Origin of the sequence: Desulfovibrio sp. (assembly GCF_019422935.1) — a bacterium.
Taxonomy (GTDB): Bacteria; Desulfobacterota; Desulfovibrionia; order Desulfovibrionales; family Desulfovibrionaceae; genus Desulfovibrio.
In genome coordinates this window covers 57672-160116 of record NZ_JAHZCJ010000001.1, presented here as the reverse complement: position 1 = coordinate 160116, position 102445 = coordinate 57672, and the positions used below count along the sequence as shown (strand labels likewise).

The window sequence follows — 102445 nt, the reverse complement described above, 5'->3', positions numbered from 1 at the left end:
TCTTGCTCTTGCGTTACTCCGGCACGGAATCTCTTTGCCGCGTCATGGTGGAAGGCGAAAACCCCGAAAAGGTCAAAACTTTCGCTGAAGACCTGGCCGTTGTGGTTGAGCGCGAACTGCGCTGATTTGACTGTTGAACATCACGGCGGCACTCCCGGATCGGGCAGGTACTGCTTGCAGTATGGCTGCTATCCGTTTATTGCTTACATCGGTTTGCCGCTAATAAAAATTGTTTTGTCTACCCCCCTTGGAGGCATGCATGAAGGATATTCGTAAAGTCGTCATTCCCGTGGCCGGATGGGGCACCCGTTCCTTGCCTGCAACAAAGAATATTCCCAAGGAAATGCTGCCCATCTACAACAAGCCCGTCATCCAGTATGTGGTTGAAGAAGCGCAGCGCGCCAATATCGAAGATGTAATCTTTGTCACCAACCGTGATAAAACGGTTATTGAAGATCACTTCGACTACAACCTCCAGCTTGAGGGAGTGCTTGAACGCGCTGGCAAGCTCGACAAACTGGCTGAAGTGCGCAAGGTGGCCGAGATGGTCAACATCATGTCCGTGCGGCAAAAGCGCCAGCTGGGCCTAGGGCATGCGGTGCTGTGCGCGCGCGAACTTGTGCGTGACGACCCCTTTGCCATCATGGTGGGCGATGACCTCATGTTTGGCGGCGCTCCCGGCATCGGCCAGCTCATTGAAGTGGCCATGGCCGAAAAAATGCCGGTCATCGGCGTGATGGAAGTACCGTGGGAGAAGGTCAGCCGCTACGGCATCATTGATGGCGATGAAGTGACCCCAGGCGTGTTCCGCGTTAAAAACATGGTGGAAAAACCCGCCCGTGAAGACGCTCCCTCGCGCATGGCTATTGTTGGCCGTTATGTGCTCACGCCTGATATCTTTGATTATCTTGAAAAGGTCGAACCCGGTCACGGCGGCGAAATCCAGCTCACCGACGCACTTCAGGCCATGGCTCAGGAAAGGGGCATGATGGCGGTGCGTATGTCGGGCATGCGCTTTGACGCTGGCGACTGGGCGGAATTTCTCACAGCCAACATCTACTTTGCCCTTCAGGACGAAGAGCTGCGCTACGATCTGCTCAAGCTGCTCAAGAATTTTGTGCAGTTCCATTAAAACCTGCTGCACATATGTATTGCCCCAAGCCTCCTCTGGTTCGCCAGAGGAGGCTTGCCATTGGGGCCGTATTACGTAACTCTCCCCCCATGTACGCCACCGTCGCCCTGCTCACTCCGCCCTACGCCAGCCTTACCTACACACTGCCGCCCGAATTTCCCGCTGATTTCTGGCAGCCAGGATTGCGAGTGGCAGTGCCACTGGGCCGGGGCGAACGCACCGCCCTGCGCGCCGCAGTGCTTTTGCGCGTCAGCCCCACCGCCGACCTGCCGGAAGGCGTTGACTGCAAAAGTCTTGGCTGGCCGCTGGAAAACGCCCCCCTGCTCCCCGCGGTGCTGTTGGAGCTGGCGGAGGATCTGGCCCGCCGGCAGGGGCTGCACCCAGGCCATATTCTGGGGCATGTGCTGCCACAGGGGCTGCGCCTTGCACGGGTGCGACTGCGTAATCTTGAATCGGGCAAGGCTGTGGCCTGGACTCTTGCGCGCATCCGTGAAGCCCAGCCTGAGCAGCGTCAGGCGCTCGCCTCTGCCCTTCGCAACGGTACGGCCCGCATGCTGCCCCCCGGCACAGACGCCGCCAGCGAAGAATTTTGCCTGCTGCGCGTTGACCCGCCCTGGCCTGTGCGGCCTTCGGCCAAACGCCAGATCGAAGTTCTGGATTATCTGCACCAGCACGGCAGCGTGAGCCGCAGGCGGCTGGTGCAATCCCTCGGTCAGGCAGTCGCCCCGGCCCTCCAAACCCTGCTGGAGGCCGGGCACGTCAACCTTGCCAGAGACAACGGCGTTGACGATGACGACGCTCTGGACGCCACAGAGCAAAGCCTGTTGCCGCCCCCGCCTGCTCCCTTTGCCCTCAACGATGAACAGGCATGTGCGCTTGAAAGCATGCTGGAGGCCCTGCGGGCAGACGAGGCCTCCTCCCGCCTGCTCTTTGGCGTGACCGGCAGCGGCAAAACAGCAGTGTACCTTGAACTTGCCAAGGCCTGCCTGGCGGCGGGCAAAAGCGTCATGCTGCTCGCACCCGAGGTGGCGCTGGCCCACAAACTGCGGCGCGATGCCACCTGCGCGCTGCCCGATGCTCCCTTATTTTTCTACCACGGATACCAGTCGCCCGCACGGCGGGAAGCGACCTTTCGCCAGATGGCGCAAAGCGACACCCCCTGCATTGTCGTGGGCACTCGCTCGGCATTATTTCTGCCAGTGCCGCACCTGAACTGCATTGTGCTGGACGAAGAGCACGACGGCTCTTTCAAGCAGGACGAAAGCCTGGCGTATCAGGCCAAGGAAGTGGCGTGGTTCCGTGTTGCCCAAGCAAAGGGGCTGCTGGTGCTTGGTTCTGCCACGCCCGATCTCAAGACCTTTTATGCGGCTGAAAACGGCCACTTGCCCATCCTGCGGCTACCCCACCGCGTGGGCGGACGCGAGCTGCCGCCGGTGGAACTGGTGGACATCAGCTCCCTCGCGCCCGGTTCAACCAGTATGGACGGCCTGCTGGCCCCGCAGAGCGAGGCGGCACTGCGCGAGACCATTGAGCGCGGCGAGCAGGCCGTGGTGCTGTTGAACAGGCGCGGCTACGCACCCCTGATGTACTGCCTGGACTGCAACCGCACCCTGCGCTGCCCGCACTGCGAAATTGGGCTCACCTACCACAAGGGGCTGGAAAAACTCGTCTGCCACTATTGCGGCTACAACCGCCCATTTCCTTCACCCTGCCCAGAGTGCGGCGGCATGAACTTTTTGCCCATGGGCGGAGGCACGGAACGACTTGCCGAGCGCCTGAGCGTCCTGGCCGGGGGGCCTGTGTTGCGGCTGGACAGGGACAGCACCCGCAGGCCCGGACGCATGGAAGAAATCCTCGCGGCCTTTTCCCGGCAGGAGGCCCCCATACTTGTGGGTACGCAAATGCTCTCCAAGGGGCATCACTTCCCGCTGGTGACGCTGGCAGTCATCGCGGATGCGGACCTTGGCCTGAATCTGCCTGACTACCGCGCCGCAGAGCGCACATTTCAGTTGCTGGTGCAGTCTGCCGGGCGCGCTGGCAGGGGCGACAAGCCGGGCCGGGTGCTTATCCAGACGCGAGATGTGGAGCACTACTGCTGGCAGTACGTGCGCACCGCAGATTATGAGGGCTTTTATCAGGCAGAGCTTGCCAAGCGTCGGCTGCGCCGTTACCCGCCCTTCGTGCGTCTGGCGCTCATTCGCATATCCTACGCGTTGAACGAACAGGGCGGCCCCCCGGCTCTCAACGATCTGGCCCAGGCACTGCGCGTGAAGGCTGCGGAACTGGGAGTGCAGCTTCTTGGCCCCGCCCCAGCCCCACTGGCCCTGCTGCGTGGGCGCAAGCGCTTTACATGTTTGATAAAGGGACAAGACTGGCAGGCGCTGCGCTCGCTCTATTTCTTTGCTTTGTCACAAAAAGCTTCAAGACACTTGCGACTTTTCCTTGACCTTGATCCGATAAATATGTTGTGACATCCCATTACTGTTGTCGAGGGCGGCCCTACAGCCGCGTCCGTTTCTGCGACATCGCAACCGTACCAGCGTGCTAAGGTATGCCGGGATGGGCTGTTGTGCGCTTTTTTTGCAGCTAAGTGGAGGGGTGATGAAGTTTTTTCGTGCTGTATGTCTGGCGCTGGCTCTGGTGGCCTGCTGCGCACCCGTAGCCTGGGGCGAAGGTTTCTCCCTGAATGAATGGAGCGCCAGGGGTGTTTCCCTTGCTGGCGGCATGGTGGGCCGCGCTGATGATGTTTCGGCCATAGCGTATAATGCCGCAGGCATCACGCAACTGCCCGGCACCCGCATGATGGGCGGCTTTGCCCTCATCAGCCCTTCTGGCGGTATTTCCACCAGTTATGGCGGCCGCGAAACCTCGACCTACACGAAACCCGCACTCTGGAATGCTCCGCACGCCTATCTGAGCCACCAGCTCAGCGACAACGCATGGGTCGGTCTGGGCGTTTTTTCGCGTTTCGGCCTTGGCAACAGCTATTCCGGTGACTGGGCGGGCAGGTACAACGTCTATGACATCGGCGTACAGACCATTTCCTTTGTGCCTACCCTTGCAGTCAAACTCAATGATACGGTCTCCTTTTCCGTAGGCGTGGAAGCCATGAACGCCCACATGTACATGGGCAACAAAATTCTGACCTACAACAACGGCAAAAAATTTGACAACGACATGCAGCTCGAGGGGAACGGATGGGGTTATGGCGCCCACCTTGGCCTGCACATGCATCTCAACGACCAGTGGTCGGTTGGCCTGTCCTACAAGAGTCAGGTGACCATGAACATCAATGGCGACGTGGAATTCGCCTATCAGGGCAACAACGCCATCAGCAAAGCCAAACACCTGCCCGAGGCCAGCAACTGCGGCGCAAACACCGTGCTTCAGTTGCCCGATTCGGCAGCCCTGGGCGTTACCTACAAGCCGCTGGACAATCTGAGTTTTGAAGTGGGCACGGTCTGGACCCGCTGGTCCACCTACAATGCCCTGAACATCTATATGGATAACGGATACAGTTCCATCAACAACAAGGAATGGCGCGACGGCTGGAACTTCAACGGCAGCGTGGAATACAAGCCTCTTGACTGGTGGACCCTGCGCGCGGGTTTTTCGTATGAAACGCCTGTGGTCAATGAAAGCCACGCCGACTTCATGATCCCCACCAATGGCCGCAAAACGCTCAGCGTGGGCACCGGCTTTAACTGGAATAACTGGACCGTGGACCTCGCCTACGCCCACCTGTGGATCAATTCTCTCGACTACGGCGGCACCGATGCCAAGGGCATCTCGCCAGAGGTAGGCATTACTGGCGGCAATTCCAAGGATGTTTCTGCAAACATCTATATGCTTTCAGTGGGTTACACGTTCTAAAAAGCAAAACTGGCCAAGCGCGCCCTGCTGATGTTGCGATGGCTGTGAGATCTTAAGGCGCAATACGATATGAACCCGGTTGTTAAAAAACAGCCGGGTTTTTCTTTTTTGTACAGTATACATTGGGTCTCCAGTTGAATCAGCGCGTTGCAACATGCTGTTTTGCAAGATCAATACAGTTATGATACGTCATTATTGCTGCCAATATAGAAAAAATATTGACATTTTCTAATGATTGTTTCAACTTTAAAGCTGCCTTCATTTTTTTGGAGGAAAGTACCTAGGAGGACTGTCATGAAACGCTTTATTCTTGCGTTGGCGTTGGTGCTGAGTCTGGCACTGCCCAACATTGCCGCTGCTGAAGGCAACGGCATGTATCTGGCCCCCAAATTCTTGATGAGCTTTCAAAATACCGGCCAAATTGAACGCTCCCGCGCCCTGGCTGGCTCCGGAGTAGACCAGTACAGCCAGTTCACCCTTGGTGGCGCCCTGGCCCTGGGCTATGACTTCTGGCCCCAGCAGATGCTGCCCCTGCGTGCCGAACTTGAATTCGCCATGCGCGGCAACAATGAAAAGACCTGGAGCGATGGCGGCGCGGCCATCAAGCAGGTCAAGGGTACCTGGAACTCCTCGACCCTGTTTGCAAACCTGTTCTGGGATTTCCACAACGACAGCATCATGACCCCGTATGTGGGTGGTGGTCTTGGCATGGCCTTCAACTACGCTGGCTATGACTTTACCGCCAACAACGGCGACAAGTTCAGCGGCGATCAGCGCACCACCAACTTTGCGTGGAACCTGGGCGCTGGTGTTGCCTTCAACATCAACGAGCACTTCGCCATTGATGCTGGCTACCGCTTTGTGAGCCTTGGCTACAACGATGTGAGCGTCACCTCTGCTGGCAACAAGTACAACGTTGGCAACCGCCCCTACGAAAACGAGTTCATGCTCGGCCTGCGCTACGGCTTCTAAGCCGCAGATAAGCACTGCAGCCTCACATGAGGCAAGGCAACGTGCTGTGGACGGTAGTTCAGCGCGAGCACTGCTTGCACTTCCCGTCCCTCAGGAACAAAACCCCGGCTCAGGCCGGGGTTTTTTGCATTCTGGCCTCAGGCGTATTCCCCTGCCGTCCCATGCTCCGGGCATGCCTGGATATTTTCTTAACTTTCTTTAATATCAACAGTTTTTAGATAATTTTCGTGGAAATTCCGGTCCAGCTATGAGGCACGAAACCATCGAAAATTTCTTTTTCCCCCTTGACAATCTGCCTTGCCTTACGGTGCGCATAGTTTGCTGGTACCTAGTTGAAAAATGGAGAATAGATAAGAAAAACAGAGAAAAAACAAATCATATTTGTGTAAAACTTTTTGATGCCATGTTTAAAATGCCAAGACACCCCATGAAAGCCTTGCGTTCAAAGGATATCCCATCATAGGGACTACAGGCCGAGTAACTAAAAAATATTAAAATTCAAGCCTATTAGATATAAACAAAGTTGGGGATAAGAAATTGGCCCCATGTCTCAAACAGCTCGGAATCATCAATTGCCCCCAAATCTGATTTTGGGCTACAAGGCGGCATGCGCGAACAATGGTCGGAAATTTCTGAAAATCTCAAGAAAATGCTGCATTCCGGCGTTTTCAAGGTCTGGATTGCACCCTTGCAGGCACAAGTGCACGCGGGGGGGCTTTTGCTTACCGCGCCCAATGCTTTTGTGGCCAGTTGGCTTGAAGGCAAGATGCTCTCCACCCTGCGCGAAGCAGCAGCCCCGGTGCTGGGACTTGACCCATCTTCTGTTGACGTGCGCATTACCGCTGCAGGTGATACCGCCCGCAGCAGCAAGCCTGCGGCTAACCTGCCAGCCCGTGACAACCAGGATAACTTGGCCTTTGCGACCAGCCCTGTGCAGCAGCCCGCTTCTTTCGCCCTGCCCCATAATGCAGAAGCCCCAGCCAAACAGGCTGACACGGCAGAGCAGTTCACGCACTCATCTTCCATACTGAACGCGACCTTTTCTGGCTTGGCGGCCAACGCCACGGAGGCTGCCAGCCGTCAGGACACTGCTGCCCAGCAGATGGCGCGCCCGCAGTTGCAGGCCACCCTGCCCATCAGCAGCACCCCGGCCTATCGCCTGGCGACCAACTGGCGCTATTCTTTTGCGGACTTTGTGGTTGGCCCCACCAATAATATGGCTGTTGCGGCAGCTCAGGATGTGAGCCGTAGCAGCGGCTGTGTACGCACCCTGTTCATGAATTCCGCTCCTGGCCTTGGCAAAACCCACCTGGCGCAGGCCGTGGGCCGCGCCATTGCAGAAGAACGCAGCGGCGCGCGCGTGGGCTACCTTACGGCAGAAGACTTCGCCTCGCGCTTTGTGGCTGCCCTGCGCACCCACGACATCGAAAATTTCAAGACCCGTTTCCGCGATCTTGACGTGCTGCTGCTTGAAGACGTGCATTTTCTCCAGGGTAAGGAAAAAATGCAGGACATGGCTCTGGCCGTGGTTAAAAGCCTTCAGGCCAAGGGCGGACGCGTCATTTTCACCTCATCGTTTTCGCCGCGCGAACTGCAACGTGTGGACAGCCAGCTTGTGTCGCATTTCTGCTCGGGCATCCTCACCGATATTGGCCGCCCCACAGAAGACATGCGCCGCCACATTCTTGAGCGCAAGGCCAAGAGTTTTCAGGTCCTTTTGCCCGACTCCGTTTGCGAGCTGCTGGCCTGCCGCCTCGACGGCGATGTGCGCCAGATGGAATCGTGCCTGAACAGCCTCATTTTCAAGGCGCGTCTGCTCAATTGCGGGCTGAACCTTGACCTGGCTATGGAAGTGCTCAGCCAGTACGCCGAGATCAGCTGCGGGCCGGATATGCCCACCATCGTGCGCCTGGTCTGTGAAAGCTACGGCCTCAACGAGCGCCAGCTCAGCTCCCGCTCGCGCCGCAAGGAATGCGTGCTGGGCCGCAATACCGTGTATTATCTCGCGCGCAAGCACACAGAACTGACTCTTGAAGAAATCGGCGAAAAATTCAACCGCCGCCATTCCACGGTCATCAAGGGCATCACCAGCGTGGAACGCGAACTCTCCAAAGAAACCAGCCTTGGCCGCCAGATTGCCAGGGCCGTCAAACTCATCGAACGCAATGCAGGCATGGGCGCGTAAGCGCCCTTGGCCCTGCTGACGCCCCTTGTCTCTGCCCTGTCTGGGGCACAAAGCTTCTTCCGCCTTCCACACCCAATTTTTTTCGTTTCGCATGCTTGCCTGAGGTGTGGCCCTTGGCCTTGCTGACCTCTGCTGCATGTACTACAGCGAACGCACAAGCCAGCTCCGCCCATCCCTCGGGATATGCAGACTGTTCCTGCCGCCGCGCCGAGACATTCACGCTTATGATATAAACCGTGTATTTATTGATACATGGCTTCACTCTCCGTATGGTCTTAATGATCGCTGGATATGACGCAACTGGCCGCACAAGGCGTCAGGTCATGCCCCACCCCGCGTTCAGGACAAGCCATGCTGCACGTAGATATCCATAAAAAACACGGCGATTTTGAACTGCAACTTGAATTTACGCTTGCGGAGTGCGGCATTGCTGTGATCTTTGGCCCTTCCGGTTCCGGAAAAACAAGCCTTATCAATTGCATTGCAGGACTGGAAACGCCAGATACAGGGCAGATACTCTGCCACGGCATCACCTGCTTTAACGCGGAACAAGGCATAAATCTGCCGCCAGAGGCCAGACGCCTGGGTTATGTTTTTCAGGACGCCCGCCTGTTTCCACACCTTTCTGTCCGCGAGAACCTGCGTTTCGGCCTCCGGTTCCATGCTGCCCACGCCAGCAATGATGCGCCCGATATAGATGATGTTGCCGATCTGCTCGATATCGCCCCCTTGCTGCACAGACGCCCGGCCCATCTTTCCGGCGGCGAAAAGCAGCGCGTTGCCATTGGGCGTGCCCTGCTCTGCCGCCCGCGCCTTCTTCTCATGGACGAACCCCTTTCATCGCTGGACATGAGCCTCAAGGATGGCCTTATGGCCTACATTGCGCGCATTCCGCAGCAGTGGAACGTGCCAGTGCTGTACGTCACCCATTCACCGGATGAGACGCTGGCGCTTGGCAACAGCATGCTGCTGTTGCGCCATGGCCGTCTCGAAGCACAAGGCATGGTTGAGGATACCCTACACAAGGCACACAGGCTGGGCCTGTTGCCGTACCCCACCTTTTATCTGTCAGGAGCCGCACATGAAGCCTCTGGTATTGCCTGAACGTTTTCGCCTTTTGCTGATACTGACCGCATGCATCCTTGTTTTTGCGCAGTCGGCCCATGCTGACGGGCCATCTATCACCACCGGTCTTGGATACAAGCCCATGGTGCAGCAGTTGTGCGCTGCCTTTGCGCAGCAATCAGGCGTAAAACCCACAGAAATGTACAGCGGCAATATCGGTCAGATAATTGAACAGGCCAAGGCGGGGAGCGGCGTCAGCATTATTGTTTCAGAAAAAGGCACGTTGCAGGATTCCGGTCTGGCCTTTGCCGCCTATGAACCGCTTGGCGAAGCCGTGCTCGTGCTGGCGTGGCGTAAAGGGCTGCACCTTGCCTCGGTGCAGGATCTCACCAAACCGGAATTTGCCAAAATCGGCTATCCCGATGCCAAGGCGGCCATTTACGGCAGAGCGGCAGTGGCCTTCATGAAGGGCAACAACCTGCTGGAGCCGCTCAAGGCAAAGCTTTCAATGCTTTCCACTGTGCCCCAGGTTTTTTCCTACCTTGTTTCCGGCGATCTTGACGCCGCCTTTGTGAACGAGGCCATTGCCCGCAAGCAGGGCGACAGCGTTGGCGGCTGGATGGAAGTGCGCGAGGGCTATACGCCCATGCTACTGGTGGCGGGTATTGTGGCCGGGCAGGAGAACAAGGCCGAAGTGCGCTTGTTCATGCAGTTTCTGAAAACTCCGGAAGCGCAGCGCATCCTTGCGGGCAACGGCCTGCGCTTGTAGCCATGCAGCTTCATGAACTGTGGCGCGCCCTGTGTGCGCCTGAAGTCAGCTTTTCCGTGCTGCTGACCCTGCGGGTTTGTATTGTCTGCCTGATCTTGCATGCCCTGACGGCCATTCCTCTTGCCCGGCTGGGTATGGCGAAAAATCCGCATCTGCGGCGGGTGGTCAACTTTATCATCACCCTGCCGCTGGTTTTTCCGCCCATGGCTTTGGGTTTTTTGCTGCTCCTGTTCTTTGGCCGCAACGGATGGGGAGGCATTGCCCTGCGAGAGACACTGGGCGTCAGCCTGGTATTTTCGCAGGGGGGCATCATTCTTGCCGCATGGCTGGCAGGGCTGCCCCTTGTGGTCAAGCCCGTGCAAACAGCGCTGAACAATCCCGAGCTGCTGCGCTTTGAGCAGGCGGCGCGGGTGTGCGGCGCATCCCCCCGCAAATGTTTTTTTCTTGTGACCTTGCCGCTCATCCGGCATGGCCTTGCTGCCGGGCTGCTGCTGGGCATCACGCGGGCCATGGGCGAGGTGGGCATCAGCCTCATGCTCGGCGGCAACATTGCGGGGCGCACCAATACGCTCTCGCTGGAAGTGTTCAACGCTGTATCCACAGGCGAATTCCAGCGGGCAGCCCTGCTCTGCGCCATACTGGCGATAATCAGTCTTTTGCTGTACCTTGGCATTGATTGGTGTCAAAAACGGTCATTCTAGAGCATTATCACTCCGCTGCTTCAGCGCAAATACACGATTCTGCGCCGTTGACGGAACATTCTCAACCGACATTGCTCTAGCCTGTATAGTGTTCTGCATTTACAAGGAGCATGTCATGCACTTTCCCTGTTCCGATACATGGCTGGAGGGCCTGCTGCCAGACGACTGCCCCGGCCTTGACCTTACGGTAGAACTGCTCGGTATTGCCGCAACCTCGGGCATCATGCGCTTTGCGCCCAAGGCGGATTGCACCATCAGCGGTGTGGAAGAAGCCGGATTGCTCCTGCGCAAATGCGGTCTTTCTGTCAGCCGCACCGCCGCCAACGGCGACAGGCTTGCAGCGGGTCAGCAATGTCTGGAGGCCACAGGCTCCGCCGCCCCCCTGCACCGAGGCTGGAAGCTGGCCCAGACCCTGATGGAATACATGACAGGCATTGCCACGCGGGCGGCGCACATGGTGGAGCAGGCCCACACTGCCAACCCCGCGGTGCGCGTGGCTGTAACGCGCAAAAACTTTCCCGGCGCCAAGGCCATCTGCCTGGAGGCTGCGATGAACGGAGGAGCCATCATACATCGGCAAAACCTCTCGGACAGTATCCTCATTTTTGACCAGCACCGCGTTTTTCTGCCCGGCGAGCAGCAGACCTCGTTGCGCGGCGTGGCAGCAATGATGGACAAATTGCGAGCGAAAGCGCCTGAGCGCAAGATCAGCGCCGAGGTGGACACCTTTGACGATGCGCTGCTTGTGGCGGAGGCGGGCATTGATATTGTTCAGTGCGAAAAATTCGACTGCGAAACCCTTGCCGCAACCGTGGGCGCTGTGCGCGCCCTGCGTGACGACATCGTCATTCTGGCCGCTGGCGGCGTCAACGGCGGCAACGCCGCCCAGTACGCGGCCACTGGCGTTGACGTGCTCGTCACAAGCTGGCCCTACTTTGGCAAACCGGCAGACATCAAGGTTGTGATGGAAAAAGCCCCCTAAGGCAATAATCGCGGAGGTACAGATGCCTTTTGTAAATATCAAGGTAACAGGCGGTGCAGAAGCCCCCACTGCGGAGCAGAAAGCAGAACTCATCAGCGGCGTCACGGAGCTGCTGCAAAGGGTACTGAACAAAAACCCCGCAACCACCGTGGTTCTGATTGAAGAACTCTCCACGGATAACTGGGGTATCGGCGGCGAAAGCGTTACCGTACGCCGTCGCAAACAGTAGCAGCCATCAAATAAACAAGGCGGCAGCCTGGGCATGAAACCCGGGTTGCCGCCTTTATTTTTTCTACGGGGATACAGCCCTACAGCCAGGTGACATCCAGCGCCTTGCGCGGCGGCCTGAAATGGGGAGCAAGCTGGGGAAAACCCATCATCTGCGCGGCATAGACCTGCTCATCGTCCTTAACGCCCGCAAAGGCCCGCAGAGCGTGTGCAGAGGGATGCCCCATGGCAAAGCACACGTAGCCACCCCAGCAACAGCCCACCTTGTGCCCGTGGGCCAGCAACTCCAGATAGGCGGCGGCAATGGAGGCATCCGCAGGCCCCCAGTGTCCCTTGGGGGCAACAATCAGGGCAAGATGCGGAGCCGTGCGGGTAATGACGTCATATCCAGATTCCCATGCCCGCACGAGGCTTTCGGCATGCACGTCCCTGGCGGTGGCTGGGTCAATTTCCGGCAGGGCGCGCAACCAGTCAATGACCATGGCTGCCAGCTTTTCCGTCTGCTCGCGGGTTTCCAAAACAATCCAGCGTAGCTCCTGCGTGTTTTTAGCCGTAGGTGCAAAGCGTGCGCCGTCAAGTATCCTGTGCAGCAGCTCGCGCGGAACAGATTTGTTTTTGAAATTCCGCATCGAACGGCGCGAAAATACGAGTTCTTCAACCTGCTCGGCGGATGGTATCTGCTCACGCCGCAAGGGGCTGCTGTCCTGCGATGAAAGCCCCGGCGCGGAACAGGCGTTGGCTGGGCAAAAGGCCATGCACTGCCCGCAACCGATACATACCCTGACCTTGTGCGAAGAGATGGAGGGGTATTCGCCCACATTGCCATCTATAATCTGAATGGGGCACACTTTGGCGCAAATTCCGTCCTTGCGGCACAATTCTGTATCTACTATAAAAGAATTCATAGGTTCCCTGGCGTTATAACGCATGGTCAAAAATGCAAAATGCCGCCTTTGCAGGCATGAGCCAGCTCAGGGGCTTGTATCCAGTGCATAAGGGCGGCGGTTTACAGGCTGCCGCAGGTGCGAATACTACGGTAATGCCTGCCAAAAGGCAAAAATCCGCCAGCACACCCACTGCCCGGCCCTCAGCACGGGCACCAGCAGCCCCGCCCCCTCTGCCGCCTCTATTTCTCAGCAATCCGCAGCCACCAGTTGCAGTGTGCTTCGGCTATCAGTTTCCTGCTTTCAGATCCCTACCCCCAGTTTTCAAAAAAAAACGATCCCGCAAAATCATCGGGATGGCAATTTTGAGAATAATTTCCCATTATTAAACAATATCATCTGGGAACTTGTTTTTTTCACACTGCTATGGTATCATTTCTGCTTGTGTTCTGAACAAATTTACTCCGCCTCAAACTATATGTTAACAAATAGTGGCGTTTAAATCTTTGTCTTTTTATGCAAACTGCCACGAGCCTAAAGTTTTTTCACAAGCAAGCGATAATATTTTAAACTATTGCATATGGAGAACTCTGATGCAATTACGCGCAAAAGTCTGCATCCCCATAGCTGGCATCACACTTGCTATCGGCATTTGTTGTTATTTTGTCATTCAAAAGCAATTTGAAAGACTTAACGAAACAAATATACAGACTTTGGTCGAAGCCCGCTCCTCGCAGATGGAGCAGGCCATTGAGCTGTGCAGCGAACAGGCCATGCGCATGGCAGCGCTGGTGAGCAGGCTGCCCGAGGTTGAGGCCGCCTACAGAACAGCCATGGAAGGCGACATTAACGATGAAAACAGCGCTTCCGCCCAAAGGGGGCGGGAAATGCTGCGCGCTTCCCTCGCTCCCATGCTGGACGGATTCAAGGCGGTCATGGGCGAAAAACCGCAAATACACTACCACTTTCCCCCGGCCCGCAGCTTTGTGCGCTTGTGGCGCGACAAACAGACCAAGCGGGATGGCAAGTGGGTTGATATTTCAGACGACCTTTCGACCTTCCGCCCCACGGTGCTTGAGGTAAACAAGAACGGCAAAGCCCTGTGCGGGGTCGAAATCGGCAGCGGCGGCTTTGAAATCCGGGGTCTTGCGCCTGTCACAAGCCTTTCGGGCAGCCAGCTGGGTTCTGTTGAAGTGCTGGTGAGTTTTACGCATGTGCTTAACGGCCTGAGCGCTGGCGAGGGGCAATCCTCGCTGCTGTACATGAACGCCGAGCATCTGAAGGTAGCCACGGGCCTGCAAAACAAGGAAAAGCACCCCATTGTTGCCGATTCATATATTCTTGTGAGCGGCACCAAGGACGGCAAGGTCGAGGCATTGCTGGACAAGAGCTTTCTGGACGAAACCCGCAAGGGATCGACCACCCGAATTGTCGGCTCCACCCTGCTTTCCGGCATGCCCATTACAGACTTCAAGGACAAGCAGATCGGCGTGCTCGTGTTCAGCACTGATCTGTCTGAACAGCAGGGCATCATGAGCCGTGCAGGGATCATCCTTGCGGCGGCCTTCCTTACCCTGCTTGTGGTGCCGCTGGTCATGACGTTCTTTGTGCTCAGCATAACCGTGCTGCGGCCTGTGCAGAGCATCCGCCAGACCATTCAGGAGATTGCCGAAGACAGGGCCGTGCTGGCCAATCGCCTGAAGTATTCCTCCGAGGATGAAATCGGGGCGCTGGCCTCATGGTTCAACCAGCTGCTGGACAAGATTGAAAGCATGCTCACGGAGGTGCAGGGATACAGAAACCTGCTGGATTCCGTGCCTGACCCCATCTTTGGCGTAGATGACGACTACCGCATTATCATCGCCAACAAAGCCACGGAAACCTTGCTCGAAAAGGATATCACAAAGCTTCGCGGACAGTTCTGCCACGACAACTTCAATACCGAAGTCTGCCAGAGCGACGACTGCCCCATTGCGCAGTCCAAGTGCAGCGGCAAGTCTGTGGTGGCGCGCATACTTGATATCGGCACTTCGGAAAATCCGCATTATATTCAGCCGTTCAGTGATGTGCTGCGCGACAACCAGGGCAATAAAATCGGCTATGTGGAAATTGCGCGCGATGTGACCACCCTGGTGCTGAAAGAACGTGAAATTGAAGCCACCATGAAGCATATGCAGGACGTGAATACCTCCATAAGCGCAGCGGCTGACAGCCTGACAGAAGCCGTGGGTCTGATGAAGGATCGATTCCAGCAGGTTTCGGACGGTGCGGATGCGCAAAACGGCCGCGCGCAGGAGACCGCCACCGCCATGGAAGAAATGACTTCCACCGTGCGCGAAGTGGCGCAAAATGCTTCTTCCGCCGCAGACCAGACAGAAGACGCGCGGCAAAAGGCCCGACATGGCGCGGAAATTGTTGACGAGGCAGTTTCTGCCATTGCAGAGGTCAACAGCCACACCGGCGCCCTGCTCAAGGAAATGGAATCCCTTGAAACCCATACCGAGGGCATTGGCAGAATCATGGGAGTTATCTCGGATATTGCCGATCAGACCAATCTGCTGGCCCTCAACGCTGCTATCGAAGCTGCCCGCGCGGGTGATGCCGGGCGTGGTTTTGCCGTAGTGGCGGACGAAGTGCGCAAACTCGCGGAAAAGACCATGCAGGCCACAAAGGAAGTCACAGAGGCGATTACCACCATTCAATCTGTGGCAAAGGGCAATATGCAGGAAATGCGCGACACAGCCGACACTGTCAGCCGGGCCACTGAAATGGCCAACCAGAGCGGCGCCGCACTTTCCCAGATAGTGGAGATTGTTGCCAGCGCCAGCAACAGCGTGCAATCCATCGCCACGGCAGCGGAACAGCAATCCGCCACAAGCGAAGAAATCAACCGCGCCATTACAGATGTGAAGCATGTTGCGGAAACCACCAATACCCTGACGCGTGAACTGTACGGCACAGTTACCGAACTTTCACGCCTTGCAGCGCAGTTGAAGGCGCTGTCGCAAGGATAAATTCCCGTAGATTCCGAACAGGCGCAGATATCACAGGGCCCGCATCAGTCATGCTGTTTGCGGGTCCTGTAGCCTCTTCTTGACGTTTGACACGAGATGCCCTACCCACAGGCTATGGAATGTTGCTGCAAGGACGTATTCAAGCGCCAGCGCTGACAGGTGCCAGTACCGGCAGACAGCAGCACTGACCAGGCCAGCTACTGCCTTCCGAACAGCCAAAACAAAAAGCTCTACTCCGATTGCAGACAATCCAGCCCCTCGTAGCCAGAGACGCAATACCAATGTTTCACAAATTTCGCCCCCCAAAAAATCCAGCAACTGCACGCCCCAACCCATCAGGCTCATTGAGGTTATTTGATGAAGAACGTTGAACGCTTGCTTCAGGGAAATGAATTTTTCCAAAAAAACTATTTCTGCAAGCATGAAAATGAGCTTCTGGAACTGGTTTCCAGCGGCCAGCACCCCAAGGTGCTCTATATCGGCTGCGCCGACTCAAGGGTCATTCCATCGCTTATCACCAACACTCCTCCCGGCCAGCTCTTTGTGCTGCGCAATGTGGGCAACTTTGTGGCTCCTTACAAGCCAGACGAAGACTATCACGCCATGGCCGCAGGCATTGAATATGCCGTAACAGCTCTGAATGTTGAAGAAATCATCATTTGCGGCCACACCTATTGCGGTGCCATCGCAGCCCTGTACAAGGATATTCACGAAGAGGCCTTTGTGCACACGCAAAAATGGCTTTCGCTGGGCAAAAAAGCCAAGGAACTTGCATTGTTGGCACTTGGCAAGGAAGTTGGACAGGACAAACTGCTGCGCCTGACAGAGAAACTCTCCATCATTTTTCAAATAGAAAACCTCATGACTTACCCGTGCGTGCGCGACAGAGTAAAATCGGGCGATCTGCACGTTCACGGCTGGCTCTATTATATTGAATCTGGCGAAATCAAATATTATGACCCGGACGAGCACGATTTTCTGGCCCTGAAAAAATAACGTTCCAGAGCGCAGGCCAACGCGCTGATTTTTATCGCGACATACCCTGACAGCGGATTTTCCAGCCATGGAAAATCCGCTGTTTTTTATGCATATTCTAGTATTTCGCATCGTGCGATGTGGATGCAGTCATTGATACCATTTACCCAATACGCGCCCGCTTGTTCGCAATATACCCGTGATCAGCCTTGAAGGCGTACCACAATACGTTTTTACCATTCAGGCGTACCTGCCAGCAATCGCAGTCATAAATTTATAAATTCACAACGATACAGTGATTTGGCTTTATAAGAAAAATTCGCATTTACACCAGATAAATTTTATATTTAACTAATTTGAAATACATTCCATGCTAGTCAGCCTCAAGCAAGGGACTATTTCCATGAACAAAAATCTGACAGATCAATTCATGAAGTGGAATAGTTCAACAAATATTGCATGTTGCCTTTTAACTCGGCTTGAGGGCGATACATTTTCCATTAGCGCCGCAAACACAAGATTTACTGAACTCTTAAAAATCACTGAATTTAAAGACTTAGAAAAAATTATCGAAAACAGGGGGCATCTGGACAAATCTCTCGCACACGATTTTGCGGAAGAATGGACAGTATTTTGCGCAACCATGCATTGCTTCCTTGATTGCCGCTGCCAGCGGATTGAAGACGACGTTTGCGTATTGTGGATTTCTGCAGCAGAGCAGCAACCTGCTGATGTTCTGTCTGATATTCCAATCGGCATCATCCGCATGAAGGTCACGCAGGGGCCTGCCCAGCTTCACTGCACCTACATGAACAGCGAGGCACTGGCCATGACAGGCACGTCGGGACGTGATGCGAGCAAATGCTTCCACGTCAGTGAACTCATGCATGTTCACAGTGCCGATGTGTGCAGGGTAGAACACCTGCTGGCAATGTTCATATCCGGCAAGGCCGTGCAGCCTCTGGAGTGCAGACTGCGCCCGCGCGATGGTCAGGTCTGCTGGATTCGCGTCAGTCTCTCCTGGGTTATCCCCCAAAAAGTTTTGCAACTGGCGTTTGTCAATATTTCTACGGAAAAAGGGACCCAAGCGCACAACCGGCAAAACCAGCTTCTGCTGCAAAAAATTCTGGATACCACGCAGGCTGCAATCTTCTGGAAAGATGCAAAAAGGCGTTTCACCGGCGTAAACAAGGCTTTTCTGGAATACTATGGCTTTGATTCCGAGCAGGTGCTCTTGGGCAAGAATGATGAAGACATGGGCTGGCATAGCAACCCAGACCCGTACAAAAATGATGAACTGCGAGTATTGCAGGGCGAGAGCACCACGCGGGTTCCCGGCATGTGCTTTTGCAAGGGCGAAAACCGCCACATTGTAGCCAGTAAAAGCCCGCTTTATGAAGGCGGTAAAATTGTAGGCCTTGTTGGCAGTTTTGAAGATGTCACAAGTGAATACATGCTGCGCAAAGACATCGTGGATCTCAATGCCAAGCTGCACACAGCGCTGAAGAAGGAACGCAAAGCCAACCGCGCAAAATCGGACTTTCTCTTGCGCATGAGCCATGACATGCGCACTCCCCTTGCCACCATTGTGGGCTTTTCAGACCTTGAACTGAAAAAACACAATGATCCTGACCTCACCAAGACATTCTCGACCATCAAAGCGTGTTCAATTTTCCTTCTCGCCATTCTTTCCGACATTCTTGACCTGCAAAAGCTCTCTAATGGAAAAATTGATGTTGTACCGACAATTTGTACTGGCGCACATAGCGCAAGAAACATCGAATCCATCATCAGGCCCCAGGCAGAGGCAAAAAACATCACATTCATAACGCATTTCAACTGCACGGCAACCTCCTGCCATGCGCAGATTGATACACGCAAGGTTCAGCAGATCATTGTCAACCTCTTGAACAATGCCGTCAAATACACGCAACCCGGCGGAACCATAACATGGCGCAACGACATCAGCGGCGAAAATGCCGACAGCATTGTTGTGACCCACGTCATTTCTGATAACGGGCCGGGAATCAGCAAAAAATTTCAGGCCAGCATGTATTCCCCGTTCACGCAGGAAGATCATGTGTCCAGCGTTGGCAGCGGGCTTGGGCTGGCTATTGTAAAAAATCTGGTCGATATTCTTGGGGGCAACATCACCTGCAAATCCGCGCCGGGCCAGGGAACGACCTTTACGGTGATTTTGCCCCACAAAAAAGCGAGCGCCGCAGATATCGCCGCTTTTTACAAGAAAAACTGCAAACAACCCGCCGCTGCCTCGCTTAAGGGAAGGAATATCCTCATCTGCGAAGACAACGTCATCAACAGTGAAATCCTGAAAGAAATGCTCGAAAGCGAAGGTATGCTCTGCGAACAGGCCTTCAATGGCAGAGAAGGGGTGGAAAAGGCCAAAGGCCGTAATTACGACATCATCATGATGGACATCCGCATGCCAGTGATGGACGGCTATCAGGCTACCCGCGAAATACGTGAGTTTGATGTGGACACGCCCATTGTGGCACTTTCCGCCAATGTCTTTGCCGATGAAATACAGAACGCCTTTGAATCCGGCATGGATGAATTTCTGGAAAAACCGGTTGTCATGAGCAAAATGTTTTCTGTTCTGGAGCAGCTTCTGTCCACCACGCCTGACGCGCCTTTGCAGGAGCCGGATTAAACCTCGCCAGACCTCCAGAAACGCTCTTTTCTGAAAATTCTTCCTCCCTCCCTGCCCGCTTACCTCTGGGCTGTTTCCACGCACAGCGCAACCGCAAATCGCCTAGTTGCAACTACAGCCTCGCAGGGGGCAATATGCAAATGCAACTTTTCCAATCAGGCCTTGCACCCGCCGGAAACATGATTACCTGAAAAGAAGTTACGTTAGCCAACTACTATGTGTACTTTTTTTGCTGCTTTGCAGTCTGCCCATAGTGAGATACCATGTAAGGGGCTGCACCATATACAGCAAGTCACAGATACGGCTATGAACGGCTCTTCATACCCTTCCAACCGGAGGCTATCCCCCGAAGGAGGCCATGATGACAACTGTTAAGAGCATCAGCGCACAAGCCCTGCGGCAAAAAGACCTCAAGCAGGCGCTCATAGTGGATGTGCGTTCCCCCATGGAGTTTGCGGAAAAACGCCTCGTCCTTCCGACCACGCTGGCCCCGGTGACGGAGCTTGATCCTCACATGGTTGCCCTGCGCAGCGGGGCATTGACAGATACCCCCATTTATACCCTTTGCGCCAGCGGCAGACGTGCGCAAACGGCGGCGGCCAAATTTGCCGAAGCCGGATTTACGGACATAACTGTTATTGAAGGCGGCCTTGCGGCCTGCAAGGAAGCTGGATTCCCCACCACTGGGCAGGCGCTGCCCAAAACAGGCGAAACCTCACCCACACTGGACAGGCAGGTGCGCCTTGTGGCCGGGGCACTCACAGCCCTGTTCGTTTTGCTGGGGCTTTTTGCACACAAGGCCTTTCTGCTCGGCGCGCTCTTTATTGGCTGCGGGCAGGTATTTTCCGGCCTTACCAACTGGTGCGGCCTAGCCCTTCTGCTCACGCGCGCACCCTGGAACAAAAAGGGCTGCTCTGGCGGCGCTTGCCCCATTGGAGCTGGCAAAAGCCCCGGCGCAAGCTGCCAGTAACGCGCCATCCCTTGGTGCCGGAACTTTCACCCTAGCTTTTTTGCAAAGGAGTTCGCCATGTCTGCACCCAACGTGCGCGGATTTTTTGATCCCGTTACCGCTACCTGGACATATGTGGTCTGGTCTGCAACCGATGCCCAGAAGCGTTGCGCCATTATAGACAGCGTGCTGGATTTTGACCTCCACGCCTGCCGCACATCCACTGTTTCTGCCGATGCCGTTATTGATTTTGTCCGCCAGCAAGGCTTTGTGGTTGAGTGGATTCTTGAAACCCACATCCACGCAGACCACGTCACCGCAGCCAGCTATATCAAGGAAAAAATGGGCGGAAAAATAGCCATCAGCAAACACATGCTGGATATCATTTCCACCTGGACCCCCATTTTTCAAACGCAGGAGGACACGCCCGCCGACGGCTCGGCCTTTGATCATCTGTTTGAAAATGATGAAGAATTCACCATTGCCGACATGCCCGCAAAAATCATCCACACGCCGGGGCATACCCCCGCAGACACCACCTATATTGTGGGCAATGCGGCCTTTGTGGGCGACACCATCTTTTTGCCCGATGTGGGTTCAGGCAGGTGCGACTTCCCTGGCGGCAGCGCAGAAGATTCCTATGATTCCTCCCGCAAGCTCTTTGCCCTGCCCGATGACCTGCGCATCTATGTGGGGCACGATTACCCGCCTGAGGGTGTGCGGGGACCGCAGTGCATGGCAACGGTTGGCGAGCAGAAAACCGCCAACGTGCGGCTGAACCTGCAGGTGGGCAAAGCCGAATTTGTGGCAAAACGCAAGGCGGACGATAACGGCAAGGCCGTGCCGCCGCTCATATTGCCCTCCCTTCAGGCCAACATGCGCACAGGAAAATTCGGCAAGGCCGTCAATGGCCTGCAATTTGTAAAACTGCCCCTGAACCGCATGTAAGGCACAAGGGCAAACATTCAGCTTATAGGCAAAAAGCCCCTTCTTCCACCAGCTTTGCCGGAATGGACGAAGGGGCTTTAAAAACGTGTAAAAGCAGGAGTCTGCACTGCAAAAAATGGGGGAAGCCCATCAGCAAAGTGCTTGCGCCAGCGTGTACGACCATGGCTTCATAACTCTGGCTACTTTTTACCGTACACAGCCTTTGCAAGGTCAACCGCAAACGGCCCAGCCATACCCGTGGGCGTGGTATTGGTAAGCGCCACAAAGGATATGCCGTTGGCGCGATCCATGAAAAAATGGCTCCCGTAAGCGCCGCTCCAGCTCCAGGTGTACTGGCCCGCCGGGTATTCCGCCTTTTCAGGGCGCAGCAGCACTGCAGCGCCAAAGCCAAACCCCCAGCCCGGCGTCACAACCTCATTGGTTTTACCTGCGGTTACACTCAGCCTTTGCGACAATATGGGGCAGACCTGATCGGCAGTCATGGCCTTGGCGGTTTCCGGCTTGAGGATGGAACCGTCGTTTTTGCGCACTGCCTCGAGAAATTTCAGGTAGTCTGCCGCTGTTCCAACCATCCCTGCGCCAGCGGAGGGAAAGGCCTGCTCGTCCAGCGCCCTCCCCGGCTGAAAACGCGTTGCGGAAACAGCGTTGGGTACAATTTCAGTCTCGGCCATACGGTGGACCTTGCCATTGGCCCACACATAGGGTGCGGCAAGCAGATCAGGATCATCTGCCATAAAACCCGTGTGCGTCATTCCCAGCGGCCCGGTTACAAGCTGCTGCACCACACTGGGCAGATTGTCCCCGCCAGCCCGGGATACGATTTCGCCAAGCACATCAATGGCAAGGGAGTATTTCCAATCCGTACCCGGCTCATAATAAAGCGGCACCGTGGCAAGCCGCCAGATGTTTTCTTCCAGCGTGAGGGGCGGGTCATCCAGTCCATCGGAAACTTCGGCCAGCGCCATGGGGCCATCGGACGGCTCCGAGAATCCATAGGAAAGCCCGGCAGTGTGCGTGAGCAGGTGGCGCACCGTAATGACCGGATCCGCCTTGCCCGCAAGCGCAGGGGTAAAGGAGGGGATCCAGCGGGTAACGGGGTCGTCCAGAGCAATCATGCCCTTATCCACCAGGGCAAGTGCTGCGGCGCTCGCAATGGGTTTGCTCATGGAGGCCAGCCGAAAACGCGTATCCGGGCTCATAGGGGTGGATTTTTCCGCATCGGCCATACCCACAGCCCGCGCATAGACCACCTGTCCCTGACGGGCCACCATGACCACAGCCCCCACTATGCGGCCCTCGGCAACAGCCTTGTCCAGCACGGTATCAAGCCGCTGGGCCAAAGCAGCATCCGCTGGCTTTTCGGCGCTTGCCGCGCTGCTGCCAGCCAAAACCAAGGCGCAAAGGGCAACAACCAGCAAACATGCACCCAGGGCAACCCTCAGAGCAACAAAACGGGACGCCAGATTGCCCGCAAGCACACCCATTATTTTTTTCTGCTTCTGCACGCATCCCCCCGCAGGCCAACCAGCCTGCCCTATTTCTGCTGATAGAGCCACTTTTGCTCACAGATGTAAATACCGGACACGCTTTTCACAAACATTCGGCGCTTAACAAAGAAAAAGCATTCCGCTAGGATTAAAACCAAGCAGGAGGACACCATGAATCCACTCTTTTCTCCCATCAAACTCAAAGGGCTGACACTGCCCAACCGGATAGTCGTCCCCCCCATGGATCAATACTCGGCAGACGAGGGCCGCCCCGTGCACTGGCATGCCATGCATTACGGCACCCTTGCCGTTTCCGGCGCGGGATTGCTCATTGTGGAAGCTACGGCTGTGGAAGCGCCGGGGCGCATATCCCCGCAGGATCTCGGTCTCTGGAATGAGGAACAGGAAGTTGCCCACAAGGCAATGCTTGATTCCATCCGTGCCTATTCTTCCACGCCCATTGGCATTCAAATCGGACATGCCGGGCGCAAGGGTGCTACGGGCCTACCCTGGCAAGGCGGCAAGCCGCTCATGCCCAAAGACGGCGGGTGGGAAATATGCGCGCCTTCCGCCCTGCCCTATGCGCCGGGCCATCAAACACCAACAGAACTCACGGCGGCAGACATTGCCCGCCTTACAGAATCTTTTGTAGCTACGGCCAAACGCGCCGTACGCGCCGGGTATGACGCCATTGAACTGCATGCGGCCCACGGCTACCTGATGCACGAATTCCTCTCGCCACTCAGCAATACCCGCACCGATGCTTATGGCGGTAGCCTTGAAAACAGAATGCGCTTTCCGCTGGAAGTGCTGACGGCGGTACGCGCTGTTGTTCCGGCCAATTACCCTGTGGGCGTGCGTGTTTCAGGCACAGACTTTGCCGAGGGCGGCTGGAATGTGGAAGAATGCGCGGCCTTTGCCAAGGCAGTTGAAAAAGCTGGGGGCGCGTACATACACGTCTCTGGCGGCGGTCTTTCACCCGACCAGAAGATCACCCTTGCACCCGGCTATCAGGTGGCGCTGGCTGCGGCGGTCAAGGCCGCAGTGAGCGAGCTTCCTGTCATTGCCGTGGGCCTCATCACAGAGCCGGAACTGGCCTCAAGCATCGTGGTCACCGGCCAGGCCGACATGGTGGCCATTGGCCGTGCCATGCTGTACGACCCGCGCTGGCCCTGGCATGCCGCTGCGGCACTGGGGCAGACCATTGCCGGGCCGTCGCCCTATCTGCGCAGCAAGCCGCATAACGTGAAGGAACTCTTTGCATAAGGCTGATTTCCACAGCGAACGCGCTTAAATACAGAAGGCCCCGCTATCGTTATACGATGCGGGGCCTTCTGCATTGGCCAGCCAGAACATTAACCAGCCAGATCAATGCCGCGCGGAAATTGCTCCCAACGCAGAAACTCGGAACATATCCGACTAGGGCGCGTCCACCTTGTGGGCCTGCGCTTGCGGCTGGGCCTGAGGTTCTGCTCCGGCATTGGCCTCAAGGCTGTTTACGGTCTGGGTTTCCAGCTGGGCCGCCCCGCTGCGCAACTGCCAGCGCGTGATGGTCTTGGTGCTGAACATCCGTAGCGGGATATAAAAAAGAATGAACCAGAAAACCATGCTCGGCTGATTGCCAAACAGCGGCAAGGAAAAAGGCAGCTCAGGGCTGATCATGCCAAAGCGCAACTGCATCCAGGCCAGCATGATGGGAACAGGCCACAGCGAAGCCACAAACAGGGCATTGCTGAGCGAAAAATAATAGCCAAACGCCTCATGCCCCTGACGATTCACGGCCTTGAAGGCTTCCTTGCCGGAGTTCTGCAAGGCGGATTCGCTCAGTTCATGGTAGTGCCGCATGTCATCCTGCAACTTTTTCAGGCGCTTGCGGTGCATGCGCTGGGCCATGCGCAGGGTGGCAATGCCTATAAGGCCCGCTACCAGCGCAAGAATTGCTGTTCCCAAAAAGTAGGCTGCCTCGGGCTGCGGCACCATGCGGTACGGCAGCACAAAAAAAGGATCAAGCCAGACCAGAAGTTGTTCCATATCTCAGCGGCTCCGTTTTTCGCACAGGGCGATTCTACGCCCTTGCGCACGGACAGATTAGCATTCTGTTGTAAAAAGGAAACACTGCATCCCCGTGGACAGGCCAGGGGGATGCAGTGTTTTTCATGTTTTCAGCATGTTCCGGACATAGCCGGAAATACTAGCCGAACATCTTGATGTTGAAGAAGCCGCGCAGGATGTAGTCGGTACCAACGTACAGGGCCAGCACGATGAAGAGGCGCTTCAACCAGATATCGGAGAAGAAACGCGAGGTGTAGGGGCCAACAATGGAACCCACGGCAATACCGGCCAGTTCAAGACCAACCAGGTTCCAGTCCACCAGAGCGCCGTGCAGCATGAGGGTGGTGATACCGGTGATCATGCTGAGCAGCACGGCCAGAGCGGAGGTACCGGCAGCCAGGTACATGGGGAGCTGGGTCACGCTGGTGATGAAAGGCACCAGCAGGAAGCCGCCGCCCACGCCCAGGAAGGCCGCGATGCTGGCGATAACCACGCCGCCGCAGAAGGGCAGCAGGGGATTGAAAGAGAATTCCACGCCGCAGAAGGTGAACTGGCAGGTGGTAAAGGTGAACTTGATCAGTTTTACGCCCGTGGGGGCAGCAACGCCTTCGCCCTTGGCCTTGGCGGCAGCTTCAAAAGCCTTGGCGGCTTCCTTGGCTTTGGCCTTGGAACGCTGACCGGCGGGGGAGGTTTCCCACATCAGGTACAGGCCCAGCAGCAGCACGAAAAGACCAAAATAACCCTGGTAGGACGAGAAGTTCAGCTTGCCGGCAGTCAGCGAAACAGCACTGAAAGCGCCCACGATGGAGCCGAGGCCCAGAGCGAAGCCCAGGGGCAGCACAAGACGCTTCATACGGTAGTAGCTGAATGTGCTGATAACAGCGGAAAGACCGGCGAGCATCTGGTTGGAGGCGCGCACGGAGTCGGTGACGGACTTGTTAAGGGGCGTCTTGCCAAAAGATTTGGCATAGGCGCCAAGGCCGTGCACGGTCATGTGGCCCACGCCAGCCATAACGCCGCCAAAAGCGCCCACGGTGGAGAAAATCCAGCCCACCCACAAGGCCCAGCCAAAGGCCAGAATCATGTTGACCTTGGGGCCGCCGGGGATACCAAGATAGCCGGGTTCAGCCTGCATATTGAGGGTATTGGGGGCCGTTTCCACCTGTTTGGCGATGGCATTGGCAAGCACGCTGCCGTCAGCAGCAAGGGCGACACTGGCGGTCAGCACCAGAAGTGAAGCCACCACGCCGAAAAGTACCCACTTGTTTCTCATTCCAACTCCTCCCGATCACCGTCGCTCAAGCGAACGGATAATAATGCCTGAAAGCGCCCTGTTGAGGCAACTTCCTAAAAAAACACATGCACCCACGAAAGCAGCGTCTGCGGGAACACGCCCCACAACACCACACCTGTCAGACAGCACAGAAGTACAGCCCTCACGCCCGCACCGCCCAAAGCTGCCTGTATGGGTGCGGGGTGATTTGCCGGGGCCTCCTGCATGTACATGCGTCGTGCCACTCCAAGATAATACCAAGCGGAAATGGTGCTGCTGATCACAGCCACAAGCACCGTTACCGTATATCCTGCCGAAAAGGCTTCTTTAAAGAGCATGAATTTGCCCATAAAGCCCGCAGTCGGCGGAATGCCTGTCAGGGAAAAAAGAAAAACCAGCATGGCTGCAGCAAGGGCGGGATGTCGTGCGGCAAGGCCCGAGTAATCATCCAGGTCTTCGCCCGCATCAGCCAGAGGATTATTTCCCTGTTTTTTCCCGTACACGGCAAGGTAGCCCATGATGGCAAAGGCACCCATGTTCATGCACAGGTAAATGGTCAAATACGCCGCCGTGGCGCGCAGGCCGTCGGCTGTGCACGCGGCAAGCCCCAAGAGGGCATAGCCCGCGTGGGCTATGGCCGAGTACGCCAGCATGCGTTTAAGGCTTGTCTGCGTTACGGCAGCGATATTGCCCAGAAGCATTGTCAATGCGGCCATCAAGGCCAACGCCCCGCTCCACTGAGCGCCCAGTTGCGGCAAGGCCATGACCAGTACGCGCGCAAGCACGGCGAAACTGGCCGTTTTGGCCGCCACAGACATAAAGGCGGTCACGGTTGTGGGCGCGCCTTCATACACATCAGGCACCCACACGTGGAAGGGCGCGGCAGCCACCTTGAACCCCATGCCTGCCAGCATGAGCGCCAAAGCAACTACCAGGGCGGGCATGGTCTGCCCGGTTGCGGCAACAGGCAGTGCCGCAGCGATCCGCGCAAGCTCGGTATGCCCGGTAAGCCCGTACAGCAGGGACATGCCGAAAAGCAAAAGAGCCGAAGCGAAACTGCCCATCAAAAAATATTTGATGGCCGATTCGCTGCTACGCGGGTCGCCAGTGCGCAGGGCCGCCATCGCGTAAATAGGCAGGGCCATGAGCTCAAGCCCCAGATAGAGCACAATGAGATCACCAGCCGAAGCCATTACGCACATGCCCAGTGTTGAACATACTGCAAGGCAGTAATATTCGCCCTGACGCATTTGGGCATGTGAAAAAAAACTTTCGCTCATTAACGCCGTAAAAGCAAGTGCTACTACGCAAATGGCTTTAAAGAGCGCTCCAAAACCGTCAGCGCGGAACATTCCGTCAAAAGAAACACTCCCGCCGCCCGCAGAAACTGCTACTATTGCTGCAAAAGCTGTTATTGCACCAACGACCGTCAGCCATTGCAGAAAAGCTCGCGCCCTTGGAAAAAACATGTCGGCGCACAGCAGGCCAATGGCCGTGACCAAGAGCGTCAGTTCCGGCAGCAGGGCCGGAAGTTCCTTCAGCAATGGCAGGGCCGAAAGAGGCGCTACGGATATGGCTGTCATGATAGCTCCTATGGTGTTGCCCTCGTGCCGCAAGGCACGTTGACCGCCAGCTGTATGGGCAAAGCGCTGGCCTGTGGCGGGGGCGCAAACATTTATTGCCTGTGCGGAGGGCCGGAACAGCGTTGTCCGCCCTGCCCGCGATGCCGTCTAGACCAGATTACCTTTGAAATGCTTCACATTTCAAAGGTGTCATTCTGCCGAAAAATGCGAGTTTCGGCAGAATCCACGCCACGTTGTGGCGCGCTGCCCTCTCGTGCAGCGGTAGAGCATTTAACCTTTTCAAAGTTGAAATGCTCTAGTTTGCGGCAAAAGCCGCAAAGGCCTGCTGGGTATCTGCCACCAGATGCTCCACCGTAACGTGCATGTATTCCAGCAGCACGTTGGGGAAGATGCCGATGCCCACTATAAGCAGGCTCATGGTCAGCAAAATGGCTATCTCACGCCCATCAAGCTTTTCCCCAACCAGACCGCGCACGGTTTCAGATACCTGGCGGAAAAACACGCGCTGATACAGCCAGAGCATGTACCAAGCGCCCAGTATCAGGCCAGAAGACGCCACCACTGCAGCCCAGGGCGCGCGTTCAAAACCACCGAGCAGAATCAGGAATTCACCCACAAAGCCGTTGGTGCCGGGCAAACCCACCGCCGCCAGGGTAAAGATCATAAAAAAGGCCGCCAGCACTGGCATGGCCGAGGCCAACCCGCCGTAGACCTTGATCTCGCGCGTATGGGTGCGGTCATAGAGCATGCCCACGCCCAGAAAGAGCGCGCCCGTCACTATGCCGTGGTTGATCATCTGCAAAATGGAACCTTCCACGCCCTTTTGGGTCAGCGCAAAAAGCCCCAGAGTCACAAAACCCATGTGACTTACGGAACTGTAGGCGATGAGCCGCTTGACGTCCGTCTGCGCAAGGCAGACCAGCGCGCCGTACACGATGGCGATGACGGAAAGCACCAGCATGGGCTTGAGCAGCACCCATGCGGCATAGGGAAACAGCGGCAGCGAGAAGCGCAAAAAGCCGTATGCCCCCATTTTGATCAACACGCCAGCCAGAATGACCGAGGCCGCCGTGGGCGCTTCGGTATGCGCGTCTGGCAGCCACGTATGCACGGGCCACATGGGCACCTTGACCGCAAAAGCGGCAAAAAAGGCCCAGAACAGCAGCAGTTGCAGCCGGGGATCAAAATCGTTGCGCGCCAGCGCCATGATGTCGAAGGTATGTCCACCCTTGAGGTACAGCAGGATGATGCCCAGCAGCATCAGCAAACTGCCCAGCAGGGTGTACAGAAAGAACTTGATCGTGGCGTAAATGCGGCGAGGCCCGCCCCACACGCCAATGAGCAGGAACATGGGAATGAGCATGGCTTCCCAGAAAATGTAAAACAGCATGAGGTCTGTGGCGCAAAACACGCCCACCATGGCGCTTTCAAGCAGCAGCAGGCTGATGAAAAACTCCTTGGCCTTGACCTTGATGCTTTTGTACGACACCGCAACGCCCATCAGGGTTATGAGGGCCGTCAGGGGCAGAAACAACACGCTTATGCCGTCCACGCCCAGAGCGTAATTGATGTTCAGGCTCTCAATCCACGCGCAGTTTTCCACCAGTTGCATCTGCCACAGGCTTTTATCAAAGCGGCTCAGGGCCACAAAGCTCAGGCACAGCTCAATGAGGCAGACGGCAAGCGCGCCCAGCTTGATGGTTTCTTCGTTGCGGCGCGCAACAGCCAGCAGGGAAAGCCCACCCGCCAGGGGCACAAAGATGAGCAAGGAAAGAACAGGTACAGACATGCGATCTCCCCGCCGTTGTTAGGAAAAAAAGCCCAGTTGCAATACCAGCAGAAGCGCTGCTGCGCCCCCGGCCAGCCATGTCAGATAATGCGCCACCTGCCCGTCCTGAAGCCTGCGCAGGCTTGAGGACAATCTGCCGATGGCGCGCGGCACGCCGTTGACCACGCCTTCAATACCGCGCGTGTCCACCACGCCCAGCAGCAGGTTATCCGCCAGCCACAGCGTGGGCCGCACAAGACAGGCCACATAGATTTCGTCCACCCAGTACTTGCGCGAAAACAATCGGTACAGACCGCCAAAAGCCTCTGCCACCTTGCCCGGCAGTTCCGGGCTGCGGCAATACATGAGCCAGGCCAAGCCGATGCCTGCAAAACCTGCAGCTACGGAAACAGCCATCAGCCCAAGCTCCACCGCGCCAGACACGTGCACGTGCGGGTGCCCCGTCACCGGCGCGAGAAACTCCGCCCAGTGGTTTGAACCGCCCAGCACATGCGGAATGCCCAGCCAGCCCGAGGCCACGGCCCCCACGGCCAGCACCAGCAGGGGAACAGTGACCACGCGCGGCGATTCGTGCAGATGCTCGCGCTGGTGTTCCGTCCCCCTGAACTGCCCCGTAAACACGCTGAAATACAGCCGGAAGGAGTAAAAAGCCGTCATAAAGGCCACCAGCACGCCCACGCCCCAGGCCAGATAACCCGTAAACGTGCCCGCGTTAAAGGCCATGAGCAGGATTTCATCCTTGCTGAAAAAACCAGCCAGCCCCGGCACACCGGCGATGGAGAGCGAGGCAAGCAAAAAGGTGGCGCTGGTAATGGGCATGTACCTGCCAAGCCCGCCCATGGAGCGCATGTCCTGCTCGTGGTGCATACCCAGAATCACCGAACCGCAACCGAGGAAGAGCAAGGCTTTGAAAAAGGCATGGGTGAACAGGTGAAACACGCCAGCGCCGTAGGCTCCCACGCCGCAGGCAATGAACATGTAGGCCAGCTGGCTGATGGTCGAATAGGCCACCACCCTCTTGATATCGGTCTGCGTGAGCGCGATGGTGGCGGCAAAGAGCGTTGTGACCGCGCCCACCACGGTAATGACGGCCAGTGCCGTGGACGACAACGCAAACAGGGCATTGCAGCGCGCCAGCATAAACACGCCCGCCGTTACCATGGTAGCCGCGTGGATAAGCGCGCTCACCGGGGTGGGGCCTTCCATGGCATCGGGCAGCCACACATGCAAAGGAAGCTGGGCCGATTTGCCCACCGCGCCGCAGAACAGCAGCAGACAAATGAGCGTAGGCGCACTGACCGTATAACCGCACAGGGTAAAGGTCATGCCCTCAAGCACGGCGGCCTGGGGCAGCACGTCCGCGTAGTGCAGGCTGCCAAAGATGGTGAAGATGCAGAACAGCCCAAGCAAAAAGCCAAAGTCGCCAAACCTGTTGACGATAAAGGCCTTTTTGCCCGCATCCGAGGCGGAATCCTTTTCGTAATAAAAGCCGATGAGCAGGTAGGACGAAAGCCCCACAGCCTCCCAGCCAAAAAAAAGCTGCAAGAAGTTGTTGCCCATGACCAGCATGAGCATGGAAAAGGAAAACAGGCCAAGATAGGCGAAAAAGCGGTAATAGCCCTTTTCGCCCCGCATGTAGCCCACGGAATAGATGTGCACCAGGGTGCTGACGCTGGTAACCACCACCAGCATGACCGCCGTGAGCTGGTCCACCAGAAAGCCAAAGGTCACGCGCAGGTTGCCGGAGGCTATCCACGAATGCACATCGACATTGACGATGTTGCCCGCCAGCACATCCCGCAGGGCAAGCAAGGCGCAGGCAAGCGAAACGCCAATGGCTGCAATGGGCAGCCAGTGGGCGCGCTCGCCCCATTGGCGGCCGCAGATCAGTGTGAGCACAAAGGCCAGCAACGGGCACAGAGGAATAAGCAGCAAATATATTGGCATGGTTACCCCCGCATCGTTGTTATGTCTTCATTGCGCACGCTTTTATGGCTGCGGAACAGACAGATGACAATGCCAAGCCCCACTGCGGCCTCGCAGGCGGCAACAGTAATGATGAAAATGGTAAAAGCCTGCCCGCGCAGCGCGTCCATGAAGTAGCTCATGGCCACCAGATTGAGGTTGACGCCGTTGAGCATCAGCTCAAGCGAGAGCAGCATCACAATGATGTTGCGGCGCGTCAGAAACCCGGCCACGCCTATGCAGAATAGCACTGCTGCCAGCGCCATGTACCAGGAAAGGGGAATCACGCCGCGCCTCCTTGGTCTTTGTTGCCGCTCGCGCAGGGGCAGGCCTTGTCTTGGGTCAGCGCCGGGGCGGGTGTGCACACCGGCTGCCTGCGCGCCAGGGTCAGGGCAGCTACCAGAGCCACCAAGAGCAGCACACCCGCAATTTCCAGCGAAAGAAAATGGTTGGTGAACAGTTCGCGGCTCAAGGCCTTGGTGTGCGTGACCTCGCGCAGGGCTTCAAGGGGCCATTGGCCCTTGCCGCCCGGTACAAAGCCAGCCACGCCCCAGAGCATGCCGCCGCACAGGGCCGCGGCAAGCGCGTAGCCCACAATGGGTTTGGGGGTCAGGGCGGGCAGCCGCAACTCCCGTTGCAGGTTCACCAGAAAGAGCACAAAAAGGTACATGACCAGGATGGCCCCGGCGTAGACGATGATCTGTATGGCTGCCAGAAATTCGGCCTGCAAGGTCAGGTAGACCGCCGCCATGTGGAAAAACAGCAGCAGCACCAGCAGCACGCAGTGAATGGGATTGCGCAGGCTGATGGCCAGCACGCCGCACACGGTTATGACAAAGGCGCAGTATAGAAAAAATATTTCACCAAACACCGTTCCACCTCCGCAGTGGACTTGCGCTCTGTTCCGGGATGCCTCGGCAAGGAGGCCTGTCATCCACGTTCTCCGCCAGTTCTGCCGTGCATGCCTTTTCCGCTACGGGCAGGGAGGCCTGCAACGTACGGGCATTGCCGCAGCTCAACACAGATTTTTGGCAGGTCATTGCGCGGCACCGCCCTGATTTGTCTGACCATGACAAGGCGCGCCTGGAGTCGGCTCTACGCCTTGCGTATGAGCAAGCGCAGCGCGGTGATTCTTGCCCACCCACTGCTCCGCTCCGCTCCATTCCGCATCCACCGCCACCCGTTTGGCATGCGCAAGCGCGCCTTCGGGCATGTTGCGGGGGCGGCACAGGGGGTTCACATAGCCTTTCATGTCGCCCTTCTGCGCCGCAAAATCGTCCCAGTTGTCCAACAGGGCCTGCTTGTCAAACATGAAGGCCGAACGCCCGTTGGCGGCGTAAGCATAGACTTCTGTCAACACTATGGCGTTCACCGGACAGACCTCCGCGCAGTAGCCGCAAAAGATGCAGCGCAGGGCGTCGATATTGTAGGCATCCACCACGCGGCTGTTGTCTGCAGCGCGGCTCCAGCGAATGCGTATGCAGTGCGAGGGGCATACCCGCGCGCAGCGCATACAGGCAACGCAACGGCTCTCGCCGGTTGCGGCATCGCGCACAAGGGCGTGCCGCCCGCGAAAGCCCGCGGCAACCACGGGTTTTTCTTCCGGATACTGCCGCGTGATGGGGCGGTTGAACATGCGCCGCAAGGTCAGGGCCATGCCCTGGGCTATTTCTGTCTGCAACAGGGTTTGCAGCCAGTTGCGGGGCGCTTTGTACTGAATCTGCATAGTTGCTCTCCTCGTCAGAGGCCTAGGGCCTGTTAACACTATGAGAAATTTTGTTCTCTACCAAGGAAGGAAGCCTTTTTATGAAGGGAGTGTACGCTTTTGGTACTCGACCGGAATAAAAAGGATTCATGACGCAGGCAGAGGGGAAAAGAGCCATAGTATTAACAGGCCCTAACCCAGCAGGGCCTTGCCCAAAGCGGTAATCACAATATTAAAGAGCGCCAGAGGGATGAGCACCTTCCAGCCAAGGGCCATGAGCTGGTCATAGCGGTAACGCGGCAGCGTAGCCCGCACCCAGAAAAAGAAAAACATGACGCCATACACCTTGAGCACCAGCCAGAACGGCGGGAAAAAGCCCGCTTCCACCGGGCCGCGCCAGCCACCCAAAAAGCAGACCACGCCCACCGTGGCCATCACAAACATGGACGTGTATTCGGCCATGAAAAACAGGGCGTAACGCATGCCGCTGTATTCCGTGCAATAGCCGGAAACAAGCTCGCTTTCCGCCTCGGGCAGGTCAAAGGGCACACGGTTGGTTTCCGCCAGCATGGCTACGCAAAAAATAAAAAAGCCAATGCACTGGCGGAAGGCAAACATGCCAAAAAACGAATCGCCCTGCGCAGCCACAATGTCGCCCAGATTGAGCGAACCGGAGAGCAGCATCACGCCCACGAGGCTGAGGCCCATGGCGATTTCATAACTGATCACCTGCGCCGAGGCCCGCAATCCGCCAAGAAAGCTGAACTTTGAGTTTGAGGCCCAACCCGCCAGCACAACCCCGTAGCCGCCAAGGGAACTCATGGCGAATACAAAGAGCAGGCCGATATTGATGTTGGACAAAGCCCAGCCCTCGGCCCACGGCAATATTGCCAGCGAGGCAAAGGCGGGCACCAGACAGATGATCGGGGCCAACATGAAGATGGGCTTGTCTGCCGCGGATGGGATGATGTCTTCCTTGAAAAAGCTCTTGATGCCGTCTGCAATGGGTTGCAGCAGCCCAAGCCAGCCCACGCGGGTGGGGCCCATGCGCATCTGCATATGGCCGATGACCTTGCGCTCAAAGTATGTGGCATAGGCCACATGCAGCAGCACGACCACCAGAAGCACGACAAGTTGCAGCACAATTACCAGAACATTCATGGTTTCCCTGCCAGATTGGTTGTAGCCGTAAACCCGGTTGCCCTGCGCAGCCATAGGCTTTGCAGTCTGCCCCCTATTTACCGGTCAGATTCTCCCAGCACCACGTCCATGCTGCCGATATTGGCGATAAGGTCGGCAATGAGCCCGCCCGGGGCAATGCTTGCCAGCGCGCCGATATGGATAAACGACGGGCCGCGCACGTGCATGCGGTAAGGTCTGCTGCTGCCGTCGCTCACAAAGTAGAAGCCAAGCTCACCCTTGGGGGCCTCCGTGGCTACGTACACATCGCCGGGCATGTAGATATTGTTGTCGTGCATGACCTGCCGCAAGCTGCCGCCAAAAAGCGCGGTTTCAGCCTCGCTGCGCCATGCCCTGTAGGGCATGAGCAGATCAGGGGCGTCTGCCGCAAGGGTCGCGCCTGGGGGTAGCTGGTCCACGCATTGCTGCAGAATCCGCACAGACTGGCGCATTTCTTCCATGCGGCAGCGGTAGCGGGCGTAAATATCACCATCGCTGCCCAGCGGCACTTCAAAATCCACCAGATCATAGGCATCGTAGGGTTCGTGCTTGCGCACATCGTAATCCACGCCCGAGCCGCGCAGGCAGGCCCCGGTGAGGCCAAGGGCCAGGGCTTCCTTGCCGCTCAGCACGCCCACGCCCACCGTGCGCTGCAACCAGATGCGGTTGGTATCGAGCAGGGTTTCGTACTCAAGTATGCGCTTGGGGAAGATATTGAGAAAATCCTGCAAGCCGTCCATGAAGCGCCCTGTCACGTCCTGCCGCACGCCGCCAATGCGCGGATACGTCAGGGTGAGGCGCGCGCCGCAGAGGCCCTCAAACAGATCCAGCAGCATTTCGCGCTCGCGGAAGCAGTACAGAAAGACGGTCATGGCCCCGATATCCAGCGCGTGAGTGGCAAGCCAGAGCAGATGCGAACACAGGCGCGACATCTCGCAGGCAATGGTGCGGATGTAACGCGCCCGCAGCGGAGCCTGCACGCCCAGCAGCTTTTCCACCGCAAGGCAGTAGCCCGTGTTGTTGGACATGGCGGCGATGTAGTCCAGCCGGTCGGTGAGGGTGAGGGCCTGCGCGTAGGTGAAGGTTTCGGCCATTTTTTCAAAGCCACGGTGCAGATAACCCACCTGCGGGTCGCAGCTCAGTATGGTTTCGCCCTCAAGCTCAAGGTCGAGGCGCAACACTCCGTGCGTGGCGGGGTGCTGCGGCCCGAGGCGCAGGCTGGTGCGATCCTCGTCGCTTTCGTCAAAGCAGTCAAAGTCGTCAGCGTCTTCGGGCAGTTCCCTGCCCAGCAGTTCCTGCACGTTCTGACGCCCCACAGGCTGACCGTGACGCACGGGGCATTCAATGCTCTGCTTGCGGATTTCACTCATGCTTTTCTCCCCCCTGCCAGCTCAGGGCGTCCGCCGCCTTGGCGTGTTCGCGCAGTTCGGTCAGGCCAGACCACTCAGGCACGCCGCGCGAGGGGATGCGCACAGGATAGGCCTTGCGCAGGGGGTGCCCCTGCCAGTCCTCCGGCAACAGGATGCGGCGCAGGTCAGGGTGCCCCCTGAAGTGTATGCCCATGAGGTCAAAAACCTCGCGCTCAAGCCAGTTGGCCACAGGCCACAAAGGCACGGCGGAATCAATGCCCGCATCGGGATCGTCCAGCTGGGCGCGCACACGCAGGGCAATGCGCTGATTCACGGAATACAGGTTGTAGACAACCTCAAACGCGCCAAGGCCCTCCTGCTTGCGGCGGCTGTTATCCACCCCGCAGAGCGAGCGTAGGTGCATCATGTCAAAATGCTCCCTGGCGTAGACCAGCACATCAAGGATGCGCCCGTGGCGCAACAGCACTGCCGTCTGGCCACGAAACTCCTGTATGTCGAGCACTTCCTGCGGAAAAGCCTCACGCAGCAGACGCGCTATCTCCAGGGACTCCATCGAAATTGCTCCTTGTTAATTTTCTCCTGCAACTTGATAAAGCCGTCAAAAAGCGCTTCCGGGCGCGGGGGGCAACCCGGCACATAGACGTCTACCGGGATAATCTGATCCACGCCCTGCGTTACGGCATACGACTGAAAAAGCCCGCCGCTGCATGCGCAACTGCCCATGGCGAGCACGTAGCGCGGCTCGGGCATCTGGTCATAAACCCTGCGCAGCACCGGGGCCATTTTTTTGCTCAGGGTTCCGGCCACCACCATGCAGTCTGCCTGCCGGGGGCTGGCGCGAAAGATGATGCCAAAGCGGTCAAGGTCGTGCGTTGACGCGCCTGTGGCCATCATTTCGATGGCGCAGCAGGCAAGGCCAAAGGTCACTGGCCAGATGGAGCCGCAACGGCCCCAGTTGACCAGAGCGTTGAGCGGCCCGAGCACGGCGTTGGCGCCGGGGAAAAACCGCAGGCCGTCCTTGTGCACCGCAAGGGGCTGGTCATCGTGCGCGGCGGTGCGAGTTTCTACTTCACCCATTCGAAGGCCCCCTTTTTCCAGGCATAGGCGTAGGCCAGCACCAGAAGGATCATGAAGGTCAGCATTTCCGCCAGCCCAAGGCTGCCCAGACGCACAAACTCCACTGCCCAGGTGTAGAGGAAGATGGCTTCCACATCGATGATGACAAAAAGAATGGCAACGTAATAAAATTTGATGGAAAAACGCGTGCGCGGCTCGGCGGTTGGCTCGTTGCCGGATTCATAGGGCATGAGCTTTTCTCGGTAGGGCCGACGCATGCGGAAAAACCGCCCGAAAAACAACGTAAGAACGCCAAAAAGCAGCGCAATAACGAGCAGCAGCAGTATGGCAAGATACTCTTCTCCGGCAACCGTAGGCACCATAAAAAGCCACCTTGTTGAATGTCTTCGTCATATTCCGGGCAGGCAGGGCCGAACAATCGCGCGGCCCTGCCCCGCCGTTGGCGTCTCCTGCCAGAGCCGCCAATCAACCTGAACATTCTGCCGCAAGCCCTGTATGGCCCCGGCAGAAAAAACACTTTCTAGCGCACAACAGGCCTGTTGCGCTGCATCTGCTCGGCAAATTCCTGCCGCTTCTCCTGACTGGCCGCATCCGGCGTGGAGAATTGCAGGCAGCTCATGGCGCAGGTGGTTACGCAGGCGGGCTTGAGGCCCTGATCAATGCGGTCGCGGCACAGGTCGCACTTATCCACCTTGCCGGTCTGTGCGTTCCACTGGGGCGCAGCCCAGGGGCAGGCTGTGATGCAGGCCTTGCAGCCCACGCAGGCCGAGGTTTCCACATAGACAATACCATCGTCCCTGCGGCGCATGGCCCCTGTAGGGCAGGCCTTGACGCACCAGGGATTTTCACAGTGAAAGCACGAAGTGTACACAAAACCCAGCGCGGGCTTGGGTTCGGTCTGCTCCACGGAAAGAACGCGGCAGAAAAAAGCCCCCGGCCCGCCGTTGTGCAGGCTGCGGCACTGAACCTCGCAGGCCTTGCAGCCTATGCAATCCGCCGAATTGTGCATGACAATATATTTGCTCATAACCATCCTCCCACGCGGCTCGGTGGGTTGTTCCCGTAAATTTCCTTGCAGTATCAGGCCATGCCTTTGACTATATCCGAGGCAGCGTCCGCCTAGGCAGCGCCGGAACCGGTCACCTTCTCCAGCGTGACAAAATGCTCCTGCATGGCAAGGCCGCCGCCGCCCATATCCTGCATATCCAGCCCACCGTTCAGGCACTTGCTGTCAGAAATGCCCTTGTGGAAGGCGCGACTTTCGCAAGGCAGGTCGTGGCCGAAGCCGTGCACCACAAAGATGGCCTCGGGATGGATGGCAGAGGTGATCTTGACCCCGGCCTCGCCCATGGCATTGCCTGCGGCATCACGCACGCGCACCCTGTCGCCGGGGTTGATGCCAGCGGCCTTGGCCTTTTTATTGTTAATCCACACGGTATTTTCAGGAACCTGCTCAAGCAGAAGCGGATTATTGATGGTATGGCCCTGGGTATGCACGGCCACGCGCCCAAAGGTAATGCGGTAGGCCCCTTCGGGCGGAGCAACGGGCGACGTGTAGGGGGGCAGCATGTTTTCGCCGCAGCCCTTGCCGTAGCCCTCGCTGGTCAGTTCCACCTTGCCAGAGGCAGTGGGGAAGGAATAATTTGCCAGATCCACATACAGAGGGTCGCTGGTAAGCGACACAAAGCCCTTTTCGGTAAAGTCCGCGCTGGTGAGGCCTGTTCCTTCCAGCTGAAAACGCCACACATCCTCCGCGCTTTCAAAAACCAGCGGATCAAGCCCGAGGCGCTTTGCCAGACCGCCGATGATTTCCCAGTCGGCCTTGGTGTCGTAGCGCGGCGGGATGACGCGGTTGCGCACAAAGAACTGCGGTTTGAGGCCATTCTTGGTGGCAATGATGCTCTCGCGCGAAAGATAGGTGGAGAGCGGCAGCACCACATCCGAGTACCAGGCAGTGTCTGACCAGGAGAACGTGACGCTCACAAGCAGGTCAAGGCCGTCAAAGCGTTTGCGCAGCGCATCGGGATCGGGAAAACCCTGCAAGGGATCGTGCCGCCAGCACATGTATGCCTTGACCGGAGCGGCCCCCTGCGGAGGACTGCTGATGGCTTCAAATGCCTTGTGCAGCAGGCCCTTGCCCGGGTCGAAAGCCTTGTTGTCAACGCCAAGGCCATCGGCGCGCAAACCCTTGGGCGCGGGGAAAAGATCCGTAAACTTTTTGAGCCCGGCCTTGCCGCATTCCTTGGGGGTGCGGCCCGGCACTATGCCGCCCTTGACGCCCACGCCGCCCAGCAGGGCCGTAATGACCAGAGCCGTACGCGCAACCTGAAAGGAATCCCCATACCGCGAGGTCATCCAGCCGGGATGCCAGATCACATGGGGGGCCGCAGCGGCAAGCGATTGTGCAAGGCGCACTATGGCCTGCGCATCGACCTGACACTGCTCTGCCGCCCATTCCGCCGTGTAGGGGGCCACAAATTCGGCCAGTTCGGCAAAACCCGTGGTGTGGGCGTCCACATAATCCTTGTTGTACAGCTTGCGGGTAATAAGCGTGTTGATGACGCCCAGATTGAAGGCATAGTCCGTACCGGGGCGGACAAGCAGAAAATCATTGGCCTTGGAGGCCGAAACATTGTGGCGGATATCAATGACCGTCAGCTTGCAGCCTTTGCGCAAGGCCTGCATGACGGTTCTGGCCTCGCCAAGGTTGATGGCTTCAAAGATATTGCGCGTTTGCAGCACAATGTGCTTGCAGTTGGCAAAGTCGTTGACGGCCATGCCGCGCCCGAGGCCCATGACGGCCTTGCAGGCGTGGTGGGTGTTGAGGTCGCACGAGGTGCTGTGCGTACAGACGTTGGGCGAACCGATGCCGCGCATAAAGGCGCGGTACAGGTCGGTAAAGGGGCCGTCTCGGTCAGACCACAGCACGGATTCCCTGCCGTGTTGCTGCTGCACTGAGGCAATTTTTTGCGCAACATAGTCAAAGGCTTCTTCCCACGAAACCTTTTTCCACTTGCCCTCGCCCCGCTCGCCCACACGAATAAGCGGACTCTGCGGGCACTCAGACTCGCGCTCAAGGGCTTTGCCGGCCACGCCGCGCGCGCACAAGGCCCCCTTGAGGGGACTGTGCGGGTTGCCGTAAATCATACCCACTGAACCATCTTTTACTTCTACGGAAATTGGACACCTTGCGGTGCACATTCCGCATACACTCTGAACCAACTGCATACTGCCCATAGTGCTTCTCTCGTGCGAGTAAGGGATATTGTCACCTGTCTGCGGCACATCGCGCCAATCCTAAAATCAGCCTGAAGTGGAAACCACTTCAGATGTGCCGTTGCAAACATTTCCAAGCCACCGCAACTGTACTAATCTTGTCTGGTAATTTAATTAGGAAGCATTGTCGCTAGCACAGTTTTTTTTTAATTTCCAGCCAGGTTCCTGTTTTCACACACTTTCTTTAAACCCTAATTTAATTGTAGTTTTTATAACTTGAGTGCACACTCAATTTTTTTTATTTATAATTTCAGCATATTGGAAATCACTTTTTTCATACAAGAGTGATAAAATATTAATTTCACATTGGTGCGGTGCTACCAATCAAATTGAGAGCTGACGCAAAAAGAAATTTTGAACAATCCAATCAGTCAGTTGCAAAAACGGCGCGTTTTATCCCTTTACTCCTAAAATTTTGAAGTGTTATATTATTGTAGTGAAAATAAACGCAAATGCCTGCCAAAGGATCCACCAGCATGCCTGCGGAACGGATACCTATAGCAAACCTGAAGCCGGGAATGTACGTGCTCAATCCGGGCATTTCCTGGATCAATGCCCCGCTGCTCTACATGCGCGAGGGTCTTGTGGCCGATCAGGCAGAAATTGACGGGATCATCCAGCAGGGCTTTACCGAAGTAATTCACGATCCGGAGCGCGCCGTTCCCACGTATGAGCCGGGCTGCGCGCTGCCGCGCGTTTTTTCACGCCACATTGCCCAGGCGCAAAGAGCGCACGCTGCCGCCTACGCCCATGTAAAAGCCGCCATGACTTCCGGCGTGTGCGACAGCGCCGACATTGCAGGGGCAGAACCCTGCGTTAAGTCCATCATTCTTGCCCTCAAGCGCAACGCCAACGCCATGCTGACCCTTGCCAACCTGAAAGGGCGAGACGAATACACATACAGGCACAGCGTCAACGTGGCCATTTTCGCCGTAGCTTTTGCCCGGCATCTGGGCCTCACTGATCAGCAGCAACAACTTGCCGGTATGGCCGGGCTGTTTCATGATTACGGCAAGGCCCTCGTACCGAGAGAAATCCTCAACGCGCCGCGCACGCTTTCCCCGGCTGAATTTGCCGTCATGCGATCGCACGTGCTGCTCGGCTATGACGCCTTGCGCAAGATACCACGCATCGCACCAGAAATTCTGGAGGGCACAGCCCAGCATCACGAGATGCACGATGGCCTGGGGTATCCATACGGACTCAAAGGCTCGGCCATCGGCCTTTTTGGGCGTATCATCTCTATCTGCGATGTGTATGACGCGCTTTCATCCAGGCGCGTATACAAATCCGCCATTTGCCCCAGCCATGCGCTGGCAATCATATACAAAATGGACGGAACGGCATGGCCGCGCGGTTTTGCGGATTCATTCATAAGAATGGTGGGGGTCTTCCCGTTAGGAACAGGGGTTAAGCTTTCAGACGGGCGCATGGGCCTCATAAGCAACTGCAACCCCGATTTTCCAACCCGGCCAACGGTGATCATTATCAGAAAATCCAGAGGGGTAGCCCAGATGGAAGAGAGGCTTGACCTGTCGGCGGAAAGCAGGATTTGCGTGAGCCGGGCGCTTTCATTCAATGAGACGGAAGACTGGGATATCCCGCGCCTTTTGGGCATAACGGAATGAAAGGAATGAGGGCGGATGAGGCAGTCGATTTGCAGACTGCACATGCAGGGAACGGAAAAATGGAGAAGAGAAAAGGAAGAAGCAGAAAGAAAAAAACAGAATCAGACTGTGCGCTTGAGCGCGGTGATTTCTTCAATCTGGCTTGGCGCAAGCTCTTGCAGGACAAATTCCGGCCTTGCCAGATAAAAGCCCTGAGCAAGATCAAACCCCAGAGCTACCACGCTGGCAAGTTCCTCACAAGTTTCCACACCCTCCGCCACTGTGAGAATGCCCTTTGAACGGCAATACACAAGAATATTTGAAAGAAATTCCCTCTTGGATGCGGGCGCCTTGTGGATGGCGCGGATAAAAAAGCTGTCAATCTTGAGAATCTCGGGCGAAATATTCAAAAGCCGCAGCGCATTTGAGTGGGCGCAGCCAAAGTCATCAATGGCGATAAAGGCCGCCAGCTCCGTGCGCAGCTCGCGCACCTTTTGGGCAAGGCCCTCCTCGCTGCTGGCGGTTTCTATGATTTCAAACACCATGTTGCGGCTTATGTCTTCGTACCGCGGGTGCATGTTGCGCAGCTCCCGGGCATCCAGATACTGCGCGGAAATGGCGTTGAAAAATATCTTTCTGGCCCCGAGCGAAGGGAGGTTTTTGTCCATCCAGTCAAAAATCATCCTGAAGGTCATATGCTCAAGCTGGGGCAGTTTTGACTGCGCCTCTGCCAGTTGCAGCACATCAAGCGGCGAGGCAAAATGCGGGGTTGTGGAGCGCATGAGCGCCTCATAGCCGTAGATTGAGCCATCTTTCAGGCTCACGATGGGCTGAAAGGCAAAGCGGATCAACTGGCCTTCAAGCAATTCGTCCAGCCGTTCCTGACGGCTCAAAATATTGGCCTTGGCCCGGTAAACTTCGGGATTGAACCGCATGAGCGTGCCGCGATTGAAATTCTGCACTTCAAACATGGCGTGGCTGGCATAATTCATGAGCACATCGCCGGTCATGGCATCGCTAGGATACACGGCCACCCCGAGTGATGCGCGTATGCGCACGACCTCATTGGGCAGTTCAATGGTGGTGTTCAGCAGGGTTTTGCGGTTATCCTGAGCAAAGCGCAAGGCGCTTTCTTCATTATCAAAGCCGTGGGCAAAGACGGCAAATTCGCTGCCTGCCGTGCGGGCCAGCAGCACTGCGTCATTTTCGCACATCTGCAAGGCTTCAACAACCTTGCTTATGTACAGATCACCCCCATCATACCCGTGCGACTCATTCACGTACTTGAGATTATCCAGACCGCACGAAAGCAGTACGCCAAATTTGCCGGGCTGCATCTGCAAGGCTTCGCGCACGCCGCGAACAAAGGCCCGGCGGTTCATAAGGCCGGTTTCCACATCGTGATTCTGGTCGTGCTCGACCTGCTTTTTGCAGGTCTGCGCCTGATTGATAAGAAAGGTCAGTCCGTCAGAGAGGTCACCCATATCGTCAACCGCAGGCATGGGGTAGCCCGCGCTGAATATGAGCAGCTGCCGCGCCAGACGCTTGAGCTTGGCGTGCAGGCTTTCAAGGTGTGTGGAAAAGTGACGGCAGGATTTGGGCGGGCGGACAGACAGATCCCCCTCTGCCAGTGCCGCCGCATAGGCAGAAAGATCAGCGCAGGCCCGCGTGAGCTCGCACAGTTTCTCTGCTGTGGGCTGCTGCCCGCAGCCTTCAAATTCAGCCAGCGCAGCGTCGAATTGCCCGCGCAGCAGGTTATCAAGGCCGGTTTCAATATCCATGTGCGCGCCTCAAGTGTGAGCCTCAAGAAAAGTTGAAAAAAACAGATGCGGCATCAGGCCCACGCACGGGCTATGCATCAAGCTCAGCAAAACCGGCTTCCTGTATTCTGACCATACTTTCAAGCACAGCCGCGCTCACGGCATCAAGATCACACCCCTCGGGCAGGTGTTCGCCCGCCTTGCTCTTCAGCATGGGCGCATCGTGGCTGCAATGCGCCAAGGCGTTGGCCGCAGCAAGCAGGCGCGCCTCCATTTTATACGTTGTGGCAAGCTCGGGCGAGTGGTGCAGGTTTATGGGTTCGGTAAGCACCAGAGGCAGCTTCCACTGGTGCATCACTGCCGCCCCAATAAGCCCGTGGTCCATGCCAAGCTGCGCGGTTTCAGCCTCGGAACTGCCGCAATTTTCGGCCTGTTCCATTTCTGCCGTCTTTTCCCAGAGTTCTGGGCGTGCGGCAGCAAAAAAAATCTTGCCCACATCGTGCAGCAAGCCAGCTATATATGCCTCGTCCGGCACCATAACCAGGCGCTCGCCAGCGCAGGCGCAAGGCCCGCATGCGCCGTTATCTCCGCCAAGCACATCCGCCAGGGTTCGGGCAATGGTTGCAACAGAAAGCAGGTGTTTCCAGAATGCCGCAGTATCAAACGTCTTGGGAAGCTGGGCCTCGCGTATAAACGACGACATGCCCACCATGAGCACAAGCAGGCGCACTTCGCGCAGGCCCATGATGCTGATGGCTCTTTGCAGGGTAGAAACCTTGAATTCAAGCCCATATGCAGCCGAATTGGCCACTGTGAGCACACGTGTTGCGAGCCGTGGACTTTTTTCAATCAGTGCAACGACCGAGCGCACCGAGGCATTGGAGCCTTCCTGGGTAACCGCAAACAGCAGGGGAAGCAGCTTGGGTTCAAACGGAAGCGTCGGCGGATTTTGCAAAAGCTTTTGCAAAAACAGCCTGGACTCTTTTTGAGATTGCATGGCAAAATCCTGAGCTAGGGTTTGCACTGCCCCTGCGCACGGTAACACAACTTGCCCAGGCAGGTGCCTGAACTCAAAGCCTCTCATATACGAAAACCCGGAACAAAGACAATAGCCTGTAATCTTTAATAACTAATACCAAATGAACCTTAAAATCGGCGCAGCTTAATATAAAAGTAGATATTTATTTATTGGCAACAAGAAGGTATCAATACGAGACCACACTCCTTAATGCCATATCCTGCAATAATCAGACAAAAGAACTGAATAAAAATAAGAGCCTTGATGCAAAATAAAAGGCAAACCCCATAACACACATAAAACGATTACATGAATACTGTTGTGCAAGAATAAACAATTACAATTACGCACCAATATATACAGGCACAACTTCAACGCTGCACATGTACCAGCAAAGCAAGTCCCCAATGCGCACTTAGCAAAACGGGGGCGACAAAACACATCAGCACAATTCTGCTTGCCTGACAGGCTGTTGCCTTAACAGACATTTAGAGTTCAAGGGGCAACTTCTGCGCGTGGCCGCACGCCATCCATGCCTGGAGGGCGCAAAATAAAAAAAAATACCGGAAAAAAACAGCCTTGCAAGCGTAAGGACGACTGTTTCATTCCGGAACATAAAATTCAAGCAAAAACTTTAGGGGAAAATGAAAAAAAACTTTCACTGAATCAAAAAAAGCATTTCTTGGCACAAATGACGTGCAAAAGCAGTTTGTAAAATGAGCGTCACACTTACTCTAAATAGAAACAACTCTCATTTTTAACCGACAACAATTTTACAACATTGTTAAGAAATTCTCCAGGACGATATCTAGACTTTTTATAGATAAATATCTCCGACTATTTTTCAGCTTCAAGATATTCCAGTATAAGCTGGGCCACATTTGCGGCAAGGCCGGCAGAAAGCATGGTTTCGTGGGTGCCCTGCGCCCAGCGCAGCGAGATATTTTCCTTCTTCAAAAAACGGGCCCAACCCTGATAGTCGTCATTCATTATTATCTGCGGGTTAGTTGCAAAATCCAGCGCGCGCACCAGCAACAGTTTGCAGTCTGAAGGGCCTGGCCGCTCGTAACGCGCAGCCGCCAGGGTGTTGCCGCGATAGGTCAGCAACAGATTGTCCATCTGCACGGCGCTGAACCCGGCAGGCAGCAATCCGCTTTTCTCACCGCATTCCACAAGGTAGCCCAGTTGCTGTTCACGCGGCATGGCGCGGAGCTTTACGGGGTCAAAGGCCATACCTTGCTGCAAAATGAGCTGCAACAGTTCGATGTCATCCTTGGCCGCCATCTGTTTTGCGCGGGTATTGTCGGCCACGGTATCAAGAATGATGACAGGCTCGCTGCGGTTGCCCAGTGTCGCATACCGCCGGGAACATTCATAGGCCAGCAGACCGCCGAAACTCCAGCCGCCCCAGATGATATCGCGGCTCTCGACCTTGAGTACTTCGTCCAGATAATACTCCGCCAGGCTCTCAACCGTATGCAGCTCTGTTGTAAGCGACGTGCGGCGCTGGCTGAAGCCCGCCGCCTCGACGGCATAGACCGAATATTTGCCGCCAAGCAGGCGCGCAAGGTCGCTGTAGCAGAACACGCTGCCGCCAACAGGGTGAAACAGCACAAGGTTCTTGCCGCCTTCGCAGTGTTGCAGCTGGATAACGGGGCTTTCACGCTTTTCGGTCTTTCCGGCCAGCAGGGACGCAAGCTGCGCGATGCTTGAATGCGAGACCAGCTCGTTCACAGCCACATGCACGCCCATTTCCTTTTCGATCATGGCAATAAGCCTGATGGAAAGAATGCTGTGACCGCCCAGACTGAAAAAGCCAGCATTGGCATCGGTGATTTCAAAGCCCAACAGTCGCTTCCATATTTCGGCCAGTTTTTCTTCCACAGGCCCGACAGGCATGCGCCCGCGCTGAATTTCCACCCCGCCCAGGGGTGACGGCAGAGCCTTTTTGTCTATCTTGCGGTTGAGCGAAAGCGGCAATTCCATCATGGGGACAAAATAGGCGGGCACGCAGTACGGCGGCAGGTGTTGCTCTAGGTATCCGCGCAGCAGGGCCATATCCACATCGCCCACCACATAGGCGGCGAGGGTCTTTTCCTCCCCGGCGCGAAAGGTATCCGCCACCACCGCCACCTGACGCACGCCGGGAAAGCCCGCAACGGCCTTTTCCACCTCGCCAGGTTCCACCCGGTTGCCGCGTATCTTCACCTGCTGGTCTTCGCGTCCACGGAAAAAAACAAGGCCGTTCTGCACATAACCGTTGTCACCCGTGCGATAGCAGGGCTGGCCGTCTTTTTCCACAAACGCACCGGGGCTGGCGTTATTCAGGTAGCCGCGCGACACACCATTGCCCAAAATCCACAGTTCGCCAGTGACTGAATCGGGCAGCTCCTGACAATTTTTATCCATGGCGCAGATGCGCACGCCTTCAAGAGGACTGCCAATGGGGTAGGCGGTAAAATCCTGATGGTTGCCCACATCTATGCGAAAGGCGCTGCTGTCCACCGTGCATTCCGTGGGGCCGTACACATTGAACAGCACCACATCCTCGTTGCCGGGGATGGCGTAAAATTTGCGGATCACATCGGGCCGCAGCACTTCGCCCGCCAGCAGCAGAGCCTTGAGCGGCAAAGGCTGACGCTGCTCGGCAAGCCAGTCTGTGAGCACGTTGAAAAACGCGGGCGTCATGTCGCACAGGTCAAGCCCGCGCTCACGCGCGCAGGCGCAAAAAAGCGAGGGATTCTTGCGTTCTTCGTCCGACAGCACGTGCAGGCTCTTGCCGCTGAAGACAGACACGGCCAACTGCTGCACAGAAGCGTCAAACGACAGGGGCGCAACCAGCCCCACCCTCTCGCAGCCCGCCGCATAGGGCCGCAGGGCGCGCAAAATGTGCATGAGGTTGCAGTGCTCAACCACCACCCCCTTGGGAGTGCCCGTTGAACCGCTGGTATAGACGATATAGGCAGCCTGGGCGGGATCGCATGGGGGCAGGGCTTGCCCGCCCGCAGGCGGCAAATGCTGGGCCCCAAACCGCGAAATCGGAACCAGAGAGCGACTGCCGCCGGGGCGGATGACCACATCATAACGGTAAGGTTGCTCCCCTTGCTGCTTGCCGCCATCCACACGGTTCTGCTCATGGTTCTGCCCAAAAATGCAAGGGGAGAATGTCACTTCCACCGACACAGGGCAGCGCGCCGCCCACTCCGTAAAAAACTGGCGGGGAACAAACAATTCCTCAGAGGCATCAAGCCGCAGCAGGCCGGTTTGATCGCCGGTGGCAAGGGCATGTGTCTGCAAGGCAGCCCGCAGGTCGTCCCGGCAATCCAGATCGCGCACCGCCCCCACAAAAACGAGGCCGTCAGGCGTGAGCATCTCCACGGCGTGATGCAGCACCCTGCGCAGATAGTTGTAGCCGGGGAAATTTTCCACCACGCCGTTTATGACCACCACGTCAAAGGCCTGACCTTCAAGAAAATGAATGTCCGCCGCTTCCATACGATACGGCGTCACCCTGGCGGCAGCGTCAAAACTGGCAAGGCGGCTGAGTTCATTGCGGGCCAGATCCACAGCCGCATATTCCTGCACGGCCTTGGCAAGCGCTTGCGCCACGCAACCAGACCCGCTGCCCACATCCAGCACTTTGCGGCCTGCGCGGAGATAATCCGCCTTGTGAGCCAGCCCGCATTTCTCAAGCACGGCAGCGGCCATGGCCGCGAGATCGCTTCGCGGGCAGGGGGCGGCGTCAAAATCGCTCTTCCAGCCCATGTCGCTGCCCCCCTGCGCCACCTGCTCCCAGTATTCGGTGCTGACAAGGCCTGTGCCTTTTTCAAGGGCATCGTCATAGTCCTGCGCATCAAGGCAGAGCACATGCCGAATGCCGGGATTCCTGTAGTGAAAATACTCGGCTTCGCGCAGGCAGGCGCTGTCGGCAATAATCAGGCTTGCGGGCCGCAGCATGGCCTCTTTGCGGCTTTGCGGCTGCTCGCGCTCCACGGGCAGATACACTGCCCCGGCCCGCATAATGCCAAGTCCCGCAGCCAGATACACCGCGCCGCGCGCGCACAGCACGCCCACCACGGCCTCGTGCCCATACCCCTGCGCAAGAATGAAACGGGCAATGCGTTCCGAGAGAACGTCCAGCTCACTGAAGGTCAGCCCATGGCCGCCCCCGGTCAGAGCTTCGGCTTCTGGCCTTGCGTCAGCAATGCTGCGGAACAGATGCTCAAGGCTGGCAAACTCCCCCCCTGCCTGCGTGGCGCTCGCAGTATGCGGGCCAGAGCAGGAAATACTGGCAGACTCTGGCCTTGCAGATTTTTTTTCTGGAGTGGCAAAGGAAAAATCCGATAACTTCATCATGCCGCCCCTTCAATTATGCCTTCAAGAAAATTCCCGTAATAAGTCAGCCAGTCCTGAGCGGTTTCCGCGCCAAGCTGTTGCGGATCATACGCAAAATGCAGGGCCAGACCTTCCTTCTGTTCTTGGACCGAGCAGAAAAGACCATACCCCCTCCCTTGCGCATCAGGGATAGAGACGCCCCCCCGCGCAAATGCAAAACCCAAACGCAGGGCACTTTGCATGAGGGGCATGTTATCATCAGCAAGGGCAGAGACCCCGTGGTCAGCATCGCCCGTACCAGCCTTATCCGTCAGCCCCTTTTGCGTGAAGGCCAGCAGTTCTTCAAACTCCATATTGTCGTCAATACTGAACCTGATGGCGCGCTCTGGCGGCACCGCCACCACAAATTGCTCCTGCTGGGTCACCTTGCCCATCAGCACGGCAAACACCGCCAGCAACACAGCCTCGGCAGATGCTCCCTTGCCCGCAGCCACTGCCTCAACACCTTGCTGCAAGGCTGCCGGGGCCAGGGCCTCGCACGTTTCAAGGATGACCGCACCGCCAGCGGCGCACGGCAAATCAGTGGGCGTAAAGCGCAGCGGCGCATCCGCAGGCGCGGAGGTCATGAGTTCAAGCATGCGCACATAATCGCGGGCCATGCGCAGCACATCGGCCTCGCTGAACAGGTCTGCGTAGTATTCAAGGGCAATGCTTATGCTCTCACCAATATCGCTCACAAAGATGGAAAGATCCGTCTTGCTGGAGAATTTGCTGAACCGCAGGGATTCAAACAGGCCCTGCCCTTCGGCGGCAAATTCAAAGTTCATGTACGAGAGGATGATCTCCGACAGGGGCGATCTGTCCGGCCATGCGGTCTGCCTGAGGTCGGCCAGCAGGCTGTTAAGGATGTAAGAGCGGTGCCGCATGCCTTCGTTGCTTACCTGCCGCGTGGCGCGCAGCAGGGCGGAAAGCGGCTGGTCGGGGTCTACGCTGAAACGCAGCGGCAGCACGGAGGCCAGCATGCCTGCGGTGTTGAGATGTTCGCCCCGCGCGTCCATTGAAACAGCGACCACAATATCCTGCGAGCCGGTGTAGGCTTGCGCCAGCAGGCTCCAGGCGCAGAGCGAAACCTGATAGTTGGTCAGCCCTTCCCTGCGGGCCAAACCCTTGATGGCCTGCACAAGCTCCGGCGCGAGGTCAAATTCATACGTGCCGCCCCTGCCCGTGTGCACCCGGGGCCGAGGATGCGATGCGGGCAGATCCAACCGGGGCAATTCGCCCTTGTAAATATTCTGCCAGTAGGCTGCCGCTTCGGGATCGGGATGCATGACCTGCCGCCAGGCGATATCCTTCATCTGCGCGGTCACAGGCGCAAGCTCCAGCCCGTGATACAGACGGTACAACTCCACATTGAGCAGCGACATGGTTCTGCCGTCCCCAAGGGCGTGGTGCAGGTCAATGAACAAGATCTTTTCACCCGCATCGGTCACAAGCAGGCAGGCGCGAAAGCCCGTTTCGTTGCGCAGGTTAAAGGGTCGGATAACAGCATCCTTGTGCGCAAGATCGGGGATGCGCCTTTCTTCAAGGGTAAATCCCGTAAACGGATGAATAATCATGGCCGGACGCTCGGCCTCAAAGTCGCAGAAGCTGGTGCGCAGCGCCTCATGCCGCTCCACAATCTGGGCAAGGGCCTTTTCAAGCCGCGCCGCATCTGCATCTGGCGGCATCACAAGGAATGCTGGCAGGTTGAAACCTAGATCGCCCTCGCTGACCATGTCGGCATACAGGATGGCAAGCTGCTCGTTGCCCACGGGGTACTTATCCAGAACTGGCGTTGTTTCCTCGTTCTTTTGCAGCGGCTGCGCTGGCTTGCGCGAGGCAAGGGCGCAGTCGACAATATCGCCGAGGGTGTCGCTTTCCAGCAGATCCGCCACAGCGAGGGCAAGCCCCGCCTCCTTGTCCAGCCGATTCACAATACGCGTTGCGGCAATGGAATCGCCACCCAGATCAAAAAAGTCGTCCTCTCTGGTCAGCGGTCTGTCATATCCAAGGCAATCGCGGATAATCTCAAGCAGGGCCGCCCCATCAAGACTGTCGGCATTAACGCCGGGTTGCGCCTGCGTGGCATTGCCCTTCGCCGCACTGCTGCTGATTGACGCGCTGCCCAACATGCTGCCGGGCAACTCGCTCCCGGGCAGGCCGTTAAGGGCAAAATTCGCTGCGCTTTCGCCCGTCATGCCCACAGCCACAAGATCCTCGCCGCTGGCAAGCGCGGCCTCAAGCACGGCAAGGGCCTGCTGCGGCGCAAGCATGGTTGCGGCTTCCGGCCCGTTGCCAAGCCCCTCGCGAACGGCCATGCCCACGCCCGACCATGTGTTCCAGTTGATGGAAAGCCCGGGCAGCCCAAGGCTGCGCCGATACCGGGCAAACGCGTTCAAATAGGCATTGGCGGCGGTGTAATCACTCTGCCCCGGCGCGCCCACAAGGGCCGTGCGCGATGAAGCCAGCACAAAAAAGGCCAGATCATCACCAAGGGTTGCCTTGTGCAGGTTCCAGGCGCCAGTCACCTTGGGGGCCAGCACGGATTCGTATCCCTGCCTGTCGCTGGTCAGCAGGTAACCCCTGCCAGCCACGCCAGCCGTATGAATGACGCCTTGCACAGGGCCGACCTCGCGCCGGATTTTTGCAAAAACCTCTTCAACCTGCGCGGCATCCGTAACGTCGCAACGGAAGGCGGCAAAGGGCACGCCCTCCAGCGCATGGGGCGGCAACTGGCTGCTTCTGTGCAGCAAAACCACCCGCGCCCCGTGGCGCTCATGAATCTGGCGCGCCAGCGTCTGGCCCATGCCGCCAAGGCCGCCGGTGATCACCACGCAGCCGTTCCTTGTTATAACAGGTATGGCGGTCGAGGCAGGCGCAGACGGCAGTTTGACCAGCTCGCGCACACGCACCGTGCCATCGTGTGCCGCCACATACGGCCCGTCAACCAGCCCGAGGCTGGCCACAAAGGCCGCTACGGAAGCTGCATTCTGCTCCTCAAGCTCCACATAGGCGCAGGAAATCCTGGGTTCTTCCCATGGCAGGCAGAGCAGCGGCCCCATGTACAACGCGCCCTGCGGCAAACATGCCTGATGCGGTTCATGGGCGGAGGTATCCGGCACAAAGGCCCCGCTGCCCACAACTGTGACGCGCAGGGGGCGGCGCAGCCCGCCGCTGCAAACCTCTTGCAGCAGGGCGCAAAGCGGCCATGTGTCGTTTTGCCCGCCCGACTGCAAGCTGGGCAGCCAGAGCAGATGATCTGTGGGGCCAGCCAGAATTTCATGCGCCAGCGCGCGGGCTTCATCCGCATGCGCGGGCAAGGGACGGCGCGCGTGGGCAAGCGGCTTAAGAGCCTCACCCAAAAGGCCACCCTGCCCGCCAAGCAAGATGATGTTTTGCGGCCCGGCAATAGAGCCTTTCAGATCGGCCTGCTTCCACCCGATGGCGTACAGTTCCGGCTGCGGCTGCAAAATATCCGGGCCGGATTTGCCAGCGGTTTGCCCCTTGCGCAGGGCCATAAAGGTCATTCCTTCAAGCTCCGCAACAATCTGGCCCGAGGCGTCCGTCACCGTGCAGTCGGCCACGATCATACCCTGCTGACGGTCGGTAATACGCACCAGCGCAAAGGCCTGCGCGGTCAGAGGGTTGTAGAGCCGCGCCATGCGGCAACCAGCGGGCACAAAACCGTAAGCCCCGCGCAGGGCAAGGCTTGCGGCAATGTCCATCATGGCCGGATGCCAGCGGAAGGTATTGAAATCCGCCCGATAGGCCTCGGGCAGGCACAGCTCTGCCAGCAGGGTATTGCCGTCCTCCGCCACCCAGAGCGCCTTGCGGCACTGCCAACGCCCGCTGACCATGAGCGGCGAATCTTCCGGCGTATCTTGCTGCGCAATTTCGCGCAGACCTTCGCGCACTGTAGCCAGATTCAACGCCGCAGGGCGGGCAATCCCGCCGCGCAATAAACCGCTGGCGGCCACGCTCCATGTGCCTGTGGCCTGCCCTTTGGTAAACGTCTCGCCAGCTTTATGGTCGGCAGGCTCAAAGTGGTGCAGCTCCACGGCAAGGGCATCGCCCTGCTCCCGCGCCAGCAGCACTGCGCGGCATCCGGGGCCGCAGGCTACGGGCTTGCGCCAGCGCAGATCGTGCAGACTCAGGGGGGCGGCTCCGCCAATCCATCCCAGACAATCCAGCAGGCCCATGCCCACCAGCAAGGGGGTGCCTTCAAGCCTGTGCTCCCCAGCAGGCCAGAAATCCGGCCTGTCCACGGCAAGGGCAAAAGCCTTTCCGGCAGGTGTCATGACTGGGTCGGAAAGAAAATGCGCTGCAAAACGCGGCCACAATGTAGCGGCGGCGAGAGGAGCTGCGGGCAGATGCACCCTGTAGACGGGCCTTTCTGCGGGCCATGCAAGGCTTGCCCCGGCAAGATAGGCGCTGGCGGCTGCCTGCGCCGCTTCCTGCGAGGCAAAGAATGCGCCGGGAAGGGGATTTTCCATGCTGTCCCGGCTGTCATGACGACCCGCGCTGGCCACGGCAACGCCCGTGAGGCCAGCCTCCAGCTGTTCAAGCAGTCCCTGCCGGAAACGCGCCACAAGAGCCGCACGCACAGGCAGAGCATCCCGCCCTGTCATGAGGGTGGCGGCAACGGCATGCAGGGGCCAGCCCTCGTTGCGCGCCACAGCCGCCGCGACCGCCCTGGCGTAGTCCTGCAACGAGGCCTCGTCCGGGGCGGAAAATACCACGCACTGCCAGTGTCCGTCGTCCTGCGGCAAAGGCTCCGCCTGATGCTCCGCCACAATCACATGGGTATTTACACCGCTGAGGCCAAAAGAACTGACACCGCAGCGCCAGGGCCGCTCCTGCGGAGGGAGCGGCTCAAGCTTTTGCGCCACACGCACGGGCGCGGCCTCAAAATCAATGTGCGGATTTGGCCGCTCAAAATGCGGTTGCGGCGGTACAAGGCCGTTTTCAAGACAGAGCACGGCCTTTGCGAGGCCAGCAGCGCCAGCGGCGGCATCCAGATGCCCCAGATTACCCTTGACCGAACCGATAAGCGCTTTTTGCTCCCGCTGCGCGCCCTGCCGGGCAAAGGCCCTGCGCAGACCCTCAATTTCCACAGGGTCGCCCAAAACCGTAGCCGTACCGTGGGCCTCAAAAAACTGGATATCTGCCAGGGAGACGCCCGCATTCCGCGCAGCGCGGTCAATGACCTCGGCCTGCGCCTCGGGATTGGGCGCGGCCATGCTGGAGGACTTGCCGTCCTGGTTAACGGCGCTGCCGGGGATTACCGCATGTATGGCATCATGATCGCGCAGTGCGGCATCGAGCGGCTTGAGCAGAAATACCGCCGCCCCTTCGCCCGCGCCAACGCCTTTGGCCTCGGCGTCAAAGGTTCTTGTACGGCCAGAGACAGACTCGATGGCAAAGGCTGCATCGGCCTTTACAGGCAGATCAATAACATGCGCGCCGCCCACAAGGGCCACGGCGCACTCGCCCTCGTGCAGGCTGCGGCAGGCCTGATGCAGGGCCGCCAGCACAGACGAACAGGCCGTATCAACGCTGGCCGCAGGGCCGTGCCAGTTTTTCATGTAGCTCAGGCGGGCCAGCACGTTGGAAGGCACATTGAGCAGATAGGTCTGCTCCGCCAGATCGGGGAAGGCCCGCGTTACGGCAGTCTGGAACAGACGCACCGGGCTTGCCCCCACAAAAACGCCCACATCGGCGTTTTCAAGGGCGCTGCCGCCGTAGCCCGCATCGTCCAGAGCACGCAGGGCCGTTTCAAGAAATACGCGCTGGGCCGGGTCAAGCAGGCTGGCATCGTTGGGCGAAAGGCCGAACCGCCGATAATCAAAGGAGGAAATATCCGAAAGATAGGCGGCCTCGCGCAGGCGGGCATCGTCAAAGGCAAGGCCCACGGCATCAAATATCTGCCGCGTTTCGCCGCGCCGTTTTTCGGACATGGGAATATTTTTGTCCGCGCCTCTGGCAAGATCGCGCCAGAAGCTCTGCACATCGGCATAGTCGCCAAGGCGCACGGCCATCCCGATAATGGCTATGGGCGCTGTGGTTGCACGGCAGACGGCAACGGTGCTGCCAACCTGCTGCGTCCGCGCAATAAAGGCGGCCTGCGCGCGGATGGTGCTTTCTGAAAAAAGCCCCGCCAGCGTGAATACTCCCGACCATTGCTTGTCCAGCAGGGTGTGCAGCCGCACCAGCAGGAGCGAATTGCCGCCCGCGTCAAAAAATCCCAGATCAGAACCCGCTTCCACTTCTGGCATGACCTGCCGCCACACTTCGCGCACGGCTTCGATCAATGCGGGGGAGAGGCCGGAGTCCGAGCCAGTTTGCCCGCCAGTTTGTGAAGTTGGCTGGAATGCATCCGGCCCAAGCGCAGCAGAGGCGGCATCCTTCTCCCCACCTGCCAGCAGGGGGTAGCCCTGCAAGCGCTTGCGGTCGGCCTTGCCCGAAGGACTCAGCGGGATATCTTGCACCACAAAAAAGCGGGACGGGCACATGTAGTTTGGCAGCAGGGCCGCAAGCTCCGCGCGGATGCCCGCCAGATCAAGCCGCGCGCCACCCTGCGGCAACAAAAAGGCCTCAAGCGCCGCGTATTCGCCAATGCGTCCCATCCGCACCACTGCCTGTGATACGCCCCGGCAGCGCCCAAGCGCCGCCTCGACCTCGCCAAGCTCAATGCGATAGCCGCGAATTTTCACCTGATCATCGTTGCGCCCGAGGTATTCAATGCTGCCATCGGCCAGCCAGCGCCCCAGATCACCCGTACGGTACATGCGGCTGCCGGGGGCAAAGGGATCGTCCATAAAACGCTGGGCAGTGAGTTCGGGCCTGTTCAGATAACCTCTGGCAACCTGTATGCCCGAGATATAAATCTCGCCCGTTACACCCAGCGGCACAGGGTTCTTGCAGGCATCCAGCACGTACAGCCGGGTATTGCTGACCGGACGGCCAATGGGTACCGCATGGGGCGGCGTGTTCAGGCAGGGCTGCCACGACACGTCCACGGTCGCCTCGGTGGGGCCGTAGAGATTGTGCAGTTCCACCTGCAACTGATCCGCATGCGTCAGGGCGCTCCACCGCGCCACAAGCTCGCGGGGCAAGGCCTCGCCGCTGGTGAACACGTAGCGTAATGACCGCAGCCTGCGCACATCGCCGGGGTGCCCCTCCAGATGATCCAGAAAGGCCCGCAGCATGGACGGCACAAAATGCAGCACCGTGACCCGGCGGGCCTCTATGGCCTGCACGATGAGGGCGGGATTTTTCTCCGCATTCGGTTCCAGCAGGGCAATGCCCGCGCCCTGCCACGACCACCAGAACAACTCCCACACCGACACGTCAAAGGTGATGGTGGTTTTTTGCAGCACCTCGTCGCCCTGCCCGATGGGAAAGCGCGACTGCATCCACAACAGACGGTTGGCAACGCTGGCGTGTTCGATAGGCACGCCCTTGGGCCGCCCGGTGGAACCGGAAGTAAAGATCACGTAGGCCGGGGAATCCGGCGGCAAGGGTTCCGCTTCATAATGAGGAACAGCGCCCGGCACCTGCGCCCCAGCGACCAGCGCCTCAAAATCAGGCGAGAGCACGCGCTGGCCGCACTGCCCATTCTGCCCGTCCTGCAAATTTTTGCGGAAGGCCTCCGCAAAGCGCGCTTCGCACAGCACCACGCACTGTCCGAGGTCTTCAAACACGGACCGCATGCGTTCATCAGGCAATGTGGCGGCAAGCGGCACATAGACTGCCCCAAGCCGCAAAACGGCAAAAATGCAGGCCAGCATTGCGGGCGAGCGCTCAAAGCACACGCACACATACTGACCGCGCGCCACGCCCTGCCCTTGCAGCCATGCGCACACGGCATCCACCTGTACGTTGAACTGCCGATAGGAAACAGCCGTGCCTGCGGCGTCCATCACTGCCATGGCATGGGGAGTGCGGGCAGCCTGAGCGCGAAAACGGCTGTCCATGTCGGCGGCGACATCCAGCGGTTCCGCCGTATCATTAAAGCTGGCAAGTTCTGCGCGCTCCCGCGCTGGCAGAATATCCAGTTCGGCCAAGGGTTTTGCATCATCAGCCAGCACGGCGTCCGCAAGGGTCAGCAGGCGCTCGGTCATGCGGCGGACTGTCTGCGGGCTGAAAAGCTCGGTGCAGTATTCCACATCCACCGTATAGCCGCCGTCCGACCGCTCCTTGAAGTAAAAACTCAGGTCAAACTTGCTGCACAGGTGCGGCAGAGGCAGAGGCTCCATGCACAGGGGGGGGCGGCCAAAATTGTTCCAGCTTGCGTCTTCCAGCGCGGCAAATACGTCAAACACGGGATTGCGCGCGGCATTTCTCTCCACCCCCACGGCTTCGATAACTTTTTCAAAGGGGCAGTTTTGCGCGGACAATGATTTTCTGAACGCGGCATCCACCGTGCCCGCCAGCTCGGCAAAGCCGCCCTGCGCGTTCATGCGCGCCCGCACTGCGAGCGTGTTGACAAAAAGGCCCACAACCCCCTGAACCTGCTCATGCTCCCTGTTTGCCGCAGGGCAACCCACAATAATATCGTCCTGCCCGGTATGGCGGAGCAAAAAGGCATCCACCAACGCGAGCAGCACGGGGAATACCGTTACCCCGGCCCGCAAGGCCCAGTCCTTGAGGCCGTGGCTGCGCTCAAGCCCAAGATCAAAGCTCTGCACGGCCCCTTCAAAACGCTGCACTGCCGGGCGGGGATAATCCAGCGGCAGGCGCAGCCGTTCCGGCAGGGGCGCGAGGTCGCTGCATATCTGCTCAAGTCCTTCCGCCTCCCGCTGCGATTCCCACAGGGCGTAGCTTGCAAAATCCAGTTCCAGGGGCGGCCACTGCGGCAGGCTGTCTTGCAGCGCGGCGCCGTAGGCTTCGTTGAGTTCGCGGGTGATAACTTCCGCCGACCAGCCGTCAAATATGATGTGATGGAAGCAGAACAACAACGCATGGCTGCCGTCCTCCTGCCGGAACAGGGCCACGCGCACCAAGGGCCTTTCCGGTCCCAGAGGCAGGCTCATGCCCAAATAGGCGGCATCGGTCAGGGGAGCATCGTAACATTCGAGCCGCAGGCCGCCAGCAGGAGCAAGACGTTGCTCCGGCGCATCCAGGGCCACGCGCAGGCGCAGGGCATCGTGCCTTTCTTCAAGCAGGGTAAGGGCCTCTTGCAGGGCTACGGGGTCCACCGGGCCGCGCAGCCGCGCCGCAAAGGGGATCACATAAACCTGACCGCCCTCATGCAGCTTTTGCAGAAACCAGATGCGCTGCTGGGCTGGCGACAGGGGGTAGACTGCAAGCCCTTCCACGCGGGGAATGATCACATCCGCCTTTGCCAGACTGCCAATGTGAACGGCAAGGGCGCGCGGGCTGGGATAGCCCATCACGTCCTCTATGCCCACAGTCACAGAGAGGCTCTTGCTCAACTGCGAGAGCAGACTCATGGCTATGAGGCTGTGGCCGCCAAGCTGGAAAAAATCCGCATCCACAGAATCCACAGGACAACCAAGCACGGCGACATAGGCCGCGCGCACGGTTTCTGCCAGATTCGCCACATCCAGCCTCTGCGGAGCCTGGGCTTGCCCTGCTATGACAGCAGCGTTATCGGACGCATTTTCAGCCTCGCCCTGCTCTGCTCCAGACTTTTCTGCGTCCGCCAGCGCGGTATTCGCCGCTTCTTCCAGCGCAAGGCAGGTACGCCCTCCCTCCGAGGCCGCTGCCACAAGCACGGCATGCAGCCCGTTGCGCAGGGCAAGCGCCCTCTCCTCTGGCAGCCGCTCGGGATCATACAAAAAACGAAAACGCAGATTCACGCCGGGAATAACCGAAATGCCCAAAGCGTAAGGCAGTTTTTCAAAACCGCGCATGTCGCGCAGTTCAACACGGTTGTGGTCAAAACACGTATCGACAGGATAATTTTCAAAGACCATCAGGTGGTCGAGCAAATTCCTGCCCAGTGTCGCCAGGGGCACATAGCCATAGCGCATCTGTTGCAGATTTTGTTCTTTCACCTGGGCCAGCAGCGCGCCGAGGGATTCGCTGGCTGTCCAGCGCGCCCGTAGCGGCGATGTCTGAATGAACAGCCCCACGGCGGACTCAATGCCCGCCAGCTCTGCCGGACGGCCCGAAGTGACCACGCCAAAGACCACGTCGCGGCAGCCATTGTTGGCATTGCTGAGCACAATGGCCCACAGCGTTTGAACAAGGGCGGAGAGCGTCACCGCCTCTGTTTTTGCCAGCTCTTGCAGGCTGGCGCTCAGGGCGGCGTCCAGTTCCAGTTCCACTGTCTGCGGTTCGTCAAATTCCCCGGGGGTGGCAGCGCGGGGAGCCGGTTGGGCCAGCTCAACCCCGGTTGGCCCGTTGAAATCCTGCAACAATCCGGCCCAGTAAGCCCGCGCCGCACGCTCATCAAATTGCGCGCGCCAGCGGGAATAGGTCTCCAGCGGAAAAGGCTCCGGCAAACGGCTGTTTTCCGGCCCGCCCTTGGCCCCGGCCAGGGCAAAAAGCTCCCGCAGCAGCACGCCCATGCACCAGCCGTCCATAAGCAGATGGTGGAAGCACCAGCTCATGACCACGCGGTCGGCACCCCGACGGAAAAACCGCGCCCGCAGCAGGGGGCCGCGCTGCACGTCAAAGCCGCGCTGCCGTTCCGCGCGCAGCAGGGCCTGTGCTTCAGCCTCGGCCTCGGCCTCCGGCAAGTGGGAAAAGTCGTGAAATTCAAGACTGGTGCGGCCCTTGAGCAATACCACGCGGTAAAATTCGCCCTCCACCGGCATGGGAAAGAGGGAACGCAGGCTTTCGTGCCGCGCGGTGAGCGCTTCCCACGCGCGCATGAGCGCAAAAATATCCACCGGGCCGCGAAAATGAAATTCCACCTGCTGGGTGTAAACCCCTGATTCCGCAAGCAGCGACTGATACAGCAAGGGCGCATGTCCGGCATCCGGCTGCGCAATGCGCTCCACATCCTCCGCACGGCAGCCGCAGGCGGCAAAAATGGCGTCCAGGGTCTGCTGCGGCAGATAGGCGGGCAGGGTCTTCAGAGCCGCAAGCCAGCTCTGGAGCAAGCCGGAAACCCAATCATGCGCCAGGCAGTGCGGGCTGAACCACGCCCCGAGGTGCAGGATGCCCTGTTGGTCAAAAAAAACCGAAAGCTCCAGCGGAGCATCCGCCTCCATATCGGCGTGGACAAGCTCGGGGATAAGCCCCGGAGCCAGAGCCGAGAGCATCAGGGAGGCCTCTTCGTCAGGCTGACCCGTCACACGCCCCAGATAGTTAAAGGCAATCTGGGCCGCATAGCCAAATTCAGCCGGGTTTTCCTGCCGCAAATATCCATAGGCATTGCAGTTTTCCGGGCTGAAATGCTGCGCCAGCCACGGGCCGAGGACTTCGCGGGCCTGCGCGTAGTTCAGGGCAGGCTCAAGCGGCATGGGACAGACCGCCGTAAACCAGCCAAGGCTGCGGCTGGCGTCAAAACCAGGTAAAAGTTCATCGCGCCCGTGGCTCTCAAGCGTCACGCGCACCGCCGACTTCTGCCCCTGGGCGTGCAGGGCGCAGGCAAGCGCGGCCAGCAGATCGGCCTTGGCATCGGTGCTGTATTCCTGCCGAAAGCCATCAAGCTGCGCGGACAAACGGGCGCGGCTGGCGGCCCTGTCCCGGCTCTGGGACAAAAGGGCCCGCAAGGGTTCGCATGGTACGGCGCAGGCAGCCCGCCACAAGGCGCGCTGTTCCTCAGACGGGAATACCCCGGCGGCGCGCAGCCGCTCAACCTCGCGGGCGCGCAGGGCAAGGCCGTGCGCTTCGCACTGGGCTTTGCCTGTGCGGCAATAATGGAGCAAGCCCTGCCGCAGGGTTTCAAGCGAAAGCGCGTCCAGCGCAAGGTGATGCCCCACCAACAGCAAGAAGCGTTTCTCGCCCTGCCGGGCCAGCATGGCCCCCAGCGTTTTGCCGCATGTCGCATCAAGGCCCGCCGTGATCTCCCCCACCGCCTCGCGCAGCAGGCTTGTCTGCTCCACAGTGTCGGCGAAATCGCGGCAGTGCAGGCCTATTTTTTGCGGCTCGGCCAGCAGCACGGCATGATCCGGCGCAAAGGCCATGCGCAGGGATTCGTGATTTTCCGGCAGGGTTTGCAGCCATGCTTCAATGCTTGCCGTTGGCACATCCGCGCGAATTTCCAGCGGCAGCAGCATGAAGAACTGCCGCCAGTGACTGGGATGCGCACCCAGAAAATAGCGGGCAAATAGCAGCAGGGGAACCTGCTCGCCTGGGGCAACAGGACTGTAGTCCATAGTCTGCGTTGCAGAAGAGTCGCTCTCGGCGCTTTCCAGCAGGGTGCAGAGATCGCCAAAACGGGGCATGCGCAAAAAATCCGGCGCGCTCAGGGCGGTTATGCCGCTGCGGCGCAGAATGCCCGTTATCTGGATAGCCTTGATGGAATCGCCGCCATCCCGGAAAAAGTCGCTTTCTTCCTGCACAGCGCTGGAGCTGCCGGGGTGCAGAATCTCGCGCCAGGCATTACCTAATACCTGCCGGGGATCACGGCGGACAAGACCTTCGCAGGCACGACGCATGCTCCGCGCCAGATCATTCAGCAAAGCCGGGGCATCGGCGATGCAACCCGCGTCATATTCCAGCACAATGCGAGAAGCCGTGCCCGTTACGAGGGTAAAGCTGGCTGTGAGCTTGCTGGCCCGCAATTCCAGCTCCAGCCTGTTCAGTTCAAGCCCTGGAACTCCCACTGGTTCAAAATACGCATGCGTTGCCAAAAATTCTGGCACAATATCCGCAGCGCAGTAACGGCTGTGTTCAATGGCCTGCCGCATCTGGCGGGCGGCATCGACCACGGCGGCGCTGTCTTCAAGGACGTCAAGGCTCACGCGCAGGGGGACGGTGTTGACGTAAAATCCGGCAGCGCAAAATTCTTCCTGCGTTTCGCGCAGGCCCATGGGCACACCCAGCAACAGTTCTTTTCTGTCAAAACGGCGGCAGAGCGCGCGCCCCGCCAAGGCCACAAAGCAGGCCAGCACGCTCGCTCCAGAATTTTTTGCCAGAATTTCAAATCCCAGTGCGGTTTCCGTATCGAGATTAACGCCGATCATGGCCCCCTTGCGGCTGGCGGCCCCGGCGGCCTGATTCACGGTGGGCACTGGCGGCGTAAGTACCTCCTGCCAGTAGGCCGCATCATCGGCGCAGGCTGGCGATGCAGCATAGGCGGCCTGCCTGCGGCAAAAAGCCTCCTGTACAGCCAGCAGGCCACGCACGGGAGGTTCGCCGCGCAAATAACGCAAGGCATTTTGCAGCAGGATTTCAAGGGTTTCGCCATCCCCCGCCACATGGTGCACCAGCACAAGCACCTGAACACACTGCGGCAAAACAGCGGCCACAAGGCGCACGGGCGGCTCCACACGCAGATCAAAGGGCGTGTGGATCTGCTGGTCAAAAAATACCGCCGCTTCGCGCGCATCGGCAATGGTCACGCTGCACAGGTAGACCTCGCCCTTGCCCTGCGCAAAATGGGGATTGTCTATATCGCCCGCCACCGTACAGTGGAACAGCTCCTGCGCGTTGGCAGCCCTGCGCAGACCTTCCAGAAAATCCGCTGTTCTGTCGCCGCGCAGTTCAAGCAGCAGGGGCATATTGTAGTCGATGGAGCCTTCATTCACCTGCTGGTAGGCCCAGATGCGGAATTGCCCGGTACTGAGCGGCGCGCTTTCAATGCCCGCAAGGGCCGACTCCGCACGGACGCCGCCAAGCTGGGCTTCCACATCAAACAGCGTTTCGCAGCTGACAAAACTGCGGAAGGAGATATCAACATTAAATGTCTTGCGGATGGCATGCAGCAACGACATGGCGTTAAGGCTGTTGCCGCCCTGGGCAAAAAAACTCTTTTCGGGATCGTAGGCCCGGCCAAGCACGCGCTCAAAAATCTCCAGAAGCCCAGCATGGGCCTTACGGCCACTGCCGCCATGCGCTTCGCCCCGCCGTGCAAGGTTTTGCAAGGCCTTGCGGTCGATTTTGCCCGTGGGGGCGAGGGGCATGGCTTCCAGCACGTGCCAGGCCGAGGGCACCATGTAGGGCGGCAGGCTTGTTCTGCTCCACGAAACCACCGTTTCTATGGATGCGCCGGGCCGCAGCACAAAAAATGCCGCAAGGCTGGCCTGACCGCCCGCATCCTTGACGGCCAGCACAGCCGCCTGACTGACGCTTTCGCAGCTTTCAAGCAGGCAGGCCACCTCGGCAAGTTCCACCCGGTTGCCGCGTATTTTCACCTGATCGTCTGCGCGGCCCAGCAACAAAATTTCGCCCTTGTCCGACCACAAGGCCATATCGCCGGACGCGTAAAAGCGGGCATTTCCTTCCTGCGGCACGTGGATAAAACGCTGCTCCGTCATTTCAGGCTTGTTGTGGTAGCCGATGGCAAGACTGGCCCCGCCTATCCACAGTTCGCCCGCCATGCCTGCGGGCAGCTCACGCCCCTCGGCATTGCGGATGGAAAGCGTCACATTGGGGATGGGGCTGCCCACGCCGATGGGTTGCGGCTCAAAGGGCGAAACTTCCTTCATGGCCGCGCAGACGCACGTTTCCGTAGGGCCGTAGGCGTTGAAATAGCGCAGGCCCTTGGCATAGTGCAGGGCATCGCCCGCCACAGGCGGCTCGCCCGCCGTTATGAGCACGCGCAAACCGGGGAAGGGCTCTCCCTCAAAAAGATTAAGGTACGAGGGTGGCAGGGTGACAACGGTGATGTCGTTATCAATCATGTACTGCCGCAGCGTCCAGGGCGCGTTGCGGCACTGGTCGCTCACCGGGTACAGGGCGGCCCCTGCCAGCAGAGCCATGAACATTTCCGACAACGAGGCGTCAAAAATGGGCGGCGCAAACTGCAACACATGGTCATCGGCCTGCACGCCAAAAAGCTCGATCTGCCCCTGGATCATGTTGGCAAAGCCGCCGTGCGGGGCCAGCACGCCCTTGGGCTTGCCCGTGGAGCCGGAGGTGTAGATCAGGTAGGCTCCATCCTCTGCCCGGGGCGCATGCGGCAAGGGCGTTATTGGAGATTGTCGGTAGGTAAGGTCGGCCAGATCAAGCGTGATGTCCGCCCCGGCGTCCTCCACAATATAGGCCATACGGTCGGGTGCGGCCTTGGGGTCTATGGGGAGGTAAATCGCTCCAAGCCGCTGGATGCCCAGCACAACTTCGGGCAGATTGGCCGTGCGCTGTGCCGCCACCGCCACAATGCCGCCCCGCACAACGCCCTGACCGGCCAGCCACGAGGCGCAACGCAAGGAATTTTCGCGCACTTGCGCGTACGAAAGGGCGTTGCCCCATTCGTCCTTGACGGCAACGCGCCCGGCAAAGGCATCCGCCACCGCGTCAAAAAGTTCTGGCAGAGAGCGGATATCATACGTTCTTGCAGGGCCGCTGCGCCATTGCGCGAGTTCAAGCTTTTCTTCATCCAGCAGATAATCAAGCTGCGGCGGCTCAATGCCAGCGGCAAGCTGGGCCACTACGCTCTCAACGCGGGCGACAAACCTCTCCACATCCCTGTCGCTCAGATGGTTGCGACTGTTGCGCACCGTGAGCGAAAAACAGCCCGAGCGCAGCTCCTGCATAACCAGAGTACCAAAAAGGATCGGCTCCTTGGCGCTGTGCCTCTGCTCCGCCTCGACAATGGGGAATTTCGGCGTGCCGGGAGGCGTATTGGGCAGAAAATTGACAAAGGTATCTGCCAGAAAAGCAAAGTTTTTGCCTTCAAGCTGGCGGGCAGCCAGTTGGTAAGGCGTGCGCACATGGCGGTAAAATGAACCGTTCTGCGCGCTGACTGCCTCCAGCAGCCCGGCAAAGGTATCGTGCGCGGCCACGTTCACCAGCAGGGGCGGCAGCGACATCATGGCCCCCTGCCGCCGGTACAGCACCTTGCGCTCCCCATAAGCTACTGGGGCAAGAGCCACAATGTCCTTTTCTCCGCTCATGAACGACACGATGAGCGTGTAGATGCCCGTGAAAAACACCGCAGGGCTGACCTTGTGAGCGGCAATGAGCGCGGACGTTTCACTCGAGGTTTTTTCTGACAGCACAAACTTCTGGTGGCGGCTCTCGCCAAGCACATCTGGCCGCCCCGGCAGGGCGCGCAACAGGCGCTTTTCTGGCAGACGGGAGAGGTGTTCGTGCCAAAAAGCCATGTCTTTCTGAAAACGCGGCGAGGCGCAGTGCGCCTGATCTTCAAGGTAGGCTTCTTCGCAGGAGCACGGCTCGCCAAGGTCTGGCGTTTCTCCGCACGCGAGTGCTGTGTAAACGTCTGCAATAACAGCTATGTGAAAAAAGAATGCCAGCCCGTCCAGCACCACGTGCGAGCACTTCATGGCAACTATGCAGCTCGCCTCGCCAGTGATCACAAGGGCGTAGCGCATAAGGGGATTTTCTACCGGTTCTTCAAAAAACTCGTCGATCATGCGGTCGGCAGCGGCGGAGGGATTCGGCTGCGCAGCGGCGTCCAGAACCCTGAAATCAGGTTCCTGCTCTTCACCCACAAGAAAGTACGGTTCGGCTTCATCCTGGCACAGAGAGGCGGCGGGCAGAGGCGTGAAATGCAGCGTGCGCTTGATGGCTTGGCGCAACAAATCGGGATCAAGCAGGGCGTCAATGTGATAACAGCCCCGAATGGAGGTTTCGGCATAGTCGGACAGCGCCGCTTTTGCAGAGAGCCACAGTTCTTTTTGACACCCGGTTAAAGGCACAATCTTTGCCATTCCGTCCCCCACTGCGGCTTTAATGCGCTTAGTGCAACATGGTGGGCAAAATAGCTCACGGCCTGCATATTAGCAAGTTTTACATATACTTTGGACAGTTTTTGCCGTAAATTCACGAACAGAACGAAACCTGGGTATTGAATGTATTTCCTCAACAATAACTCTGTATCCGGGTGTTCAGGCACGTCCAAAACGCCTGAACACCAGAAAATCCATCCGCAAACCGAGGCCGGAATAATGGACGCTGAACCTTGCTGGAAATGCCTTGACTGGAAAAAGGAACTTGCAAAAAATGTCGTCACCATCGACCAGTTGAAGCAATACGCCACTTTCAGTCCACAAGAGGAAGCAACGCTTCGTGAAGTCGCCACGGTGCACCCGGTCAATATTCCCCGCTATTATCTGAGCCTTATAGATAGAAACGATCCCAATGATCCCATACGTCGCATGTGCTTTCCTGATGCGGAAGAACTGGTGGTTGCCGGATCCATGGGCGCGACAACTGCCGACCCCTATGGCGACGACAAGCACGACAAGGGCAATGGCGTACTGCATAAATACGACTGCACTGCACTTCTGGTTACAACAGAATGCTGCGCCATGCACTGCCGCCACTGCTTTCGCCGCCGCATTGTGGGGCACTCCAGCCAGCAGACCCTGCGCAATTTTGCCGGGGCGTTGCAATACATTGCCGACCATCCCAAGATCAACAACGTCATCCTTTCCGGCGGCGACCCCCTGACCCTGGCAACCCCGGTGCTGCAAAAAATGCTGGAGGGGCTGGCCGGGATCGACCATGTGGATTTTGTGCGCATAGGCACGCGCATTCCGGTCACCTACCCGCTGCGCATCTTTGACGACGGCCTCATAGATGCCCTTCGCGCTTTTGCCGAACGCAAGGCCCTGTACATTGCCACGCACTACAACCATGCGCGCGAGATCACGCCCACCTCGGCCGAGGCCATCAAGAGGCTGCGCCTGTGCGGGGCCATCATCAACAATCAGGCGGTGCTGCTGCGCGGCGTCAACGACAGTGCGGAAGATATTGTCGAGCTGATGAACCGCCTGCTTTCCATTGGGGTGAACCCGTATTATCTGTACCAGTGCATGCCGGTTTCGCGGGTGCGGCACCATTTTCAACTGCCGCTCAAGCAGGGCATTGCCATTGTGGACAAGGCCAAGGCCCAACTCAGCGGCTATGGCAAGCGCTTCAAGTACATAATCGGTCACGACATCGGCAAACTGGAAATCTGCGGCATCAGCGAGGGCAATATTGTTCTCAAGCAGATGCATGCCCGCATCGGGCACGAAGAACAGGCCTCGCGCATCATCATTCAAAAACTTGATGACGATGCCGGATGGGTTGAGCTGTAGGGCACCACATGCAACACACAGCTACGACACTTTTCTGCATTCCCCACGCCGGGGGCAATGCCGCCTTTTATGCGAAGTTCAACGATTTTTTTCCGTCATGGATCACCATAAGACCTCTGGAACTGCCAGGCAAAGGCCGCCGCTGCCGGGAGCGGCTGCTCACCAGCATGGAAAGCATGGGGCGCGACTTGCTGGAGCAGATCCGCTCCACCGCCCACACTGGCCCCTATGCCCTGTTTGGCCACAGCATGGGCGGCCTGCTGGCTTTTCTTTGCGCACGCTTCGCCTGCGATGCGGCACTGCCCTTGCCCACGGCCCTGTTCATTTCGTCCGCCACCACGCCAGGCCGGATGCGCACCGGGATTTCATGCCCTGTTGATCAGCTCCCCCAAGGCGCGCTGTGGGACTACGTGGCCCGCATGGGCGGTATTCCGCCCGAGATTGCGCAGTCGCAGGATTTCAGAAACTACCTTGAACCAGTGCTCCGCGCTGATTTTATGGCCATAGAAGGCTGGCAGCCCGCCCCCTACAGCCACTTGCCCTTGCCCATCCATACCACCATTGGCAGCCACGATCTCGTTACCGAGGCTGACGCCCTGCACTGGCAAACCCTGACAGATGCGCAATGCACGGTACGCACCTTCAGCGGCGGCCATTTTTACGTTCAGGATCACTGGCAGGAACTGGCAGATCACATGACGCACACACTCCAACCAGCGGGTTAGGCGGTGCTGGCGCAACATTTTTACAATTGGCGCGCGCCGTCCACCCCGGAAAAATCCATCCTGTGCGTTGGCCTGGAGCTTGAGAATATTGCGGACTGGCCCAGACAATGCACCACACACACCTCCCCGCAAGAGCAGCAGGAGGCCGGACGCTATGTGCATATAGAAGATGCAGCGCGGCATCTGGCAGGCCGGGCGCTGGCGCGGCGTCTGCTGTACGCCGCCTTTGGGCAGGACTGTGCCACGCAGGACAGCGCTGCCGTGTTTGCCCGCTCCCCTTACGGCAAGCCCTTTTGCCCGGGAGTATCCGCTGATTTTTCCATCAGCCATTCTGGCAGCATGGTATGGGTGGCCTTTTGCCGATGCGCGAGCGTGGGCATTGATGTGGAAAGAATGCGCCCCCTGCCCGATGCGGCGGAGCTGACCAGCCAGTTGCACCCGCAGGAGCAGAAAGACCTGCTGTCTCTGCCCCCGTCGGAACTGCAAACCGCCTTTTACCGCTGCTGGACGCGCAAGGAGGCCATAATCAAGGCTGTGGGCATGGGCCTGAGCATGCCCTTGCAAAGCTTTAGCGTACACACCGGGCCGCAAGAGAGCGGCTGGATAGCATCCTTCACTGCAAACGCTGTTCACGGCGCGACTGCAATGCTTGAGGTTGGCGGGCAGTGGACAAGCCGAGACATCAAAACATCAGACGGTTACCAGTGCAGCGTAGCGGCGCATAGCTCCTGTCTGGACGTCATTGTCCACCTTGCCTGTTGATTCCTGCAACCCGCCAAAAATCATGCAGAAACGCCGATGCGCGCCCCAAATTCATGTGGACGATACCGCTTTTCCTCTGGTATATTGAAACATGCGCGCATGGCTTTGCGCCCGTGTAAAAATCCGTGTGGCCCAACACCGCCAATAGCGCAGATTGCCATAAAAATGCTTGTCTGCTCCGCACGGATTTTGGAAAAAAATCCACTCCAGTTTTTGGTCAGAACCGCCGAGCGGCGGACACACTGCGTCACCAAGAACGCATCATAGGGTATTTTGTTCCATGAGCAGCCGCCTCGGATCGTTCTTCGCCACACTTGCCGCAGCGCTTTGCTGCGCGGTATCCCTGTGCGCAAACGTGCAGGCAGCCCCCCCGCGTGCGCCGATGGAACAGATGGCAGCGCCTGCCCCGGCGTCCTCCCAGCCCAAACCCTCGCGCCCCAAGGTCGCGGCCTATTTTGAAGCCGGGCCGTACTGGGAATTTACCCTGCTGCAAAAAGAAATCATCAAGGCCCTGCGGCAACGCGGGGTTGCCGACCGCATCACCCTGCCGGACGAACTGTACATCAGCCCTGGCTGGGATGCGTCTGAGAGCGTTTACCGCGCTGAGGCCCGCAAGCTGATGCAAAATCCGGATATCGACGTCATCATCAGCATGGGAACAGAGGCCACCAAGGCCCTGCTGGCTGAAAACAACGGCAAAACGCCCATCATGAGCGTTGACGTTGCCGATCCCGCAGGCGCTGGCATTGTGGATCGCGCCACCGGCAAAGGCGCCGCCAACCTGACCATCCGCTACACCAAGGACAAATGGTTCAAGGTCTTTGCCCTGTTTCATGAGGCGCTGCCCTTCCTTCGCCTTGGCATCATGTATCACGACAGCCCCGAGGGCCTTTCATACTCCAACGTGAGGGAAGCGCGCGAAGTTGCGCGCGAGCGCGGCTTTACCCTTGTGGAGTACCCCTTTTTGGACAAGGCGGAGAGCATAGAATCGTGCACCAAGGGCGTGGACAGACTGTTGGCAGCTGGCGTGGATGCCTTTTACATTTCTGCCCTCAACTGCTTTGACTGGACGCAGGCCAACCCGCAGGCCATCTTTAACACGCTCAATGCCCACCATATCAAGACCTTTGCGCGCGATGGCAGCGTACATGTGCGCAGGGGCGCGCTGATGGGGCTTTCGACCCTTGATTATGTTCCTCTTGGCAAATTTTATGCTGACCATATTGCCGCCCAACTTGGCCTGCTGCCGCCCAATACCCAACTTGAAACCGCGGCCTACACGCCCAAGATCGCGCTGAATCTGGTGACTGCCCAAAAGATGGGCATGGATCTGCCGCTGATTCTGCTCATTTCGGCAGACGAGCTCTTTGACGTCACACTGGCGGGCGTTGATAAAACGGCCGTTGCCCAATAGATTTCCCGTAACCCTGAAACCGGTCACAACGAGGTTGCACATGACAAAAGATACGTTGGAAAACAAGGTCGACGGCGTGGAAGATCAGATAGCCTGCCAGGCCGAAACCGCTGCTGAAACGGAAACGTGCGAACGCGCCTGCCCCTCGGAAGAAGTGGTGGACACCATCATCCGCAAGCGCGTGTACGGCGCTATCGGCATTGGTTTTGTGCCGGTGCCCCTTGTAGATTTTCTGGGCCTCTCTGCCCTCCAGATTGAGCTTATCCACGCGCTGGCCCAGGCCCACGGCGTTGAATTCAAGAAAGAACGCGTCAAATCCATTATTTCTTCGCTCTGCGGCGGTTTTTTGACCACGGCAAGCGTGCCCCTGGCTGCCTCGCTGCTGAAAAGCATTCCGGTCATTGGCTTCACTGCGGGCGCGGCAACCATCAGCATCATGGGCGGCGCCAGCACCTATGCCCTGGGCTGGGTTTTTGACCGCCACTTCAGAAAGGGCGGCAACCTGATTGATTTCAATGCCGAAGAAGCCAAGACCTACTTCAAGGAAAAGGTTGAAGAAGGCAAAACCTTCGTCGGCAAGATCAAGAACAAGATGAAAAAAGAAACCAAGGACGAAGCCGCCGCTGAAGCCCCCGCCAAAGAAGCGGGCACAGACGCGGCCTAGTATCGGCGATCTCTGACGGTTTCGGGAATCGGAACCTTCCGTATGGGCCGGGCAACTGGCCCTTACGGAAGTGTTGGCTGTGACGCCCGCCGTATCCAGCCGCACACTTGCCGAGGTTGCCCCCAGAGCATAACTGCCGCCCTTGCTAGGGCCGTGGCTGCCGCTGCGGCAGCGTTGACTGTTGATTTACCAGAGCCCCTGCACTGCAATGGGGCGCATACAAGACCGCCGGGCATGCTGTAGTGCGCGGCGCACCTGAACACCGGGGCCACAAAACCACATGCTGCAACTGAAAGAATCGCTTTTTCTGAAACTTCTGTGGGAACAGGCCGGCGAGGAAGGCAAAAAAATTGCCGCCGCGTGCCTCGGTTCAGGCATCATGCAGGGGCTTGCCGTTTTTTCGGTGCTTCAGGGCTTGCAGCAGCTTTCTGAAGACGGGCTGGAATTCAGCACCTTTCTTGCTTTTCTGGTGAGCCTCGCCTCCTTTTATTTTCTCTTCCGCTACATAACGGGGCGCTCGGCGCAGATTGCCCTGCGCGGCATCATGGAATGGCGCATGCGCATTGCCGCCAAGCTGCGCGGCGTTTCCCTGCTGGAGTATGAAAAACTGGACAAAAACCGTATCCAGTCCGCCCTGCTTGACGGACGCGAAATGGTGGTTGAAGCGGCCCGTATGCTGGTGGCGGCCTCTGCCAACACGGTGATGGTGGCCCTCTCTTTTGCCAAGATGGCAACTGTGTCCATTCCCGGTACACTGGGCGTTTTTCTTTTTCTTGCCATGGGGTTCTGGATTTTTCTGCACCTTATCAACAAGGTGCATGCGCACATGGGGCCAGCCATGCAGGCCGACCAGCGCTTTTGCGCAGGCCTGCGCGACCTTTATGCCGGTCTGCAGCAGCTCAAGATGCACAAGCCCAAAACTACGGCGCTGTTTGGCGAGCAGATCATCCCCGATCTTTCTGTGGCATCAGAAGCCCGCGATGCCACCGAACACAGACACGCCCTTGGCATATCATTTTTTGCCATGTTCAATCTGCTGATTCTGGGGCTGATACTTTTTATCATGCCCAAAATTCTGAACCTCGAAACATCGGAAACTTCCTCGCTGCTGGTGCTCTGCATGTTCAGCCTGAGCCCGCTCATCAGCCTGATCACCTCGGTTCCCATGATGGCAAAGGTAGAAATGAGCCTGCAGGAACTTGCAGCTGTGGAATCGCAGATAGACGCAGTGACGGAACCCTTTGAATGCGCGGGCGTCAAGGCGCGCTGGCAGCAGGGCGACCCCATTGTGCCGTCTTTTGATTCCATAGCCCTGCGCGATGTGCGTTTTGACTACCATGACCGCAGCGGCATGCGGCTTTTTGGCATTGAAGTAGACAGCTTTGAACTGCGCAAGGGCGAACTGGTGTTTATTCGCGGCGGCAACGGGTCGGGCAAGTCCACCTTCATGAAGGTGCTGGCCGGGCTGTACGCGCCCGAGAGCGGAGAAATGTTCCTGAACAACGTCATGCTTTCAGACGTCAACATGGAATCCTACCGCAACCTCTTCACCATTGTGCCTACAGACTATCACCTTTTTTCCCGCCCCCTCGGCCTGAACATCACCCCGGCCCAGCTCACGGACGTGCTGCGCACCCTGCACATGGAAACCAAGGTGAGCCTGCTCGAAGACGGCACATTCTCCACGCTTGATCTCTCCGCCGGGCAGCGCAAACGTCTTGCCCTGGCCTGTGCGCTGCTTGAAAAGCGCCACATCTACCTATTTGACGAGGTGGCCGCGGATTTCGACCCTGTTTTCCGCCGCTACTTTTATGAGGAACTGCTGCCCGACATCATCCGCCAGGGCGGCACAATCCTGGCCATATCGCATGACGACCGCTACTTCCACGTGGCCGACAGGGTGCTGACCATGCGCGAAGGCGGCTTTGTGGAAGAACCTTTTGGCGAAGGGGCGCAGGTATGAGCAGCCATTTTCTGCGGCTTGCCCTCCTTCTGACGGCCCTGCTGTGCCTGTATACAGAGCAGGAGACCGAGGCAAAAGACCTTACGGGCAATTCCAACATCCAGTTTGTACGCGAACTGTACAACAATGTGCGCGACACCATGCCCTCTGAAGTGAATGCTGTGGAAAACACGCAAACCATTCAGAACAGGCTGAAATGTTACGAAGAAAACCACGATTATGGGCAGCGCATTCAGATTTGCAACAACAAATACGTCAAGAGCCTTGTGCGCCACGCTCGCAAGGGAATCCATTCACGCCCCAATCTTGGCGAATTTGTGCTCAATGTTGATATGTGCCCCATTCTTTACAATATCTGCATGGGCCAGACGGAAGACGACAAAGAACGCTGCATTCTGTTTGAAAGGCAGTGCATAGACTATACGCTTGATATGTTCTGGCGCGGCTCCGCGCAATATACACAGCAAACCTACCGGTTGGACCAATGAAAAGCGTCTGTGCAAATATACGGGAAATGTTGCGCCGCAATCGCCTGCGGTTGATAATCACGGGTGCTGTCGCAACACTGCTGCTCATCTTTCTCTGGCCGAGCATCGTCATTTCCATCAAGCCCGGTGAGCTCGGCGTTCTGTATGCGCGTTTTCGCGGCGGCACACAGTTGCAGCACACCTACGAGGAAGGCATACATTTCATCCAGCCGTGGAACATCATGTACATCTATGATGTGCGCGTGCAGGAAGAAACCCAGAACATTGATGTGCTGACCGTGGACGGCCTGACCATCAACGTGCAGATTTCACTGCGCTTTCAGATCATCCGCGACCGCCTGCCCAACCTGCATCAGGAAATCGGGCCTAACTACCGCGACAAGGTCGTCATTCCCATCATGAATTCCGCCGTGCGGCAAACCATCGGCAGCTACCGGCCAGACGACCTTTACTCCACAGCGCGGCAGGAACTGCAAGACCAGATGCTGGTGGACGCGGTGGAAGAAATGGGGCGCATCCCCGTACTTATTCAGGGTTTTGTGGTCAAAAGCATCACCCTGCCCGAAGTGCTGCGCGAGGCCATTGAACGCAAGCTCATAGCGGAGCAGGACTACCTGCGCTACAAGTACATTCTGCTTGAAGCCCAGCAGGAAGCCCGCCGCAAGACCATTGAAGGCGAAGGCATCAAGGCCTACCAGACGCTTGTCAACGAGAACATGACGCAGAACTTCCTGCGCTACGAAGGCATTCAGGCCACCAAGGAGCTTGCGGGTTCGTCCAACGCCAAGGTGGTTGTGATCGGCGGCAAGGATGGTCTGCCTGTTATTCTCAATGCAGATTCACCCACTGGCGCTGCCGCGCCCGATGCGGCAAACTCCGGCAAAACAGCCAATCAGGGGGCGGCCCCCAAGGCTCCCGCTCAGGGAAGCCAGCAGACGCCTGCCAAACCGGATATGTCGGGAACAGATGCGGAAAGCCCGGACCAGAAGCGGCCCGATGGCGTACGGCCTGGCCAAGTTCAGCCAGGGCAGATGCGGCCCGAACCCGGCAAAACGCCCCCGTTCCGCCCCAATTCACATTCCGGCCTGCGCCCTCAAATCCAGCACGAATCCCAATCCGGGGCGCAGTATGCGCCGAAGTACGGGGCACGTAACGACGCCGCAAGGCAGGATTCTGCCGCGGCTGCCGAAGCCCAAGCGCCCGCCGGGGCTGGCTGGATCGCCCCCGGAGAAAATGTATCGGATTACATCCAGAGGTTGAATAAAACACTGCTGCAACCGCACCGTGGCGGCGCTGTAAGGCAATAAGGGAGGCCCGCTGTGCTATTGTTCGCTCTCATACTGGGCATGAGCCTGCTGATCGGGCTTTTGGGCATCAATTCCCGGCTGGGATTCTGGGGCAACTTTTTTGCCAGTGTTCTGCTGACTCCCCTGGTGGGGCTGCTGCTTGTCATCGCCTCAAGCCCCAAAAAACCCACGGGATGCTAGGCTGCATACGGATACAGTTCTGATGAACACACTCTTTCACGCGGCGCAGTAGACATGCTTTTTCCAATTACAGCCAACGGCCCATGCCTTTTGCTGCGCCCGCAGCAAAATCAGGGGCACCGCCCCCATGCAGCCGCATTTTTGCAGCGCCTGACCTCGCTGATTCTTGCCATACTCTTTCTGGGCGGGCTGATTCTAGCCTCCTGCCCTCCCGCCTGGGCCAATCCGCCTGTAAAACGCATCGGCTATCTTGAGGCCGGGCCGTTCTGGCTGTTTGACAATACATGGAGCGCCTTTCGCGACGGTATGGGCAAGTATGACGACATCCGTTGCGAATACCCTGCTGACGCACGCTTCAGCCCCGGCTGGGAACCAGCGCAGATGCGCCGCCTGCCTGAAATGGCAAAACAGCTTTTGCAACGCAAGGATCTTGACCTTGTGGTGGGCATGGGCACGGCGGCGGTCAAGGCCTTGCTGGCTGTCAACGATGGCCGTTTGCCCATCCTGGGCATGGGCATGGCTGACCCTGTGGCTGCCGGGGTTGTCAAAAGCGCGCAGGATTCAGGCGTGGACAACTTTACCTGCCGGGTGGAAGTTGACCGCTGGTCCTCCATGTTCCGCGTTTTTTACGATGTGGTGCGCTTTCACAAAATGGGCATCATGTTCCAGAACAGTCAGGAAGGCCGCGTCTACGCGGCACTTGGCGATGCTCAGGCCATTGCCTCGGAGCTGGGATTTACCCTTGTGCTCTACGATGGCCTCTCCTCCGCCGAAAGTACGGAAGAATGCCGCAAGGGTCTGGACGACCTGCGCAAGCAGGGCATGGACGCCTTCTTTATCGGCCCGCTGAACTGCTTTGATATCGGCGGCGAAGGCATGGCCCCGCTGCTGCAAAAGCTGAATCAGTGGAAGATTCCCACCTTTGCGCGTGACGGGTCGGAATATGTCAAAGCCGGAGCGCTCATGGGCTTTTCCACCTGGAATTTCGGCCCCAGCGGCATAGCTCTTGCCGGGCAGGCTCACGCCATACTCAGCGGCACGCAGCCGCGCACCCTGCCCATGCTTGACCAGTCCGAGCCTTCCATTGCCCTGAACCTTGCCACCGCCAAGGCCATCGGCTTTGATTTTCCCTTTGACGTGCTGGTAACGGCGGACGAACTGCACGAAACCATCAGCCAGCCGCACCCCGGTACCCCCTAAGGATTTCCCGTGCTTATCCGCGCCACGCGCAAACTGCGCATCAATGCCCTGCTGCTCGGGCTTGGAGTTCTGCTGGTTACTCTGGGCTTCAACGTGCTGCTCTCTGTTTCCACGCTGAATACGCTGGCAACCGACATGGTGCTTTCCGGCTATCGCAGCGGTGCTGAACGTCTGGCCCGCGATATTGAACGCGGCATGCGCTTTGGCAAACCGCTGGCTTCGTTCGCCGGGATGGACGAAATGCTGGCGGAATTGGGACAGAGCGCGGCGGGCATCAAACGTGTGGCCATTATTGATGCCAGGGGTTCCACGCTCTACGTGCAGCCAGCCCAAGGCCCAGCAACGGAAGGTACATTGCCTGTCGGTCCAGCCCCGCAGACCAGCGAGGGCAAAGACGGCCCGCAAGGCGCAATCAAAACCGCCGATGGCTACCGCCTGAGCATACCCCTGAGCAACAAAACGCCTGTAGGACACCTGCTGGTGGACATTGACGGCAAGCCCATCAATGCGGCTACAGAAGATTTCCTGCGTCTGTCATCCCTGCTGCTGGCAGCGGCCTGCCTTGTGGCGGGGCTGATTCTGGCCGGGCGTCTTGGTCTGCTGACCGGGCAACGCGCGGTGGGCACAAGCCTTTCAGGCATGACCAGAATGCTGCTCATCATCATTGGCACATCGCAGTTGCTCTACGCCTGTGGCACACTGGTGCTGTTCGATACCTTCGTCAAACAGGCCGTTCGCACCAAGGCCGACATCCTCGCCGAAGGTACCGGGCGCGATTTTGAATACCTCATTCACAAAGGCGTAGATATCGCGAGTCTGCGCGGCAAGGATCAGGCGCTTGAGCAGTTGCTTGCAGCCAACAGCGAGCTTGCGGGCGCACAACTGCTGACCCCGGAAGGCAAGGTGGTAGCCTATGCCGGGCACGTGCCCGACCCCGCGCTCACGGTTGAAAAATCACTGAGCACCTACTGGCCCAGCCGCTTCCGCCAAAAGCAGGAGGTGCTGCGTCTGCAACTGGCAGTGCAGCCTCAGGCCATCACAGCCCGTATATCGGCGCTGGCTCTTGACCTAGGAGCCTCGCTGCTCATCAGCTTTTTGCTGTTGCTGGAACTCTCAAAACTGCTGGGCCTTATTGCGCAACGCAACCTGCCGCCGGATGCTGCGGCGAACGCCCTTGGAGGCAGCCACCACTCCCTAGCCGTGCAGGCCTTGCGGGCAGCGGGCTTTGTGTTCTTTTTGGGCTACGACATGGGTATATCGTTCATTCCCCTGCTGGCCCGCCAGTTGTACGAACCGTTCATGGGCCTGAGCCGCGATGTGGCCATTGGCCTGCCCATTTCGGCAGAGATGGTCAGCGCGGGCTTTGCCCTGCTGTTTTCCGGCGGATTTTCATTGCGCTACGGCTGGCGAAAGGTCTTTGCCGCAGGCACTCTGGCTGCGGCGGTGGGACTGATGATGGGCGGCATGGCCAACAGCCTGCACCTGCTTATTCTGGGGCGCGTTGCCACAGGCTTCGGCTTTGGCCTTGTGCTCATGGCCGGACAGATCGGCACCCTGGGCAAGGCCAATGCCGGGGCGGGGCTCACCAGCGTGTTCGCTGGCATTTTTTCCGGCAGCATCTGCGGCTCCGCAGCGGGAGCCATGCTGGCGGATCATGTCTCGTTTCAGGCGGTGCTGGCGACCGGCTCCTGCACCATATTGCTGGCCCTGTTCACCGTGATGCTTGGCAAGGAACCCGCAGAGGCCGCAGCAAGCAGTTCCGGCAACGTGAGCGGGCAGGGGGCTGGCGCGCAGACCGCCGTGCAGGGGCACATGTTTTCAGGTTGCATGCAATTGCTGCAAGACCCGCGCATGCACATGATACTCTGGCTGGTGGGCATACCCGCCGCCATGTGTCTGACCGGATTTTTGCACTATCTGCTGCCCCTGAGGCTGGCAAACGCTCATGTGGATCAGTCGGATATCGGCCGTATATTCATGCTTTACGGCCTGTGTTTTATCACGGCGGGGCCATTGCTTGGCAAATGGATAGATCGCAGAAAAGACAAATCCCTGTTCCTGACGCTCACGGGCCTGCTCTCCGGCATTACGCTGCTCATTGCGGCAACGGCCACAACTATGGCCGGGGCCGCCGCTGCGGTCATCTCCCTTGGTCTGGCCCAGTGTCTGGCTGCCCCGGCGTCCATGATCTGCGTTCTCACGCTTGCTTCGGCGCAAACCCTGGGGCGCGAAAAGACAGCCTCAATTTATCGGGGCCTGGAGCGCATGGGGCAGGTGGCGGGGCCTGTGGTGTTTGGCATTGCCGTAACCGTCGTGACTCCAGCCAGTGCGCTGCTGCTCATGGGCGGCATCGTCTGCGCCCTTTCCTTGCTGTTCCACCTGATGTGGCGGCTCAGGACTCCAAAGAACTAACCAGCGCCCACAGCTCGGGCATGGCGGGATCTGTCAGGCCACCGGGCAGAAACCACGACAGAACTTCATGATAATCTTCGGGCAGGACGATATGCCCGCCCTTCTGGATAAAGCTGCGGAATTCGTCTTCGGTAGGATAGCTGAAGTATTTTCGCCCTTCGCTGCTCTGCACATGGGTTGTCAGCTCGCGCCCCGCCTCCAGGTCCGGCAGGTGCCGCAACAGGGCGTCGATACCCGCAAAATAGGTATGCACAAAGTTCCACAGCAGGGAGCGGTCATAGTTGATGGGCCACCAGCCGATCTCCACTATGGGGCCGGTATCCAGCCCTGCGTCAAGGTGGAAAAGCGTACAGCCAGAGTGCTCATTGCCATGCTCCATGGCCCGAAAAGGGCTGCACAGGCCTTGCAGGTCAGGCAGCGCGCCGGGATGCATGCCATAGGTGCCAAGCCGGGGCATATCGATAACTTCAGTGGGAATAACGTAGTCGTAACGGCAGGAGATGACGACGTCCGGCGCAAGGTCGCGCATGGCTTGCCGGGAGGCGGGCGACCGCATGGGGCCCCACATCTCCATATCAATGCCATAACGCTTTTTCAGGCCCGCATAGGTCTGACACTGCGCCGCATTACCCTCAGGAAAGCGGGCCTCCAGCCAGGGCAGAATGTGCTCAAGCACCATATTCCGCTCATGGGCCACAAGGCTTGCCGCATAGGCATTGCTGCACTCCGCGTCCAGCACGTAATCTGAAAGAACCACAAAAACATCGTGCCTGGGGGCAATGGCTGCCAGCAGTCTGTTAAGGGCGACACATCCTGCAAGATCCTTCTTGGCGCAAACGACAACTTTCACGGCACATCCTTTCGTGGAACATTGCCCAGCATGCTACGCCGCAAGGTTCTGCATGAAAAGAAGAAATCTACCGTAGTTATGCGCGGCACCTCATTTTATTCCACAGGGAAATTGAAATAGGTATCCGTGTAAGGCTCGTTTTTAAGCGTGTAGTGCCACCACTCTTCTTCATAACGCTTGAACCCGGCATTCTCCATAAAGCCCAGAAGCACCGCCCGGTTGGCCTCCTGCTGCGGGCTCAGCCCCTTGGCCCCGTGGTGTGAGGCGGCACCAAAAAAGTCAAAGGGGGTGCCCATGTCCGCCTCTTTGCCGCTTAGCCTGTCAACGAGGGTGAGGTCCACCGTGCTGCCGCGCGAATGCCCGGAGCGCGTGGCAACATAGCCCAGCTCAAAGACCCGCGCCTTGTCCACCTGCGGATAAAAAATCGCCTTCATGCGCGTGTCGGCGGCGTTCATGCCCCAGCGCACAAAATGATCCACTGCCGATTGCGGGCGGTAGGCGTCATAAATTTTCAGGGTATAACCCTTCTCTTCAGCCGCCGCTGCGGCCTTGCACAGAGCATTCGCCGCTGGCTCGGTTAAAATTGCCTGGGGTGCAAGATATCCATTAATGCGCTCTCCCACAAAGTTGTAGGAAGAAAAATAGCGTATTTCCTGAATAATATTCTGGCATTGGTCGCTTACATGCACAAAACCATCGTGCATGACCGCCTGCGCTTGCAAGGGGAACAGCATCCCCAAGGCCAGCACCAACATCTGCAAAAAAAGAAGCGGATCGCATTTACGGCGCGCAATCATGGTCGTCTCCTTAATTTTTTCAACACCCTGCGCTGACGGCAAAACCCAGTACACCAGTTCGGCATTGCACATTATAATGGTTCGGCCGTCAATATACCACATTTTGACCTTTTACCATCAAGAAGGCATAGTTGGTGGATGAACACAAAAATACCAGGGAGCGCAGCATGAAATTGCTGGAAAAAGCCCGCGCGGCCGGTTGAGCCGCCAAGCTGGCTCCAGGGGCCCTGGAGCGACTTTTACGCGGTCTGCCGTCTGATACGCGCCCTGACCTTGAGGCCAGGGTTCTGGCTGGTCGCGCCCGGAACGAGGATGCCGTTGTGCTGACCGTTCCCCCTGGCTGCGCCCTGGTGCAGACCGTGGATATTCTTGCGCCCATTGTCAACGATGCCTTTGCCTTTGGCCGCATCGCCGCCGCCAACGCGCTTTCGGATGTCTACGCCATGGGCGGCCAGCCGTGGAGTGCCATGAACGTGGCCTTTTTCCCGCAGGCCCTGGCAGAGGACGACCCGCAGCACATACTGGAAAACATCCTGCGCGGCGGCCTTGATGCCATGAACGAAGCCGGGGCCGTGCTGGCTGGCGGTCACACGGTGCAGGACGAGGAACTCAAGTACGGCCTTGCGGTCACGGGCATCATCGATCCCTCCCACATGGCCCGCAACGATGGCCTGAAACCGGGCCAGACCCTGCTGCTGACCAAACCGCTGGGCACGGGGGTGCTCGCCACGGCGGTCAAGGCCCGCTGGGATGGAGCCGAAGAAAGCGAGGCAGAGGTCACACGCTGGTGCTCCCGCCTCAACAGCGTTGCCGGGGGCGTTGTGCGCGACCTCAAAATAGCCGCCGCCACAGACATAACAGGCTTTGGACTTGGCGGGCACGCGCTTGAAATGGCCCTTGCCTCGGGCGTTACCGTGGTACTGCATGCCGAGGCCCTGCCCCTCATGCCGCGCGCCCTTGAATACGCGCGCGACGGGCTTATCCCCGCAGGCAGCCACCTGAACAGAAAATACTGGACCTGCTCCACCCGAGTGGAAGACGGCGTGGACGAAGCGCTCACAAGCCTCGCCTTTGACGCGCAGACCTCCGGCGGATTGCTGCTGGCCGTGCCGCCTGCACTGGTGCCGCAGGCCCGCGAAATGCTGCTGGCAGGGGGCGATCTGGCCTGCGAAGTGGGCGAAGTTGTTGCACCAAGGCCTGACGGAGCAGCCCTGGTGCTGCGCTAGCAAAGAACAGGCACCGCCCGCACCGCACCGGAATGGTGATTTCGGCCAGTTTTTTTAAAAAAATTGCTTGCCGTACCGCCATTGCGACTTATTTATGACGGAGATTTTCGGTTAACGCCCTCCCGCCCGGCACAGCCCACGGCAACAGGCGCGCCGCTCATGGCTTGCAGCCCACCGGCAAGTGTGCTATGGAAACACGCTTTGCGAGAGTGGCGGAATTGGTAGACGCACTGGACTTAGAATCCAGCACCATTGGTATGGGGGTTCAAGTCCCCCCTCTCGCACCATCTACCTCACCAAGAAAAGGAGTCCCTCGTGGAATATAGCGCAGAAGACATTTCGCCGGTCAGAAAAAAGGTCGTCATCACCACCGAAGCCCAGGAAGTGGAAGCAGCCATCATGGGCGCCGTGGCGCTGTACAAAACATCGGTGCAGCTGGACGGTTTCCGCAAGGGCAAGGTTCCGGCGTCGGTCATCGAACAGCGCTTCCGCGACAAGATTTATGAAGAAGCCCGCCAGGATCTGATCAACGTCCACATCAACGACGTGATGCAGAAGCTCGACGTTTCGCCCCTTGCTGGCGTTGACGTGGACGCCAAGGGCACCTTTGAACGCGGTCAGGGCTACGAATACAGCGTCGAATTTGAAGTGCTGCCCTCCTTCACCCTTCCTCCCTATGAAGGTATGGAAGTGGAGCAGGAAAAAGTGGTCGTGGACGAAAAGGAAGTGCAGGAAGTTATTGACCGCATCCGCCGTGACCGTGGCGAGCTTGTGCCCGTTGAAGGCGCTGGCCCCGCTGTGGACGGTCAGGTTGCCACCATCGACTTTGCCGCCTTTGAAAACGGCGAACCCCTGGAAGGCGTGAAGGCCGAAAGCTTTGACCTCGCCCTTGGCGAGCGTCAGGCTCTTGAAGATTTTGAAGCCCTGGTGAAGACCATCCGCTACGGCGAAGAAGGCGAAGGCCAGATCACCTTCCCCGAAGATTTTCTTGCCAAGGATCTGGCAGGCAAAACCGTCACCATGAAGGTGCGCGTGCACGCCATCAAGGAGCGCAAGCTTCCTGAGCTGAACGACGACCTCGCCAAGACCGTTGGCCTTGAAAGCGTGGAGAAGCTGCGCGAAGCCATCACCGGCAGCTACACCCAGAGCCGCGCCAACCTCAACAAGAGCGCCGCGCAGAAGACCCTGCTTGACCGCCTGCTGAAGATGGTTGAATTTGAACTGCCCCCCAGCCTTGTGGACACCCAGGTGCGCACCCTGCTGGGCGACATGGCCGCCCGCTTTGAACGTCAGGGCCGCAGCCTTGATTCTCTTGGCAAGAGCATGGACGAACTGCGCGCCGAAGTGCAGCCCCAGGCTGACGAGCTGGCCCGCTCGCAGGTTCTGCTGCTTTCCATCGCCAAGAAAGAAGCACTTGACGTTACCGACAATGAGGTCAACACTCAGATTTACCAGATGAGCATGCGCACTGGCGAAGATTTCAAGACCCTGCGCGAAAGCTATGAACGCTCGGGCATGATCTTTGTGCTGCGTGACCGCATGCTGGCCGACAAGGCCATGGATCTGATCTACGCCAAGTCCAAGGTGACCGAAGTGGAGCCCAAGGCGCCAGCCGAGGGCGACGCCGCGCCGGGCGCACCCGCCAGCGCTCAGGACTAACTGAAGTATAAGGGAGGCGGCCTTAAGGCCGCCTTTTGGTTTTATTTTGCGGCAACACCGCACCTAACCGGCCCACACGCCGTGCCAAGAGGCTCATATGTCGCTTGTCCCCATGGTTATTGAAACCACAGGCCGCTCCGAGCGGGCCTATGACATCTATTCGCGTCTGCTCAAGGACCGCATCGTTTTGCTTGGCTCCGAGGTCAACGATACCGTTGCTTCCCTCATCTGCGCCCAGCTGCTCTTCCTTGAATCGCAAGACCCCGAAAAAGAAATCTATCTCTACATAAATTCCCCCGGCGGCTCTGTTACCGCCGGGCTTGCCATTTATGACACCATGCGCTTTATCTCTTCGCCAGTGGCGACTGTGTGCATGGGCCGCGCCGCCAGCATGGGCGCATTCTTGCTGGCCGCTGGCAAGCCTGGCATGCGTTTTGCTTTGCCCAACAGTCAGATCATGATTCACCAGCCCTCGGGCGGTTTTCAGGGTCAGGCCACGGATATTGAAATCCACGCGCGCGAGGTGCTGCGCCTCAAGGAACGCCTCAACCGCATGCTGGCCGACAACACGGGCCGTCCCTACAAGGATATTGTCAAAGCTACCGAACGCGATAACTTTTTGACTCCTGAGGAAGCCAAGGAACTCGGCATCATTGACCGCGTGCTTGTATCGCGCAATGAAATGGCTCAGGAAAAGAGCGAGTAATATGGCCAAGAACGATAAACCTACGGTGAGCGAACCCCTGCGCTGCTCCTTTTGCGGGCGCACCGAGCTTGAGGTTCGCAATCTCATCGTGCAGGACGGCGCGAGCATTTGCGACAAATGCATCAAGGCCTGCAACGAAATTATCGCCCGCGACCAGATGGAAAGCCCCCAGAGCGAAGAACGCCTTCTTTCGCCCCAGGAAATCAAGGATCGCCTTGACCAGTATGTCATCGGACAGAACGAGGCCAAGAAAATCCTTTCTGTAGCGGTGCACAACCACTACAAGCGCGTGTTTTACGCCAGCGCTCTCGGCGACGAGGTGGAGCTTGAAAAAAGCAATATCCTCCTGGTAGGCCCCTCGGGCAGCGGTAAAACCCTGCTTGCCAAAACTTTGGCCCGCGTACTGCGCGTGCCCTTTGCCATTGCTGACGCCACGACCCTCACGGAAGCTGGCTATGTGGGCGAAGATGTGGAAAACATCCTGGTGCAGCTGCTCCAGAATGCGGACTACGATCTGGAAGCCGCCAGCAAGGGCATCATCTATATTGACGAAATCGACAAGATTTCCCGCAAGGGCGACGGCCCCTCCATCACGCGCGACGTCTCCGGCGAAGGCGTGCAGCAGGCCCTGCTCAAGATCATCGAAGGCACCGAGGCCAATATTCCTCCCAAGGGCGGGCGCAAGCACCCCCAGCAGGAATTTATCCGCATGAACACGAGCAACATCCTGTTCATCGTGGGCGGCGCTTTTGTGGGCCTGGACAAGATCGTGGGCGGCCGCATGAGCGGCGGCTCCATGGGTTTTGGCGCCAAGGTGCGCGCCAGCAAGGAAATGCCCCTTGGCGAACTGCTCGACAGGGTGCATCCGCAGGATCTGGTGAAGTTCGGCCTTATCCCCGAATTTGTGGGCCGTATCCCCATCATCACCCATGTGGACGAGCTGGACGAACCCGATCTGGTGCGCATTCTCACCGAACCCAAGAACGCCCTGGTGCGCCAGTACCAGAAGCTCTTTGAACTTGAGAATGTTGACCTGCGCTTTACGCCCAATGCGCTCAAGGCCATTGCCGCCAAGGCCATTGAGCGCAAAACGGGGGCGCGCGGCCTCCGCAACGTGATGGAACGCACCATGCTCGACATCATGTTCAAGCTGCCCTCCCTGCCCAATGTGCGCGAATGCCTGATCAATCAGGCTGTTATCGACAAGGGCAAGGAACCGGTGCTGCTGTTTGGCGACAAGGCAGAAAACGCCGATACGTCCAAGGCCCAGGCCGGGGGCGACAAGGCCTCTTAGCCAGCCGCCTGAATTGCGCGCGTTCTGCCATGCAGCAGGCACGTAAAGGGGTACCGCCAATGGTTTGACCCCGCAGGTTAAAGCTGGCGCGTTGGCAACATTAGTGTTGCGGCGCACCGTGCGGGTTTTCCTCAAATCCGCGCTGTGGAATAGATTGCAAGGCGACCCTTACGCTCTTCGGCCAGCCAGCCGCAGGGCAACAGCAAACACCCCGCCTGACGCAGGCATTTCACGGCAAAAAAGCTCTAAGTTCCGCCGGGCGGCGCAGGCCGTCGTCCGGCTTTTTTTCAGGGGAGAATTATGACAGACGAAATGCGCGGCTCTGACGCTTATATTGAACTGCCCATCATGCCTTTGCGCGAGGTGGTCATGTTCCCCCGCTCCATCATGCCGCTCTTTGTGGGGCGCGAGGCCTCCATCAAGGCCATCGAAGCCGCACAGGCCACCTACAGCAAGCAGATATTTCTTGTGGCCCAGCGCGAGCCGGAGCTGGAAAAGCCCGATGCTCAGGATCTTTCGCCTGTAGGCGTGGTCAGCAAGGTGCTTCAGATGCTGCGCCTGCCCGACGGCACCATCAAGGTGCTGTTTGAAGGCGTATATCGCGCCACTTGGGAAAACCTGCACGAAGACGAGCAGTGCGCCATGGTGGGCGTGCGCCGCCGCGCCGAAAAGCAGAGCCGCCCCGAAGAGCGCGAGGCTCTGGTGCGCGCCGTGCACGAGGCGCTTGAAGAATACGGCAAGAACAACAAAAAGATTTCGCAGGAGGCTGTGCTCTCCATTCTTGCCTTGCAGGAAATCGGCCCTCTGGCCGATGCCATCATTCCGCACCTCAAGGTTGATTACCGCAAAAAGCAGGAAGCCCTTGAGATCGACGACGCCACCCTGCGCCTGGAGCTTGCCTATGAGCTTTTGCAGGGCGAGGTGGCCCTTGCCACGGTTGAAAAGCGCATCAAGAACCGCGTCAAGGTGCAGATGGAGCGCAACCAGCGCGAATATTACCTCAATGAGCAGATCAAGGCCATCAACAAGGAAATGGGGCGCGATGACGACCCCCAGGCCGAAGTTGACGAAATAGAGCAAAAGCTCAAGACCCGCGACATGCCGGAAGAAGCGCGCGAAAAGGCGCTCTCCGAAGCCAGAAAGCTGCGCAGCATGCCGCCCTCTGCGGCGGAATACACGGTTGTGCGCAACTATGTGGACTGGATTCTGGATCTGCCCTGGAACGACCTCAAGCAGATAGACATCAACCTTGAAAAGGCGCGCGCAATTCTGGACGGCGACCACTTTGGCCTTGAAAAACCCAAGGAACGCATTCTGGAATACCTCGCCGTGCAGAAGCTTTCCCAGGGGCTCAAAGGCCCCATCCTCTGCTTTGTCGGCCCCCCCGGCGTGGGTAAAACCTCGCTTGCCAAGTCCGTGGCCCGCGCCACAGGGCGCGATTTTGTGCGCCTCTCCCTTGGCGGCGTGCGCGACGAGGCCGAAATCCGGGGGCACCGCCGCACCTATGTGGGCGCGCTGCCGGGCAAGATCATCCAGTCCCTCAAGCGGGTGAAGTTCAACAATCCCCTCTTCTGCCTGGACGAAGTGGACAAGATGACCTCCGACTACCGTGGCGACCCCGCCTCGGCCCTGCTGGAAGTGCTTGACCCGGAACAGAACAATACCTTCATGGATCACTACCTTGATCTGGAGTATGATCTTTCCAAGGTCTTCTTTATCACCACGGCCAACTCGCTGCACTCCATCCCAGTGCCGCTGCTTGACCGCATGGAGATCATCGAGCTCAACAGCTACCTCGAGACGGAAAAACGCCACATCGCCCGCCGCTTCCTGCTGCCCCGCCAGCTGGAGGAGCACGGCCTCAAGGAAGGCAACATCCGCGTGTCGGACAACGCCATTCTCGAGGTCATCCGCTCCTACACGCGCGAGGCCGGGGTGCGCAACCTTGAGCGCGAAATTGCCGCCCTGTGCCGCAAGACCGCCATCAAGCTTGTGGAAGACGACGACACCGAAAAGTGCGTCAACATCTCGCGCCAGAGCCTGCCCTCCATGCTGGGCGTAAAAAAATATCGCCATGATGAACGCGAAAGCGAACCTCAGGTGGGCGTGTGCGCTGGCCTTGCCTACAATCAGCGCGGCGGCGAAATTCTGCTGGTGGAAACCAGCCTCATGGCTGGCTCCGGTCATGTGGTGACCACGGGCCAGCTGGGCGAGGTCATGACGGAATCTGCCAAGGCGGCCCTTTCGTATGTGCGTTCACGGGCCGAAGTGCTGGGCCTTGATCCCCGCTTCCACCGCAAGATAGATATCCACGTGCATGTGCCTGCTGGCGCAACGCCCAAGGACGGCCCCTCGGCGGGCATCACCCTGGCGACGTCCATCACCTCCGCCCTGCTCGGCATTCCCGTGCGCAACGATGTAGCCATGACCGGCGAAATCTCCTTGCGCGGCAGGGTGCTGCCCATCGGCGGCCTGCGCGAAAAGCTGCTGGCAGCGCGCCGCAGCGGCATCAAAAAAGTGATCATGCCCCGCGATAATGAAAAAGACCTCAAGGAAGTGCCGGACGAAGTGCTGCGCGACCTGGAGATCGTTTTTGTTGACCATGTGGATGAAGTTCTGCCCCAGGCCCTTGCCGCCACGGCGGAAGAAATCTTCTCCGGCCGGGCCACGGCCCTGCCCATCAGCCGCATTCTGCGGCCCGAAAAGCACGATGACGACAAGAGTCAGCCTGCGCAGTAGCCGCACGGCGACAGTGATAAAAAATCAGCGATAAAAAAGGGAGCCAAATGGCTCCCTTTTTTATTCCTTGCTGGTGCTTGGTGCGCCAGTCAGCAGAATCTGCTACGGCTCCACAGCGCGGCTTTCCGCCGCCACCTTGCGAAGCAGGGATTCCATATTGGCTACGGAGGTCAGGCGCATCTCGCCGTTAGCGGATGTCACCCGGCCCGTCACGTCATAGGATTCGCCGTTGCCGCCGTCATGCACCACAAAGGGCACAAGCCAGCCATCCCCATCGCGCCGGGCCTGCCCAACGTTTTTGATTTCCTTGCGCCCGGTGGAGGCATCGGCAAACAGCGGGGCAAGCAGCCCCTGCGCGGTATTGCCCGAGGGTTTGCGGCCAGCAAATGCGCCGGAAGAAATGCCATTGAGCACAAAGGCCCGGGTTTCGTTCAGCAGCAGGGAGCGCACGTTGCCCTCCTTGGACGCTGCCTGCGTAAAGAGCAAGGCAACCATGGGCGGCAGATCCTTTGCCGCCTCCGGATCCTGCGCGCGGCGCACAAAAAGATTCAGCGCCTGCTCAAGAATGGCGTCCACATCCACCTGCCGCTCAAAAGCGGCCACGTCAGATTTGTCCACAGCGCCGCCAGCTTCCAGAATGCACTGGCGCGGATCATTTGCCGCAAAGGAAAAACCGGACTGTACCACAACCGCCGCCCACAGCAGGGCAGCTACGAAATAATAAGGCACACGAGCCAAGCCCCTGCAGCCCGCGTCTTTTACACCCGCTTCCACACTGGCGGTCCGCCCAACAAAATTCAGCATATTTCCTCCGGCAACTGGCCCTTGAGCACAAGGGGCAGACCGCAGCTTACAAAAAGTACCGTGCCGCACACGCGGGCCAGCGCCTGATTGGCAAGGCCCAGCGTATCCTGAAAACGACGTCCGAGGCTCGACATGGCAACCATGCCAAGGCCAGCCTCCACGCTCACCAGCGCCAGCGGCAGGGGATAGTCCTCAATGCTGGCGGCCAGAGCCTCCACGCGGTCAAGAATATCCCTTTCCGTCATGTCCGCAGCCATAAGATTGGCTACCCACAGGCTCACGCAGTCAAACAGCACAACCCCCGGCCCCTTGCCGTCGGGCTGCGCCGCAGACATCAGCGATGCCAGAGCGCCAGCCGGGTCAAGCGGCTCTTCAAGGCAATGCCAGCCCTGACCGCGTTCCTGCTTGTGCCGGGCAATACGCGCCGCCATTTCTTCATCGTCCGCGCGGCCCGTGGCCAGATATAGCCGCTGCGGGGCTTGCGCCTCGGCCCAGCGCTGTGCCAGACCGCTTTTGCCGCTGCGTGTGCCGCCAACAAAAAGAACTGCTGCGCCCATTACTGCTGACCGCCCACGCGGGGGGCAGGCGCACGTTCTGTGCCGCCAAGCGAGTTTTCTGCAGGCAGCGCGGGGGCCGCATGCCCCTGCGGCGGGGTCAGCTGCGGGGAGGTCTGCACATGCCCGGCGTTTTGTGCGGCATTAGGGGCCACATTTGGCACGGCATTGCCTGCACCATTAGGAATCGCGCCCGGTGCGGGGCTTTGCGGCTGGAACGGCGTACCTGTTCCCGCCTGTGCGCTGCGCCGCGCCAGATCGCGCAACACGCCAGCCGAGGCCTGCACCGAGGCAAGGGCCTGAGCGTCCGCGCGCAGGCGGCGGTCAACCCACTGGGCCACAAACAGCAGGGAATCATCGTCCAGCGTCTGCCCGCCGTTCTGGCGTATGGCTGCAACAAGGGTGCGCTGCAAGGCGGCGCGTTCCTCAAGCGCACGGCGGTACCGGGCGCTCAGGCCGTCCACCCGCAGTTGCGCTGTGGATATCTGCGCTTCGGGAGCATTATTCTCCCGCAGCTGGTCTACCGCAAACACGGCTTCGGCCATCTGGGCGTTAATTTCCACTACCCCTTGCGCGGATTTGTCCTGCTCGCGCAGGCGGGCGTCAAGGTTGGGTACAGAGGCCACGCCCTCAAGCGCGCCAGCCAGAATTACAAGACGCCCTGCCAGCGCCATGTGCAACTGGCGTATTTGCTCAGGCGTAAAGCCCTTGGAGGCCGCATCGCGGTTAATGGCATCCAGAAAGCGGTCCGCATAGAGGGTGTACAGGCCGCGCAGCATGGTGGGATGAAAGGCGTAGCGCAGCAGGGCTTCACGACCGCCCTTGCCATCGGCAACATTGGCAAACTTTGCGCCATAGCGCTGATTGAGCGCCTGCACACTAACGTTCAGTGTGCCGCTCTGCGGGCCGGGCTTGAACCGGGCCACAACAAAGGCCGCCAGATCTTCCACAAATTCCATGCGGATGTGGCTGTCTTCCGTCACCTTCTGGGGTATCTGCGACCCGTTCTGCTGCGGGTACAACCCGGCGGACGTTGAGCCATCTACAGGCGCGCCCACGCTGCCCTGCACTGTTTGCCCGGCCAGAGTGCCGGGGGAGGTGGGCGGGCTGACAACAGAAATGGGCGGGGGCGGGGGCGCATCGCGCAGCACATCACCCACACCGGCCAGCGGTGTGCCGCTGGTGGCGTTGTTTATGATGTCGGCGGCTTTGTCCTTCCACTGGTCGCGGGTTGATTTATCGCGTGTAAGCCAGTAGGTCGCGCCGCCAAGGGCCAAAACCGCCAGCAGCGCAAGCACCACGGCCTTGCGCGCACCCGCGCGAGCGGGGCTGGGCTTGGGCATGTTCACTATGTCCGGCACGTCCAGAGGCTTTTTTTCCAATTTCATAAAATTCTCCTACTGCGGCAGGCGTGGGGCTGTGGCGCAAGGCGCACTGCACTGACCGCGCAAAAAACGGCACAGCAAGCCATTATTCCTGTTTATTGCGCGTAAATGCTAGCATTGCTTCCCTGCGCTGTGAAGACATTTTCCAGAGAGTTTCTGGATACGGGGCAAGCCTTGCCCGCATTGCACCCCGGCGGACGGCGGGGTATAGTAGCCAAATTCGTACGCAGTATTTTATGAGAGGCTTTTTATGCATACCCCTGCCAACATCCTCACCATTGCCGGTTCCGATTCCGGCGGCGGCGCGGGCATTCAGGCCGACCTGAAAACAATCATGGCGCTCGGCGGTTACGGCATGAGCGTTATCACCGCCCTGACCGCGCAGAACGGATTGGGCGTTACGGGCATTCATGCGCCAGATGCCGATTTTGTGCGCTTGCAGCTGCGCACGGTGCTTGAGGGCTTTTCCGTCAAGGCTGCCAAAACGGGCATGCTTTTTTCTGCCCCCATCATCCGCGCCGTTGCGGACGAATTGCGCAACCGAGACTTTCCCCTTGTGGTTGACCCTGTCTCTGTGAGCCAGAGCGGCAGCCGCCTGTTGCAGGAGGACGCCGTAACAGCTCTGGTGGAAGAAATGCTCCCCGGCTGCGACCTGCTGACCCCCAACCGCCCCGAGGCGGAAATGCTCACTGGCATGAGCATCAACAGCCTTGAAGACGCGGAGACCGCAGGCCAGAAGCTGCTTGCCATGGGTGCGCGCGCAGTGCTCATCAAGGGCGGGCACATGGAGAGCTCCATCGTTGTTACAGACTGCCTGTGCGTGCCCGGCGAACAGCCCAAGCACATGCCCCAGGCCAAGGTGGAGACGGAAAACAACCACGGCACGGGCTGCACTCTTTCTGCCGCCATCGCCACAGGGCTTGGGCGCGGTTTGCCCCTCCAGGTTGCTGTAACCCGGGCGCAGGAATTTCTGAATCTTGCCCTGCGCAAAAGCTACGCCCCCGGCAAGGGCTGCGGCCCTGTAAATCACGCCGCAGATTTAAACATCAAATAGGCATTTGCCCGCCTGTCAGCAGCACGGCCTTTTTCCGCCGCCGCATGGCAGGCGGATTGGCCCGCTGTTTGCAGTTTCCCCCTGTGGACATTCAGGGCGTCAAAATCAAGGCGGTGCGGCGTGCCTTTTCGTTTCAAATTGCAGAAAATACTCGACTACCGGGAACAGCTTGAAGAAGAAGCCAAGGTTGATCTGGCCAACAAGCAAAGGATTCTGGAAGAAGCGCGCGCACTTTTTGAACGCCTGAAGGCTGAGCTGCGCCAAACCGAAGACCGCTTGTTTGAATCAGCCCTTGTGCCGCAGGCGGAACGCTGGCTGCTGGAACAATATGTAAAAGGATTGCGCGGCGATGTTGCCAATGCGGCCTTACAGGCCCGCATGCACGAGCAGCTTGTTGACGAAGCCCGCAAACTGCTGGCCGCGCGCGCCATTGAAAGAAAACTGCTGGAAAAGCTCAAGGAGCGCCAAAACCAGCAGTATCTTCGTGAGGAACAACTGAAGGAGCAACGCGTCAATGACGAAACAGCCACACTCCGCTACAAAGCTCCGGCTCTCTAAGCTTTTCCGCTGGCTGGCGGTGCTCTGCTTTATGAAGCTTACCATCCTCGGCCTTTTGCTGCTGGATGTGCCCGTGCCCTCCTGGCTTGGCGGATCGCCCAAGGATGCCACGATAGCCGTGAACGAGCCGCGCAATGGGCAGGAGCGGACTGAAACCATACCCCCCGTTGCTGATGCGGCCCCCTCTGGCCTGGCGCAAAGCGTCAGTTCTACACTTTCGTCCATGGGTTCAGCCCTTGATTCTGTAGTGGACAACATCAAGGACAAAACTGAAAAAAGCCAGAGCGCCCCGCAAGGTTCTGCCGCAGCCCGCATGGCCGCAGCGGTCAAACCCCACGCAGATCAAACCACCGGCGTGACCGATGTCGCCCTGCCCGCACCGCTTATCCGTGCAACGGCCTCAGGCGGCGCACCTGAAACAGCAGCGGCTTCCAAGGCCCCCGGCCAGACATTTTCCCCCAATTTTCCCGAACCGCAGGCCCTGCCCGCCCCACAGGCGGAACCGGGCACATCCGCCCCTTCCGGCAGCCTGATTGTTTCTGCCAGGCCCAACCGCGCAAGCGAATCTGAATGGCTGGACGCTCTGGGCCTGAGCAATCTGCCCATCCCCGGCCTTGGCAGCGTGCAGGCAGCGCACGCGGCAGCGCTGGACATGCCTGTTCCCCAGACGCCCACGGGCGGGCAATCGCCCTTTGCTCCCGCCGAGCAAACCGCCCCGCTGACCATACCCGGCGCACCGCCCATCCCGGCAAACATTCCGCGCGGTCAGGGCACGGACGGCGCACCGTTGCCGCCACGCGGCGCGGCAGGCAGCACCGATGGCTTTTTGCCAGCCCTGCCGCAGGGGCAAGGCTCAGGCACATTGCCCGTCCCCACGGTGCAGCAGCCGCAGGGCGCGTATTCCAACGACCCCAATACCAAGGCCCAGGAACTGGCGCGCCAGCAGCAGGATATTCTTGTGCTGCGGCAGCAGATGGATCAGCGCCTCAAAGACATTCAGGAAACTGAAAAGAAGATGCAGGACATGATCCGCGAGGCCAGGGGCATTGAAAACGAAAAAGTTCACCGGCTGGTGCTCACCTATTCCATGATGAAGCCCAAGGCTGCGGCCAAGGCTCTGGAAAGCATGGACGAGCGCGTGGCCATCCGCATTCTTTCCGGCATGTCGCCCAAGCAGTCAGGAGAAATCCTCACCTACGTTTCCCCAGCCAAGACAGCCAAGCTTACGGAGCTTATCACCCGCATGAGGATTCCTGATTAATGCGCCTCAAACTTTTGATCGCCTATGTGGGCACCGGATACAGCGGCTGGCAGATACAGGAAAAGCCGAACCCGCCGCCCACAATCCAGGGCGAGATGGAAAAAGCCCTGCGCACCATCACAGGGCAGAACATACGCGCCCACGGCTCGGGCCGCACTGATTCCGGCGTGCATGCCCACGGGCAGGTTGTGCACTGCGATGTGCCCGATGCGCGCGCCAGCATGGATTGGCGGCGTAGCCTCAATGCCGTGCTGCCCCGCGATATTCGTGTACTGGAGGCCAGGCAGGCAGCCCCGGACTTTCACGCCCGCAAGGATGCCCTGCGCAAAACCTACGCCTATCAGTTCTGGCTGGAACAGACCTTTATGCCGCCGCAGCTGACGCCCTTTGTGTGGAAATGTGGCCCCCTGAACGTGGAGTTCATGCGTGCCGCCCTGCCCCACCTGATGGGCCTGCACGACTTTGCCTCGCTGCGCAATGTGGGCACGGATGTGGAAAGCACAGAACGCACGGTGCTGGAAGCCGAGTTGCACGCAATGCCCCCCTGCGAATTTTATCCGTCGCATGCTCCCATGTTGCGCTTTATTGTGACTGCCGATGGCTTTCTCAAGCAGATGGTGCGCAATATGGCTGGTCTGCTGGCTGCCTGCGGCCAGGGCAAGGTGCAGCCAAAGGATATCCCCGCCCTGCTTGCCACACGCGACCGCAAGGATGTGCCCTCCGTTACCGCGCCGCCGCAAGGGCTGGCGCTGGTGAACGTGGTGTACCCCGAGACCTGATAGCCGCACACATTGTTGTGCCCCCGCTGCCGCAAACAAAAAACCCACAAATACGAAAGGCCGTCCATCTCTGAACGGCCTTTTCTTTTTACCAAACAGCGTTGGCTAAGACTGATTTTTCATTTTTTCTATAACCCGCTGGAGCGACTGAGCCTGTTGCGTCAGGTCTGCAACCGCACCGGAAGCCTGCTCCATAGCTTGAGCGGTTTGGGCAGAAATTGTCGCCACCTGCTCAACAGACTGATTGATCTCCTCACTGGCAGCGGACTGCTGCTCGCTGGCGGTGGCAATGGACTGAACCTGATCATTGACCAGATGGACGAACTCAAGAATTTTTTTGAGCGACTCACCGGAACGTACCGACATGTTGGTTGCATTTTCAATAGTAACAGCAACCTGCTCGACATTCTGGATATTCTTGCGGGTGCCAGCCTGGATGCCCGTAATGGCCTGCCCCACTTCTTGCGTGGCGGACATGGTTTTTTCCGCCAGTTTGCGCACTTCATCCGCAACGACGGCAAAACCTCTGCCAGCATCGCCCGCGCGAGCGGCCTCAATGGCGGCGTTCAGCGCCAGCAGGTTGGTCTGGTCGGCAATGTCGGCAATAACCCCCATAATCTGGCCGATGCTCTCCGCCTGTTTGCCCAGAGCATCCATATCTTCCTTGATGGCAATAGACTGCGTGTGGACGGATTCAATGCCCTTAACGGCATCGTCGAGTATCTGCGAGCCTTCCACGGCCTGTTCCCTGGTCTGATGTGAAACATCCGCAGCCTGCTGGGCGTTTTTGGCAACTTCCAGCACGGTGGCGTTCATTTCTTCCATGGCCGTCGCGGTTTCACGCACCCGGCCCGACTGCTCGTCAGCCCCACGGCTGGACTGCGCAATCTGTTCAGAAAGCGCTTCTGACGCGGACGACACGATCTGCACAATCCCTTCAAGCTGCTGCGCCGCCTGGAGCATGCCTTCCGCCTTGGCCCGTTCTGCCCGGCGGGTTGCCTCTTCGGCGAGAGCGGTTGCTTCCTGCGCGGCTTTAGCCTGCTGCTCGGCCTGCTGCGACTTGCTGTCAGCCTCCGCGATCTTGGCTTTAAGATTGCCCACCATCTTTATGAGCACACCGTAAACGCCGCCATCGCCGGCATACGGTTTGAATGCCAGATCAAGCTGCCCAGCGGCTATTTCCGATGCCACGTGATGCAAATAACCGGGATCCTCGCCAAGCTGCTTCGTCACACCCCTGATAATCAAAATGGAAATAGCTGTGGCAGCGAGCATTACCGCAATTATCAACGAGATCGTAAGCAGCTTCCCTTGTTCGTATGAAGTTTCCGCGTCAGCAGCTGAAGCCTTGCTTCCCTTGTTATTAATATCAATGATAACTTTTAGCTGATCAAGGGCCTCACCATACTGCGCTCTGGCCGGGCCAAGCACCAACTTGACAGCTTCTTCGGTATTGTTGCTTTTGGATAGGGCCTCAACCTTCGCGTGATTTTCCGTATAGGCCTTCCATGCCGCAAGAAACTTGGGGAATGCAACTTTTTCCTCAGGCTCAGAGATTAGTTTTTCATATTCTTTAACTTTTTCATTAATACTGCCGGCCAAATTCTGTATCTTGTTTTCATACTGCCGCATCAATGATTCATCTGTTGCAAGAATGTGAACCAGCTCATTGCGCCTGTATTCATTCACCATACTGTTAATTTCACCAGCAACCTTGATTGTTGGAAGCCAGTTTTCAGAAATATCCTTGACGTCTTTATTTATAGAAGACATCCCAACAACAGAAACAAATCCAATAATTATTGAAAATGCCGTCAATAACACTGCAAAGAATACGAGTTTTATCGAAATCCTCATAATATACTCCTATAGGTAGCTGCAAATTTACGTTATTTATCCTCTTAAATGATAAGAGAATATTTTTATATGTGTTTTAAATACATCAGTTACATATCGTCTACCTATACCAATACTTTATATATTTTTAAACTATATTTTTTATCTTTATTTTACAGTATGATAGAATAAGTATATAACGACAATATACACGAAATATACTACAAAATGCATTGCATTTTACCACAAATAGAAACACACATATTAATTAGTGAATTTGAGTAACAGTCAATATTTCATCTGTTACAAATGCCAAGGCCCCCGTTCAATATGAACGGGGGCCTTGGCATATATAATTATCAGCCTGATTAGATGATTTCGCTGAGGCCGGATTGTTCCTGCGCCTTGAATTTTTGTTGCAGCATGAGCGGCAATGATTCCGGGTCGGCAGGGTCATACTCAAACATTACGGCAGTTCCGAAGCAGGAAAAATACTTGCTTCCATCGGGATGAAAGGCCACGTTTTCATTATAACCCACAATAGCCTGTGCGCCCTTGTTCATGGCCCTTGCCGCCATGCCAAAAAAGGCTTCTTCCGAGTCAAAACCCCGGCAACAGACAAGGCCAAGCACCTTGGCAATGCGTCGCCCCTCCACCTGATGTGTTGTCACCACGGGAAAGCGCCCGGCCAGAAAAACCTCACGCACCCTGGCGCTTGCGTCAGAAATGCCCACAGTTCTTTCGGCCTTGCGGCTTTTTTTATCGTGGCCTCCCAGCAAAAAAAACATGCTGAACCTCCAGATCAGATGGATGTTCGGGTAATTGACACCCGTTTGCATTCAATCTGCAAAGGCCTTGCCAAACAACCTTTATCATTAAACTACAGCATGTTACAAAACAATCAACGTAGACAGTCAGAACATTGACTCGTCAGCGCATCTGGTTGGCAACCTTGACAAAATCATTGTAGGCGGCCCGGCTTGCCAGAGCGGCCTTGTTCATTTCAAACCGCACTGGAACGTAAAATTCTTCTTCAAGCCCCTGGTCAAAAAGCTGTGCGTAGTTGCCTGCCTGTTTGAGAAAAGCACGGTACTGGCGCTCCAGTTCCGGTGCGGCCATAAAGGGAGGCCGCCCGCCGTCTGCAATGGCTGCGGCAAGCTCGTCACGCTGGGCCTTCAGCGCATCTCTGTCGGGCTTGCTGGGAGTAAGCAGGGTTGCGGTTTTGCCAAACACGGCGAAAATGCGTTCCGCAGCCTGAATTTGCCGTTTGAGCGGATGGTTGCGCAGCAAGATATCTTCTGCCGGGGCCGCCTCGCCCTCCACAATCGCCATATAGGCATCGCGGGCAACAATAAAGGCCGCATGCTCCTTGAGTATTTCCGCAGCGAGTGCCTTCCCCTTGACGCCGTTATCCTGAATGCTCTCGTCGGCCACGTATTTTTCGAGCAGGCGATAATCTGCCCGCATGTCTACGATGGCCTTATTCATGTCCTGCACGCAGGCGGTCATTTTTTTGGCCTGCTCAGGGGTAAAAAGGCTGACCGGGGGCGTCAGGCGGCGGGCAAGGGCGGCATCCTGATCCGCATTCAGCTCCGGGCGTTTGGCCAGTTGCCACTCAGCCAGATAATACTTGGTGTAGGCCGCCAGCACATCGGCCTGGGCAAAGCGCCCAGTTGCCAGCGCCATTGAGGCAGCGTTGGAAAAAGCCACCAGCCGGTCTGCCCTGTCCAGTTCTTCCGGGCTGGGAGGCGGGGTTGCTTCTTCCACAGCTTGTGCCTGAACCGCAGTTTCCGCCTTTGGCGCGCTGGAGGAGGATTCGGCAACAGGTTTGCCGTTTGCGCCTTCTTCCTTTTTGCCGGAATCGCAGGCGGTCACAAGCAGGGCCACACTCAGGGCCAGCAGCAGAGCAAGAACGAATTTTTTCATCGGCGTATATGAGCGAACGTCCCGCATTGTAAGGCAGGACGTTCAGTAGTGGTTACAAGGAGTTGTAAATCTGCCAGTAGGCAGGATACCTAGGCGCGGGCAGCTATCCAGGTGTTCAGGCCCGTGAGGTCGTCGCCCCAGGGGAACGAGCCGCCCTTGAGTTCTGGCCCCACGCCGTAAAACAGCGTACCCACGGTTTCGGCTGCGTCCCTGTCTGTGGGGGCGTCGCCCACCATGAGCACATCGGCGGGGTCAAGCTTCTGCCTGTTCACAATCTGCGCCAGCAGCACTGCCTTGGCTGGCGGGGAGCCGTGGATGGCGTCAAAGTAGCCATCCAGCTTGCGCTCGCGCAGCACGGCCAGCACTTCTTCGTGCGGCGCGCCGGAGCAGACAAACATGGGCAGCTTGCCGCGCCAGGAATCAAGCGTTTCCTGAATGCCGGGTATCAGCTCGCAACGGCGCAGTTCGTCCAGCACATATTCGGCAAAGCGGTTGCCAAGCGCCTCTGATTCCTCAGGGGTTATGGTCTTGCCCAGCACATCTTCATAAAACCACTCAAACTTCTTGTAACGGCTCACGCCGCCGTGCACCTTGTGGTACATCAAAAAGCGGTCGCGCGCCTCGGGGCCAAACGGTTCCATCAGACGGCCAAAGGCCCGTGTTTTCACGGGCACGCTGTCAAGAATGACGCCATCGCAGTCAAAAACAAGGCATTGCAGTGACATAATATTCCTTGAAAAGCTGTTCGATTCCGGGGCGGCATGGCCCCATCTTGCCAGAGCGCTTCAGCATGAAAGGCTCCCATTAATCCCAGTGCTTCTGACCGCCCTGCCCGCGCATGCCGATAAGCTTGGCCGGAACACCGCCCACGATGCTGAAGGGGGCCACATTGCGCGTGACCACCGCGCCAGCGCCCACCACAGCTCCGCGGCCAATGCGCACATCTGGCGTAATGACGCAGTTGGCGCCGATCCACACGTCTTCTTCAATAATAATCTGACCGGGGACATGCCCCTGGTGCATGATCGGCACATCCTGACGCGCAATGCAGTGGTTGGCCGCGCGGATAACCGTGCCCGGCCCCACGGCGGTTTGCGCGCCGATTTCTATGCGGCCCGCATCTGCCCCCACATGCACATTGGGCGAGAGAGCCACGCAGTCGTGCAGCACCAGTTCGCCGTCAGAGGCGGTAACAAAACAGCCGCGCCCCATGCGCACGCCGTTGCCAATCTGCATATTGCGGCAGCCCGCCAGGCTCAGGCCCGTGCCAAAACGCGCCGAGCCACAGCTTTTAAAAAGCCACCGCCAGGCAAACAGGCGCAAGGCAATACCCAACGGCGTGGGGATCCAGGCAAAGGCGGCCAGCCACAGTTCTTCAAGCGCCGCAGACACGCGGCTGAACAGCCCGGGCCCTGCATGCGGCTTTAGCTGTGCTGCCTTATGTTCGGCCTTGGCTCCTGACTGCGCTTCGGGCTGAGCTTCGGCATGGTCAGACTGTTCTGCCGATACCAAAGTTTCGGCGGCAGCGCCGTGGGCTTGTGCCCCCACGGCGCTTGCGCTTGTTGAACCGTCAGCGGCCTTGTCCCCTTGTGCGGGGGCGGAATTAAGCTCGCCCGCCATTTACTTGCGGTATTCCTTCATAAGATCGTCGCCTTCCATAAGGCGGGCCACGCGGGCCAGATCTTCAGGGGTGTCCACGCTCCACGAGCGGCAGTCGGTGGGCACCATGTGCACCTTTTCGCCGTGCTCGAGAATGCGCATCATGTCCACGGATTCATAAATTTCCAGGGGGCTTTCGGGCATTTCGTTGAAGTGCAGCAGATAGTCGCGGCGGAAGGGAATGATGCAGACCTGCTTGCGCATGGGCACCTTGTCCGAACCCTTTTTGCGCGAAGGAATGGGCTCACGCGAGAAATAGAGCGCATTGTTGCAGTGGTCCACAACGACCTTGACTTCGTTGGGATCTTCAAATTCCTCAAGGGTATCCATATCGGCCATGAGGTTGACCACGTTGATGGAAGGGTCAGCCAGCATGGGGGCCACGGCGGCATCGATCATTTCGGGGCGCACCATGGGTTCATCGCCCTGCACCATGACCACGATGTCGGCCTTCTGACCGGTGGCGGCTTCGATCTTCAGCAGGGCTTCTGCGGTGCGCGTGGAGCAGCGCACGTGATGGTCGCCCGTCATGACGCTCTTGAGCCCGGCGTCCTTGCAGTAATTTTCAATGATCTCGTCGCAGGTGGCCACATAGGTGGCGGAAAGGCACTTGCTCATGGCCGTGCGAAAGGCCACATGCCCCACCATGGGAACGTTGTGGATAAGGGCGAGCGGTTTGCCGGGGTAACGGCTGGAACCCATACGCGCGGGAATGATGGCAATGATGTTCATCTGACGGCTCCTTATGGCCTCGATAATTTGTGTGCGTAAAAAACTGCATCCAATCATGCCGCAAACGGGCGCAGGCCCTTGCGGCAACAGCCGTTCCCAGGTCTAGTCGTCAGTGGATACGAGGTACCCGCCCTCAGACGCCAGCTCGGGGTGCAGCTCCTTGTGTTCCTCTTCCATCACGCGCAGGATGCCCTGCCCCAAATCAACGGTCAGCGGCGGCACCAGCTTGCGGCCCACCTTGGGCATAAATGCATACGGTGTGACCTGATAATGCCCGCTGTTGGGATCATTTTGATAATTGATGGTCAGTTCCTTGCCGAGCATTTCACCGATCATCTTGAACAGATCGCCCACGCGCATGGGCTGGTTGCCCGAAATGATGATGTTCTGGTTTTCAAACTCGGGATCAAGCACGGCCAGGGTGGCTGCCGAGGCATCGTCCACGTGCACGTATTCGCGCAGGGCCGTGGGCGCTCCGTAGTAGGTGATGGTGCCGTTGGCAAGCGCCTCGTAAACAAACCTGTTGATGGCGTTGCGGCGATCGGAACGCGGGCCGTACAGCGAGCCGTAACGCAGGATGGTGTACGGCAGGTTGTGCATGGCCTGATAGTTTTCGATATACAGTTCGCAGGCCTGTTTGCTGCAACGGTAAAAACCGCCGGACTTGCCGTACACGTACAGGGAACTGGCAAAAACATAGCGCTTTACGCCAGCCTTGCGGCAGGCCTCAAGCACCATGACGTTGCCCAGCACGTTGATGCGCGCAGTATCCACCGGGCGGTTATTGGCCTCGCCGATGTCGGCAATGCCAGCGTAGTTGAAGACCATATCCGCACCGGCTACGGCGCGGTTGACGGTTTCTTCATCCAGAATATTGCCTGCAAGCATGGTCTGGTCGGGCCGCAAAAAGGGCGAGGGATGCAGGTCAACAATGGTGACCGCATGCCCGGCTTCAGAAAGCTTGTCGCAGATATGCGAGCCCAGAAAGCCGGACCCGCCAAAGACGGTAATATTCACAGTTATTCTCCCGAATTGGGGCGTTCAGCCGCCCGCCACAAAAAGACCGAATCAATACCATAAGCGATAAAGCGGCTGCCTGCGGCAATCTGCCGCGCAAGCTCCGCAGGGTCAGGCTGCACAATGTGCAGGCCCATGCGGGCGCCTGCCTTGGCGCAACCTTGGGCAATCCGCGCCATCGCAGCTTTGAAGTCCGGGTGGTCAAACTGGCCCGTAAGCCCCATGGAGCCGGAGAGGTCGTAAGGGCCGACCATGATGGCGTCCAGACGGGGATGCGCCAGAATGGCCTCCAGATTTTCCACAGCGCGGATGTGCTCGATCTGGGCCACCAAAAATATCTCGGGCGCGCGGCTGGCGCGGTACTCGTCAAAATTTTTGCCAAACACGTTGGCCCGGCAGTATCCCACGCCGCGGTATTCGGGCGCGGTTTCACCCGCAGCCCGCCAGGTGTCCTGCCCCGGGTACACTGAAAGATCAATGGCCCGGTCAAGCTGCGCGCGGCTTTCAATCATGGGGAAGATCAGCCCCTGAGCCCCGGCTTCCAGCGCGGCCTTGATCTGGGTTTTACTGGCTTCACCAAGACGCGCGAAAGGAGCCGCGCCGCCGCATTCGATGGCGCGAAAAACATCCGGCAGCCCGGTGCGGCCAAAAGAGCCGTGTTCCATATCAACAGCAACCCAGTCATAACCGGCGCGGGCCATAAGCTCGGCCACGTCAGGCGAGGGCAATTGCAGCCATGTGCCAACTGTGGCCTTGTCTGCCGCCAGCCGAGCGCGAATTTCATGTACAGTCATATCAAGCGGCATGCCGCCGCAGGGTTGAAGGTTACGACAAACGTTCTCTACTATACGCCCTGCGTCCACCGTGCGCAATACGGCCAGAGAGCTTGCCGCCAGTGGAAATGCAAACCCTACATGCGCAAAACTCAGCGCCCGTTTAATTCAGTGCAACAGTATCTGCCGCCTGCTGCCCGGCCAAAGCCAGTTTACGCCAGGAACGCGACAGCAACACGGCGATTTTGACAACCAAGCCGTTATAAGAATGGAATTGTTACTTTTTTATCAAAGAAGAAATAGAGAAAAGACAGGGCTTGGCGTTTTAACATGAGCATGCTAATAAAAAAGCCCCCCGTGGGTAACGGAGGGGCTTGGATAGGAACCAGACTGCGGCAGAACAGTCTGGTTCGCAGGAGGAGGCTGGAAAAACCAACAAGAACGTCAACGCCTTATGACGCTGACACTTGTATATGGACACTCCGAAACTGGCACGCCAGACGGGTGTTTGAATCCACTCTCCGCCGGGGCTCCTGGATCGCAAGATTCAGGAGCTTTTTTGTTTTTGCCCACAAAACCCCTGCGGGGCACAGACAAAACAAGCAAAGGGCTTCGGCGCAGGCCCCTTACTCTTCAGCCTACGGGCTCAATGAACTGCGATCAACATAGAATGGAAGAATCCTTAGGTCAAGGAGCTGCGCAATTTTTCACATATTTTTTACGCATTTCT

General features: G+C 58.2%; 72 protein-coding genes, 1 tRNA gene and 1 pseudogene. 39 read left to right on the top strand and 35 right to left on the bottom strand.

The genetic code is table 11. From position 1 onward, the window contains the following. The 11 genes from QZ383_RS00580 to QZ383_RS00530 form a co-directional block, all read left to right on the top strand. The coding region (locus QZ383_RS00580) for a hypothetical protein (protein ID WP_291442914.1) at positions 1-125 on the top strand (125 nt) is incomplete at its 5' end. A gap of 134 nt (positions 126-259) precedes the next feature. After that, a complete protein-coding gene (galU, locus tag QZ383_RS00575) occupies positions 260-1132 on the top strand; it encodes a UTP--glucose-1-phosphate uridylyltransferase GalU (protein WP_192111349.1) in 873 nt (290 codons plus the stop codon). A gap of 89 nt (positions 1133-1221) precedes the next feature. Further along, a complete protein-coding gene (gene priA / locus QZ383_RS00570; RefSeq protein ID WP_291442172.1) occupies positions 1222-3603 on the top strand; it encodes a primosomal protein N' in 2382 nt (793 codons plus the stop codon). Positions 3604-3733: 130 nt separating this feature from the next. Beyond that, the gene (locus tag QZ383_RS00565) at positions 3734-5005 is read left to right on the top strand and encodes an outer membrane protein transport protein (protein WP_291442170.1); all 1272 of its coding nucleotides are present in this window, start codon (positions 3734-3736) and stop codon (positions 5003-5005) included. 294 nt (positions 5006-5299) lie between these two features. Beyond that, a complete protein-coding gene (locus QZ383_RS00560; protein ID WP_291442169.1) occupies positions 5300-5977 on the top strand; it encodes an outer membrane beta-barrel protein in 678 nt (225 codons plus the stop codon). Positions 5978-6584: 607 nt separating this feature from the next. Next, positions 6585-8162: a DnaA/Hda family protein gene (locus QZ383_RS00555; protein ID WP_291442167.1), complete on the top strand. Its 1578-nt coding sequence runs from the start codon at positions 6585-6587 to the stop codon at positions 8160-8162. Between the two features lie 351 nt (positions 8163-8513). After that, a complete protein-coding gene (gene modC, locus QZ383_RS00550; protein WP_291442165.1) occupies positions 8514-9266 on the top strand; it encodes a molybdenum ABC transporter ATP-binding protein in 753 nt (250 codons plus the stop codon). Further along, positions 9244-9996 (top strand): molybdate ABC transporter substrate-binding protein, encoded by a 753-nt coding sequence (modA, locus tag QZ383_RS00545; protein WP_291442163.1) that lies wholly within the window; start codon positions 9244-9246, stop codon positions 9994-9996. Before modC ends, modA begins: the two co-directional genes overlap by 23 nt. Positions 9997-9998: 2 nt before the next feature. Further along, a complete protein-coding gene (locus QZ383_RS00540; protein ID WP_291442162.1) occupies positions 9999-10697 on the top strand; it encodes an ABC transporter permease subunit in 699 nt (232 codons plus the stop codon). A gap of 115 nt (positions 10698-10812) precedes the next feature. Beyond that, the gene (modD, locus tag QZ383_RS00535) at positions 10813-11679 is read left to right on the top strand and encodes a ModD protein (RefSeq protein WP_291442160.1); all 867 of its coding nucleotides are present in this window, start codon (positions 10813-10815) and stop codon (positions 11677-11679) included. Positions 11680-11701: 22 nt separating this feature from the next. Further along, entirely contained in the window at positions 11702-11908 is a 207-nt protein-coding gene (locus tag QZ383_RS00530; RefSeq protein WP_192111341.1) for a 4-oxalocrotonate tautomerase family protein, read from the top strand. 79 nt (positions 11909-11987) lie between these two features. On the opposite strand, the gene QZ383_RS00525 is transcribed toward QZ383_RS00530, so the two are convergent. Then, positions 11988-12812, bottom strand: a complete 825-nt coding sequence (locus tag QZ383_RS00525) for a nitroreductase family protein (RefSeq protein ID WP_291442157.1) — start codon at positions 12810-12812, stop codon at positions 11988-11990. A gap of 572 nt (positions 12813-13384) precedes the next feature. On the opposite strand from QZ383_RS00525, the gene QZ383_RS00520 reads away from it, so the two are divergent. From QZ383_RS00520 to QZ383_RS00500, 5 genes are all read left to right on the top strand, one after another. After that, positions 13385-15805, top strand: a complete 2421-nt coding sequence (locus QZ383_RS00520; protein WP_291442156.1) for a methyl-accepting chemotaxis protein — start codon at positions 13385-13387, stop codon at positions 15803-15805. A 357-nt stretch (positions 15806-16162) separates the two neighbouring features. Then, the gene (locus tag QZ383_RS00515; RefSeq protein WP_291442155.1) at positions 16163-16801 is read left to right on the top strand and encodes a carbonic anhydrase; all 639 of its coding nucleotides are present in this window, start codon (positions 16163-16165) and stop codon (positions 16799-16801) included. Between the two features lie 622 nt (positions 16802-17423). Beyond that, on the top strand, positions 17424-19451 hold the full coding sequence (locus tag QZ383_RS00510; protein ID WP_291442153.1) for a response regulator: 2028 nt from the start codon (positions 17424-17426) through the stop codon (positions 19449-19451). A gap of 361 nt (positions 19452-19812) precedes the next feature. After that, a complete protein-coding gene (locus QZ383_RS00505; protein ID WP_291442151.1) occupies positions 19813-20421 on the top strand; it encodes a rhodanese-like domain-containing protein in 609 nt (202 codons plus the stop codon). Positions 20422-20478: 57 nt separating this feature from the next. Beyond that, positions 20479-21348: an MBL fold metallo-hydrolase gene (locus tag QZ383_RS00500; RefSeq protein ID WP_192111334.1), complete on the top strand. Its 870-nt coding sequence runs from the start codon at positions 20479-20481 to the stop codon at positions 21346-21348. Positions 21349-21527: 179 nt separating this feature from the next. Here the strand turns inward: QZ383_RS00500 and QZ383_RS00495 are convergent, their stop codons facing one another. Beyond that, positions 21528-22853 (bottom strand): serine hydrolase domain-containing protein, encoded by a 1326-nt coding sequence (locus QZ383_RS00495; protein ID WP_291442148.1) that lies wholly within the window; start codon positions 22851-22853, stop codon positions 21528-21530. Positions 22854-23006: 153 nt separating this feature from the next. Between QZ383_RS00495 and QZ383_RS00490 the strand changes: the two genes are divergently transcribed. Further along, positions 23007-24101 carry an NADH:flavin oxidoreductase/NADH oxidase gene (locus QZ383_RS00490; protein ID WP_291442146.1) on the top strand — a complete coding sequence of 365 codons (1095 nt, stop codon included), beginning with the start codon at positions 23007-23009 and terminating at the stop codon, positions 24099-24101. 153 nt (positions 24102-24254) lie between these two features. Here the strand turns inward: QZ383_RS00490 and QZ383_RS00485 are convergent, their stop codons facing one another. The 15 genes from QZ383_RS00485 to QZ383_RS00415 all read right to left on the bottom strand — a co-directional run bounded on the left by QZ383_RS00485 (position 24255) and on the right by QZ383_RS00415 (position 40065). After that, positions 24255-24866, bottom strand: a complete 612-nt coding sequence (locus tag QZ383_RS00485; protein ID WP_291442144.1) for a hypothetical protein — start codon at positions 24864-24866, stop codon at positions 24255-24257. Positions 24867-25026: 160 nt separating this feature from the next. After that, positions 25027-26160 carry a sulfite exporter TauE/SafE family protein gene (locus tag QZ383_RS00480; RefSeq protein ID WP_291442143.1) on the bottom strand — a complete coding sequence of 378 codons (1134 nt, stop codon included), beginning with the start codon at positions 26158-26160 and terminating at the stop codon, positions 25027-25029. Between the two features lie 74 nt (positions 26161-26234). Further along, entirely contained in the window at positions 26235-27743 is a 1509-nt protein-coding gene (locus QZ383_RS00475; protein ID WP_291442141.1) for an NADH-quinone oxidoreductase subunit N, read from the bottom strand. Positions 27744-28038: 295 nt separating this feature from the next. Next, positions 28039-29532, bottom strand: coding sequence for an NADH-quinone oxidoreductase subunit M (locus QZ383_RS00470; protein WP_291442139.1), 1494 nt, complete (start codon positions 29530-29532; stop codon positions 28039-28041). Between the two features lie 18 nt (positions 29533-29550). Then, positions 29551-31479, bottom strand: coding sequence for an NADH-quinone oxidoreductase subunit L (gene nuoL / locus QZ383_RS00465; protein WP_291442138.1), 1929 nt, complete (start codon positions 31477-31479; stop codon positions 29551-29553). A 2-nt stretch (positions 31480-31481) separates the two neighbouring features. Further along, positions 31482-31781: an NADH-quinone oxidoreductase subunit NuoK gene (gene nuoK, locus QZ383_RS00460; protein ID WP_342662208.1), complete on the bottom strand. Its 300-nt coding sequence runs from the start codon at positions 31779-31781 to the stop codon at positions 31482-31484. Continuing rightward, positions 31781-32368 (bottom strand): NADH-quinone oxidoreductase subunit J, encoded by a 588-nt coding sequence (locus QZ383_RS00455; protein ID WP_291442135.1) that lies wholly within the window; start codon positions 32366-32368, stop codon positions 31781-31783. Before QZ383_RS00455 ends, nuoK begins: the two co-directional genes overlap by 1 nt. Positions 32369-32533: 165 nt before the next feature. Then, a complete protein-coding gene (nuoI, locus tag QZ383_RS00450) occupies positions 32534-33223 on the bottom strand; it encodes an NADH-quinone oxidoreductase subunit NuoI (RefSeq protein ID WP_291442133.1) in 690 nt (229 codons plus the stop codon). Between the two features lie 171 nt (positions 33224-33394). After that, positions 33395-34363, bottom strand: coding sequence for an NADH-quinone oxidoreductase subunit NuoH (gene nuoH / locus QZ383_RS00445; protein ID WP_291442131.1), 969 nt, complete (start codon positions 34361-34363; stop codon positions 33395-33397). Positions 34364-34440: 77 nt separating this feature from the next. Next, the gene (nuoD, locus tag QZ383_RS00440; protein ID WP_291442129.1) at positions 34441-35751 is read right to left on the bottom strand and encodes an NADH dehydrogenase (quinone) subunit D; all 1311 of its coding nucleotides are present in this window, start codon (positions 35749-35751) and stop codon (positions 34441-34443) included. Beyond that, a complete protein-coding gene (locus QZ383_RS00435; protein WP_291442127.1) occupies positions 35744-36304 on the bottom strand; it encodes an NADH-quinone oxidoreductase subunit C in 561 nt (186 codons plus the stop codon). Before QZ383_RS00435 ends, nuoD begins: the two co-directional genes overlap by 8 nt. Further along, on the bottom strand, positions 36286-36828 hold the full coding sequence (locus tag QZ383_RS00430) for an NADH-quinone oxidoreductase subunit B (protein ID WP_291442125.1): 543 nt from the start codon (positions 36826-36828) through the stop codon (positions 36286-36288). Before QZ383_RS00430 ends, QZ383_RS00435 begins: the two co-directional genes overlap by 19 nt. After that, positions 36816-37190: an NADH-quinone oxidoreductase subunit A gene (locus tag QZ383_RS00425; protein ID WP_291442123.1), complete on the bottom strand. Its 375-nt coding sequence runs from the start codon at positions 37188-37190 to the stop codon at positions 36816-36818. Before QZ383_RS00425 ends, QZ383_RS00430 begins: the two co-directional genes overlap by 13 nt. Before the next feature lie 158 nt (positions 37191-37348). Then, the gene (locus QZ383_RS00420) at positions 37349-37855 is read right to left on the bottom strand and encodes a 4Fe-4S dicluster domain-containing protein (RefSeq protein WP_192111320.1); all 507 of its coding nucleotides are present in this window, start codon (positions 37853-37855) and stop codon (positions 37349-37351) included. 92 nt (positions 37856-37947) lie between these two features. Continuing rightward, complete coding sequence (locus QZ383_RS00415; RefSeq protein ID WP_291442121.1) at positions 37948-40065, bottom strand: molybdopterin-dependent oxidoreductase; 2118 nt, start codon at positions 40063-40065, stop codon at positions 37948-37950. A gap of 515 nt (positions 40066-40580) precedes the next feature. On the opposite strand from QZ383_RS00415, the gene QZ383_RS00410 reads away from it, so the two are divergent. After that, positions 40581-41732 (top strand): HD-GYP domain-containing protein, encoded by a 1152-nt coding sequence (locus QZ383_RS00410; protein WP_291442119.1) that lies wholly within the window; start codon positions 40581-40583, stop codon positions 41730-41732. A gap of 101 nt (positions 41733-41833) precedes the next feature. On the opposite strand, the gene QZ383_RS00405 is transcribed toward QZ383_RS00410, so the two are convergent. From QZ383_RS00405 to QZ383_RS00390, 4 genes are all read right to left on the bottom strand, one after another. Beyond that, entirely contained in the window at positions 41834-43492 is a 1659-nt protein-coding gene (locus tag QZ383_RS00405) for a GGDEF domain-containing protein (RefSeq protein ID WP_291442118.1), read from the bottom strand. Positions 43493-43562: 70 nt separating this feature from the next. Further along, positions 43563-44468 carry an HDOD domain-containing protein gene (locus QZ383_RS00400; protein WP_291442117.1) on the bottom strand — a complete coding sequence of 302 codons (906 nt, stop codon included), beginning with the start codon at positions 44466-44468 and terminating at the stop codon, positions 43563-43565. An 858-nt stretch (positions 44469-45326) separates the two neighbouring features. Next, a complete protein-coding gene (locus QZ383_RS00395; RefSeq protein WP_291442114.1) occupies positions 45327-48845 on the bottom strand; it encodes an alpha/beta fold hydrolase in 3519 nt (1172 codons plus the stop codon). Then, complete coding sequence (locus QZ383_RS00390; protein ID WP_291442111.1) at positions 48842-65617, bottom strand: non-ribosomal peptide synthetase; 16776 nt, start codon at positions 65615-65617, stop codon at positions 48842-48844. Before QZ383_RS00390 ends, QZ383_RS00395 begins: the two co-directional genes overlap by 4 nt. Positions 65618-65854: 237 nt before the next feature. On the opposite strand from QZ383_RS00390, the gene QZ383_RS00385 reads away from it, so the two are divergent. The 11 genes from QZ383_RS00385 to QZ383_RS00335 all read left to right on the top strand — a co-directional run bounded on the left by QZ383_RS00385 (position 65855) and on the right by QZ383_RS00335 (position 78106). Next, a complete protein-coding gene (locus tag QZ383_RS00385) occupies positions 65855-66991 on the top strand; it encodes a KamA family radical SAM protein (protein ID WP_291442109.1) in 1137 nt (378 codons plus the stop codon). Between the two features lie 8 nt (positions 66992-66999). After that, on the top strand, positions 67000-67716 hold the full coding sequence (locus QZ383_RS00380) for an alpha/beta fold hydrolase (protein WP_291442107.1): 717 nt from the start codon (positions 67000-67002) through the stop codon (positions 67714-67716). A gap of 3 nt (positions 67717-67719) precedes the next feature. Continuing rightward, positions 67720-68478, top strand: a complete 759-nt coding sequence (locus tag QZ383_RS00375) for a 4'-phosphopantetheinyl transferase superfamily protein (RefSeq protein ID WP_291442105.1) — start codon at positions 67720-67722, stop codon at positions 68476-68478. A gap of 280 nt (positions 68479-68758) precedes the next feature. Next, positions 68759-69892 (top strand): ABC transporter substrate binding protein, encoded by a 1134-nt coding sequence (locus tag QZ383_RS00370; protein WP_291442103.1) that lies wholly within the window; start codon positions 68759-68761, stop codon positions 69890-69892. A gap of 40 nt (positions 69893-69932) precedes the next feature. Beyond that, positions 69933-70556, top strand: a complete 624-nt coding sequence (locus tag QZ383_RS00365; protein WP_291442101.1) for a DUF697 domain-containing protein — start codon at positions 69933-69935, stop codon at positions 70554-70556. 280 nt (positions 70557-70836) lie between these two features. Further along, positions 70837-72519, top strand: a complete 1683-nt coding sequence (locus QZ383_RS00360; RefSeq protein WP_291442100.1) for an ATP-binding cassette domain-containing protein — start codon at positions 70837-70839, stop codon at positions 72517-72519. Further along, positions 72516-73007 (top strand): hypothetical protein, encoded by a 492-nt coding sequence (locus QZ383_RS00355; RefSeq protein WP_291442098.1) that lies wholly within the window; start codon positions 72516-72518, stop codon positions 73005-73007. The genes QZ383_RS00360 and QZ383_RS00355 overlap by 4 nt, the downstream gene beginning before the upstream one ends. Further along, complete coding sequence (locus QZ383_RS00350; RefSeq protein ID WP_291442096.1) at positions 73004-74314, top strand: SPFH domain-containing protein; 1311 nt, start codon at positions 73004-73006, stop codon at positions 74312-74314. Before QZ383_RS00355 ends, QZ383_RS00350 begins: the two co-directional genes overlap by 4 nt. 12 nt (positions 74315-74326) lie before the next feature. Then, positions 74327-74494: a hypothetical protein gene (locus tag QZ383_RS00345; protein WP_291442094.1), complete on the top strand. Its 168-nt coding sequence runs from the start codon at positions 74327-74329 to the stop codon at positions 74492-74494. Between the two features lie 54 nt (positions 74495-74548). Further along, on the top strand, positions 74549-75694 hold the full coding sequence (locus tag QZ383_RS00340; RefSeq protein ID WP_291442092.1) for an ABC transporter substrate binding protein: 1146 nt from the start codon (positions 74549-74551) through the stop codon (positions 75692-75694). A 9-nt stretch (positions 75695-75703) separates the two neighbouring features. Beyond that, positions 75704-78106 carry an MFS transporter gene (locus tag QZ383_RS00335; RefSeq protein WP_291442090.1) on the top strand — a complete coding sequence of 801 codons (2403 nt, stop codon included), beginning with the start codon at positions 75704-75706 and terminating at the stop codon, positions 78104-78106. Here the strand turns inward: QZ383_RS00335 and QZ383_RS00330 are convergent. Beyond that, positions 78087-78956, bottom strand: coding sequence for a formyltransferase family protein (locus QZ383_RS00330; protein ID WP_291442089.1), 870 nt, complete (start codon positions 78954-78956; stop codon positions 78087-78089). The genes QZ383_RS00335 and QZ383_RS00330 overlap by 20 nt on opposite strands. Positions 78957-79051: 95 nt before the next feature. Continuing rightward, positions 79052-79753 (bottom strand): M15 family metallopeptidase, encoded by a 702-nt coding sequence (locus QZ383_RS00325; protein WP_291442088.1) that lies wholly within the window; start codon positions 79751-79753, stop codon positions 79052-79054. A gap of 167 nt (positions 79754-79920) precedes the next feature. On the opposite strand from QZ383_RS00325, the gene selD reads away from it, so the two are divergent. The 6 genes from selD to lon all read left to right on the top strand — a co-directional run bounded on the left by selD (position 79921) and on the right by lon (position 87377). Further along, the gene (gene selD, locus QZ383_RS00320; protein ID WP_291442087.1) at positions 79921-80979 is read left to right on the top strand and encodes a selenide, water dikinase SelD; all 1059 of its coding nucleotides are present in this window, start codon (positions 79921-79923) and stop codon (positions 80977-80979) included. A gap of 203 nt (positions 80980-81182) precedes the next feature. Further along, positions 81183-81266 (top strand) — tRNA-Leu (locus QZ383_RS00315). 28 nt (positions 81267-81294) lie between these two features. Continuing rightward, a complete protein-coding gene (gene tig / locus QZ383_RS00310) occupies positions 81295-82638 on the top strand; it encodes a trigger factor (protein WP_291442085.1) in 1344 nt (447 codons plus the stop codon). A 97-nt stretch (positions 82639-82735) separates the two neighbouring features. Next, a complete protein-coding gene (gene clpP, locus QZ383_RS00305) occupies positions 82736-83344 on the top strand; it encodes an ATP-dependent Clp endopeptidase proteolytic subunit ClpP (RefSeq protein WP_192111300.1) in 609 nt (202 codons plus the stop codon). Between the two features lies 1 nt (position 83345). Next, positions 83346-84638 (top strand): ATP-dependent Clp protease ATP-binding subunit ClpX, encoded by a 1293-nt coding sequence (gene clpX, locus QZ383_RS00300; protein WP_291442082.1) that lies wholly within the window; start codon positions 83346-83348, stop codon positions 84636-84638. 300 nt (positions 84639-84938) lie between these two features. Then, positions 84939-87377 (top strand): endopeptidase La, encoded by a 2439-nt coding sequence (lon, locus tag QZ383_RS00295; protein WP_291442081.1) that lies wholly within the window; start codon positions 84939-84941, stop codon positions 87375-87377. A 102-nt stretch (positions 87378-87479) separates the two neighbouring features. Here lon and QZ383_RS00290 read toward each other — a convergent pair whose 3' ends face one another. The 3 genes from QZ383_RS00290 to QZ383_RS00280 are packed head-to-tail and all read right to left on the bottom strand — an operon-like array spanning position 87480 to position 90123. Next, on the bottom strand, positions 87480-88181 hold the full coding sequence (locus QZ383_RS00290) for a hypothetical protein (protein ID WP_291442079.1): 702 nt from the start codon (positions 88179-88181) through the stop codon (positions 87480-87482). Beyond that, entirely contained in the window at positions 88175-88738 is a 564-nt protein-coding gene (locus tag QZ383_RS00285) for a bifunctional adenosylcobinamide kinase/adenosylcobinamide-phosphate guanylyltransferase (RefSeq protein ID WP_291442077.1), read from the bottom strand. The genes QZ383_RS00290 and QZ383_RS00285 overlap by 7 nt, the downstream gene beginning before the upstream one ends. Then, positions 88738-90123 carry a hypothetical protein gene (locus QZ383_RS00280; RefSeq protein ID WP_291442076.1) on the bottom strand — a complete coding sequence of 462 codons (1386 nt, stop codon included), beginning with the start codon at positions 90121-90123 and terminating at the stop codon, positions 88738-88740. The genes QZ383_RS00285 and QZ383_RS00280 overlap by 1 nt, the downstream gene beginning before the upstream one ends. A gap of 247 nt (positions 90124-90370) precedes the next feature. Here QZ383_RS00280 and thiD point away from each other — a divergent pair, with 247 nt between their 5' ends. The 4 genes from thiD to truA all read left to right on the top strand — a co-directional run bounded on the left by thiD (position 90371) and on the right by truA (position 93772). Next, positions 90371-91174 carry a bifunctional hydroxymethylpyrimidine kinase/phosphomethylpyrimidine kinase gene (gene thiD, locus QZ383_RS00275; RefSeq protein WP_291442074.1) on the top strand — a complete coding sequence of 268 codons (804 nt, stop codon included), beginning with the start codon at positions 90371-90373 and terminating at the stop codon, positions 91172-91174. Between the two features lie 120 nt (positions 91175-91294). Beyond that, the gene (gene fliJ, locus QZ383_RS00270; protein WP_291442073.1) at positions 91295-91732 is read left to right on the top strand and encodes a flagellar export protein FliJ; all 438 of its coding nucleotides are present in this window, start codon (positions 91295-91297) and stop codon (positions 91730-91732) included. Next, a complete protein-coding gene (locus QZ383_RS00265; RefSeq protein ID WP_291442072.1) occupies positions 91689-92993 on the top strand; it encodes a hypothetical protein in 1305 nt (434 codons plus the stop codon). The genes fliJ and QZ383_RS00265 overlap by 44 nt, the downstream gene beginning before the upstream one ends. Further along, complete coding sequence (gene truA / locus QZ383_RS00260; protein ID WP_291442070.1) at positions 92993-93772, top strand: tRNA pseudouridine(38-40) synthase TruA; 780 nt, start codon at positions 92993-92995, stop codon at positions 93770-93772. The genes QZ383_RS00265 and truA overlap by 1 nt, the downstream gene beginning before the upstream one ends. Positions 93773-93877: 105 nt before the next feature. On the opposite strand, the gene QZ383_RS00255 is transcribed toward truA, so the two are convergent. From QZ383_RS00255 to QZ383_RS00215, 9 genes and pseudogenes are all read right to left on the bottom strand, one after another. Next, on the bottom strand, positions 93878-95005 hold the full coding sequence (locus QZ383_RS00255; RefSeq protein WP_291442913.1) for a methyl-accepting chemotaxis protein: 1128 nt from the start codon (positions 95003-95005) through the stop codon (positions 93878-93880). 96 nt (positions 95006-95101) lie between these two features. Then, positions 95102-95629: pseudogene (locus QZ383_RS00250) on the bottom strand (MCP four helix bundle domain-containing protein); the annotation flags it as partial. Positions 95630-95976: 347 nt separating this feature from the next. Then, positions 95977-96396 (bottom strand): hypothetical protein, encoded by a 420-nt coding sequence (locus QZ383_RS00245; protein ID WP_192111290.1) that lies wholly within the window; start codon positions 96394-96396, stop codon positions 95977-95979. A 142-nt stretch (positions 96397-96538) separates the two neighbouring features. Beyond that, a complete protein-coding gene (locus QZ383_RS00240; RefSeq protein WP_291442067.1) occupies positions 96539-97534 on the bottom strand; it encodes a hypothetical protein in 996 nt (331 codons plus the stop codon). Between the two features lie 89 nt (positions 97535-97623). Further along, positions 97624-98259 carry an HAD family hydrolase gene (locus QZ383_RS00235; RefSeq protein WP_291442065.1) on the bottom strand — a complete coding sequence of 212 codons (636 nt, stop codon included), beginning with the start codon at positions 98257-98259 and terminating at the stop codon, positions 97624-97626. Between the two features lie 79 nt (positions 98260-98338). Next, complete coding sequence (locus QZ383_RS00230; RefSeq protein ID WP_291442064.1) at positions 98339-99154, bottom strand: acyltransferase; 816 nt, start codon at positions 99152-99154, stop codon at positions 98339-98341. Next, positions 99155-99925 (bottom strand): 3-deoxy-manno-octulosonate cytidylyltransferase, encoded by a 771-nt coding sequence (locus QZ383_RS00225; RefSeq protein ID WP_215647079.1) that lies wholly within the window; start codon positions 99923-99925, stop codon positions 99155-99157. A gap of 102 nt (positions 99926-100027) precedes the next feature. Beyond that, positions 100028-100942 carry an NAD(P)-dependent oxidoreductase gene (locus tag QZ383_RS00220; protein WP_291442061.1) on the bottom strand — a complete coding sequence of 305 codons (915 nt, stop codon included), beginning with the start codon at positions 100940-100942 and terminating at the stop codon, positions 100028-100030. A gap of 2 nt (positions 100943-100944) precedes the next feature. Beyond that, positions 100945-101736, bottom strand: a complete 792-nt coding sequence (locus QZ383_RS00215; RefSeq protein ID WP_192111286.1) for an aldolase/citrate lyase family protein — start codon at positions 101734-101736, stop codon at positions 100945-100947. Positions 101737-102445: the final 709 nt, after the last annotated feature.

What these genes read in the sequence shown, in the direction of transcription:
- galU (WP_192111349.1), top strand. Translation starts at nt 260, where the DNA reads ATGAAGGATATTCGTAAAGTCGTCATTCCCGTGGCCGGATGGGGCACC.
- priA (WP_291442172.1), top strand. Translation starts at nt 1,222, where the DNA reads ATGTACGCCACCGTCGCCCTGCTCACTCCGCCCTACGCCAGCCTTACC.
- QZ383_RS00565 (WP_291442170.1), top strand. Translation starts at nt 3,734, where the DNA reads ATGAAGTTTTTTCGTGCTGTATGTCTGGCGCTGGCTCTGGTGGCCTGC.
- QZ383_RS00560 (WP_291442169.1), top strand. Translation starts at nt 5,300, where the DNA reads ATGAAACGCTTTATTCTTGCGTTGGCGTTGGTGCTGAGTCTGGCACTG.
- QZ383_RS00555 (WP_291442167.1), top strand. Translation starts at nt 6,585, where the DNA reads ATGCGCGAACAATGGTCGGAAATTTCTGAAAATCTCAAGAAAATGCTG.
- modC (WP_291442165.1), top strand. Translation starts at nt 8,514, where the DNA reads ATGCTGCACGTAGATATCCATAAAAAACACGGCGATTTTGAACTGCAA.
- modA (WP_291442163.1), top strand. Translation starts at nt 9,244, where the DNA reads ATGAAGCCTCTGGTATTGCCTGAACGTTTTCGCCTTTTGCTGATACTG.
- QZ383_RS00540 (WP_291442162.1), top strand. Translation starts at nt 9,999, where the DNA reads ATGCAGCTTCATGAACTGTGGCGCGCCCTGTGTGCGCCTGAAGTCAGC.
- modD (WP_291442160.1), top strand. Translation starts at nt 10,813, where the DNA reads ATGCACTTTCCCTGTTCCGATACATGGCTGGAGGGCCTGCTGCCAGAC.
- QZ383_RS00530 (WP_192111341.1), top strand. Translation starts at nt 11,702, where the DNA reads ATGCCTTTTGTAAATATCAAGGTAACAGGCGGTGCAGAAGCCCCCACT.
- QZ383_RS00525 (WP_291442157.1), bottom strand. Translation starts at nt 12,812, where the DNA reads ATGAATTCTTTTATAGTAGATACAGAATTGTGCCGCAAGGACGGAATT.
- QZ383_RS00520 (WP_291442156.1), top strand. Translation starts at nt 13,385, where the DNA reads ATGCAATTACGCGCAAAAGTCTGCATCCCCATAGCTGGCATCACACTT.
- QZ383_RS00515 (WP_291442155.1), top strand. Translation starts at nt 16,163, where the DNA reads ATGAAGAACGTTGAACGCTTGCTTCAGGGAAATGAATTTTTCCAAAAA.
- QZ383_RS00510 (WP_291442153.1), top strand. Translation starts at nt 17,424, where the DNA reads ATGCATTGCTTCCTTGATTGCCGCTGCCAGCGGATTGAAGACGACGTT.
- QZ383_RS00505 (WP_291442151.1), top strand. Translation starts at nt 19,813, where the DNA reads ATGACAACTGTTAAGAGCATCAGCGCACAAGCCCTGCGGCAAAAAGAC.
- QZ383_RS00500 (WP_192111334.1), top strand. Translation starts at nt 20,479, where the DNA reads ATGTCTGCACCCAACGTGCGCGGATTTTTTGATCCCGTTACCGCTACC.
- QZ383_RS00490 (WP_291442146.1), top strand. Translation starts at nt 23,007, where the DNA reads ATGAATCCACTCTTTTCTCCCATCAAACTCAAAGGGCTGACACTGCCC.
- QZ383_RS00485 (WP_291442144.1), bottom strand. Translation starts at nt 24,866, where the DNA reads ATGGAACAACTTCTGGTCTGGCTTGATCCTTTTTTTGTGCTGCCGTAC.
- QZ383_RS00480 (WP_291442143.1), bottom strand. Translation starts at nt 26,160, where the DNA reads ATGAGAAACAAGTGGGTACTTTTCGGCGTGGTGGCTTCACTTCTGGTG.
- QZ383_RS00475 (WP_291442141.1), bottom strand. Translation starts at nt 27,743, where the DNA reads ATGACAGCCATATCCGTAGCGCCTCTTTCGGCCCTGCCATTGCTGAAG.
- QZ383_RS00470 (WP_291442139.1), bottom strand. Translation starts at nt 29,532, where the DNA reads ATGTCTGTACCTGTTCTTTCCTTGCTCATCTTTGTGCCCCTGGCGGGT.
- nuoL (WP_291442138.1), bottom strand. Translation starts at nt 31,479, where the DNA reads ATGCCAATATATTTGCTGCTTATTCCTCTGTGCCCGTTGCTGGCCTTT.
- nuoI (WP_291442133.1), bottom strand. Translation starts at nt 33,223, where the DNA reads ATGCAGATTCAGTACAAAGCGCCCCGCAACTGGCTGCAAACCCTGTTG.
- nuoH (WP_291442131.1), bottom strand. Translation starts at nt 34,363, where the DNA reads ATGAATGTTCTGGTAATTGTGCTGCAACTTGTCGTGCTTCTGGTGGTC.
- nuoD (WP_291442129.1), bottom strand. Translation starts at nt 35,751, where the DNA reads ATGAGTGAAATCCGCAAGCAGAGCATTGAATGCCCCGTGCGTCACGGT.
- QZ383_RS00435 (WP_291442127.1), bottom strand. Translation starts at nt 36,304, where the DNA reads ATGGAGTCCCTGGAGATAGCGCGTCTGCTGCGTGAGGCTTTTCCGCAG.
- QZ383_RS00430 (WP_291442125.1), bottom strand. Translation starts at nt 36,828, where the DNA reads ATGGGTGAAGTAGAAACTCGCACCGCCGCGCACGATGACCAGCCCCTT.
- QZ383_RS00425 (WP_291442123.1), bottom strand. Translation starts at nt 37,190, where the DNA reads ATGGTGCCTACGGTTGCCGGAGAAGAGTATCTTGCCATACTGCTGCTG.
- QZ383_RS00420 (WP_192111320.1), bottom strand. Translation starts at nt 37,855, where the DNA reads ATGAGCAAATATATTGTCATGCACAATTCGGCGGATTGCATAGGCTGC.
- QZ383_RS00415 (WP_291442121.1), bottom strand. Translation starts at nt 40,065, where the DNA reads ATGGGCAGTATGCAGTTGGTTCAGAGTGTATGCGGAATGTGCACCGCA.
- QZ383_RS00410 (WP_291442119.1), top strand. Translation starts at nt 40,581, where the DNA reads ATGCCTGCGGAACGGATACCTATAGCAAACCTGAAGCCGGGAATGTAC.
- QZ383_RS00405 (WP_291442118.1), bottom strand. Translation starts at nt 43,492, where the DNA reads ATGGATATTGAAACCGGCCTTGATAACCTGCTGCGCGGGCAATTCGAC.
- QZ383_RS00400 (WP_291442117.1), bottom strand. Translation starts at nt 44,468, where the DNA reads ATGCAATCTCAAAAAGAGTCCAGGCTGTTTTTGCAAAAGCTTTTGCAA.
- QZ383_RS00395 (WP_291442114.1), bottom strand. Translation starts at nt 48,845, where the DNA reads ATGATGAAGTTATCGGATTTTTCCTTTGCCACTCCAGAAAAAAAATCT.
- QZ383_RS00390 (WP_291442111.1), bottom strand. Translation starts at nt 65,617, where the DNA reads ATGGCAAAGATTGTGCCTTTAACCGGGTGTCAAAAAGAACTGTGGCTC.
- QZ383_RS00385 (WP_291442109.1), top strand. Translation starts at nt 65,855, where the DNA reads ATGGACGCTGAACCTTGCTGGAAATGCCTTGACTGGAAAAAGGAACTT.
- QZ383_RS00380 (WP_291442107.1), top strand. Translation starts at nt 67,000, where the DNA reads ATGCAACACACAGCTACGACACTTTTCTGCATTCCCCACGCCGGGGGC.
- QZ383_RS00370 (WP_291442103.1), top strand. Translation starts at nt 68,759, where the DNA reads ATGAGCAGCCGCCTCGGATCGTTCTTCGCCACACTTGCCGCAGCGCTT.
- QZ383_RS00365 (WP_291442101.1), top strand. Translation starts at nt 69,933, where the DNA reads ATGACAAAAGATACGTTGGAAAACAAGGTCGACGGCGTGGAAGATCAG.
- QZ383_RS00360 (WP_291442100.1), top strand. Translation starts at nt 70,837, where the DNA reads ATGCTGCAACTGAAAGAATCGCTTTTTCTGAAACTTCTGTGGGAACAG.
- QZ383_RS00355 (WP_291442098.1), top strand. Translation starts at nt 72,516, where the DNA reads ATGAGCAGCCATTTTCTGCGGCTTGCCCTCCTTCTGACGGCCCTGCTG.
- QZ383_RS00350 (WP_291442096.1), top strand. Translation starts at nt 73,004, where the DNA reads ATGAAAAGCGTCTGTGCAAATATACGGGAAATGTTGCGCCGCAATCGC.
- QZ383_RS00340 (WP_291442092.1), top strand. Translation starts at nt 74,549, where the DNA reads ATGCTTTTTCCAATTACAGCCAACGGCCCATGCCTTTTGCTGCGCCCG.
- QZ383_RS00325 (WP_291442088.1), bottom strand. Translation starts at nt 79,753, where the DNA reads ATGATTGCGCGCCGTAAATGCGATCCGCTTCTTTTTTTGCAGATGTTG.
- clpP (WP_192111300.1), top strand. Translation starts at nt 82,736, where the DNA reads ATGTCGCTTGTCCCCATGGTTATTGAAACCACAGGCCGCTCCGAGCGG.
- clpX (WP_291442082.1), top strand. Translation starts at nt 83,346, where the DNA reads ATGGCCAAGAACGATAAACCTACGGTGAGCGAACCCCTGCGCTGCTCC.
- lon (WP_291442081.1), top strand. Translation starts at nt 84,939, where the DNA reads ATGACAGACGAAATGCGCGGCTCTGACGCTTATATTGAACTGCCCATC.
- QZ383_RS00290 (WP_291442079.1), bottom strand. Translation starts at nt 88,181, where the DNA reads ATGCTGAATTTTGTTGGGCGGACCGCCAGTGTGGAAGCGGGTGTAAAA.
- QZ383_RS00285 (WP_291442077.1), bottom strand. Translation starts at nt 88,738, where the DNA reads ATGGGCGCAGCAGTTCTTTTTGTTGGCGGCACACGCAGCGGCAAAAGC.
- QZ383_RS00280 (WP_291442076.1), bottom strand. Translation starts at nt 90,123, where the DNA reads ATGAAATTGGAAAAAAAGCCTCTGGACGTGCCGGACATAGTGAACATG.
- thiD (WP_291442074.1), top strand. Translation starts at nt 90,371, where the DNA reads ATGCATACCCCTGCCAACATCCTCACCATTGCCGGTTCCGATTCCGGC.
- QZ383_RS00265 (WP_291442072.1), top strand. Translation starts at nt 91,689, where the DNA reads ATGACGAAACAGCCACACTCCGCTACAAAGCTCCGGCTCTCTAAGCTT.
- truA (WP_291442070.1), top strand. Translation starts at nt 92,993, where the DNA reads ATGCGCCTCAAACTTTTGATCGCCTATGTGGGCACCGGATACAGCGGC.
- QZ383_RS00245 (WP_192111290.1), bottom strand. Translation starts at nt 96,396, where the DNA reads ATGTTTTTTTTGCTGGGAGGCCACGATAAAAAAAGCCGCAAGGCCGAA.
- QZ383_RS00240 (WP_291442067.1), bottom strand. Translation starts at nt 97,534, where the DNA reads ATGAAAAAATTCGTTCTTGCTCTGCTGCTGGCCCTGAGTGTGGCCCTG.
- QZ383_RS00235 (WP_291442065.1), bottom strand. Translation starts at nt 98,259, where the DNA reads ATGTCACTGCAATGCCTTGTTTTTGACTGCGATGGCGTCATTCTTGAC.
- QZ383_RS00230 (WP_291442064.1), bottom strand. Translation starts at nt 99,154, where the DNA reads ATGGCGGGCGAGCTTAATTCCGCCCCCGCACAAGGGGACAAGGCCGCT.
- QZ383_RS00225 (WP_215647079.1), bottom strand. Translation starts at nt 99,925, where the DNA reads ATGAACATCATTGCCATCATTCCCGCGCGTATGGGTTCCAGCCGTTAC.
- QZ383_RS00215 (WP_192111286.1), bottom strand. Translation starts at nt 101,736, where the DNA reads ATGACTGTACATGAAATTCGCGCTCGGCTGGCGGCAGACAAGGCCACA.